The organism is Candidatus Epulonipiscium viviparus (assembly GCF_000171335.1).
In the GTDB taxonomy this organism is placed as follows: Bacteria; Bacillota; Clostridia; order Lachnospirales; family Cellulosilyticaceae; genus Epulonipiscioides; species Epulonipiscioides viviparus.
Genome location: NZ_ABEQ01000001.3, coordinates 1 through 115,343, shown reverse-complemented (window position 1 = coordinate 115,343; position 115,343 = coordinate 1). Strand labels below are relative to the sequence as shown.

Genomic DNA, 115,343 nt, shown 5'->3' with positions numbered 1-115,343 from the left:
TAAACTCTTCTGCTGTCATATGCATGAGCTCGATATATCCATCCAATGTTGTATTAAATTCTTTAAACGTAGGTTCCATTTCTTCAAAAATTCTCATGAAAGCCACTTGCGCATCGCCTTGCCACATTGGACTCAATTGGTATACTAGTTGCCGGATTTTTTCGATTGCTTCTCCATGTTCTGCGACAAGAGCAGTTGCTTCTAATTCTTTGCTCATTAAAACGTCTGCTGTTACTTTAATTACTGCCATAATAAATCCTCCTTATTTTTATGATCTCTCAAAAGTCTGTATACTTTCGATCTGATTCTATATATTGTAATTGTTAATTTTACTACTTAAATCTTGATCAGTGAATTCTAGGCCGTCTGCTGCCCTCTCCATCATTTTAGCATATTTTTCTATTTCCTCAGAAAAAGTTACAAATTTAGATTGAACGTTATTAAATTTTGCTTCGAAAGCCCGCTGAGCTTCACCTTCCCAGATTTCGTTTAATCCCCGGATCAATGCTGCAATATCAGCTAATACGGTATCGTTGTCTGTTCTATATGTCCGCACGTCCTTTGCTCTTTCTCTTAGTTCGCTAGGTGTTACTTGAATTAAATCTGCCATTATAATTCCTCCTTATAAAAACCTTACTTAAATATTAAAGCTGTTAATAGCGCTACTTATTCGAATATCTGTTTGTTCTAATCCGTCTGCTGTCATGTCCATCATTTTTGCGTATGCTTCTATCTTATCAGAAAATTCATTAAATTTTGATTGTAAAGTCGATAATTTTGCCTCATATGCCCGTTGCGCTTCACCTTCCCAAATATCGTTTAAACTTCTAATTAATATGGAAATATCTGTCATCACTTCGTCGTTTTGACTTCGATATTGTCGTACATCTCGTGCGCGATTTCGAAGTTCTTCTGGCGTCACTTGAATTAAATTTGCCATTATTCAGTCCCTCCTTTTCCTGGATGTATAAATTTTTTATCATTTTGCCAATTCTTTAGATTTTTGGGCTATCTCTCGTTCTATTTGCGAAAACTCCTCTATAGTTTTTCCTAACACATCAGCAAGATTTAATAAATTATCATGTAATTTTTGAAACTTTRCTTGCAGTTGCGCCAGTTTATAATCAATGTTTTCTCGTGCCATCACCTTATTATCTAGTGTATGACTAACGTAGGATATGTTTTGGCAGACTATTCCTAGTTCATCAACTTGTCGTGCTAATCTCTTCTTAAGCTTCGATATATGACCAAAGTCTACTTTAATTGTGGAACGCAATTATCTGTCCTCCTTTTCATGTCTTTTTTCCATTTCACGTATTTCCTCGGCTCTGATTTTGTCTGTTACTCGTTCAATCGTAGTAATAACTTGTTCCATTTCATCAATTAAACTTATAACTGCTTCTTTCTGCTTCGATAATGCGTTTTTCCAAGCTGTCGCACTCTTYCCTTCCCATTCTTTACCAGCATCTGTTTCTAACATATTCAAAAAATTTTGCACTAAAGAAACATCACTTACACAATTTTTAAGCTGATTGACTTGTTTGGTCGTATTAGTCATCACACTTGCCTCCTATCCTAATATGCAAAACAATACACTGCCATCCCATATGCCACGAGAAGCCAAAGTATCAGTCGCAATTAAAGGGGTTCCTGCATGAGTTGCTGTAAGCCTTGTGAAAGGAGCATATTTTCGCGATTCGTTTTCTCGCAAACATTCCAATATTTTTTGACTCAATGTCCCCCAAGACATAAATGTAGGTAATTCCATATCTATTTCTTGAAATTCAAACTTCAAAGTTACTATCACTTCTTCACAGGGTTTCATTTTTCACCTCATAATTTATTTGTATTCTTATTGTATTTTTAATTTAATTTTTCTATCATATAGATACCAATTTGATTTTTTCGACTTCATCTCCTAATACCACATACGCATCTTCAGCGGCTAAATCTACCTTGACTTCAGTATACGGCAAATTGAGCTTAAATACATTATGGTCACTTGCACAACCGTTATATATCAATGCGCAACGTTTATTTACCATGGCACTAGTAAATACATCTCCTGCAGTAGCTAATTTTACTATCGATGCGGCCAATCCTTGCAATAACACTATAACATTTAGGCTTTCTCCTAAATTAGCGATCGCAAATAATCTCTTCATTGTTTCGTCGGTGGCTTTATCAAAACAATTTTCTAAATCATAAATTGCTAAAAACATATATGGATATTGTTTTTCGTCAAGCGGACCGTTGGCGATGGCCATTTTACGTTCTTGCAAACGCGGCATCCAATTTGCTATTGCTATGTCAAAATCTTCACTGGCTCTAATAGTACTTTCAATATTAATTGTATTATCGCCATAAATTAAATATTCTTCATAATCTACTTTTTTTGCAATTTGACTATAAATTAATTCGAACAGTTCGGGCGCTTTTTTCTTAGTAGAAATTGTAAAAAATTGTTTTGATTTTATGTCCACTTCAACTTTGCTGTAATCTGAGTAAGTTAGACCCAAAAATAGCTTATCAGTAGGGTAATCTACTAAAGTCACAATATCTGGCATCGTAGGGATAATTGCAGGGCGAGCTCCATCCCAGCTYTGATCCATTTGTGCCGCCAATGCTTTAATACCTGTCGCACGTTTGCTTTCCRCTTCATCTTCAAATGGCAATGCGATCTGGAACTCTAGAGGAGGTTTGGCTTTTATTAATCCGCGTCCCGGAGTATTTTCTGGTTCTACACCTTCTGTACGTCCCACAATTGTTGTATATTCTCCTCTATCAGGCATTATTAGACACAGAGTCTGAACAATGTTTTGGCTAATACGATAGCTAATGGCATTCATATTGCCTCCTGTTATAATTACGTATATTCCATAGCTACTACCTTCGCGAGTTAACAACCCAAACATATCTGATAAATCTGGGTATGTACTTAAAACTGGTGCAAAGTTATCCAATAATAATACCACTTCTGCTATATCAGTTCCTACGGCTTCTCTATAAGATGCTATACTGAGAATTGATTGTGCTGCAAATAGCTTTTTACGYTCCTTTAACATCTTTAACAGCATCTCAGATAGCTTCATGATTTTTTCGGATTCATCTCCAAGAGCAATGCCGCCTACATGTGGAAACTGCTTAAACATTCCCAAACTTCCTCCACCAAAATCCATGATATAAATTTGTACATCTTTTGGACTATAAGATAAGACAATCGACATAATAAGTGTTTGAATCAATGTAGTCTTTCCGCTTCCAGGTGACCCATATATAACCGCGTGACCTTGCTCTGTTAAATTTAATACAAGAGGATACTGCGACTGATTTCGAGGATCATCTACCATGCCAATAATCGGTTTAAGCCCACCTTCATATTTTGGCCAACCACCATTAAATGAATGTTTAATCAGAGGCTTCAGATAAATTGTAAATGGCATTTTTTCGGTCCATACTTGTGTTGCAAATGGAATGTTTTTCTCAATAGTATATTCTCGCAAATAATCAACTACTGCATCTATTTCGGTTTTGGTTGCTTTAACTTTTTTCTTGTGGACTATCACTTTAGTTCGTTGTCCAATATTATCAATTAGCGAAACATCTGTCTTCATCTGTGGTGTTAAGCTCCTATTTGGATTATATGGTGCTCCACTCCAAAAAGATTGCGTTTGTTCAAAAATTTCGTCTTCTCCAACCTTCACATACGCTCTACCAGGTCTTGTAATCTTTGCGGCATCAGGTCTCTTAATCATATCGTTACTGTCTCCAGAACTGGCTACTTTTAGGCACCATCTAAATCTAGTATTAGAGTTCATTTTGTCGGTTACAACGTTTCCAGGTTTTTGAGTCAGTAAGATTATATGAACCCCTAGCGTACGCCCAATTCCAAATACACTGTCAATAACACGCATAAAATCTGGAAACTGCATCTTAAATTCTGCAAACTCATCGATAATAATAAACATATATGGTAACGGCTCGGTTACTTTTCCTTCTCGATAGGCATTCAGATATTGCGTAATATTTTGCACATCGCAGGCATTAAACAATTGCTGCCTTCTGCTAAGTTCTCGCTCCAAMGCAATCAAATTACGGCCAATGTTTTTATCGATATTAGAAATGGTGCCTGCCAAATGAGGAATATTCTTAAATGGTAAGATTAGTCCTGTACCTTTAAAATCTATAAGCACAAAGTTTATACTGCTAGGCGAAAAATAAGTTGCCATAGACAATATCCAGGTTTGGACCATTTCTGATTTTCCAGAGCCTGTCATCCCAGCAACAAGTCCATGAGGGCCACTCTTTTTCTCATGAATATCAAATTCAAACCATTCGCCATTGACCCCGATCCCTACAGGTACGCTCATTGATTTTTCTGGCATTCCAGATGCCCACAATTTTTCTATTGGCAATTCTTCGGCTTTTTGAACTCCATAACCTTCAAGATATGTAATTCCGTCTGGAAGCTTTAGTGTATCTTCGCTAGTTTCAAATCTCAGTGGTGCGATGCTTCTTGCAAAATCCTCAAACTTTGCGGTTGTTTCTAGTGTAAACTCTTTCATTTCCGCAATGTTMGTCTTTGTGTAGAATATAGGCTTTCTATTAGAGAAATCTGCTATATAATGACAATCAGGAGGTAGCATATGAATTTCATTAAACAATAATAAACATTCAATATTGAGYTCGTTTTTCATGATAAATGGAAATATTGGATGATTAAGACAAAATTCTACCGATGCGCAAATAAATAAATAGTGTGGAATCTCTGCAATATCCTGAGCCTTTTTRTCAAATGTACGYGAATTTGCTGCAACAACTGCATTGTTATACTGAGTGAGTTCTTCTTTGAGGTCGTTTAAAATAATATTGGCATGTTGTTTATTAGTTACAAAATAACGTTTACTACGATTTTTATCAAATATATGYGGAAGCCACTTTGCAAACTCCCACTCATCTGCTTCGTTGGGATCGCTAATGATAACAATTTTTAAATCCAGATAGCTATGCGATGTTGCCGCTTGCATGATTAGATTTTTAGTCAGCTGTATTGATTTTATTCGATCCCCTATAATGCCACACGATCTATGTTTGCCCAAATGCATTAATATTGGACAGTGTTCATTTACCTCAAACTTATGGTCTAGCTCTTGCGCGCGTTTTAACAGAACATCTTCTTTAAGTAATATCGATTGCTTTGGAACTTTTACCTGGATATCTGCTGCAATTGTGCCTAGCCCCACAGATAAAGTCATGAAATCTTCATCATATTGTGCGCGATTCCAAAGTCGAGTATCACGTCTAATGGCCAGCATAACGCATTCTGTAACAGATGGAAAAGTATTGGACAAAATTTCACGTTGGTCTTCTAATAATGATTCAATATAATCTACCTGCTCTGTAAGATATTCTTGATATTTATACTCTCGTAAATCCATCATTTTCTTGTATTGTTTCTTTTGTGACCCATATCTTAAAAATCCCATAAGAACTGCAATTGTCGACATAGGTACGCTATAATATAGCATTGTCAGATTTCTATTTTGTCCTTCTGGTATTGGTATCAAAAATACTATCCCCACCATTGCTAATATAGTAAGGGCTGGCCCTAACAATACAGTCAACCAATTGATTTCTGGAGTATTACTTAGCGGTGGCGGAGCTTGTATTTCTATTAATTCACGCTGAATTTGTCGTTTCAGTCTTGGTGAACGGTTTAATTTTAGTGGATACGGTTTATCTATATCGGTCACAAATCTCTGCTCTACAACTCGAGAATTATATTGCAGCATAACTGGGTCTTCGGTTATTAAAATCAACCCATTTTCGGTAATAATGATCTGGCAAAAAGCAAATTTTAGTACATCTGTTTTTTTGATAACTCCAGAAGACATTTTATAATCATTAATATATGTACCATTACTACTTTCTATATCTAAAAAACTCCATTCTCCTTTAGCATAATTCAATTCCACATGTGGATCTGAAACTAATTTATTTCTAATCATAAGATCAGTATGTTCGCTACGACCAATAAGCAATCTGCCAGAATCCGGAGTMGGTATATTGTAAACATTGTGCGAATTAAAAGCATATACAGTTATTGAAAGTTTCAACGTCGCTTCTATTGGTACAATTCCTCGAAGCGGCTCCACTTGTTTGTTACCCTTTCTAAGATCCTGCAAAATCCACTGCCCCTTACGTACACACACTGAATACTGAGAAGCCGCAATTCTTTTATGCATAACCTTGACATCTCCATCTATGGTAAATACAAGATATAACTTTTGTCTCCCCACAATTCTAATGTCTCTAATTTTTTGTCGCATAAAAATTCTTAAAATAAATTCCATTCTTTACCTCCCTATCTAAATAATTATTAAATGTTTTTACAATTTTTACCTCTTGGTATGCTCCATAATTTTATCTTTTATTCCAAAGATTGTCAATGAAAATTTAATCCATACATAAAAAAAAGATGCAACACGAAGTCACACCTTTTATTTTAAAYATTATTACTTAAGAATAAGACTTTGGAGGAATACAAACACTAAGCGGCAAAATATTTTGCTCTAAAAGATCTCCTTCTACAAATGACAAGCAACTCTTAGTTTCAAGATTTCCTGCTACTGCAAATTTCGGCGGTACACAAAGTCCTTCGTGATTAAACTTGTATTGTACAAAATAAACTACTTTAAAGTAAAGTGTAAGACCAATCGCCAGATATTCATCATCTCCGCTAATAACTTTGGCAAGTCCCTGAGCTGAAATACCTTGGGTAAGGCCATTGTTTGGTTCAAAAGTTTTGAAGGTATGGGTAGATGGAAGATATTTATATTGGTCAACACTGCCATCTCCTGATAATGGCATTACCCCATAATCTTGCACACAACCTTGGCAAAGATCTGATCCTACGAATCCTACATAATTTACGATCGGAACTAATTTATTACATCCTGCAGGATTTTCTGCCGCAAATGCAACTCCATACGGAGTATATAAATCAATTGCAACGTTTGCTGGATTAGTATCTTCGTCATAACCTGGGCAATTTTCACCTGGTAAATATCGTAAAGTCATCATTCCTTCTTTACATACTCTACAATTGTTATCAATTACTTTTACCGCTATCGTTACATCGATATCTCTTAATGTTACTCGAGAAATATTTGGGTTATTCTTCGCTGGCTTGATATCAGAAAATCGYGAACTCTTAGGGCAAACAAAATTAAAATCTATATCAACAACTTGRACTTGAAGATGGGTTGCTTTTTTGAGATCGTTTACTGTCAGTCCATCAAACAAAAGGTCTGTTGTTCGGCTCATAGGACCATCGCAGGCATTAACAAAGTCTGCTAACTTAATTGTACGGCAAAGATTAAAGCCGCTTTCATCATATACAGCTGGAGCCATCAAAGTTAATAATTTTGGCTCTCCAATTGGCGGGCAATACCCAGCATCTTCGATCGGTGACGCGATTCCGACTGTTGGGATTTCAGTAGCCAAAGGATGGCAAATATTACAGATTCCAGCGTTACTAAAGTGCTTGGTTTCACCATTTACTGTGTTAATATTATTAGTTATCACAGCTCTATTCAAATTGCTATTTACGTTATTACATCCACAACTCATAATTTATACCTCCTATTAATTATATCTACTTCCTTTTGTACGGGCAACCAACTCCCCGACAATGGATGTCTAATTATATAAATGTCACTCCCAATATCTAATATATGAGTGGGCAAGCTTAAGGGTTACAATTGTAGTATATTTTTTTTTATATTCAATATTATGTATAAAAGGAGATGATAGTATGGTTTTTTTATGCCAGTCCGAAAATTTATTTACTAAAATCGAAAAAAACAAGCAAAGTCTTGTGGCCCAAAGCTTTTCTGCAACAGGAATCAGTCGTCCAGTTACTTTACTCAGCAACATCACTGATGAGTTTTGCGCCACCATAGATACAAAGGGTTTAATCCACTTGATAGTAAAAAATTTGAAAGGGCAAATTATCTATATAATATATCAAAATAACCAACCAAAACGTGCACTATTATTTGAAGAGTCTGATGGACCTTTCACTTTTGAGAATTTTCAACTAATATATTTCAATAATATACTGCATCTTTTCTACACAGCGTATGACAACCTGTCAAATACCAATACTTTACTACGGCAAACACTTAATGGCTTGCAATCGGCGGTAGAATCCGTAATTACAAATTTTACCGCTCCTACTTTTATGTGTTTATCAAATAATGACCATATATATATATTATTCCAGGAAGAACAAAATGCTACCGAGATTCAATGTCTAACAATCGGTTTGGCAGAGCCAACATTGCAAACGATCGTTTCTGCCGCCATGCCAATATTACAATATGATGCTTGTATTATTGACGATCAGATACACGTACTATACCTACAAAATATGTATGGTCAGAATCAGTTGATATATAAAACTACAACATCAGAAGCGATAGTCGCAACAGTCGTACGATTTGAAGATGCAACGATGTTTAAATATATTGATTGTATCTGGGTTAATTTTGTCGATGGAAATATTTTATATACAGCTCTTTCTATAGATGGTGCGCAAACATTTAGTACTCCGGCAAAGAGCTCATTACAAAATGATATCGTATTCACAAAGTTTAGCGCGACGATTAAGAACTCTATTCAAGCAACTCATCTTTTTGCGCAAATCACGACCACGATACGGCTTGCTGTTATCTCTGCGATTGATACAATTGGAATCCATCCCGATTTGGAAGAGAACATAGAGCTCGACATGTTAATAGAAGGAATAAATATAAGATACCAACAACAGCTCATACTATTGCAACAACAAGTTCAACAATTAACTACGCAACTTCAAACGAAGAATTCGCAACCTCAGATGCATAACTCATATCAATCACAGATGCAAGGGCCGCAACCTCAGATGCATAACTCATATCAATCACARATGCAAGGACCGCAACCTCAGATGCATAACTCATATCAATCGCAAATGCAAGGRCCGCAACCTCAGATGCATAATTCATATCAATCGCAGATGCCGGAGCCGCAACCTCAGATGTATAACTCATATCAATCGCAAATGCCGGAGCCGCAACCTCAGATGCAAGGGCCTCAGCCAGGCATGCTAAAGAGCGCCCCCTTTGTGGCCAAAGAAGATCCTCCCGCTACTCATCAACCTCATGATCCTACTTACGGTGCGTATCCAAAATCCAAACCATTCAAAGAAGCGAAAGAGGCCTTTATGCAAAATATGGCTACTTTTGATGCGCCTATGTCTCCACCACCRATGTAACAATTTTTTCCATGTAAAATAGAGGAGAGAACAGAAACCGCGGTCGCTATTGCMRGGGCCGCAACTTCAGATGCTGGAAGAGCTGCCAATGTAAAAATAAAAATCTCTCCCATGCGAAATAGGAGAGATAACTGGAGCTTTTATTATGGATATAACGATTTTTTGTTTTTTGCCTTTGCAATGTAACTGTTGGTCTCGCTTGCTACAATYTTGGATAACGCAATCAGCGCGATAGTATTTGGAATCGCCATCAATCCGTTGAAAATGTCTGCAATGGTCCATACTGCTGCTACTGTTATGTATGGTCCAATAAATATCATTGCTATATATAACCATCTATAGCACTGAACGACTTTTGTGTTGCCATCGGTTAAATACTCAATACATTTTTCAGCGTAATAGTCCCAACCCAAAATGGTGGTGAAGGCAAAAAATATTAAGCAGCTCATTAATAGAAAAGAACTGACCGTTGATGAAAAAGGTAGCGCCTCGCTAAAAGCGTAAAGTGTGATTTCGGCCCCCTCAAGACCCAACTCCGGAAGCCACGCACCGGTTATAACAACGGCCAATCCTGTTATAGTACATATGATGATTGTATCGATGAAAGTTCCGGTCATTGTAACTAGACCTTGGCGAACTGGATCTTTTGTAGAAGCGGCGGCAGCGGCAATTGGCGCAGATCCCAAACCGGACTCGTTTGAAAAAATTCCGCGTGCCACTCCTTTTTGAATGGCAGTTTTTATTGTGACCCCAATTACTCCTCCCATCACGGCCTGAGGATTGAACGCTCCCACCACTATGGCTGATAATGCGGAAGGAACTAAGTCGATGTTAAACGCAATAATGAAAATTCCCATAACCAGATAGACGATTGCCATAAAAGGAACAACAACTGCAGCGATTGTCGAAATACGTTTGATGCCTCCAATAATTACCAACGCTGCACATACGGTTACGACAAGCCCGACTACGATGGTAGTAGTAGTGATTGCGTTTTCTCCTATATGAAAAACTACACCCGCTTGTTGTGGATCGAAAAAGTTTTGCGCCGCGGAGGTTATGCCATTGATTTGAGTTATGGTTCCGATGCCTAGTAAGCCTGCAAGAGCTCCAAAAACCGCAAAGCATTTTGCTAGCCACTTAAACTTAACTCCCATCCCTTTTTCTATGTAATAAAACGGTCCACCCAAAACGCGATTGTCTTTTTTAATTTCACGATATTTTATAGCCAAAAAACCTTCGGCATATTTTGTAGCCATCCCAAAGAACGCAGCGACTTCCATCCAAAACAATGCTCCTGGTCCGCCCGCCGCAATGGCAGATGCGACTCCGATAATATTTCCTGTTCCTATCGTCGCTGAAAGTGCGGTACATAATGCGGCAAAAGAGGAGATCTCGCCAACGCCACCGTGCTCATTTTTTAACATATATTTTAATGCTTGCCCCAGTTGTGTAACTTGAATTCCTCGCAGTTTTATGGTTAAACTGATTCCACAAAATAGTATTAATACAATCAGTGGAACTCCCCATACAATATCATCAATTGTTATCAAAAAATCTGTCATATTATATCCCTCCAACATTTTTTTGCGACACAAAAAAGATGCGCATTTATCATCTACCGCAATTAAATATACTTTGGTTGTACGGAAGATTTAGCTTGCATCTTGTTTGCCACTATTGTTTTCAAAGCTGGTTGTTATAATGAATCTATGCTTGTAATAGCGGCTTTCACTACTATTATATTTATAGTTTTACATTATATACATTATTTTTGAAATTGCAAGTAAAATCAAAAAATGTTTCAAAAAAATTAAGCGCTCAAAATTATTCTAAAAAAATAATGGATATAAAATTATTGACAACATTGTTAAGGGCAGAGTACTATATAAATATATAATTTAGAGGGAGGATATTGAATGGAGTATATCAATAATCTATGGCATCTGTTCGTTGATATGTCATTTTATTTAGTCATCGGAATAATTTTTACTGGTATTTTACACGCATTTGTGAAAAAAGAAACCGTACTAAAGCATGTTGGAAACGATGACACAAAATCAGTAATCAAAGCTTCGGTTGTTGGGGTTCCGCTTCCATTATGCTCATGTGGAGTTGTCCCAACAGCTTTGTATCTGGGTGAAAATGGCGCTAGCAAAGGTGCCGTCGTAAGTTTTCTTACTTCTACACCACAAACCGGCGTGGATAGTATTATTGCAACATACGGAATGATGGGCCCTGTGTTTGCTATTTTTCGAGCTGTTGCAGCCTTCATTTCTGGAATTTTTTCTGGAATAGTTACAAACAAATTTTGTAAAAAAGAGTCAGTTCAATATAAAGTAAAAACTAATTGTAGCTGTTCTCATGATGCGGCACCGGCCAAAACGGCTCACTCTTGCTGTTCTCATGATGCGACACCGGCTAAAGCGGCTCACTCTTGCTGTTCTCATGATGCGGCACCGGCCAAAGCGGCTCACTCTTGCTGTTCTCATGATGCGGCACCRGCCAAAGCGGCTCACTCTTGCTGTTCTCATGATGCGACACCGGCTAAAGCGGCTCACTCTTGCTGTTCTCATGATGCGRCACCGGCCAAAGCGGCTCACTCTTGCTGTTCTCATGATGCGACACCGGCTGAACCTTCATTTAAAGCTAAAGTAGTTAGTATATTTACCTATGGATTTGGAGATTTTTTAGACGAAATTGCCGTCAATCTYGTAATTGGCCTYATAATTGCGGCGTTGATCAGTACCTCTCTTCCCGAAACTTGGATTGCTAGTATTCAGTCACCTATATTAGTTATGCTTATCATGCTGGTGATCGGGATTCCGATGTATGTGTGCTCTACGGCGTCTATCCCTATTGCAGTATCTTTGATGATGAAGGGAATTTCTCCTGGAGCCGCGTTTGTATTTTTGTTTGCTGGTCCGGTTACCAATATCGCATCTCTTTCCATACTGTTCAAAAGCTTGGGTAAAAAAACAATGGCTATATACTTAACTTGCATTGCCATATCTAGTGTAGTTTGCGGATTATTTTTAGACGCTATGATCTCTTTATTTAACTCAAATGTAATAATAGAATCAGTTCATGCTCATCTTCATGGCCATGATTTATATCGCACCGTAATTGCTATAGTTTTTGGTTTACTARTTATTARAAGTCTCGTAAAACAATTTAATACAAAACGCGCTAACAAAATTGCGGCATAARCAGATGTTCTTCTCTCCATTTAACTATGGGGAGTTTTTTTTTGTTGCAAYTTATGCCATATTTTTCCTTATTTACATATCCTTTGATCTATCTCTCTAGATGTTGCTCTTTGTCCTRCTTATTACAAAAAATTAAATAGAATTAACAGGGATTTTTACCATATACTTATAAAAATAACATTATGGAGGCCTTAATATGAAAAACAAAGAAATTTCTCATATTGCTTATATCAATTTTACTGACCAGCCCATTGCTATTTTGGTCGAAGAAAAAACGCATCTCAAGCAACTCTTTCCAGAAAAAATTAAAAACTATAGACCAATTTCCTCGGGCTTTCATAATATTTCTGTAATCAATAGGCTAACTARTGATGTTATTGTGATAAAGCGAGTAAATTTACGACCTGGCGCTAGTTATATGTTTGCTATTTCCAAAAAATCTAAAGATGAATCTGCTTTTAAATGTATACTTTCTGAGGAAAGAAATATGTCATTTAAAGATATATACTATGCCGCGAGATTTGGTAACTTTGCAAAGGAAATCCATTCGGTAGCGTTATGTACAGAAATAGATCCTCCGATYCTTCTCAAAAATTCATATACAAATGTAAGTTCCTATTCCATATTGGATCCTGCAAAGAAATATTACTTAGAAATCACCGACCTTGAGCATCAAACTATTCGTTTAGCACTGCCGAAATCAAAAAAATTTCGGATATACACTCTTTTTATACGCTATGACGATGCCCAAAAAACATACAAATTGTTATCAAATATCGATAGAACGTCATATGTAGGTAATAACTTATCTGTGCTTTCAAATACGAAAAACTCATCCAAAAAATTAGCCAAAACAAAGGAAAAAATACCCAGAAAATCTAAAATTTAATGTGCAATCTTATATAGAAAGGACTATCACCTATGCATTCAATACCATTATCCTCAACTTTGAATTACGATTCCACAGAGCCCATGCTTATAATGACTCAAAATGTTTCATCGACCTCTGCCGGAAAGTTTAGCAATGTGTATATTAAAAATATTTCTGGAAAATCACTCAAAAATATTCAACTGAGAATCCATACAACTGCAATAGACATTATAGATCAAATTTGGAGCAATATTCCATCGATACACGCATTTACGCCAATCGGATTCAATTTGGTTATTCAAGCTCTTCCGAAATCTGAAGTATTTCATCTGATGTATAGCACCCGCGATCCATATAATATGCACAACAGAATAGTAAACACCATGCAGATAGAAGCCTTCGAACTAATCGATGAGCAAAGAACCTCTGCAGATCATTTTGACAACACCGTAACCGACGCAACGCATAATTTACTTGCAGCAGAYGAAGATGACAACATCGAAATTACATCCGAAAGCATCAAGATTGCAGATGCGACTACCACAAAAACCGTCGAAATCACGTCTCAAAATTATTCAACAAATAATTATAAATATTCTGCACACCAAGAAAATTATATAGTAAGTTCAGAAGACTTTCTCTATGCTTCGTCGACCGAAAGCATCAAAATTACAAATTCAGCCAAGCCGTCCAACAAAGAAGCCAACACGTTCGAAGCGTATACAGTCGATACTCCATTAATGAAAAGCATCAATTCTCCGGCAGATATTCTAAAAAATACTCTTCCGCTAAAAAATTTTAAAGAAGCTATGGCGCAAGGAAATAGGTCCCTAAATTATACACCAGCCAATCCATCGCTAGAGGCCGTATTAGCGAATATGRATAAATCATCGTCCGAAATAACCCTACCGTTGGACGTTGCATTAGCAAATATGAGTGATCTCTCGCTTGAAAACTTCAAAAAGATGATGCAACAAGCTGCGCAATCTGAATCACCTGACACTGAAAATCTGCCATCTACATCAGCAAATTCGCCATATAATTCGGCATATCCTCAATCTGTAGCAGCAAATTTACCATATGAATCAACGAATTCTCGATCGACAGCTACAACCTCGCAAACTACATCAACAGACTCACGATCGGCAAACTCGCCAGTTACATCAGCGAATTCTCAATCGGCAAACTCAACAGCTACATCAGCTAACGCATCATCGGCAAACTCAACAGCTGTATCAACGAACTCACGATCGGCAAACTCGCCAGATGCATCAGCGAATTCTCTATCGGCAACCTCGCAAACTACATCAGCGAACTCACGATCGGCAAACTCAACAGCTACATCTGCGAATTCTCGATCGGCAAACTCAACAGCTACATCTGCGAATTCTCGATCGGCAAACTCAACAGCTACATCAGCGAATTCTCAATCGGCAAACTCAACAGCTACATCAGCGAACGCATCATCGACAACTGCGCCAGCTACATCAGCGAATTCTCAATCGGCAAACTCACCAGCTACATCCGCGAATTCTCAATCGGCAAACTCAACAGCTACATCCGCAGACTCACGATCGGCAAACTCAACAGCTACATCAGCGAATTCTCTATCGGCAAACTCAACAGCTACATCAGCGAATTCTCTATCGGCAAACTCAACAGCTACATCAGCGAATTCTCAATCGGCAAACTCAACAGCTACATCAGCTAACGCATCATCGGCAAACTCACTAGCTACATCAGCGAATTCTCTATCGGCAAACTCGCCATATGCATCAGCGAATTCTCAATCGACAAACTCAACAGCTACATCAGCAGATTCACGATCGGCAAACTCAACAGCTACATCAGCGAATTCTCAATCGGCAAACTCAACAGCTACATCAGCGAATTCTCAATCGGCAAACTCAACAGCTACATCAGCTAACACATCATCGGCAACTGCGCCAGCTACATCCGTGAACGCATCATCGGCAAACTCGCCATATGCATCAGCAGACTCACGATCGGCAACTGCGCCAGCTACATCAGCGAACGCATCATCGGCAACTGCGCCAGCTACATCAGCAGACTCACGATCGGCAACCTCGCAAACTACATCAGCGAATTCTCAATCGGCAAACTCGCCATATGCATCAGCGAATTCTCTATCGGCAAACTCAACAGCTACATCAGCGAATTCTCTATCGGCAACCTCGCCAGCTACATCAGCAGACTCACGATCGGCAAACTCAACAGCTACATCCGCGAATTCTCAAGCGGCAAACTCGCCATATGCATCAGCAGACTCACGATCGGCAACCTCGCCAGCTACATCAGCGAACTCACGATCGGCAAACTCAACAGCTACATCAGCGAATTTTCAACCGGCAAACTCGCCAGCTACATCCGCGAATTCTCTATCGGCAACCTCGCCAGCTACATCAGCAGACTCACGATCGGCAAACTCAACAGCTACATCTGCTAACGCATCATCGGCAAACTCGCAAACTACATCAGCAGACTCACGATCGGCAAACTCAACAGCTACATCAGCGAATTCTCAATCGGCAAACTCGCCAGCGGCATCAGTGAACGCATCATCGGCAAACTCAACAGCTACATCAGCGAATTCTCTATCGGCAAACTCGCAAACTACATCAGCAGACTCACGATCGGCAAACTCGCCAGCTACATCAGCTAACGCATCATCGGCAAACTCAACAGCTACATCAGCTAACGCATCATCGGCAAACTCAACAGCTACATCGGCGAATTCTCTATCGGCAAACTCAACAGCTACATCAGCGAATTCTCTATCGGCAACCTCGCCAGCTACATCAGCAGACTCACGATCGGCAAACTCAACAGCTACATCAGCTAACGCATCATCGGCAAACTCAACAGCTACATCAGCGAATTCTCAATCGGCAAACTCAACAGCTACATCCGTGAACGCACCATCGGCAAACTCAACAGCTACATCAGCTAACGCATCATCGGCAAACTCGCCATATGCATCAGCAGACTCACGATCGGCAAACTCAACAGCTACATCAGCGAACGCACGATCGGCAAACTCAACAGCTACATCAGCGAACGCACGATCGGCAAACTCAACAGCTACATCCGTGAATTCTCAATCGGCAAACTCAACAGCTACATCAGCTAACGCAACGAGCGCGCCAGATGTTCCTTTGCAAGAGCTTCTTAAAACCATTGTCACAGAGGCACTTTCGGCATCCAACCCGGCCTTGAAGACGGCATTAACTGATGAATTATTTAGCTCGTCCTCGTTGGCAGAGAAATTAAAGACATCATTAGCAGCTACTAGTTTAAAAAATGCGTCACCGATCGAAAGTTTTAAAATTGCGTCTTCGGCTACAGAAAAATTTTTGCCGTCTGGAACGCCGAAAAGTGCCGGTGTGTCTGATAGCTCAGTAAAAAAATTACAATCTATAATCAAAGCAGCTGGTGGACTGTCGGAAGTTTCGATAGAAAAATTACACGCAGTGGTGGAGAAATCGATTGCGGAGGGTGGGTCTCAGATTGCTGCACAAAAGTTGCGAGCCATATTGAACGAAAAAGATACCGCAAATCGGGTCACTGCCGCGTCGGCGATTCCCGAAACTGCGAATCAAGTGACGGTTATGGAACTTCCCAAAACGACGTCGATAACGCAACAGTTTAAGCCTAGTATCACGTTGCAAATCCAGGGTAAATCTGACGAAGAAGCATTGCCTATTAGACTTAGCTCGGAATTTTCAATAACGACGGCGGCGCAAAACGAGTTCGAATATATCATAAGTCTTGCGTCACCAAATTTGGGAACGGCCAGCTTTCCGATTTACGCTCCAACGATTAACAATGTGACGATTTCGAATAAATTTGTTGAGGGATTTGTTTTAAATGGAGAAATAACCATCACCGATTTGGCGGGCGACGAATTTGAAGCTACGGTAGATTATTGCGATTCAATGCTTGTCATATCGGATATTGATGTGCCAGCTGCAGATGTGATAACGATAAGCATTCCAGTTCAATTTAATGGTCGAGAAAATTGTTAGAAAAAATATTTATGGAAGTATTTACGAAATATTAGGTATAATATGCCAAAATCTGAGCATACTAACAGTGAATACGTAGCTTACAGCTCTTGTCATCGGAAGTTGCCTTGTCGCCAAAAGTCTCTTAGATAGCCCATGTTCATAGAGATTTTTCGTTGTTTTATTACCAAAGATGAAATCTGACAGAGCGTGAGTCTACTATTTTCACTTAGATTTTTGTGTAGATATATTAGAATATGAACATCATAAGCATAAATTTAATAAGGAGGAGCTACTGCAAATCGTAGCAACATATATAATGAACTCACAAAAAGTAATTTCTCTTCTATTAGCATCCATGACATACACAAATTACTTCCCCTCGTACATACAAGCAACAGTGAGAAGTGATTTAGAAGACACGACTGTTTCTGAAAGTGAGATAAATCAATCTACAAAGGAGTTATTTTTCAGTATGCCCGAAGTATTAGCAGACATTGATATCCCAGAGCCGTCATTTGAGATTCCGATTATTGAGGAGCCCTATGCTGATTTGGAGGTCGCGACCAATTCGAAAAAGACTGCCAAACAAACCAAATTGATGGAGTTTTTTGAATTTAGCCAAATTCCAGAGCCAGAATTTCAGATTCCTATTATTAGCAATACCTTTGATGCTTTGAGCACAGCAATTCAGGAAAGCGTGGATCTTGCGGAACTGGAGGATGCCCTAGCCGATGCGTTAGATATTCGTAAAAACGTTATTATTATGACAGAAGACCCAACTTTGGTCGATCAGGGGATTCGATTTGTTTCATTTCAGGCTGCACAAGAGTATGATACCATTATAGAAAAAGTTCAGGCATTTGTTGATTCTATAAAGGCCGAAGAGGAAACAGACGTCGACATCGCGTCGATGATATTTAATTTACGCGAAGCCACAATCAATTTCAGCGACAAAATTTTGGAAGGCACTTTGATTGATACGTCCAAACTTGTGGCAGCCATAGATAACGCACTTGCCAGCCAGGTTGGCATTACCGTTAGAGATGCTACCGAATCTGAGATACCAAAAGGCACTGCGTTCATCTCGTCTGCTGCTGCCAAAAAGCTCAATGACAATTTAGCTGCAGCGCGCGCAATAATCAGCACCGTCGCTGAAGGCAATTCCGAAAACACGGTGACGGCTCAGACCGTTTCTATTGCCACTGCAAATCTACAGAAGGCTATAAAAACTTACAACAAAGCAATTCGACACGGCAAGTACGAAAATCTTAGGTCATTATCGGAACAGATTGAGCAAGCGATCATCGCTCGAGATGATGTAGAAGTTATCGATGCAACTGCCGACAAAGTACCTTTCGGAATTCGATTCGTTTCTAGCACGGCCTTTGCGACTTTAGATGCTTCTATAACAGCAGCCAAAGCTATAAGCATACTAGAAGTGGAATCCGATGTCGAAGTAGATGCTGTTGAAAATTTAATCGATGCCGTCGAAAAATTTGAGAACTCAATTCAAATAGGAACTTTTGTAGATACCAGCTCTTTGAGAAAGCAAATTGAAATTGCCCAAGATTTACAGGCTGATATTGCCATCATAGATAATTCTGCAGAAGAAGTTGCTCAGGGAGTTAGGTTTGCTCCGTTGGTACAAGCTAAAGAATTRTCTGCCAATATAGCGGCCGCTCAAGCGATCGTGGAKGAAGCGCAAAAGTCACAAAACGCYATCACCACGGCTATCGTTGCGCAATCGGTTGATAGCCTTCGCCAAGAGACGAATTCCTTTGGTAAATCTATCCAAACCGGAACTTTTGTGGATACGACCAAACTTCGAGATGAGATAAAAAATGCGCGTCGGGCAGTGACCGATGTTAAGCCGATGCGTGCCGAGGCGACAAAAGTGCTTCAAGGAACTCGCTTCGTTGATCCTGATGTTTTCGCGATGTTTGAAAAATCTATGGCCGCTGCCGATGAAATTATTGGAATTGCGGATGCTGGAAATGTTGATAATGTTATAACCCCGATGCTTGTATCTACTGCAATTTCAAATTTGAGACAAGCTATAGCCGAGTTTTCTGATGCATTGGAAATAGGATCTTTCGTTGACGCGGCACCGTTGATCGCCGAAATTGATCGTGCGCAGACCGTTAAGTTTGGAATAAAAATTATCGACGCAAATGCGACTGAAGTGCCAAAGGGCATTCGATTTGTTTCCACTGCCGACTCGGCCGCATTTGATAAAGATATTGCGAAAGCTCAGCATATGGTCGAACGAGTTAAATTGCAAATTTCTGAGCCCATTCCAACTATGGCTGTGTTCGAGGAAGATCAATATGTGATATTTACCGAGTCTGCAAATGACAAATTTATAGCTCCGTTGATACCAAATTTTGCAGAAGCCGARTGTGCAGTTTCTGCGATGCTCACACCTGAAGTTGTAGCGGATTTGGCCTCTGCTCCAAATGCCGTTTCGGTTATGAGCAAGGACATCGTAACTCCAAAGCTCGTTGCCAACGAAGTAATTGAGTTGCAGCTTGCCGTAGTTAAGTTTAAAAATTCTATTCAGACTGGATCTCTTGTGGACGTTGAAGCGCTTAAGGAAGCCATCGTAGATTTTGAGGCAATGTTAGGCGAGGTTGTCGTTGTTGATAATGAAAAAGAGGAAAACGTGCGTCAAGGTCTCAAATTTATAAACGGCAAACAGTACGAAAATTTTGATGCAGTTTTGTCAAGGGTTCGCTCAATTGCCGCGGCACCTCTCGATCTTGAAATGGTGGGTTCCGCTTTGACCGACATTCATCGAGCCATGAAAAACTTACAAAATAGCATCAAGGTGGGGACATTTATCGATGTTATGCCTCTTGAATATGCCATTAACGCCGCGCTCGAAGCAAAAGTCGATTTGGAAATTATTGACAAACAAGCTGCAGAAGTCTACAAAGGAATCTGGTTTGTAACCCCAGCTGAGCTCGAAGCTTTGGATAACGCAATTTTTTCGGCACGCGATATTGCCGATTCCCCGCCTAGCCTTTCTGCAGTAGATGACGAAATCGCAAAGCTTTCTGATGCGACTATTACGTTCAAAAATCTCACCAAAGTTGGACTGATGGATACATCGCAGCTGTGGGACCAGATAAAAGAAATCACTCAGCTTAGTAAAAATATTGGAGTGATTGACAAGCCAGCAAACAAGGTCGATAAAGGTGTGTTATTCGTTACTCCAAATGATTTGACGGCCATTAATATTGCTCTTGATTCTGCTCGCAAAGTTGCTAAGAATCCTGCTTCTGTTGCCGAAATTGCGGCCGCTCAAGCCAGCTTAGAATTTGCTTATGATACATTCAAAGCCGCCGCAAAGCATGGGACGTTCGTCGATACGTCTACTCTTCTAAAAGCTATCGAAAAAGCTAACGATGCAAGGATTGGCATTGTTGCAGTCGACAAAGATTCTTCCAGCATTGCAAAGGGAATTTCGTTTGTATCGCTTCAAGAAATGATGGCTTTGGACACTGCGATTGCCAGAGCTAACGAAGTCGTAGAAAATCCTGAAAATGATCGCACCGTGGCTATCGCGACAATCGATTTAAAATCTGCCGTAGATATTTTTCAAGATTTGATCAAACAGGGGACGTTTGTTTCTRTAGTTAATACCAGTGCTTTGACTGCTAAAATTAAGGAAGCTCACCAAGCGATGGCGGGAATATTGGCAACTGATAAATCGGCTGGYGGAATTGCTCATGGCACAAAATTTGTCTCGACGACGCAAATGCAAACTTTCGCCGATGCCATAGGGGCTGCTCGGTGGGCTGTTGAAAACTCCGAAAGCGATTCTGACGTTACAAAGGCTACGGCAACACTTGCCAAAGCTATCAAAGTTTTTGAAAGAGAGGTGAAAGTCGGCCGTTTTTTAGAATTAGCAAATTTGGTGGCAAGCATTGAGGCGGCTAAATTTGCAGATGACTGGATCTTGGTTAGAGATAGTAATAAAGAAGAGATCGATTTTGGTGTACCTTTTGTACGCGGCGCCGATATGAAAAATTTGGAAAAAGCCATTGCGAAGGCAGAGTCGACATTGATATCGCCCAAAAACACTGCAGAAGTCGATAGTGTAGCATACAATTTAGACCAAGCCGTTGCCAATTTTAAAGAGGCAATCCAAACCGGAGAATTTGTGGATACGTCAAATTTAATTGCCCAAATCGGAAAAACTACTTTGGTCAAAAATGATGTACAGATTGACAACCGTGAATTTTCTGAAGTTGCTATTGGTGTAAAATTTATCTCTAATCAGAAGATGAAAAATTTAGATACAGCAATAGCCGAGGCCAAAAGTGTTGCAAAGGAAATCGAAAAAAAAAATGATTTCGCAACCCCCAATCAACTAATTGCGACCACGATCGAATCACTACAATCTGCCACGGCTGTATTTGAGAGTGAAGTTCAAGTGGGCACATTTATCGATAAGGCAGTTCTTCAGACCGAGATCAGAAAAGCAAAGACGCTTCGAGATAGTATCGTAGTATCTGAAAACGCTCCTGATCAAATCACTAAAGGTGTCAAGTTTGTTGATCCGCGGCAAATGGCAAAGCTTACAGACTCCATCGCTGCCGCATCCGCAGTTGTTCACAATTCCAAAAATGAGGGCTTAATTGAAGCCGCTTTGTTGATGCTTCAAAAYGCAATTACGATGTTTGAAAGTAGACTACAAGTTGGAGCTTTTGTTGATGCGACGCCGCTTATAACCGAAGTTGCGAACGCTGTTGCGATAAAAAGYCGCGCACTCGATCAGGATACGCATTGCCATGACGCGCATCAGGAATTGGAGAAGGCGATCGCTATAGCAGAAGCGGTAATTGCTTCACCCAAAAGCGAGGCCGTGGTTGAAGGAGAAGTATTGGCTCTAAAAAATGCAATTGCGCTGTTTGAAAATACATTACAAGTGGGAGCTTTTGTTGATGCGACGCCGCTTATAACCGAGGTTGCGAACGCTGTTGCGACAAAAAGCCGCGYACTCGATCAGGATACGCATTGCCATGACGCGCATCAGGAATTGGAGAAGGCGATCGCTATAGCAGAAGCGGTAATTGCCTCACCCAAAAGCGAGGCCGTGGTTGAAGGAGAAGTATTGGCTCTAAAAAATGCAATTGCGCTGTTTGAAAATACATTACAAGTTGGAGCTTCTGTTGATGCGACGCCGCTTATAACCGAGGTTGCGAACGCTGTTGCGACAAAAARCCGCGTACTCGATCAGGATACGCATTGCCATGACGCGCATCAGGAATTGGAGAAGGCGATCGCTATAGCAGAAGCGGTAATTGCCTCACCCAAAAGCGAGGCCGTGGTTGAAGGAGAAGTATTGGCTCTAAAAAATGCAATTGCAAAATTCGAGCAACAAACTTACTTGGCAAACTGTCAATCAAATACTTCAGAAATTGCGRATGGGGTGGCTGTTGCATTAGATAATGGTGCYCTCGAGGAAGTAGCAACTACAAATATGAGCAATTCATTCGTGAATATAAACGCCCCTTTATCGCCAATATCTCGAGCATCTTTTGCTACAGTGATGTATGCGTTTGCCGATTTGGAGCATTCAGATAATATGAGCGATGTTGAGACATTTAGCGATATTGGATCGGATGAGGAATATGCATATGCGATAAAATGGGCGGTCGATTCGGGAATTTACAGCGGCTATGCCGACGGGACTTTTCGTCCAGACTGTAACATTTCGCGAGAGCAACTAGCAGTGGTGCTATTTAATTTTGCCAAGACGGCGAATATTTTTACTACACAGTTGGCGGATATTTCGGGCTACGCAGATGCAAACGACGTGAGTAGCTGGGCTCTATTAGCAGTAAAATGGGCTATAAATAACGAAATTTTGTTGGGTCGAGATCACAAGCTTGAGCCTACTGAGTATGCTACTAGAGCAGAGGTTGCCTTTGCCATCAGCAAATTGAGTTCGTTAAATAATTAAAAACGATAAGAACGAGATCTGGTCTGTTGCATATTAGCACAGACTATTTTAGTTTCTGATAGTTGTACAAATCAATAAGCTGCGCATCAAAATAGTGGTTAAAGAAATCATAATCTTGTTTAATTTTATCTTCATTTAATTGCGATCCCAAAGTCACAAATTCTGGCTTCTCGTTTGATCGTGTATTTTGTCGTTTATTTTTAAATAGGTTTATCTTAAATGGGTTCATCTTCATTCCACCTTCACAATCGTTATAAATAATATTGCCACAAAATTCGATTTTCAACCAAACTTATAAAWTTTTTTTCGTTTGCTACTAGTTTTTACATTAAAATATTGATTATGTATTTTTTGTTAGCAGCAATTTAAAATAATGACCAATAAATTATGTAATAATTCTGTTTTTTTRTAGAATTAGCATGCGCATATTTGGGTTTAGCTTTAAACGCAAGTACTTTTTACCAAAAATATCATATTGCAAAACAATTAACTAAGTGTTATTATATATTTACATAAATGCTACAACTTTTGAAAGAGCCATATAATTCATATAAGTCACTAAACAAAAAAGGAGAGATTACTATGATAAAATTTTCAAAAAAAATTACAACACTATCTCTGATTGCTGGATTTTCTACTATTGCTTTAATAGGTTGTGGTGGCTCCGAAGATGCGACACCAAATACAGATGCAACTGAATCTGGAGCGTTTGGAACTAGCGTTTTTGCTGTTGGTGACTTAAACGGAGTATTTAGCCCTTTCTTCTATACTACTGCGTATGACGACGTCATTAATGGTCGTGTGCATATGGGATTGTTGGGGCAAGATCGCTTGGGACAAGTTGTTCCAGAAGCCGCAACTTTTAATATAGAAGAAACAACGACAGATTCTGGCGACCTACAAACTGTATATACTTTTACATTACAAGACGGCATCAAATTTAGCGATGGCGAGCCTATGACTGCGGACGATGTGATGTTCAATTTTTTGGTACTACTAGATCCAACTTATGACGGAATGTCGACGCTAAACACGTTGCCTATTGTGGGCCTTGCAGACTATAAAGATGGCGACGCAACTGAAATTGCGGGTATCAAAAAATTAGACGACAAAACTGTTCAAGTTACCATTGATGGCATCGACCCTGCAGCTATTTACAAGTTTGCTATATCTGTAACACCAGAACACTATTATGGAACCACTTTCAAAAAAGGCGATTTATCAGGAGTAAAACTTAAAAACGAAGCTCCGTTGGGTGCAGGGCCATTTATTTTTGACAGCTTTGCAAACAACGTTGTTAACTTAGTAAACAATCCAAACTATTTCTTTGGTGCACCTAAATTAGACAAGTTGAAGTTTCAGGTAATAGATCAAGCAAATATGTTTGAGGCCGTTAGAAGCCAGCAGGTGGATTTATCCGATCCATCAGCATCTCCAGAGATGGTTGCCAATGTCGAAGAAGCGGGATTACACTATGAACTAGTAGACAACTTGGGCTATGGCTATATTGGAATCAATGCCGAGCGTGTACCAGATATTAATGTACGTAAAGGTTTGATGCATCTTATGAATCGTGCTCCTGCAGTTGAATCATATTACGGCGACTTGGCTACTGTGATAGAACGCCCGATGTCCACCGTGTCTTGGGCATATCCGCAAGATGCCACAGAATATTATGGTTACGATGTAGCGAAGGCAAAAGAATATTTCGTGGCCGCAGGTTATACTGAAGTAGGCGGAAAATTGGTTAAAGATGGAAAACAACTGCGTATAGAAGTGGGGATTCCAGGTGGCGGAACGATGGATCACCCAACTGCACCTGTTTTAACTCAAATGAAGAGCGACTTAGAAGCCATGGGGGCAGTTCTAGAAATAGCGGATACCGACGGCTCTCTGTTCTTCGATGTTCTCAATCAAAAAGGCTGGGATATGTGGGTGGCAGCTTGGGGGTCTACAGCCGATCCCGATATGTATCAAATATATCACTCAACAGGACCATCAAATCACTACTCCATATTTAATGATGACTTAGACAAAATAATAGTAGATGCACGCTCCACAAACGACGTCGCAGTTCGAACAAATTTGTATCAACAAGCCTTGGATATTATAATGGATCAAGCAGTGGAAATGCCTATTTATCAGCGTAAAAATATGTATGTGTTTAACCCAGAAATGATTAATATAGATTCGCTTACTGATGATATGACTCCGTATTACAATTTCTACAGTGAGCTTCAAAATATAGAGATGGTCAAATAAATTTTGTAGTGGTCACGGTTTGATTCCGTGGCCCTTATTGTTGATGCGGCACTTCAGCTTATAGCATATGCTGTGATTTGAATTGCTGCATTAATAAGTAATATAAAAAGGGGGAGAAGTTATGTGGCAATATATTGTGAGACGTGTTGGTATCGGGTTTGGCATCTTGTTGGGTGTTTCTGTTATCATCTACTGTTTGATTAGAAGCGCTCCTGTAGATTATGTATCGACAATCACAAACGGAAATCCTGAAGTGACGCAAGAGATGATTGATAACCTAAACGAACTTTATGGACTAAATGATAGCATTCCAGAGGGTTACGCCAAATGGATCAGCGGCGTTGTTCAAGGCGATTTGGGAACTTCTTTTGTTGAGAAAAAGCCTGTCGCAGAAGTGATTAGTAGCAAAATGTGGTACTCTTTTTGGATGTCTTTCCCAGCTTATATTTTGCAAATACTAATAGCCATACCGTTAGGCGTAATTTCTGCTACTAAAAAATATAGCAAAACAGATTATGCGGTCACCACCGTCGCATTGATGGGAATGAGTCTTCCGAGCTTTTTCTTTGCAGCTATCTTACAAAGAATATTTGCTCAATGGCTTGGCATTCTCCCTCTCTCTGGAATGGAAACCGCGCGTATGGACTATGAAGGATTTGCGTTAATTTTAGATATGGCAAAACACTTTGTTCTACCTGTTATGGTTCTTACCGTTTTAGGAATCGGTGGACTTATGAGATATTGCCGCACGAACATGCTAGAAGTGTTAAACGAAGATTACATTAGAACTGCACGAGCAAAAGGACTTAGCGAAAATACAGTTGTATATAAACATGCGTTTAGAAATACGTTAATTCCAATAGTTACCATTTTAGGAGGAATGATCCCAGGGTTATTTGCAGGAGCGATGATTACAGAGGGAATCTTTGGAATCGATGGTGTTGGGAACACAGCATTGACCGCGCTTCGTAGCGGAGACGTTCCATATATAATGGGCTCTACTTTATTTATGGCAACATTGACTCTTATCGGAACGCTTGTATCAGACGTCCTTTATGGCGTTGTCGACCCACGTGTACGCTTAAAATAATAAGGAGGGAGTAATATGGCAAAGGAAAGCATAAATTTAGAAAAAGTAGTTACGCCCGGTCAGTTGGTTACTAAACGCTTCTTGCGCAATAAACTTGCTATCGTTGGCGTTATTATATTGGTTGGTATGTTTATATTTTCGTTTATTGGACCATTATTTTCTCCTTATGGGGAATATACAATTTTTTATACAGCAACAGACGGGGTGGAGTTTAGTACCGAAAATTTGCAAGGCTATAACCCCGCTGCACCTGGCGTTGTCATCGCAAATAAGCAGGCACCTTCAGAGCTTCACTGGTGTGGTACAGACAAAGATGGCCGAGATATTTTTACACGACTTATGTATGGCGGAAGAATTTCACTTACTATCGGATTTGTTGTAGTGTTCTTTCAACTTACACTTGGCGTAACTTTAGGCGGAATTGCTGGATATTTTGGAGGAAAAATTGACAACCTAATAATGCGTCTCGTTGATGTAATATATTGTTTGCCAACACTTCCAATAATGTTAATAATTAGTTCACTCTTGCTAGCTTATAAAGTACCACAAGAGCAAAAAATTTATTGGCTAACCCTTGTTATGGGGCTTATGGGCTGGGCCAGTGTCGCCAGGCTCGTTCGTGGTCAAATCTTGAGTTTGCGTGAACAAGAATTTATGATTGCAACAGAAGCGACAGGAATTCGTCCATCTAGAAAAATTATCAAGCATTTGGTACCCAACGTTATGCCTCAACTTATTGTTGTTGCAACCATGGGGATGGGCGGCGTTATTTTAACCGAAGCTGCGTATAGCTATTTGGGAATCGGCGTGCCATTTCCATATGCATCTTGGGGTAACATGGTAAATATTGTAAAAGACCCTATCATTCTAAGAGAATATATATTTATGTGGCTTCCACCAGGATTATTTATTCTTACAACAGTGCTAGGATTTAACTTTGTTGGAGATGGACTGCGCGACGCATTTGACCCTAAAATGAAAAGGTAGGTGTTTGCTAGTGTTTAAAAAAACAGCACTGAAAAGAGAAGCCAGACATCAAATGAGAGAAATTTCTCGGAACAATAAAATTGTGATAAAAAAATTTGAAGCCGAAAAAAAACGCAAAGATATTCAGCCCGAAGAATATGCGACAACTATGAAAAATCCTGACAATATATTAGAAATTGATAATTTACACACGTATTTTTATACAGATATAGGAATTGCAAAATCAGTAAATGGCGTAACGCTCGAAATACCGCAAGGCAAAACGGTAGCTTTGGTTGGTGAATCTGGTTGCGGAAAGTCGGTAACGAGCTTGTCTATAATGAAGTTGGTAACGGCACCTGTTGGGCAAATTACAGAAGGCGAAATTCGATACAACAGACCATCTGGCCCAATCAATATTGTAAAAGCGCCCATTTCTCTAATGCAAACAATTCGAGGCAACGAAATTTCGATGATTTTTCAAGAACCCATGACCAGCCTCAATCCTGTGTTTAGAATTGGCGCGCAAATCGATGAAGCAATATTACTGCATAGACCAGATATAAAGAAAGCCGATGTTAAAGCACAAACTATAAAAATGTTAGAGCTCGTTGGAATTGCGCGAGCTGAAGGAATATATAAATGTTTTCCTCATGAGCTTTCGGGCGGGATGCGTCAGCGTGTAATGATCGCCATGTCTCTTTGCTGTAATCCGAGGTTGATAATAGCCGATGAGCCAACAACTGCGTTAGACGTCACGATTCAAGCGCAAGTATTAGATCTTCTACGAGAATTAAAATCTAAAATCGATGCGAGTATTTTGCTTATCACGCATGACTTAGGCGTTGTAGCCGAAATGGCAGATTTTGTTGTAGTTATGTATGCGGGCAAAATCGTCGAGCAAGGGACTGCAGAAGAAGTGTTTCTAAGTCCCAAGCATCCATATACAATTGGGCTAATTAAAAGTAAGCCTGTTGTCAATCAAAACGTTGACAGACTGTATTCCATTCCTGGATCGGTACCAAATTCGATCAATTTACCCAACCATTGCTTTTTTAAAGATCGTTGCGATAGAGTTAGCGCAGCGTGTCATGGCGACATACCCGAACTGAAGCAACTTAGCAGTTATCACAAAGTTGCTTGCCATTTATACGATAATGCAAAGGAGGTTGCCGATGAGTGAACCAATATTAAAAGTTGAAAACTTAAAGAAGTATTATGATATACGAGGTGGTTTGCTACAAAGGGTGGTTGGGCATGTAAAAGCTGTTGATGGGATTTCATTTGAAGTTGCACGCGGATCGACATTTGGATTGGTAGGTGAGTCGGGCTGCGGCAAAACCACGGTTGGCAAAACTTTACTGCGATTACACAGCAACAATGGTGGCCAGGTCATTTTTGATGGTAAAGACGTGTTTGCGTTAACCGATCAACAATTACGAGAGATTCGGCCAGAAATTCAAATTATTTTTCAGGATCCGTATAGTTCGCTAAGCCCCAAGATGCCTGTTGGAGAAATAATCGGAGAGGCAGTAAGAGAGCATAAGATTGTTCCGGAAAAGGCTTTGCGCAGCTATGTCATGGAAATAATGAGGGAATGCGGGCTCCAAGATCACCAAATAGATCGTTATCCACATGAGTTTTCGGGTGGTCAACGGCAGCGAATATGCATAGCCCGTGCAGTTGCTTTAAAGCCTAAACTTATAGTTTGCGACGAACCAGTCTCGGCATTAGATGTATCGGTCCAAGCGCAAATCATCAACCTTCTAATGGATTTGCAGAAAACCAAGGGGCTCAGTTACGTATTTATATCGCATGATTTGAGTGTTGTGGAGCATATATCAAACGAAGTTGGCGTGATGTATTTGGGAAATTTGGTGGAGAAGGCATCAACAAAAGAGATATTCCAAAACCCAATGCACCCATATACAAAGTCGCTATTTAGCGCTATACCTACACCAGACCCCACCGTAAAGATGAGCCGAATTATATTAGAAGGGGATATTCCATCTCCTGCAAACCCTCCAGCCGGATGTAAGTTTCACACCAGATGTAGGCAATGCATGGAGAAATGCAAGACAGTTATGCCGGAATATAAAAAGCATGATAACGACCACTATGTTGCGTGTCATTTATACGATTAAGAAAGGATGGAGTCTATGAAAAAAGAACCTCAGTTAATGGATCTAACTTGGAAAGAGCAAAAGGCAATCATAATGGCAATGTATTCCACAATTCTTCCCATTGCATCGGTGTTTTTTGTAGCATTCTTCTTAGCATTTCTTTTTATTGATTATCTTTGGTTATAGGCTATCGCAAGTCGTCTCCGGGTTTTATAGGAGGCGGCTTTTTTGTTATTTCAAACTCTCCATGAGATATTACTTCATATGAAGCATAATAATATAATTACAACAACACTTTTTTCTTGACAGATATAAAATCTAAACTATATAATCAGTCTGTACAAATCACACTGAAAGGAAGTACATAAATTAAACGCAAAAAAGCCGCCTTCTAGTGTAAGCAAGGTGGCTTATGTAGTTTATGCTGATATCTTCATATCGGCTAGTAAAAAGTTGTACGTGGTATTCGGAACCAACGCTTTGATTTTTTCAAACTCGTGTTGATCTAACAATTTTCGAACCTCTGTTGCACTAATAGGAGTCGCATTAATTTCTTTGCGATTGACCACTCGTACATCTATCCCATAACTAGGCAGTACCTTTTTCATCGTGTCGTTGTAGCTACTGGTTAAATTGCAATTCGGTTCATTGCCAACGTATCGCTTCTTGATGTTTAAGGCATTCACAAAATATTTGCCAAATATGCTGCAGTCAAGTTCGGTATATATCGCTGTCGCATCATCATTTTGTTTAATGAAGTATGTCGGAAACGTTGCTTGTGAAATAATATATTTACTGGCCGGCAAAACAACAACGTTGCCAAACTCTTTAACACCCTGACGAACTAACTCTATTCGATCTCTAAATTTAAAGGCTGATTTGTCCTCTTCTACAATGAATACTATTACATTCTCATTTTCGAGGCTAGCTTGTTCTATGAGATATTTATGTCCTAACGTAAATGGATTACAGTTCATTACAATTGCCGCATATTCTTTGGAGGTATCTATATGATAGTCATCTTTTAATTGATCTAGAGCCGATACAATGCTGTTATTTCCTATTTCTAGCAATGCAACCTTGCTGGTAGAAGAAATATGCCTATATCCTAAGCTTGCAAAGATCTCTACATTGTCTGGTTTTGTAAATATAAAATGGTGGTAAATCCCCTCAGCGTATAATTTTTGCGTCATGTGAGAAATTAACGTATTAGTGAGTCCTAACCCTTGGTATTCTTCTGCTATGGCAAAACATTTTAACACATTCTGTGCTCTTGAACAGGTTGCAATAATCTGATTATTGTCGCGTATAACAATCGTGTCTTCTACATCTCCATATTGTAACCCAAACTTCTCTAAAAAATATGTTACCTCTACTTTTTCTCGCTTTGTAAAAATCTCCTCAATACTCTCACTATAATACACGTCGGTCACCCTTTCATGATATTTATATCACACTACTGCAATATAATAAAAACGTCATATCTACACTGCTAAAATAAAAATACTAATGCTAAGCAAGTCAGCGCATCCGCCAGAACTCACTCTGTTTGCTATATATTCCGCACCTATTTTCTCCACAAGTGTCAAGCCTTCTTTTGTACTTATTCCTCCTGCAGCCAAAATTGTTTGCGCATCTTGTTTAACCTTCTTCAACATATCAAAATTATGCCGATACACAACTGTACTATCGTCTACCAAAGCCATCAACTCAATTAAAATTTGGCAATACAGTTCCCTTTTTGGCAGCTCACTATTTTTGTATTTCGGAACAATATATTCAAAAATTACTTTCAACCCATCTTTGACTTGCCCTCGAACACCTGTAAATCCATATCGAACGTATAACTGTTCTCCGTGCGTTAGCTCCGCTTTATCCTGCAAATTTTCAAAGTCATACAGTATATTTTGCGTCATAGATTCAATGATTTCGCTAACACTTTCAGTTTCTCCAAACTTATTTTTTGCTACTGCGCTAATGCAAATACCCATCAAAAATATTACTCCCTTATGAGTATTAACGCCGCCTGTTGCTGCAAACATCGCTGCTTCTGCCGCCTTTCCTACAGTACGTATAGCGTTGAAAATACGCAACGGGCTATGAAAACTATATCCCATTATTGCCATTTTTTTCAAAAACGGTTTTATCGCCATGGCACTATCCAAAAACATGTAGTAATCCATGTCGGTATGCGCACCGTTCGATACTGGAGATACCAAGCCAAACGATGGGTATGTTGATACTTCACACACGATAGCCTTTGTTGCGAGCATTGCCAATTCTTCAGCTATCTTTGTAATTTCTGCCGTGGTCGATGCGTAATCGGCATATGCGCATCTGAAATGAGAGGCTATTGCGTCGATGCCATGAGTTCTTGCCCTAGAGCATATGTGAGCATCGTTGYTRCAGATAAAACACTTTCTYACCGGCAGCCCCAGGTCTTTGCGAGATATAGCAGCTCCCAAATTATATACGTCTATATCTACCAAACGACCCAATTGATGATTTTCTTCCAGCGATACCATCTCTTCTTTTGTTGCCGTTAGCGAGGCATCAAATATAAAGTGATAAATGAGCCCTTCCAAGCTTTCATAACTTTCGTGATAGACTATTTCTGGATAGTACGATAAAATTTCTGCAGCCAAAGCTTTTATTATACTGTCATTTATATAGTTGCTTTTTTCTAAACCGGGATAATTGATTTTCAAAGTAACCAACGTCTTTTGCGGATGCTGGCTACACAACTCATTCTGATGCGCTACTCTCTGTTCTCTAGCATACAAAAATTCTTCTATCATACATATCTACCTCTCTTATGCTTTGCTTTTCCTAATTACATCTATAATCGAGCCGTCTCTATATTCCACAACTGCAACGATTTGGTCATCAAACTCGATAGGTGCCGGCGTGCCAACCAGTTTTGTTGCTAGCTCACGAGCCCTTTCCATTGTAAGTAACTTTATGTTTTGCTTCTTAAATTTTTCGATTAAGTCACTGCGCTTTGGATTTACGATAGTTCCATAATCTGTTACTACTACATCGATTGTATCTCCTGGGGTTACTATTGTAGTTACTTTATCTATAATGGTTGCAATCCTTCCGCGAGTTAGTGGTGCAACTATTATTGCAACTTTTGCCATAGCTGCAGTGTCGCTATGCCCTCCTGATGCCGCACGGATTATGCCGTCTGATCCAGATATTACGTTTACATTAAAGTCCTTATCTATCTCTAATGCGGAGAGCACCACAAAGTCTAGCTTATCAACTGCCGCGGATTTGTTTCCAATCGATGCGTAATAATCAGCGCTAATCTCAATGTGATTGATATTATTTTTTAACGATTCTCCTGCCACTTGGTCAAATGACTGTGTATCGAGAACCTTGTGAACTAATCCTTCTTCTAGTATTTCACACATTGCGGATGTTAATCCACCTAATGCATAACTTATTTTTATGTCTTGCTTAACCAGCTCATCCTTAATAAATTTGTTGACTGCCAACGATGCGCCTCCCGAGCCAGTTTGCATTGAAAATCCATCTACAAATAGTCCCGAAGCTTTCATAACCTCCACAACATTTTTGGCCATAAGAAGCTCTTTGGGATTGCTAACAGCTCTTGTTGCGCCAGTCATTATGCCTTTTGGATCGCCTATCTCATCGACTACTACTACATAATCAACCTGAGTTTGAATAATACTTTGAGGAAAGTTTGGGTACGGCACTAAGCAGTCGGTTACAACAATCACTTTTGCTGCATGCGCGGCGTCCACCATGGCATATCCCATAGCCCCGCACGGAGACTTGCCGTTTACACCGTTGGCATTGCCCATACAGTCTGCTGACGGCGCTCCTATAAATGCCACATCAATTTTAACGTCACCCTCTGCAATTGCTCGGGCACGCCCACCATGCGAACGAATTACAACAGGCTTATCGCCCATAATTCCTTCTGAAACTGCTTTTGCAAGCTTGGAGCGAATGCCGCTTGTTTCTAATCTCGTGACCACACCAGATTCTATATATGCTATAAGCCCGTCGTGAGCAGATGTTAGCGAACTTGCTGCTATTCGCAAATCTTTAATACCGAGGCTAGCAATAACCTCTATCGTTTGCATCAGTAACTTATCCCCATCTCTAAAATGATGGCAAAAAGATATTGTCATTCCATCAGATAACCCGCTTTTTTGTATCGCTTCTTTCAATGAATCTACCACTTTATTTCTTCGTATATCTTCCTTCTTATTAATGTTTAACGCAGTATATGGATTTTTATATGGCTTTCGTGATCCGTAGCCCTTAATCTGTTTCAACAATTTTTTGTTTACCCTGCTCATTGCGCATCCTCCTCACTTATTAGGTTTGTTGCCATTGCCAATTGAATCACTCGTCTTGCTCTCTCAATTATTGGCCCATCAACCATTTTGCCATCAACGGTAAACACGCCCAAATTTTGCGCTGCAGCTTTGTTGGTAGCCCTAATAATTTTTTGAGCCTTAATTATTTCTGTTTCTGTTGGAGTAAATACGCTATGAATTAATTCAACTTGTTTTGGATGTATCAAAGACTTTCCACCAAATCCCATGGTCTTAATTAGGTTGGCCTCCTTCAAAAATCCTTCGTCATTGTTAATGTCGGTATATACCGTATCTAACACCTCAAGGTCGCACGCTCTCGCCGCCATGGCAATCATTCCTCTGGCCGTAAACAACTCTTCTCCCGAAATCGATCTAGATGTTTTCATACTGGTAACAAAGTCTTCGGCGCTTAATGCCATCGCAACCAACCGATCGGTTTTATACTTAGTTTTTGCAATTTCAAAGCTGTTCATTACTCCCAGAGCCGTTTCAATTGCTACCATAATTTTGGTCGAACCTTCTTCTCTTCCGCATTGCTTTTCAATTTGTGATATATAATCAGAAGCCGTTATTACATCTTCCGGATGCTCTGTCATGGGGATTCTTACCATGTCCACTCCTGCACTCACCACTGCAGCTAAATCTTGCTCCCAAAATTTAGTTGTCAATGCGTTAATTCGAACTACTGTTTCGATTTCTAATTCTTGATAAATATCCTTTAAAGCTTTTAGCATATTATGTATCAATATTCTAGCTGCGTCTTTTTCACTCATCGCTATCGCATCTTCTAAATCAAACATCACCGAATCTGGTTTATAAATATGAACATCTCTAATTAGCCCCGGATTGTTTGCTGGTAAAAATAACATCGAACGTCTTAGCTTCATTTGATTCCCCCCCTTAAAACCATTTATACGTACTAGTTTTAGCACTACGATATATTGCGGTTTGCACTCTGCTTATTATTACCGCGTCTATTGCCCCTTTGTCGTTAGCAAAAACTTTGGCATCTGCAACTCCAAGATTTTTTATCGTCTCCAAAATTACTGCCTCTATTTGCTCTCCAAATTGAGCCATCACTGCACTCTGTAGGTCCAATTTGATTCCCGATCCCGCTTTGGCTGGTTCAATAATAATTTGTATGTCACTCGATTCTAAAGTTCCTGCTGCAGCAGTTTCTTGCAGTTTCATTGCTTCCATAACCTAACACCTCCAATATTTTAATTAACTCATCCCTATATAAAAAACTAGAGATGAGGCATTTTGATCTTATCTATAAATCTTATCTATAAAAAGCGACGCCATCCATGATGTATCTCGCAGTTCTGTAGCCATATACCCACGGTACTTCAATTTCGTTGTTTGAATTTATAACGCATTCCACGCCGTTTTGCATCAACCCACCCGGATGCGCTATCGTAATGCTTGCAGGATCAAATCCTTTTCGTACCACTTTATTTACAACAGATCCCTCGATATTTGCAGCTGTAGCAGTACAGAGCGCTCCAGTTAGTGCATATGTTTTGTGAGTTAATTGCATAGACATCATTCTTCCTAAAATATCCATGCTCTCTGCCTTAATTTCTTCTCCCTGAGATGTTACATAGTCTGCCGCTTCAGAAACAATAGTCAGCTTTGGCACTCCCGGACTTTTCTCAGCCGATTCTTTATAATCTGCAATAAACCCAAGCTTTACTGCCGCCACTCCTCTTATAGTTTCTAAAAGATTTAGCATTGCTGGATCTTTGTCTATATCTGCTGGAAGCTCTGTTCCTTTTAATCCAACATCAGATGCTTTGATAAAGACCAACGGATTTGAAGAGTCTACCAACGATACTTCTACTGGCTTATAGTTTGGTATTTCCAAAGTATCTACCGCATTGCCAGTCGGAAGGAGTTTTCCGGTCATAGACCCCGCAGGATCTTTAAACGCCAACTTTACAACGCTAGATGATCCCGGAACTCCGGCTATTTGAAAGTCTCCCTCATAGCTTACTTCTTTATTTGGCGTTTGCACATGAGAGTAAATCACTTTGTTGGTATTGGTGTTATATATACGCACGACAGTCTCGCCGTCTACCGGATCTACCAAACCCTTTTCTATTGCATATGGACCTACTGCAGAAGAAATATTTCCACAATTTCCCTTATATGATATCAAAGCTTTGTCGATCGATACTTGCGCAAATGTATAATTAACGTCCCAATCCGGGTTGTCTGATTTTGATATTATAGCAACCTTGCTAGTGGTAGACGTCGCTCCGCCTAATCCATCTATTTGCAATTTATCTGGGCTTCCCATCAGCGATAGTAAGATTCCGTCCCAAAGCTCTTTATCTTTTGGCAACTTATCTTCCAAAATAAATACACCCTTACTTGTTCCGCCTCTAAAAATTACACATTCGATTTTATTCATATTTAATACTCCTCCATTTTTTATAAATATTTTTGATCCCTCACCAGTAGCAGCGAGGGATTTGATATATTAAACGTTCTTATAAAAATTAATCAACGAACCTTCTAGTAGTACTTCTTTCTCTTCTGGTGCTATATCATTTAAATATAATTTTATCGTTTTAGTTGTGCCGTCTTCACTAATAACTATTGCGTCGCTTGTTTTCACATTGTTTTGCAGCTGAGTTCTGATATCTTTGATGTATATATAGTCATTTCTATTTAGCTGATCCATAACACTCTTATCTGCTGTAAACGGCAAGATTCCCCAGTTTACTAAGTTTGAACGGTAACGCTTAGTGGCATATTCAACCGCAATGTTGGCAAGCCCGCCCAATACCTTCTGGCAAGATGCTGCTTGCTCACGTGCCGAGCCGTCGCCTGGCTTTACTGCATATACTACACTGCCAAATCCTGTATTTTTCACGAATGTTGACATATCTTTTTCTGGTGCAACTTTCGATATTAGCTCGATCAATTCACTTGTTAGCGTCGTTTTGGAATTTTTCTCGACCAATCTTCTTTCTTCTTCGAGTTCTAGCATTTCTTTTGCAGTACTAACGTATTGTGGATCACGTCTAGATAATGTAAATTCAGACATCTTCTTAGGATTAGATCGATACGTCGATGCGTCACCAGATGGTATCAACTCATCGGTTGTTGTAACATCATCTTTTATTACTGATGCGACTTTTAATAGAATGTCATCTTTTAGCGCTACCATTTCTGGCCACTCTGTAATATTTGGTCCAAGTTTTAAGGCTTCCTTTGCTTGTGGAGATTGAAATCCATTATATACACGTTTGTATGGAAGTGGATCAAAAGTATAAGTTACTTCTGGCTCGGTAAAATCAAGTTCTGTTGCAGCAGTCAATCTTCCGCCATTCAATGCTGTTGCAGCTATGCTTCGCGCATCCATCAATGCGACCGACGCCAATTGTCCATCGCCAGGCTTAGATCCTTCACGATTTGGGAAGTTTCTGGTTGTATGCCTAATAGACAACGAGTCATGAGCCGGAACATCTCCTGCGCCAAAACATGGRCCACAAAACGCAGGTTTAATGATTGCTCCTGATTGTGTCAAAGCTTTTGCGCTTCCGTCGTCTAACATTTTTGAATATATTGGAGTACTCGCTGGATAAATATTTAATGCAAAATACTCGCTTGTCAATTCGCATCCTTGTAATATTTGTTTCGCTGCTTGTATATTTTCATACATTCCACCTGCGCAGCCCGCAATTTCTGCCTGATCAACATACAAATGACCATCTTTTACTTTTGAGCGTAAGTTTAATTTTAAGTTTGGATTACTAATTTGCTTCTGCGCGGCTTTTTCAGTTTTCTCCAATATCTCATCTAAATTTTCTTGCAGCTCTTTAATTGTATACGCATTGCTCGGGTGAAATGGCAGTGCGATCATACACTCCACTTTTGATAAATCGATGTGTACCATTCCGTCATATAGGGCAACATTTTGAGGCTTTAGCTCTTTATACTCTTCTGGTCTTTGATGTATCTGATAATACTCTTGCACCTTTTCATCGGTGATCCATATAGAAGATAAGCAAGTTGTCTCCGTTGTCATAATGTCGATGCCATTTCTAAAGTCCATTGACAGCCCATTCACTCCTGGCCCTACAAATTCCATAACCTTATTTTTTAGGAACCCATTTGCAAAGACCTCTCGAATAATAGCTAGCGATACGTCTTGTGGACCTACACCTGGTCGCAGCTTGCCTTCTAAATATATCATTATAACTTCCGGAGATTTCATATCATAGGTATTGCTTAGTAGTTGCTTTACGACCTCTCCGCCGCCTTCGCCAATACCCATGCATCCTAAAGCGCCGTATCTCGTGTGGCTATCAGTTCCCAAAACCATTTTTCCACATCCTGCCATCATCTCACGCATATATTGATGAATAACCGCTTGATTGGCTGGCACCGATATTCCGCCATACTTCTTTGCTGCAGTTAAGCCAAATACGTGGTCGTCATCATTGAGTGTACCGCCAACGGCACATAAGCTATTATGGCAATTTGTCAATACGTATGGCACTGGAAATTTTTCTAAGCCGCTTGCTTTTGCCGTTTGAATTACCCCTACATACGTTAAGTCATGTGATGTTAAAGAATCAAACTTCAGTTTTAGGTTATCTGCAGTTCCCGACTCATTATGTGTCGCAAATATTTCGGCTGTCATTGTACCCGCTTTTGCTTGCTCGGGTGTAATGTTGCGTTCATTATTTTCAGAATCCAAAATCACTTTGTGATTATCATATAGCCATACTTTCTCATTTTTCAATGTTACCACTATTAATCATCTCCTTAATTATTAACCTATAATAGAATAAATTCCAAGCCAAGCCAAAACTACATTTAAGATTGAGATACCAACTGCAATCACGCATAATTTACCGAATATTTTATTTAATTCATTTTCTGAGCTATTAGTTGCTGTTGCATACGCTGCCAAGATTAGTCCGCCACCTGTTGATGCTGGAGAAAAAGCTGATGAGAATGATCCTGATGCGACACAGCTTGCGAGTTCTGTAAAGCTTAAACTTGGGAACTCTTGCACGATGCCTGTTAATGTTGGATACATTGTTGGCAACACAACGCCCGATGTTGAGCTTACGCTAGATAGCAATGAGCTAACTCCGGCAATAATTGGTGTTGCAGTATTTTCGGTCATAATAGATAGAAGTGCTTCTGTTAATAACGCTACTCCGCCCAATTGATTTACAAGATTCATCAACAAGCCAACACCGCAAATTAGCATCAATGTGCCCCAAGGTACTTTTGCCAACGCGCTTTTTTCTTTACAAATTCCCATAAAGCTAAGTATGGCAGCAACAAAGAATGATGCCAAACCAACATCAATGCCCAAGAATAATACCATAGATACCATAACTACCATACCGATAATTGTTATAATTTGTGGTCTAGTAAACGCTTCGAGATCTTCCATTTTTAATACTTTAGCGGTAGTCGCTTTATCTGATTTTCTAAATATCAATGCGAAAGTTATAAAGCAAACAACACCCCATAATATTACGTTTAAAAAGACTCCCATTTCGAATCCCGAAAACCCCGCAGCTTCTCCGAGGTTGGTACTGATAATCCCAGCAGGAGTGATAGGAGAAAGACCGAATCCGTTAGTTGCAGCTTTGGTTACCAAGGCATAAAATATTGGATTTTTTCCCATATATACTGCAATGGTGATTGCAACAACAGTCATCAAGGCACCCATCGAAATATTTCCTGGCCCTATTGCAGTAAAGAATCCCGACGTTAAAAATAATATGATAGGGACCAAAAAGCTTTTGTTTCCTACCAGCGCCAACGTTTTCTTTACCAGGAGCTCTATCGTCCCATTTACTTGTGCAATACCAAATAGGTACGTAACTCCCACTAGCTGAGTAAATAGTTTTGCATCAAACCCCGCATATACCTGAGAACTTGAAAAGCCAGCTAATTGAGCCAATACGATCGACATACCGATTGCCAARAGRCCGATATTCATTTTYTTGAGGAAGCCGACTGTAATTGTTACTACCAAAAATACTAGCGATATAATATCAAAATATTCTGCCATACTCTTTCTCCATTCTGCCACAATTTAGTGGACTAAATTTATTTATTTTTGTAAAAATAAAATTAAAATACCTATTCTTATTTATTGAAAACATCTCATAAATTATCTCAAGAACTATATTTAATTGACAATAATATTCAATATAGTTATAATCTTAGATAAAATACTATTTTTAGAGGTGTGCTATGGATTTTAAAGAATTAAATTATGTACTCGCTGTTGCAAAGTTTCAAAACATCACAAAAGCTTCTCAATATCTGTTTATATCTCAACCATCGCTCAGTAAATATATAAAGAATCTCGAAGAGTCGTTAGGAACAAAACTCTTTAATAGATTAGGTAATCGTTTTACTCTCACTTATGCTGGTGAATATTACATTGAAAGCGCGAAAGAAATTATTTCTATCAAAAATCGATTAGATCAACAATTGGTCGATATCGCATTGTTCGATAAAGGTAAATTGAATATTGGCATCCCACCTACTAGAGGGTCATATCTATTTCCATTGATTTTGCCAATTTTTAACCAAAAGTATCCTAATGTTGAGATTAATACTAGTGATAACACAACCAAGCAGCTAGAAAATGCGTTAATATCTGGCGAACTCGATATTGCAGTACTTACCACTCCTATTACTAATCCATTTATAGAATACGAATTCATAAAACCTGATTATATTACTCTAGTGATTAGTGCCGACCATGTACACGCTGATAAAGGCGTACTGTCTTCTAAGTTTAAATATCCGTGGATAGATATYAATTATTTTAATGAGGACCCTTTTATACTTGCCTCAAATACTCAGCGAATTGGTCAAATTGCGTTTAAAACTCTCAATTCACTTAATTTTAACCCTATAACTATTTATCATATAGAAAACTTCATCACTACCCTAAACCTAGTAGATGTCAATAGTGGAGTTTGCTTTATGTCTGAATTTCATCTAAAACATTTATCAAAGGGGAATTTAGTTCAATTTTCTGTGGGTACAAAGGATTTATCTTATGATGTGGTAGTAGCGTATCGAAAGGGATCATATTTATCTGCACATACTCGAGAGATTATCAATATAATTAAAGAAGTATTATAACTTTGGCATTTGTGCACTATGATATAGCAATATAATTATGAATTTAGAACAATAGCATATTGACTGTTTTTATTTAATCTTTATATTTAGAATAGTAGATAGACGTCGTTTCTTTCTCCTACCATTATAATACCATTTTGCACATCTAAATGCCAATACTAAAATACTATATGAAGTATAACTTAAAGCTATAGCAATTTCTCGCATTAATAATAATTAATTTTTAATTTTTATATTGACTTACATATAAATAAAATATATTTTACTGCATTCCCAAAATAATTTTGTGCAAATATATCTTTTTCAAAAAATAAATACGCTTACATCAAGCATTGCTATATATAGACATACCCCCTGTTCAATTTATAATACAAAAAGCCAATCTACAATCTTTTGTGTTAAAATAATATATTTACAATATATTTATACAGTACCAAAAAATATTGGAAGAGGTGATATTATGAATCGTAAATTTATAGATAAAAAATTATTAACTACTGTTGTAGCTTTATTTATAGGTATAATGATCATAGTTCAAGTAATGATTCACATTTGGGATACACAGACAGTTAAATCGATAAGCAAAATGTATGTAGATGATCTCATAGACAAATAYCAGCAAGATTTACAAGTACTTAGTTATGCAAACCATCTAGTGGCCTCTAATGATACCGTCCAAAATTTATTTATCACAAATAATGAGGATACGATTTCTGCCACAAAGATTCTAGAATATTGGTTGGGCCTTCAAAATATAAATAATTTTTTAACTAATATGGGATTAACGGCCCAAATTTCTGTTTATACTTTAAACCAAGCAGAGCCGATTACACACGATAACATTATAATGGGAAAATCTTTGCACGACGCTCCCTGGTTCAACGAGTACTACACTAGATCACCACAATATACGACGCCGCTATATATGAATAATCAACATACTATGTTTAGTATTGTATCCAATGTCTACGATAAAAACAATAATATTCTCGGTGCAGTATCAATCGACATTACATTAGCAGATATGCTAGAATACTTTGTGGAACATTTTCATCTGGGATCTTTAGAKTTGTATCTCCAACATGACTATGGAATAACTRCAACAGCAGGCATAGAATCAACTAATATTCCCACTCATTCTATTACTCACTACATATACGAATAYACTCAAACAATTAGCAAGGAGAAATTGATATTTATAATAGATAAATCATCCGTTCGAAATACCACTTATGTGGAACGATCTCAATTKGATATTATATTTGGGACCAGTTCTTTTGCTATTATTATATCGATGTTGGTTCTTATTACTATAAAGGTAATCTTACATCCTGTGGCAGCTTCTATTAACAATGTAAGAAACATTCTTTTAGAGTTGGGAGATACTTCAGAGCATAACTTTGGGATTAGCTACATAAATGACTTGACAGTAGTTATGGAAAAAACTGTATCAACAAAAATTAAAGAATTGCTATTTTATGATRRCCTAACGAAATTGCCCAATAGGCAACATTTCAACAAACATATTACCAAAATATTGAATCAAGATAGACAATTCGCATTAATCGTATTGGAAATTAGAGATTTTAAATCTATACATGACGGCAATATAGAAGGAAAAGGAGATATCATTTTAGTTGAAATAGCTCGACGATTTAAACATTTTAGTAATCATAAAAATGTACAAATTACACGTTTTGGAGAGGAAAAATTCATTTTAATTTTGCAAGAAATATATACCGAATCAGAAGTTATAACTTTTTATCATGCACTAACAGATTACTTTGCACAATATCCGATCAATATCATTCATAAATCTATTAATATACTCTTTGATTCGATAGGGATTATATGTCCGCAACATGCCAGTARCAAAGATGAGCTGTTTAGTAAGATAAGCATTATGTCTAACCAAGCCAAAGAACTAGCAATCAATGATATTGTCATGTTTGATCCATTAGTATATCAAAATTCACTCAGAGAAGATATTATTAGGAATATTTTGAAAGTATCTATAACAAATAACGAATTCTTCTTAAACTATCAACCAATTATAGATAAAAATAAGGTTATTAAAAAAGCTGAAGCACTYGTTAGGTGGAAAARYKCTTTACTTGGATTTGTATATCCAGACCAATTTATTCACATTACAGAACAAACAGAATTGATTATTGACCTAGGATATTGGATTATAGAACGAGTTTCGAAAGATATGCAAGAAMTGTATTCAGCAAACAATAAAATACAAATCTCTATCAATGTTTCTCCTATACAAATTAGAATGCCTGATTTTGTGTCTAATGCAAAGGACATTTTGGATCGTTATAACATACATTATTCTGACATATGCTTTGAAATCACAGAATCCGCATTGCTACAAACCAAGGCAACGGTAAATGAAAATATTGTCACAGATAATATAGAAAAGTTGCAAGCCATGGGCATCCGCATTGCTATGGATGACTTTGGTACTGGGTATTCATCTTTTAACTACCTAAATGAATATAACTTTGACATACTCAAATTAGATAAATTGTTTGTCAATAAAACTACTACTAAGCAATATGAAATTATCAATTCTATCAAAAATATTTCAGATATATTAAACATGGAAATGGTTATAGAAGGGGTAGAGACACAAGAACAATTTGATATAGTAAAAAACTATGGCTTAGTTCAAGGGTACTATTTTTCAAAGCCAATTGAATGGGACGCACTGCAACTACTATTACAACAAGAGTAATACAAAAAGAGGTTACCGCATCCACTGCTGTAACCTCTTCTTCTTATTATTTGCGAGAATTATATAAAATATTTAACGCCTGCTCTTTGGTCACAGCTTCTTTCATCTGCGGATTTGCTAACGTTCGATGAATAGAAAGTGTTGCCAAAGTTTCTATTTGCTCATCAGTTGGACTGATCCCTAACTCTTTGAGACTAATTGGCATTTTGATCTCCTTAAAGAAGTCTTCCATTGCTATAATTCCAAGAAGAGATGTTTGCTCTTGCGTTGCTTGCTCTTCTATTCCAAACACCCGAATAGCAAACTGAGAAAATCTATCCTTCAAAATTGGTAGCATCTCGCGTGCCCAGGTCCCCCAAATAGCCGTGATCCCGGCACCATGAGTTACGTCAAACATCCCTCCAAGCTCGTGCTCTATCATATGAACCGGAAAATCCACTTCATCTATCCCGCAGCCTGTTAAGCCGTTATGAGATAAGCTGGCCGCCCACATAACTTCCCATCTCGCCTTTTTGTTATGCGGTTCCTTTGCAAGAATTTTAGCATTGGCTATTACTGTACGCATCAACCCTTCGCTTATTTGATCGGTAAGATCTAAGTTATTATGCGAACTGATATATCTTTCAAATGTATGCATAATTATATCCGCACAACCGCTTGCTGTTTGATATGCAGGCAAAGACAATGTTATGTCTGGATTCATAATTGCAAAGCGACACGCAACGCTTGGATGCCCGCAATCTCTCTTTAATAAACTTTCGTCATGCGTTATAACAAGCCCCGTACTCATTTCGCTTCCAGCTGCTGCTATAGTTAAAATACACGATACCGGAACGCAATCTGTTGGATTTGCTTTTTTGATAAAGAAGTCCCAAACATCTCCCTCATAACATAAGCCAAGTCCTATTGCTTTTGCCGTATCAATTGAAGATCCCCCTCCTATTGCCAGCAGATAGTCAACTTTCTCGGCCTTTGCAAGTTCTATTCCTTCATAAACTTTAGACAACCTCGGATTTGGCACAATTCCAGTTAGCTCTACAACCTTAATTCCAGCGGCTTCTATATTTTTTCTAACTCGAGTTACTAGCTCACCCAAAACTTTAACTTCATATCCAAAGTGAACTAGCATAACAGATTTGGCACCCGCTTCTTGTAAAAGTGCTCCTGTCGACAGTTCTGCATCTGTTCCGAAAATAACTTTTGTTGGCGCGTAATAAACAAAATTGTTTAACATAATTCCTCCAGTTACTTAAAATTTTTTACCCAAATATTCTAACCTGCTATCTAGATTTTTGTCAATATAATTATGTCGCATTGGCATGATAACATTAAAACTGTTTCATAGCTTCTGCGACGCCATCCTTAAGCATTGCTTGTAAATATGCTAATACATCGGCTTCGAAATCGTCTGCAAGATCGACTTCCCAAAAATTAGCTAGCGTTTCGTGAACTACGACTTCTATCGTATTATTTTTCCAAATATTAGCAAAAAGCTCTAGTACGGCTATATCATCCTTAATTTTATATGACTCTCCATTATCTCTATATCCTACATAGTCACCGTTTTGCTGTTCTACTTTATAGAAACGAATAAACCCAGCGATAGCAAATGCAAAGTGTTTTGGACATGTTCCAAACTTATTTATATAATCAACTATAGTCGGAATACAACGAGCTCCAAATTTCGATGAATTGTTTAGTGTAATATCTATGAGGTTGTGAACAATATGCGGATTGTTAAATCTCTCTAATACCGAATCTGCAAAGCTTCGTAGCTCTTCTTGAGACATATCTGTTGCAGGAATTATTTCATCGTTAATTAAATCTTTTTCAAACCCACCAAATTGAGTATCTCTAAAAAATTCTAACACTGTATTAAATCCTGCCAAAAATGCCAATGGCACTACGGCTGTATGGCTTCCATTTAAAATGCGCACCTTACGTTTTTTATACGGCGTTACATCGTCTGTCCACAGTACATTTGCAGCAGTTTCGTGAATAGGCAACCTGTTTTTATATTTTGAATCTGCCTCTATCACCCACAAATTAAAGGCTTCGCAAGCCACTACTGCCTTGTCTTCATAGCCAAGTTTTTCGGTGATTGAATCAATTTCCAGACGCGGATATCCCGGAACTATGCGGTCTACCAATGTGCTGGCAAACTCATTATGCTTTTCTATCCACTCAACAAACTCTTCTTCGAGGCCCCACTCTTTAGCATATCGAATTACAATCTGCTTTAACTTTTCACCATTGTTGTCGATCAACTCAACAGGCAACAACAACATCCCTTTGTCGGGATCACCTGCGAAATGTTTGTATCTATAATATAAAAATGCGCATACTTTTGCCGGAAACGATTTTGGTGGCGCATCTGCTAATGTGTCTTCTGGTACATACGCAATTCCAGACTCTGTAGTGTTCGATATTATTACATCGAGATCTGGGTTTTGCGCTAGTTGCGAAAAGGCATCATAATCTTCGTAGGGATTAATCACTCGTGATATTGAGTGTATCGTCTGAAGCTGTTCTGTTGCTCCTTGGAGTAATACATTATATAAGCAATTTTGGCTGTTTAGCAAATCTCCCAAACCTTTTGCTATAGGCTGACAAACTACAATTCTACCCTGATATACGCCTTGCTCATTTGCCAACTCAACCATCCAATCTGCAAATGCTCTTAGAAAATTTCCTTCACCAAATTGTAAAATTCTTTCTGGATAACTAGTAAACTTCTTTACTACTGCCTCTTTAATATTCATATAATTCCTCCTATATCTGGTAATACCACCTAATAATTTCACGATTAATATAGCATCAGGTCTAATAAAAGTCAACGCGCTATTTCTAATAAAATAAAACGATAAATATATTATGTTGTATGCTATATTTTTAAAATTAGGTACATTTTACCATAAAATCAACAAATTATTTGGCAAAAAATTGTTAAAAATCAATATTGAAATTATATTTTTTATTTGATATACTTTTCGCTAATTGGTAGTACCACCACAAAAAACTATTTTCAAAAAAATTATTTTCAAGGAGAGATATTTTATGAATTTAAAAGGGATTACTTGGGCCCATACCAGAGGAAAGCTTCCTGTTCTTGCAACTGCGCAACGTTATATGGAGCTGCATCCAGAAGTAACTATAAGCTGGGACGCACGATCTCTAAAAGAATTTGGAGATGCTCCGATAGATAAGCTTGCGCATAAATACGATCTAATAATTTTGGATCACCCTTGGATGGGCTTTGCAAATGATACGAAAGTGTTGTTGCCGTTAGAAAATTATTTAGATGCTCCATTTTTAGAAGATCAGAAAATAAATTCGGTTGGCAAATCGTTTGAAAGCTATTTATACAATGGGCATCAGTTTGCATTGGCCATCGATGCGGCATGTCCGATWGCATTCTATTCTGCCGACAAGCTTGCTGCCGATGCTGATGCCAAAGTTCCTGCAACTTGGGCCGACGTTATAGCATTAGCACAACGTGGCAAGGTTTATTGCGGTGGMAACGGAACCAGCATTTTGATGCAGTTTTATATGCTTATGGCAACCAAAACAGATGCTCAGATATTTACTATTGCCGACGAAATCGCTCCTTATGATATTATGAAAGAAAGCTTGATCGAAGTTAAGGAATTGTTTAGCTATTTGCCAGACAGTGTATTTTCCAAAAATCCGATTGGTGTCTACGAAGTTCTTGCCGACCCAGCAACCGAGCAATACTATTGCCCTTGCGATTTTGGATACTCTAACTATTCTCGAAGAGGGTATAGCACCAGTAAGATCATTGCGACCGATGTTGTAACATACAAAGGCAAGATGCTGAAAACTACTTTAGGTGGCGCCGGATTTGCAATATCCGCGAAATGTAAAAATATCGACCTGGCAATAGACTATATGAAATTTACGGCTTCTGCTGCAAYTCAAAAAACCATATATTCAGAAARCGGWGGGCAACCGGGTCATAGAGCTGCCTGGTTAGATGCAGCAACCAATAGTATTACTTCAAATTTCTTTGCTAATACACTCAAAACGCTAGATAATGCTTATTTACGACCTAGATATAACGGCTATTTGGGATTTCAAGAAACCGCAGGGCCGATGATTCGCGAGTGGATTATGAAAGGAACTAACGTCGATAAATTAATCAGTAAATTACAACATCTCTATGCTCAAAGTAAAAATTAGGAGGAAACTATGAAACCATTAGAAGGATTGATCGTGCTAGACTTTGCTCAATATTTAGCAGGGCCTTCTGCAGCATTGAGACTGGCAGATTTGGGTGCCCGAGTTATAAAGGTGGAGCGTCCCCAAGGCGGAGACAATGGCAGGCGATTGGTGTTTAAAAATTTAATTTCAGATAACGATGGAGTTTTGTTTCACACCATCAACCGTAACAAGGAAAGCTTTACTGCAGATTTAAAAGATCCGGCCGACTTAACTGCGGTTAAAGAGTTGATCAAGCAAGCTGACATTTTGATCGAAAACTTTAGACCCGGAATTATGGATAAATTGGGCTTGGGATATGAAGATGTCAAAAAAATTAACAGCAAAATTGTGTATGGCACTGTCTCTGGATACGGTCTAGACGGTCCTTGGGTTAAGCGTCCTGGTCAGGATTTGATGATTCAGTCGCTTTCAGGGCTTACTCTATTAAATGGAAATCAAGACGACTTGCCAACGCCAATCGCTCTTGCTATGGCAGACACTTATGCAGGCATTCATTTGGTTCAAGGAATTTTGGCTTGCATATATAGAAGGTTTAAAACTGGAGAAGGTGGTAGAGTATCCGTCAGCTTGCTAGAGTCTATGTTAGATTTACAGTTTGAGTTTATTGCAACATATATTAACGACGATCACACATTGCCAACTCGCGCAAAAGTCAATAATGCTCATGTATATCTGCCCGCACCATATGGAATTTACGCAACTCAAGACAGCTTCATCGCACTAGCTATGGGCTCGTTGCCAGATCTTGGTGAAATATTGGACATTCCAGCATTGGCAGACTACGCAGATGACGCAAGCGCCTTTGCACAGCGAGATAAAATTAAGCAACTGATCCAAGCAACGTTGACACAAGATACTACTGAAAATTGGCTAGCAAAATTAAAATCAAAAAATTATTGGGCATCTGAAGTATTAAATTGGAAAGAGCTGATTGATCGCCCTGGATTTAAGTCTTTGGATATGCTAGTTCATGTTGGCAGACCTGGTCACAGAGATATCATCACCACTCGATGCCCGATCCGAATTGACGGCGAAATATATAAATCGAACAAATGGGCTCCGGCTTTGGGTGAGGATACGCAAAAAATCATGCAAGAGTTTAAGATAACGAAGGGAGATGCAAATTAGATGGGTCCATTAGAAGGAGTAAAAGTATTAGATTTATGCCAATTTTTGGCAGGGCCTTCTGCAGCATTAAGACTTGCAGACCTGGGTGCTGATGTTATAAAAGTAGAACAACCCGCCGGTGATATATGCAGAACTTTATACTCATCAAATCTTGTGATAGACGGTGACAGTACTCTGTTTCATGTAATCAATCGCAACAAGGATGACGTATCGGTCGATTTAAAATCAGATTTAGGGCAACAACAATTACGGGAGTTGGTTGCAACAGCCGATGTGATGCTAATCAATTTTAGACCCCACGTTGCCAAAAAGTTAGGCATCGACTATAAATCTATATCAGAAATTAACCCGGGTATTGTATATGCGGAAATCACAGGATTTGGTCACGAAGGTGAATGGGCATCGGACCCGGGTCAAGACTTACTAGTGCAATCGCTATCTGGAATAGCTATGGCAAACGGAAATCGTGACAAGCCTCCAACTCCAGCAGGAATCTCGATTGCCGACTTAGTGAGCGGGCAACATTTGGTTCAGGGAGTGCTTGCTGGACTCATTCGCAAAGAAGCAACCGGAGCTGGTGCATTTGTTCAGGTTAGCATGATCGAATCGATGATGGATTTACAGTTCGAAGGATTCACAACATTTTTAAATGATGGCAATGAAATTCCTCAACGTAGCGCCATTAGTAATGCCAACTTCTATACCAACGCGCCATATGGCATCTACTCCACCAAAGATTGGTATATCACATTAGCGATTGCGCCGATCCCGCTTTTGGGAGAATTACTAGGATGCGCTCAACTAACTGAATACACTGATGCGACAACCTGGTCTACCAAACGTGACGAAATCAAGGCAATATTAGCACAGCATCTGCTAACGAATACTACGCAGCATTGGCTGGATATATTGCAGCAACACGATATATGGTGCTCGAATATCTACAATTGGGATATGCTGCTAGAAACCGAAGCCTTTAAGCATCTGGATATGTTGCAAGAAATTCGACTGCAGAGCGGCAAAAAGATGACGGTGCTCCGATGTCCGATTAGCATTGATGGGCAAAAGTTTTTCTCTGACAAACCGTCTCCAAAGATAGGGCAAGATAACGATAAATATTTCAAAAAGGAGAGTTAATTATGATCAAGGATATATTTTTTGAGGATTTTGAAATTGGCCATGTGAGAGAAGGTGGCTCACGCACAATGACAGAAACGGACTTTGTTGTTCACGCGGGGCATACAGGCGATTTTTATCCACATCATGTTGATGCTGAATTTTGCAAAACTACAGAATTTGGCCAAAGAATTGCGCACGGAACCATGATCTTTAGCATCGGAATGGGCCTTCAATGTGGAGATATCAATCCACGCGCATTCACTTACGGCTACGACAGAATGAGATTTATTAAACCTGTATTTATTAACGATACCATCAAAACTGTTGTAAAAATTGTAGAGAAACGAGACAATCCCAAAAATGCATCACGCGGCTTTGTGACAGAAAAAATAGAGGTTACCAATCAAAACGATGAGTTAGTGTTGGTGTGTGAGCATATTATTAGTGTTGAAAAACGAGCTTAGAGAGGAGTAACTGCAATGAAAGAGGTAATGATGCGAGGAGCTTTTGATGTTGCAATAGTGGAGGGCGAAAAACCTGTTGCAAAAGAAGGAGAGGCGTTGCTTAAAATTTTGTATGGCGGGATATGYGGAAGCGACCTAAGTAGCTACCGAGGAACTATGAAATATATTAACTATCCAACAATTCCAGGACATGAATTTTCAGCTGAGATTGTAGAAATAGGCGAAAACGACAAAGGATTAACTGCAGGAACATTGGTAACAGCGATCCCTTATTTCAACTGTGGCCATTGCTACTCTTGCAAGAAAGGCTTGGTCAATTGTTGCGCAACCAACCAAACGATGGGTATTCATAGGCAAGGCGCATTTGCAGAGTATATTACTTTGTCGACCGAACGTCTTTTTGCCGGCAACGGATTATCAGCCAAAACTTTAGCATTGGTAGAACCATTTTGTATCAGCTATCACGGAATTAAAAAAGCAAACATCACAAAAGGAGATAAAGTTCTCGTTGTTGGTGCGGGCACAATCGGAGTTCTTGCCGCAGTTGCCGCGTTGGCAAAGGATGCCGAAGTAACTATATGCGATATTTCAGATAGCAAAGTTGAGTACGCAAAACGCTTTGGAGTTCAGCACACGATATGCAACACTARCCCCGAGGCGTTTGCAGCAGCAGTTGAACGCATAACTGGTGGAGACGGATATGATATTGTAGTAGAAGCAGTTGGATTGCCATCTACWTTTCAAAATTGTATGGATGCTGTCGCTTTTGGCGGAAAGATGATTCAACTTGGCGTTGGCAAGCAAAACGTAGATCTATTTTTTACCACCATTCAGCAAAAAGAGCTTACTATATTGGGTTCTCGAAATGCTAGACGCGAAGACTTTGCAGAAGCAATCGAGATTTTATCTAGCGGCAAACTAAATATCGACGATGTAGTTACCAATATGTATTCTCTCGATGACGCACCTCAGGCATTTGCGGATTTCGATGCCAATGCCGGATCTATGTTAAAAGTTATGATTGAGTTTTAGGAGGAAGATGTCGTGAAAAGATTTGGTCAAATTATTGAGGTAAAATCCGATAAGCTGCAAGACTACAAGTATCATCACAGCCATCCGTGGCCCGAGATTGATGCCATGATCAAGAAATGTAATATTCAAAATTATTCAATATACTATAAGGATGGGTATTTGTTTAGCTATTACGAATATATTGGCGATGACTATGATGCTGATATGGCCAAAATGGCAGCGGACCCAAAAACTCAAGAATGGTGGGCACTAGTTAAGCCGTTTCAAACACCTCTTGAGACGAGAAAAGATGGCGAGTGGTGGGCCGATATGGAAGAAGTTTATCATTTAGATTAGGAAGGGTTCGGCCACGGGGCTGAATATGGTGATATTTATATGCAACAAATTATTGATGCTCATTTTCACATCTTTGATCCAGATCGATTTTGTGTTGAATGGTTAAAAGAAGTGGACATTTTAAATCGTCCTATTTTGCTATCTGAGTTTGAAGCGCTGGCAGAAGGGGATGACTACAAAGTTGTAGGGGCTGTGCACGTGGAACTTGATACTATTGCGGCTCAGAAAAAAGCTGAAAACGATTATTTTGTTCAACTGGCTGCAGATAGATCAGACTTCGTAAAATCAGTTGTCTTATACGCAGATCTGCTAGATCCCGATATGGAGCAATCTCTAGCAGAATATACAAACAAAAACTCGGTCGCAGGAGTTCGATATATATTACATTTTGATAATACACCTGCTAAAACTTGTCTAAACCCAACTTTTATCGAAAACGTAAAGCAACTCGGAAAGATGAACTTGCATTTTGAAGCTTGTATACGTCCTGGAGAATTGGCCGACTTGTATCAATTGGCAAAGCAATGCCCAGAGACACTTATAGTGCTTAACCATATGGGGCTTCCAGATGTTACTGCAAATATAGAAGAAACCGAAAAATGGAAACAAGGCATCAAATTATTGGCGAGTTTGGATAATGTTGTATGCAAAATTTCGGGGTTGTCCAGTAGTGATGTGACGATCATTACCCCATTCGTAGAATATTGCCTAGACCTATTTGGCGAGAAGCGCGTAATGTTTGCTAGCAATTTTCCAGTTTGTAATTTGAGCATCACCTTCGATGACTGGACAAAAGCAATGCTGAAAATTTTTGAAACTAGACCAGCAAAAGATTTATTCTTCTATAAAAATGCGATGAATATTTATCATATTGGAGGGCTCAGTAATGATCAATAATATCAATGAATTGAAGTATGTTCCTGCTATGCCAGCAGACCCCAAGGCGCGACCTATCTATATAGTTGGTGCCGGCGAAATTATCAGCGATGCCCAAGCTCCTGCGTATAATTTGGCAGGGTATCCGATCAAAGGAATCTATAATCGAACGGTTGCCACTGCGCATAAGGTAGCGGCAAAGTTTGGCATCGAAAAAGTTTATGAAAATCTAGACGAAATGATAGCAGATTGCCATGCCAACAACGGTGTATTTGATGTGGCATTGCCCGCAAATTTAACAGCAAGTATTTTGCGTAAATTGCCAGATGGAAGTGGCGTACTCGTTCAAAAGCCTATGGGTGAAAGTATAGAAGAAGCAACGGAAATTTTGGATATTTGTCATGAAAAAAACTTGGTTGCTGGTGTCAATTTTCAATTGAGACAATCTCCGTATATGATCCAGCTTCGAGAATTGCTTAGCAGCGGGATTATTGGAGAGGTATATGATTTAGACTGGCGAGTGGTGACGCTACAACCATGGCATCTGTGGACATTCTTAAACGATAAAGATAGATGCGAAATTAATTATCATAGTATTCATTATATCGATGCTGTTCGCTCGTTGTTAGGAGAGCCCGCAGCTGTATGGTGCAAGACTATGAAAAGTCCGAAGGCAGCTCAGTTATCGCAAACGGCAAGCACCATTATTTTGGACTATGGCGACACATTGCGTGTTAACATCAGTACTAACCATGGGCACGATTATGCACCAGATTATCAAGACTCCTGCTTAAAAATCGAGGGTACCAAAGGTGCCATCCGCCTAACTCTTGGATTAATTTTAGATTATCCTGCTGGTAGACCAGATAAATTGGAATACATCACTGCATCAGAAGGAGTATGGAAAGAAGTGCCTATAATTGGAAGCTGGTTTCCAGAAGCATTCATTGGAACTATGGGAGGGCTTTTGCGTAAATTAGAAGACCCCGCATATGAATATATGAACAGCGTGGATGATGCTTACCAAACAATGCGCGTTGTGGAAGCTTGTTACAAATCTAATAACAGTGGTGGCACTCGCGTRTARCGGCKATATATATTTACTTGTGCCTAACTAGTTCTTGCGATATAATATGGTAAAGTTTTTTGATGGGAAGTGAAAGTTTATGGAAATAACACCAGTAAAAAAAGTAACCATTACAGAACAAATTATGGAACAGCTTGCAACACAGATAATAGACGGCAAATTGGCCGCGGGTGAACAATTACCTACCGAACGTGAATTAGCRGTGGTATTTAATGTAACTAGAAGTAGAGTTCGCGAAGCACTGCGGGCTCTTTCGTTGATCGGAATGATTGTGATAAAGCCAGGCGAGGGCACGTTTGTATCTGATAACAAAGTCCTGATTCCAGATAAAACGATTACGTGGATATATCATAAAGAACTAAACAATGTAGAAGATATTTACGCTGCCAGACAATTGATCGAAACAGATATTTATCTATCTTGTTTTGACAGAGCAAATCGCAAGATCGTGGCACAGATGAGAAAATTGATAAATGARATAGCGGCTGATGGATGGCGAAAAATTAGTTCCGTGGAATTTCTGGAAAATTTAAACAATTTAGATTTATATGTAGGTTCGGAATGCGGCAATGGCATTTATTTCAAGCTAATGCAAACTTTGGTGTTGCTTCGAACCGAGTCTTCTATTAAGATACTAAACTCTAGTGCTGCTAGAAAATCTGCCATAATGCATCGTGAAAAAATCGTCTGTGCATTCGAAGAGGAGAGTCGAGAGTTGTTAGAGCAACGACTAAATGAATTTTTTGAAGACTCACTAAAAAGTATTATCAAAAAGTAGGCAAATAAAAAGGGACCACCCAACGCAGGTGCATCCCTTATTTTTTATTCCCAAATAGACGARAGACTATATTGTAGATTTTGTAAATTTTTTTCTACTTCAGCGTCAGTAGTATCCTCTTGAGATAAAATTGTTTCTAATACCATTTCGATTTCTGCGATAACAGCATTGCCATTTGGAACAACAGGCTTACTAAACATATGCTCGATTAACCCGGGAATTAATGAATTGGAATCGAGATATTCTTCAGAATTGAGTACACTATTTCGAATTGGGAGATATCCTGTTTCGATAGCCCATTCTAGCTGAATTTCTGGACTTGCTAGAAAGTTGACATATTGCAACGCGGCATCTTGCTCACGCTTGCTCGCGGTAGTGAATATAAAAGCATCAGTYCCCTGCTGTATAGCATACTCGTCCGGATATGATGCTGTGGCTAACTCAAATTTCCCAGCAGCATTTTTYTCTATAAATGTCCCTGCAGCAGTTGAGCCAATATACATMGCTAGTTTTTGATCTCCCATAGGCTGAGATAGATATTTGTCAGTCCCTGCTATTCTGAAATAGCCTTCTTTAATACCGTCCAAATAGTAGTGCGCCATTTCCTTCAAAGCTGCCATCTGATCTTCGTTCGGATCAAATGTAACTCCGAGGTAATTTAAGTAGCTATAAAAATAATTGGATAACGAATCAAATCCAGCTCCTGGAATGCCCTTTTTTTCATAAATCTCTTTTGATACGGTCACAAGCTCATCAAATGTATCGGGTGGAGTCAATCCTAGTTCATCAAATATAGTTTTATTATACCAAATCACTTCGCTAGATTTAGTAAACGGCATTCCATATAACCCTCCATCTATCATCAGATGCGTTAAAAATTCTGGATTTATATCATTGTAGGAAGCTGTTTTATCGGGCGTATCTGTTATCAACGGCAAAATATCTAAGACTAATCCATCTTGAATAGGGTATAAGAGCCAATCTATGTACGCTTGTGTCATTGTAGGTAAATGATCTGGGCTAATTAGAGTCGACGAAATCGTTGCACTTAACTCGTTGTGATCTGGCTGACTTTCTAATTTCACTATAATTTCGGGATTTGCTGCCATAAATCTATCCGTAAGTTCATTTAATAAGACAGCTTGCTCTCCATTAACAACATGCCAAAATGTAATTTCTACCGGCCCCGTTGCTATTTCTTCRTCCTCCGAGGCTTCGCATCCCACTAACATAAATGTTGCTAATAACAAATATAACAATTTTTTCATATCATAYCACCTTTTCTTYTATTTTAAACCTGTTGCCACTACGCCTTTAATAATTTCGCGTCTAAATATAAAGTATAATATTAAAATAGGTAAAACCGTAATAGTTGCAGCTGCCATTTGCAGATGTATGTCTCGATCACTTTGTATAACAAACGAACTAAGACCATCTGATAGCAATCGCATTTCTGGATCATTGGTTATTAAAATTGGCCATATAAACGAATGCCATTCTTCTATAAAACTTAGTAAGCCTATGGTAAAAATCCCTGGTCGCGCTAATGGAATCAACACTTTGGTAATAAATTTAATATCGGGTACTCCAGTCATCTTGGCTGTGTTATAATACGAATTCGGCATTGACGCTAAAAATTTATTAAGGTAAAAAATATAGAAAACGCTTGCAAACGACGGAAGTACCAATCCTGTGTAAGTATTCATGAGTCCAAGTTGAGCAATGGTTTGATAATTACTAAATACTAYAATTTCATCTGGAATCATCAATAGGGCAATCATAGAAACCATCAATAYTCTTTTACCATAAAAATCCAATTTCACACATGCAAACGTCGCTAAAATTGTAGTAACTAGCATACCCAACGTAGAAACTGTYGCTGTTATAAATGTATTAAAAAAATATCGAAAAAATGATGAATTTTGCAACACTTCTACATAATTCAAAAAGTGTAATTCCTCAGGGATGATTTTCATAGGCTGTGCGATTATTTGTTCAAAGGTCATCCAACTTGTTAGTATCATATATAGAAATGGAAACAACGTAATCAGAGCCATTGTAGTTATAAATATGTATACAATTAAGGTTGTTATTTTATTTAACATTTACTCACCTCTTAGTAATTTTTTTTAGAACCAAATTTTGAATTATGGTAAATATCACTATGATAACAAATAGCACCACGGTCGCTGCCATTCCTTCGCCATATCTATTGGTTACATAAAATTTATCATATATGTAGTATACTGCAGTTATTGCGCTATTTGCTATTCCSGGTTTGCCATTGAAAATTGCGTATACTTCTGTATATATTTTRAAGGCATTAATACAATTGACCGTTAGCAAAAATGTTATCATYGGAACAAGTTGTGGCAAAGTGATATTAAATAGTTTTTCATATCCAGTYGCMCCATACATATCAGCCATTTTATAATATTGTTGATTTATATTTCGAATTCCAGACAACAATATAATTATATTAAACGCTATACTCGACCATATTCCAAATATAATTAGGGTCATTAAGGCAGTATCCGGGTTATCCAAAAAATCWATTGGTCCTATGCCTATACGCCCCAAAAAATGATTAATAACACCATAATCTTCATTAAGCAATACACGAAAAATTACTCCTTCTGCTACTGTACTAGTAACATACGGAATAAAAAATATAACTTCGAAAAACCCCCTCATTTTTACTTTTTCATATAGCATAACAGCAATTAATAAAGCAATAATTATGCCCACCGGCACCACAATAAATGAGTATACCGACGTGTTCCAGACTGCTTTATGAAACTTATCATCTGTTAATACTGTAATATAATTTTGAATTCCATTAAATTTTGGATGTGTGAGCGAACCCTTTTGAAATGAAATTTCTATCGTCCGTAATAATGGAAATATATTAAATATTGTGATAATAATTAAAGCTGGTGCCAAAAATAACCAAGCTTTCAATGAATTTCTTTGTTTTTCTTTGTCTATTTTTTTCATTAATACACCCTTATCCCATCAATCGTGAATATATAAATATTTTTATAATCTATTCCAATTAATATTCTATCTCCTTCTGTTAATTTTGTATTTGTATTAACTATTATTTTAGCAATTTGTTTATTTATCTTAAACGTTAAAACACAGTCTCTTCCCACCAGTTCCTTAAGCATTATCGTTGCGCTAAATATTTCGTCTTCATTTAACAAAAAATATTCTGGACGAATCCCTATCAAATAATCTTCTTCTTCTAATTTACGTCGAAATTTTTCGGGTATCAATTTATCTATAGAGATGTTAAAATCTGGTGTAATCAATTCTGATCCTTGCTTTCTCATTATAAATAAGTTTATTGGTGGGTTGCCCATAAATTTTGCAACAAATAAGCTTTCTGGTTCTAAATATAAATTTTGTGGATCATCAAATTGAGCAATAGTTCCATTTTCCATCAATGCAATTCGATCGCTAATTGAGAGCGCTTCTTCTTGATCGTGTGTTACAAATATAGTTGTGATATTCATATTTTTTACTAAACTTCTAATTTCTTCTCTTATTTTTATTCGCAGTTTTGCATCTAAATTATTTAAAGGCTCGTCTAACAATAAAATTTTAGGTTTTTGAATCAAGGCAGCTGCTATTGCCACTCTTTGTTGTTGTCCACCAGATAACTTTGACGGACGCTTATGTTCTAATGCTTCTATATTTGTAATTTCCATATATTCATGTGCACATTTTCTTGCTTCTTCTTCGGAAACTTTATTTTTACCAACTCTTAAAGGAAACATAATATTTTCTAATACTGTCATGTGTGGGTATAGAGCATAATTTTGAAATACTAAGGCTATATTTCTATCTTTCGGATGTGTATTGAGGATAGATTTTCCATAAAATTTAATATCTCCATCAGATGGTTGCAGCAGTCCAGAAATAATATTTAATAGACTAGACTTTCCGCATCCACTGGTGCCTAGAAGGCAGATTAATTCGCCCTCTTTTATAGATAAATTTATTCCTTTTAAAACTTCAAATTTGTTATCATATACTTTACATAAATTTTCTATTACTATCATGTCGTTCACCTATTATATCTTTCTTATAGAATTTTAAAAATATTTTACCTCATTATACCAAATTACCACTCAAATGTAAACCACTTTTGCGATCATGTTATTTCCTTTTGCAAGTTTAAATTACACAAAAATAGTCAATACTTAATAAAAATAAATGTTTACATCGAAAGGCAGGAAAATTATTTTGGAAAACATGCGCATTCCACCACACAGTATCGACGCAGAGCAATCTGTTTTAGGCTCAATTATTATGGACGGTGATTCTGGCGATGCAATTTCTATTGCATCACAAATTTTATCAGCAGATGATTTTTATCGCCCTACTCATAAAGAAATTTTCGCCGCAACTCTCGAACTATACGCAAAAAATACTCCTATAGATATTATAACGCTTAAAGAAAAATTGATAGAACGTGGTCAATTAGAACAAATTGGAGGACTTGATTATCTCGCTAGTCTCACTGCTGTCACTCCAACTTCAGCTCATATCAAAGAATATTCTAACATAGTTGCAGATAAATCTAATTTACGCCGTCTCATTAATGCTTCTGCTAATATTAGTAACAAAAGTTATTCAGCTGAAGAGCCTATTTCTGATATTATGGCTTACGCAGAAGCAGAATTATCTAAYGCACTCTTAAATAAACAAACTGATGATTTTTTACATGTCAATGAAATTATCGTCACAACCATAAATAAAATCGAACAAGCAAATAGAGCGGGAGGGCAAATTACTGGAATACCCACAGGCTTTACGGACATAGACTATAAGACTTCTGGATTACAACCTTCAGAKTTAATTTTGGTAGCCGCAAGACCTTCTATGGGAAAAACTGCTTTTGCATTAAACATAATTCAGGCTGCCGCTATTGTAAATCATAAAAAAGTAGCTATATTTAGCTTRGAAATGGCAAAAGATCAACTCGTAAATAGAATGCTTTGCAGCGAGGCGCACGTGGATGCTCAAAAAATACGAACCGGACAATTAAATACTGCCGATTTTGATGCCTTAGCGCATGCCATTCCTAAAATTACCGGAGCGGATGTTTTTATCGACGATACTGCAGGGATTTCGGTTATGGATATGAGAGCTAAATGTCGTAGGCTTAAGATGGAAAAAGGCTTAGATTTAATTATGATCGATTATCTACAACTTATGAGTGGAAATCCTAGATCTGAGTCTCGACAGCAAGAGATTTCAGAGATTTCCAGATCACTAAAGGCTCTCGCACGTGAGATGAATGCTCCGGTAATTGCTTTGTCGCAACTTTCGCGGGCCTGTGAATCTCGTGCCGATCATCGACCTATGCTATCAGATCTTAGAGAATCGGGTGCCATCGAGCAAGATGCAGACGTTGTTATGTTTTTATATAGGGATGAGTATTATAATCCAGAGACAGATAAAAAAAATATAGGCGAAGTTATTATTGCCAAGCAACGTAATGGCCCTACAGGAACTGTTGAGCTTACTTGGCTCGGAAAATATACTAAGTTTGTTGATACTGCTAAAGATACTCAACATCGATAAAGAGATTTGTTCAAAAGAAGCTTGCTTTGAATCGTTTTATTGCTAAAGCTTAAATATATTTTGATTATATGCATAGATTAAACAAAAATTTTATATATTTGAAATGATAGAAAAAACGGAGGTACTTCGATGGATTTTTTTAAATTGATAGAAGACACACGAATTCAAACTGATAAATCTTTAAATATAACTTTCTTGGAATACTTATATATTTTAGATAAAGATCCGACAATATACAAACTTGCACATCAACGACTCTATGCTCAACTGATACTAAATACTTTTGAAAACAACTTTTTTGGAATGGAGAACACTTTAACTAGCATTAAAAATTACTTCTTTGCTGCAGCGAATGGTGGCGAAGAAGCAAGACAAATTTTATATTTAGTAGGTCCTGTTGGCGCCGGAAAATCTTCTTTAATAGATTCGATCAAACAATTGCTAGAAAACAGCCCTGCTATATATCATTTGGATGGTTGCCCTATGCACGAAGAACCATTACATTTGATACCAAAACAAATTAGAAAACATTTCGAAGATGCTTTGGGTCTCAAGATACAAGGCGATCTTTGCCCTAAGTGTAAATATAGATTGATTCACGAGTTTAATGGTAAATACGAAAATTTCCCAATTACTTCTAGCAAATTTAGCGTATCCAAGCGTTTAGGCATTGGTGTGGTACCTCCTGTAGACTCTAATAATCAGGATACCTCCATCTTGATTGGCTCTGTGGATATTTCTAAAATGGATTTATACCCAGAAGATGACCCTCGAGTTTTTTCTCTAAACGGTGCTTTTCATGCAGCAAACAGAGGGATTATAGAATTTATAGAGGTCTTTAAGAATGATGTGGAGTATTTATATACAATGCTCACTGCAACTCAAGAAAAATTGATTCCATCTCCCTCTCGCGGAGAAATGTTATACTTTGACGGAATCATATTAGCACACTCTAATGAAGCAGAATGGAATAAATTTAAAGCAGATCCGACCAATGAAGCGATTTTGGATAGAATTGTAAAAATAGAAGTGCCTTATTGTCTAATATTGGATGACGAAATTAAAATTTATAAAAAATTTTTGGAACAAACCAATTTTGGGGTACACATTGCACCTCACACGCTTCGCGTTGCTGCTCAATTTGCAATTTTAACGAGACTACTTCCTTCGGATAATGTTGATTTATTTACCAAGCTTAAAATTTATAATTCCGAAGAGACAGGTGTTGATATTTCTAAAGTAGCACACGAAGGGATGAAAGGCATCTCTGTTAGATTTATAATGAAAACATTTGGAAAAGCCTTTGCTAGTTGCGGTAAATGCTTAACTCCACCTCATTTTATGGCAGTATTAGAAAATGAGATCAAAGATATGATTTTACCTGAAAATGTTAAAAAGCAATATATCGAATTTTTGGAGGTCTATGTGAAAAAAGATTATCAAAAATCATTGGAAGAAGATGTKGYCACAAATTTTATATATAGTTACACAGAACAAGCCCAGGCTATATTTGATCGCTATGTAGATATMGCAGTTGCCTCAGATGAAATAGACGAAACAGCCGAAGAATTTATGACTGAGATCGAAATGCAGTTAAATATCTCTGCTAGTGCTGCAAAAGGCTTTCGCCAAGATGTGGCCGCCTATGTGCGCACTCAAGCTAACTTGGGAAATTTAATAGAATATACTTGCTATCCACCTCTCAAAAAAGCTATCGAAACAAAGCTTGTTACTTCATTAAAACAGCTTACTCGAGTTGTCACTGCCGAGAATTCTAACGCCGGCTCGGATCGCCAAAAGTATGATGATATGATCGCCAAATTGATAGAAGCTGGATATTGCTCCACATGTGCCAAAGATACATTGGACTATCTGGCCTATTTCATTCATCGAGGTTAAAACAATGGCTATATTTAGAGATTTTTCGGACCATGTATCATACACTCCCATCTGCGACGCAAAGAGGCATAGAAAATTGGTTGAGAAAAGCATCAGAGAAAATATTGATATGCTAATTGTAGGCGAAAGTATTACAGAAACAGCGGCGGGCAATATTGTTAAAGTTAGAATACAAGAGCTTCCGGAATATAGATTTAAATTTGGATCTTCTACAGAATACGTTGCTATTGGCGATGGCGATGAAGTGGTAAATGAAAAATGTGACTTTGAAATGGAAGCTAGCAATGAGGCGGGCCTAGATATTTATGAAAGCGAAATCGTGTTAGACGATGCTCTCGCTTTGCTGTTTGAACAGCTAGAATTGCCCAACTTATATGAAAAGAAATTCAAAAATCTGGAATATTTTAGCACTCAAAAAAGATCAGGCATCAAAAAAACTGGTATATATCCTCGGTTTGCGAAAAAAAGAACTCTTCAAGAAAAAATTATACGCAATAAGAATGGTCGGTTTATTAATCAAGATATTAGATATCAATCTCTTGCCAAAAAGCAAATCAATCATTCAAATGCTGTTATCGTGTGCATTATGGATACCTCAGGTTCTATGGGAACAACAAAAAAGGATATGGCTAAAAGCTTTTATTTTCTTTTGTACCAATTTATCAAAATTCGATACGCCAAAGTGGAGATGATATTTATTGCCCATAGCACTATCGCTAAAGAAGTTACAGAAAATGACTTTTTTCACAAAGGTGAAAGTGGCGGTACATACATCAGCTCTGGATACACAAAAGCTTTAGAGATCATAAAAGAACGATACGATCCTCGTCTTTGGAACGTATATACCTTTCACTGCAGTGACGGTGATAACTGGACTGATGATAACAATTTAGCTGTTAGTTTAGCAAACGAACTTTGCTCATGTTCAAATCTATTTGGCTATATCGAGATCAAAACTAACAATTATTCCAGTGTAATTTTAAACGAGTATAATGCTCATATAACTAGCAATAATTTTTTGGCACTCAAAATTTTCAAAAAATCTGATATCTTCGAAGTTTTTAAAAAAGTAGTTGATTGCGAGGTACATGATGACATTAATGGATTATAGCAACCAAATAGAAGCACTAGAACAGCAATACGGATTGTCCTTTTATCCCCAAGAATTTGAATTTGTTAATCAATCTGATATGATAGGATATATGACATATGCAGGTTTTATCAATCACTATCCACATTGGAGCTTTGGTAAATTGTTTGATAGATTAAAATCTACCAAAACTTCTTTTGAAGTTGTTATAAACAACAATCCCTGTATTGCGTATTTATTAAAAACTAATTCTCAGCTTACTCAGATACTTATTATTGCCCATGTATTTGCCCACAACGACTTCTTTAAGAACAATGTATTTTTTACAGAAAATCAAGGTCCCAAAGACGCTATTACCATGTTTAAATATCACTCTCAGCGCATACGAGAATATATCAGAGAATTTGGAGAAGCTGCAGTGGAAGATATTTTAACTGCAGCACATTCCATTAAAAGCTATTGCGCGCAGGGCTCTCTACTAGACTTTATTGCACAGAATACCACGGGTTGGCAATCTGATATAATACAAATCGTAGCGCAACAAAATAGGTATTTTCAACCACAAATAGAAACTAAAATTATCAATGAAGGGTGGGCTAGTTTTTGGCATTACAAAATTTTAAACGAACTTAATTTGCCAGCAGATAAATATTTTGAATTTATTTCACTACATAATACTGTAATTTCACCCACGAAAGGTACGTTAAATCCATATTATATAGGTTTTAAAATTTGGACTGATATTTATGAAAAAAATGATATCGCAAAAATGCTGGCCGTGCGTGAATTTAACAATGACAGTTCATTCATCCGAAATTATCTCACTGAAAAATTATGCGCAGAAATGAACTTGTTTTCATATACCAATAAGGATGCAGTTTCAACTGTAAAAACATCTTCGAATGAATTCACAAAAATACAAACTACATTAATTAATCATATTGGTAAAAATAGTGTTCCCGAAATGGAGATAGTCGAATATAATAATAATATGTTTACTATATTACACATTTTTGATGGACGAGAATTAGACTTATTGTACACAACTGAAACTCTAAAGCATATCCAATCATTGCTTAAAAGAGAAATTACGCTTATTACTGATTTTTCTGGCATCACACGCAAAATTATTTGTGATAATCAAAACAAAATTTATGTACAAAACTTTACCAGTTGACTAACAGTTCATAACTATCCATAATAGAATGTATCATTATAACAAAAGGAGAAGATTATGAATAAATTTGATTTACTGTCACTTGGAGAAATAATGTTACGCCTATCACCACCTATGAACGAACGACTTACTCGAGGCAATTCGCTTGAAAAAAACGTAGGCGGCGCTGAGCTCAATGTTCTTAGTGGAGTGGCTCAGTTGGGTCTTAGAACTGGTGTCATTTCAAAAGTACCGGCAAACGATATCGGTGAATATGCYAAAAATGGAATACGATTTGTTGGGGTAAGTGACGATTATCTGCTATTTGATACCTCAAAAGATGCGCGTCTTGGTATATACTTTTATGAAAATGGAGCATATCCTAGAAAACCTCGTATCTGCTATGATCGAGCACACAGCTCTATCCAAAAAATTGTTGCATCCGAATTTCCAGCAGATATGTATACCCAAACAAAATGCTTTCACACAACAGGCATCACGCTCGCTTTATGCCATAACACCAAACAATGCGCTATAGAAATGATGAAGAAATTTAARGACGCAGGAGCACTGATCTCATTTGATGTAAACTTTAGAAGCAACCTCTGGAGTGGTGATCAAGCCCGCGAATGTATTAACCAAATATTACCGTTAGTGGATATTTTCTTTTGCTCTGATAGTACCGCAAGACTYACATTTAACAAAGAAGGTGATACRAAAGACATCTTGCGTAGCTTTGCTAACGAATATGATATAAGTATAGTAGCAGCAACAAATAGACTCGTACACAGTCCCAAACTACATTCTTTTACTTCTATTATTTACAAAAAAGAAAATGATGATTTTTATGAAGAAAAACCATATCATCATATAGATGTTGTAGACAGAATAGGTAGTGGGGACGCCTATATTTCGGGAGTACTATATGGGTTATTGAAATATAATATGGAYGCTAAARMAGCTCTAGAGTTTGGCAACGCAACCGCATCAGTCAAGAATACAATACCTGGCGATTTGCAGTCATTAAACAAAATAGAGATAGAACAGATTATTGAAAGTCACAAAAGCGAAGACGCAAGTTTAGAAATGGTTCGTTAAAACTTGCAATTTTTATGTAAATAGTGTATAATAAAGTCATATTTTAATTTTGTTCAAATCGAGGGGGAATTTATTTGGAAGGGCAACCGCAGGTCAAAAGGTTTACTTTTTGGGGAAGTTTATTTCGTAGACAGGAAAAAAAATCAGTATCTGAAGAATCCATTCTACGGTTAATAGATGAAGGCAGTAAAGAGGGAATTATAGATGTAACTTCAAAAGAAATGATAGAGGGGATTTTGGATTTTCATGGCAAAAATGCAAATGAAGTTATGACACCAAGACCCGAAATCGTGGCCATCGATATATCCAAAGATATTGATGAGATTATAGATTTTGTTTTGGAGACATCTTTTGCTCGACTGCCAGTATACGAAGGGGATGTCCACAAAGTTATCGGGGTGCTACATGTTCAAACATTTTTAGGCCATCTTTACAAATGTCAAAGAGAATTGAAAGCAGTAATATTAGAAGACGTTCTTGACAAACCATATATTGTTCCAGAAGCAAAAAACATAAAGAAACTTTTAAAAGAAATGCAGGCTGAGAAAAAACATATGGCAATTATTTGTGATGAATACGGGGATGTTTCTGGTATTGTAACTCTTAATGATATAATGTTAGAAATAATAGGAGATATTCAAGATGATGATAGTGAGGACACAGCTATTACGTTGCAAGACGATGGTTCATACTTAGTGGATGGGCTAGCTCATTTAGACGATATTAACAAAAGGCTGAATATCGATTTAGAATGTGAACATTATGATACTGTTAGTGGATTTGTAATTCACTTATTGGGCGAAATACCTAAAGATCTTGTGAAAGTTAACTACAATGGTATAACATTTGAGATAAAAAATATTAAAGGAAACCGAGTTGAAAAACTTCAAATCTACAAAAAGAAAAATGAAGTTTTAATTTAATTAAGTTATTTTACAATCCCCCCCTAAATTTTAGAGGGGACTTTTTTTGTCTATTTATTACATACTACAACAACCTGATATGGCATAAGCTGTTTTTCCACTTTGCTATAATTATTAAATAACACGTCTCCAGTGCTACCAAGATCATGAGCCTGTTTCTGATCAGTAAAATTAGCAACAAGAGTAAATTTTGGCTTTTCCATTTTTAGCACACCGTTATCTTCTGAAAACTTCGCTTTTTGCTTAATCCAATCATAATGCTCTTTTCTAAACTTGATCACCTTCTGATAATACTTATATACTCCAAGCTCATTGGTCAAATCTCGTAGTGCATTTACATGCGTATAATTATCTACCACATCCAACCAAGGATTTCCGGTTGTAAAGCCCGCATTTGATGTGTCATTCCACTGCATAGGAACGCGCGCATTATCCCTTGAGGTAAATGCAATTTTTTCCATTATTGTTTTCTCATCAAATCCTTGCTCCTTTAAAAGTTCGTAAGCATTGAGTGTTTCAACATCATTATATTTATTGATATCATGCCAATGCGCGTTTGTCATACCAATTTCTTCACCTTGGTAAATATACAAATCTCCTGCCATCAACCCAAACAACGTAATGAGCAACTTGGAACTTTGCATGCGGTATTGAGTATCATTTAGCCAACGCGATATCATTCTCGGCGCATCATGACTACCAGTTACTAATGCTTCGACTCCAGTATATTCGTTTTGCCATGTATCAAAACAGTCACAAAGCTCTTTTAGATCGAGCTCTTTAGTATGCCATTTGTCTTTTCCATCTACAGTATTTAGCAAAAAATGGTTAAAATGAAACGCCTCTGACAATCCTTTATCATGGCACATTTTATATTGTTCTTCTAGCGATGTCCCCCAGCATTCCCCCACTGTTAGCAACTTGTCTTGGAATGTGTTTTCATTAAGCTCTTTTAAATATTCTATAAACTTGGGTCCATGCCCCGTAATCAGCTTATCAGGCTCTTTTCCAATCAAATAAATTACGTCTAGTCTAAAGCCTTCCACGCCTTTGTCGATCCAATAATTAATCATATCATAAATATCTTTTCTAACCGCCGGATTAGCCCAATTTAAATCTGGTTGCGAACTATCAAACAAATGCAAATAATACTTGCCTACCTCTTTACTATATGTCCAAGCAGATCCACCAAAAAAGGATTCAATAGCATTAGGCGCGTCTTGCCAAATATAATAATCATAATACTTAGGATCTTTTTGCAGTGCCTTCTTAAACCACTCGTGCTCGCTAGAAGTATGGTTTAAAACCAAATCCATCATAATTTTCATTCCACGTGCCTTTGCTTGTGTGATCAATCTTTGATAGTCTTCGTTAGTTCCAAAAAGTGGATCGATAGTTACATAGTCAGAAATATCATATCCATTATCTTTTTGCGGAGACATACAGCAGGGAGAAAGCCATATATAATCAACTCCCAAATCTTGTATATAATCTAACTTTTCAATGATGCCATTAATATCTCCGTAACCATTTCCGGTAGTATCATTAAAGCTTTTCGGATAAATTTGGTAAATAACTTTGTTCTCAAACATAATTTTGTTATCCTTTCTATTTAATAATCTTTTGTCATTATAATTACTCAATTATCTCGTGTCAAGGATTGCATGTCTCACATCCACGGCATAATGTTAGGGATTCTTCAAAGATTTTTTGTAATGTAATTATAAAATTTTTATTGCTATAGTTTTTATTTCTATGCAGTACAATCTCCGTAGGGCATAAATGCATCAGTATGTGCATAATTTGATCCTCTACTTTCGCATACACAAAATCTACTCCGTCACAATATTTTGCTAAATAATGCTTGGTCTTGTCTTCGTATTTTTCATCTAATAAAACAATTTCTTTATCTTTTTTACAATAAACATGTAAAATATCTACTACTGCAGGTTGGGTTTGTTTAAAGTTTTTAAAATATTTCATGAAATCTATATAATTTAAACCGGTCTCATAATCATATATAGTTTGTAGCATAATATCTTCCAAAATAACTTTATACTTATGTACTCTAAAAAYCATCCATCCATCCAAGTTGATTCTATCGTTGCTTTTTAAAAAATCGCATAACGGTGTATACAACAAATGATATGATATCATCGAAAACCCTTCTTCATTTTTTAGATAATTACCCTTCATAAATATTTCAAAAATTTCCTTCTTGTATTCCATTATTAGATCTGATCGCCTGCTAAGATATGTTTTTGCAAATCGCATCAAAATTTCTAGATGTAAAAAATCATATATAACCATCGTTATTATTTCTAATACCGAAATTTGTTCCTCATCTGGATAGCTATATGCTATATAATTAGGGGTTGATTTCCATTTTCCCAATTTATTTGTTTGGTTCATAGCTTTTATCAACTTGTCTGCTTGTGATGTCATTATAATTATAGTTTTCATTCTAGTAATAAGCTCCTTTTATTGTGTCACTTCCTTTATTATATGCAGACCTTGGTTATCGAGTGCAACTATACGATTTTTCTAAAAATAAAAAAGGAGGGATTATTCCACCCTCTCGATATGTTTAATCTATATTGTATATTGTTAAAAATCTATTGATAATTGCACAAATTTCGGCACGTGTTGCTGTACCTTTTGGATCCAGTCTATTCCCATCTTTACCAGCTAGGATGCCGTTTGCTATTGCCCACTCGAATGCTGGAACTGCCCATCTAGAAACCGTCGCCCCGTCGTTAAAGGCATACACGCTAGATGCTCCTATAGGTGCTATCCCGACATACATAGAATAATTGTATATCGCAAATACCAATTCTTCTCGCGTTAAAGGTGCATTCGGCCTAAATGTATTGTCGCCATAGCTGTTAAATAAATTGTTTTCTGCTGTCCAAGTTACAAACTTAACAAACCAATCAGAGTACATAACATCTGAGTATCCATTTGCTGTTAATACATTAGGCTTATCTGCAACACTATACAAAATCGTTGCCAACTGCGCCCTTGTTGCTGTACTATGAGGCTCGAATGTATTATATGTCATTCCTGTTATATGCCCTGCAATATACAGATCCAAAACATCTTTATAGAACCATTCTGCTGGATTTACCATGTCTATAAATGGATTTATTAGCGGATAGTTGATCGGTTCTTTGTTTTGGTTGCTGGATGAGCCGCCGCTTGATGAGCCGCCGCTTGATGAACTGCCGCTTGATGAGCCGCCGCCTGATGAGCCACCACTTGATGAGCCACCGCCTGATGAGCCACCACTTGATGAGCCACCGCCTGATGAGCCACCGCCTGATGAGCCGCCACCGCCTGATGAGCCGCCACCGCCTGATGAACCGCCACCGCCTGATGAGCTGCCACCGCCTGATGAGCCGCCACCGCCTGATGAGCCGCCGCCACCTGATGAACCGCCACCACCTGATGAGCCGCCATCGTCATCGTCATCGTCATCGTCCAAATCTTCTACATAGTCTATGTCTGCAATCATATAGACTCCCAGTGTATCTGTATCAAATCTCGCTTCATCTGCTGCTGTAGAATATACTGTATCCATAATTTTAACGTCGCCATCATCAAATACTTGACACACGACAACGTCATCTGGATCCATATTTCTTCCTAAATCAAATGGAAGACTAACAGCGATTTCACCATCAAGTCTTTCTATTAAATCATTTCTCTTATAGACTTCAATCTTATATGCGTCGTTGTCATCAATTGTTTTTCGTTGACGACTAGTTGTACCTTCTGTCGGAATAATTCTAAAGCTTATATCGTTCCCATTCGCTTGGTCTATTAAGTCTTCAAATGCTTCCTCGTCAAACTCTAAGGTGCCCACTTCTGTCGAAATCTCCAATTCGGCGTTTCCTTCATTTACCAAATTTTCTAATTTATCTGCATCTAGGCTAATATCAAATCCCTCAATACCATATGACGTTTCAAGCGAAATTTTTAGCTTTGGAATCGCATCTTCTTTTTTAGATTCTTTAATAATCGAATCCACTGCACTCTCTATGTAAGTATCGTCTATGTCAAAGTAGATTATCTCATTAGAAGCGTATTCATCGTAAATTTCTATTTCTATTTCTCCTTCGGCAACGCCACCACGCTCTTCCGCTTCGTACACATATACATTTTCCCAGTATGTATCTCCTCCACCAYCACCATCTATATAATCRTCTATGTCGTACGATGGCTGTTCTTTTACTTCCGTTTTATCAGTGTATATATATTCCACTTCATCTATAATACCATTTAACGTCGCTTCCGCACTTCCTAAATCAATATAAAATGTTGAGGACAAAAAACTGTCTTTTGTTGGTGCTATTACAAATATTTTATTTTTACTAATTATATAATGCGAGCCATCATTTAGCGTGTCCTCAAAATATGCTTGGTCTATTGTAATATTTTGATCAAATGTAATTTCAATAGCTTTAATACTATTTTCTTCTAATCCGTAAACTTCGAGCTGATTACTCTCTACATGATAGGTAAAACTAGGGTCGGATGCTCTGGTTGCCGCTATTGTTTGTGCTCCATTCAGTAGGCCGCTAAAAACAAGGGCTGCAATGGCCATTGTTGTTATTTTTTTACTCATCGCTATTCTCCTTATTTGTTATAAATTTTATCTAGTCGGTGGGTGTAAATGATAAACCAAGACTTTTTAGGGTCTCAGCTTATCATAATTTATTATTCTAGATTCTCAACATGTTTTTTAGCTTGCCAATTAATGAGTTTTTCAAACTTTTCTTTGGTGCTATAGTTTCTACTTCCTCTTCTTGTGTTTGTATAGCAGTAATTAATTCGTCCATTCCAGGAACGTGTGCAGAAGCTATTGCAGGCTCTRYTGGTTCCKCTATTTCAGGGACTATTGGCTCCGCCGTTGCAGGCTCCGTTGGCTCTGTTGGTTCCTCTAGTTCTTCGATTTCCATCTCATATTCTGGGATCTCAATAGAAGGCAATTCAAATTCAGGGAACTCAAAGTCTGGTACTTCCCATTCTTCATTTGGAGATTCTAATGCCGGAAGTTCTAGCTCAGCATCTGGGTTTTCTACATCAGGAATCTCTATTTCTGGAATCTCTATTTCTGGTATCTCAAATTCAGGCTCGTTATATCCATTATCAAACTCTATTCCTATTGTTGATTCTGCTGGAGCCAGTAAGTGTCCTAGAGTTGTAAAATGATTGTGGCTATATGATACTTCCCAAATTGTCATATCTTTGTCAGATTCATATGCCTCGCCCTCTTCCATATACGTCTTCTGAACGGGCTCTCCGTTTTCTCCTAGTATATTCATAACTATACCATGCCACTTAGCTCCCTCTTTGAATGTTATCTCCAAATTAGGGTCCATAGGATCAATAAAAGTTAAGGATCCTCCGTTAATGAAGAACAAGTTAGTATTTCCATTAATTGTAAATGATCCTGGCATAACCGCTCTACCGAGGAGATTAATTTGGCTTCTTTTCTCTCCGCTTATACTAGGTTTTACCTTGCTACTATCTAATACTTGCATTAATGTGTGCGCTTCATGGACTTCTATTGTTCCATTGTTCAAAATACTAACGCCATCGTTAATGGTAAATTCACAGTCTAATTCTAATGTGGCACCTTCTAAAACCGTAGCCTCGTGGTCTAACGCTTTATCTTTGCCTGTTAAAATTAACAATCCTCCACTCTTAGTTGCTTGCAGTAGCTCGTTGAGGTTTGAGGCTGTTTCAACTATAAGTTCTCCATAGTTGATAATAGTTTGCCCACCTGCAAATGTTCCATCGTCGGTAAATTCAATTATGACGTTTTCTGGAATTGTAAGTTCTCTAGTCAGTTCGACGACATGATTTCCTATCTCAATAGTTCTTTCTTTTTTGGTAGTTCCTTCCTTTGCCACCTCGATCGCTTTGTGCAACTCTTCTTCTGTATCAGGTATTGTATCTAATTGAGTAATTACATTGCCTGTTTTGGCAAGTGTTTCTGTCTCACTGCCTTTCGTTAACTCTACTGTAAAGTCATAGACACCATCAGACACGTTTTCTTTAGCTTGCTTAAAGTTGTCTATCTCGACATCTCCAACAGTTATGCCTATATTACCATACTCAGCTACATATTTTTCAACTCGAGTTTTTACCACATCTGCAATATAAGCAGATGGCGTCGCCTCTTCTTGTGTTAGAGTATAATCTTTTATTGCCAACTGCTCTGCAATATCCTGCAATGTGTTACTTGTTGACGCAAGTACTATATCTTGATTAGTGACAAAATAGGTTCCAGTAAGAGGCTCTCCCAAAGTTTTGCCGTCTTTTTGTGCCTCCATTGTAAAGGTAACTGGTCCAGTAGTTACTATATTATCGTCATTATCTTCGTAGTTGGTAAGGTCCTCATTAGCCCCAGGTGTTTGCTCACTCGCATCTCTATATGACCAAGTCCAATATTGATCTTGTGCCACGCTTTCATTAAGTTTAGTTTCTTGCCATATAAGTTTTCCAGTCTTATAGATTTTTAGTGTAACCCTATCCGCATCTGCAAATTGATCATATTTAATTTTCATCAATTGATAATTTAAAGATGCGTTTGGTTCTCCAGCTGTTTCAGGTGCTATTGCAGTAATGGTTCCATCTTCAGTTTGTTTGAGGGTCGCATCAAGAGTGCCAATTCCGGTTTCGTTACCATCCCATTTCAATGCTGCATAAGTTGCGTTCTTGATATCGTCCTCTGTTACTGTATACTTTCTCTCGATGCTATAAATCTTGTTATCTGCAGTATCCAACGGCGTATCGTCTGTTGCTGTTGCCGTTATTTTTATTGTATAGCTACCTGGGTCCACCAATTGATCATTATCAGGTATAATCGCATCAAGGTCTGTTACTGTTCTTGCCAACAATTTTCTATATGGCCAATATAACTTAGAGTCTTGGAYAGGCAATGCTCTGGCGTTGCTCTTCAATGAAACCACATCTGTCCAAACTGGAGTGCCGCTAGAATTCATAATCTCTAACTTAACTTCTTCCAGTTTTGTTTGGGTTTCTCTATCAAAATTAATTTGCAACAACTGATACGGATTATTTGCATATTCGCTGTTCGGATCTGCTGTACCCGTCGCCGCTATTGTGAACGGCGTTTCCGCCCACTTGATAAATGATATATTCTCTTTATTTCTTGCAATGGCCTCTTTATATACGTCCACGGCCTCTAACAATGTTGCTCTTGTAGTTGCTAGGTCAACGGTGCCGCTCAAATCTTTTTCAGCCTGTTTTATCGCATCTTCAAATTCATCATATTCGTCCTCAGTTACCCAATCTTGGTTATCAACAATGTTTGAGCTATCACTTGGTGTTGCAGATTTCAGTAGGTCTATAGCATCTGGAATAAGAGTAATTTCTAGCTCTATTTTCTGTGTTACAACTTGTAGTGAGTCGTTAAATATCTTGCGCGCTTGTTCTAATTTATGTTGTGCAAACTTTAACTCCTCTTCTGTAGATCCAGGTAATGCTACGTCTTGTGCTTCGTCAATTGCTGCATTAAATGTCTCTATAATTGCTGCTGTTGCAAATTTATCATTCACTGCCAGACCGTATCCATCTTCGGAAGAGTGAGTTGAATCCTTAAACACAATTGCCTGATTAATAGCAAGTTGTAACTCCGCTAATCCTGTAGCTGGCTTATACGTAGCTAGTATTACATCATTGTCTGTCATCACATATGAAATAGGATTTGGAATTTGATATACTACACCACCTGGCGTCTTCACTTTTAGTAAAATTTTGAGACCGGTGTTCGCTGTTACAATTTCAGTATTTGCTTCATTTTTCAGCATATTATCCAATGCCACTTTATCTATATTAAATAATGTGCCACCATTGGTTTCCATCAGCTTGCTTGCATCACGATATGGCCACAACCACTCGCTAACATTAATTTCCGGATTTTCTATCTTGTCGTTCCATAGCTCTTTTCCATGCGTATCTGTTATCAAGAACTCAACGTATTCCACATCTTGATGTATCTCATAATCAATTATCATTTGCTGATACGCCAATTGCGTATTGCTAGGATCATCTTTAGAGAGTGTTCTTAGTTCGTCTTTAACAGTAATAAATGAATCGATAACTGCAGTATCAAAGTCTGTCGCATCAATTTCTGCGCTTACATCTTTTGCTGTTTGAATTTGAGGTACTATCTTACCTTTCGCAAATTCTACATCAAACACAAATTCTCCGTTCTCGCCAGAAATATTAAATTGATCTCCTGCTTCTGCCGCGTTAAATGCGCCGCCAGTTACTGTTACTGTTATATCTCCATTTATAACTTCTGGTAGAGCTTCTATCGTTGCTTTCACTTTCGCTATAGCTTCGTCTTTGGTATTTTCATTTTCTTGCGTTAAACCAAAGTCTATTGTGCTCACTTGAGCTACCAAAGCTCTTAATTCTTCATTATACGCATCCATTTCTGGAGAATATAACGCATCAGTAACATTCTGCTCTTTTATTGTGTAACTATCTTTGAGAATTTGAGATCCTCCGTCRCTTTCTACGGTAATTCTCACTTCTATCAACGAACCTGCAGGGATCAAACTTTCGTTGGTGTTTGTATAATCATTCACGTTAGGACTCACATTACCAAGCGAGTCTCTTCCGTCACGCACTGGCCATACCCATTCAGTAGGCAATAGCGATCTCGCTCCATTTGCTTGTGCATCTGTCCAAATTATTCCAGAAGCAATATCTTCGTGTCCTGGAGGTGTAGAGATCAACTCAATTTCGAGCGAACGTTTAGTCCATGCACCCAAATGCTCATAATTGAGCTCCATTGCATCATAACTACTATCAGCATAAGAACCATTAGCCGGTACATCATAGAGTACATTTTCTATAGATGCCGACAATGAATCATCTCTCCACGCAACGAAATTAGATATATCAAATTCGTTTGCTTGAATTTCGGCAGTTTGCGTTGTTTTTCCGGTCTCCGTAATAGTACTTCCTACCATCTCAAATGCTATATCAAAAGTATATGAACCATTAACCCCAAATTGATTATTTGGAGTTCCTGTTGTTGCTGCAACAAAACTTCCAGGCTCGGTGCTTGTTGTTACTACCGCTGTTACTCCATTTGTTAATCCACTCATAAGCACTTGAACTTTTTTGTTTATTTCCACTAGAGCATCTTCGGTTGTTGAAGCTTCGTCCTGAGTTAATTTAAAGTCGCCTCTCTTCACTGCCTCTGCGATTTGTGCGATTGCTTCGTTGATATACTGCTCTTCTAAAGATCCAGCAATAGGAGATAGCGTAATAGTCGTACCCTCGTTAATTATCACTTTTGCAAAATCCTTTGCAGTAACAGTCGCGAAAATATATTTGCCTTTATCCGCATCGACAAGTGGATATGTCGCATCGGTATTTGCTAGGTTGCTATCATCTGACCCACCTACATTATCATTAGATGATCGTCCCCACTTATACGTTAAATCATTTGCAGACGGCGTAAATACAGTTCCTGTATTACTTCCCGAATTGGTGTTATCAATTACATTAACACTGAGAGTGTGCCCCAACATAGGCGCTCCAGTTCCGTCTGTTTCTATCGTAATGCCATTAATTACGGCAGGGTACGTACCTGATCCTGTCAACTGATTACCAATGATCTTGATAGGTGCAGTTGGGGTAAGCGTTCCAGCAATACCAATTGTTCCGTCGTTGGTAATATTTGAAGCTGTGGAAACTTTGCCTCCCGAAGCAATAGTAAATGCACCTGTGTTGATAATCTCTGCAGTTATAGCGTCGCCAACCACTGTAAATGAGCCGTTGTTGGTAAGCAACTTGCTAGTTACTAGATCAGCCACTTCAATAGATCCTTCATTTACAATTGTGCCCGCAGTAGTGTTCAACTTAGAATCTAGTTTGGCTCCAGGGTTATTAACAATTCCTCCGCTTGCATCCATTCCTGCATTTGCGGTTATTTGTCCACTGTTTGTCAGCGATCCTGTTACTGTTATTTTTCCATTTGCAATCAAGTCGTCTGTATTTATAATGTTTGTACGAGCCTCTAAAATATCTGTCTTCATTGTTCCGTCATTAGTAATATCTCCAATTACAGTAGTAACAGATGAACCATCATCAGTGCGAGCAGTAAAGTCTGCGTCTTTTGTATTTTCAAATCCTGCCGCAYTAAAACTATTAACAATCATCAAATTATCGTTTTTAGCATGACCATTGATTACTGTATCTCCAGAAGTAAAGCTAGCGAAAGAACCAACGTTGTTAAATGCAGATTCACCTTTAAAGCTTTTTGATGTCATTGTGCCTTCGTTATGAGTATCGTTACTAACAGACACGTGCCCCTCAACTCTAATTGTTTTTAAGTTGGTAATGGATGTAGCTTTTAGATCACCTTTTATGCTAATGTCACCATTGTTGTTATTAGTTAATGCTCCAGCATCAAAGCCGCCGCTCGCATTGATTGTTTTGTCGTTTGTTACAGATGTTATAACTGTTATTTTTCCAGCAGAATTAAATGAACCTTTGTTCTCAATGATATTAGCCGCTGTTGTGCCTTCTGTTCTAAATGTCGCCGCATTGATAATGGTACCGGTTTTTGCGTCTACATCGCCTTTAACCAACAATGTACCAGCATTGTTATYAATATCTTTTGCTTCTACTTCAGCCACTGTAAATTCATTACTATTTACTATTTTTGTTGTACGCGCTTTTCCTATAGCAGATAGCTTACCGCTGTTATTAATTTCTTGGTATGCTTCAATAATTCCTGTCGCATTGAGAACTCCACTGTTGATAAGCTTRCCATCTGCTGCCGTTACYACGATATCTGTTCCGGTCATTGTTCCTTGATTCTCTAGATTACTGCCAGTAACGCGTGCCTTATCAACAAAGGTTATGGTTCCGGCGTTGGTCACAGACGCGATATCTCCGTTACCAGATAATGTCAATTTCTGATTTTCTCTAACTACAATATCACCTATTGTATCATTAACTTCGCCCTCTACATCGAATCCTCTTCCAAGAGCATCTAACAACTCGCTCGCCTGCGCAACCTTTACAAAGATTTTAGCACCRTTATCTACTACCGATGCATCGGCTTCAAAGTTTTCGTAGTCACCGAGAGATTCCACATGGTATCCCTTATATGCAGGGTTGGCTCTAAACGCTGTGTTTGCCAAAATCTTAACAACGCCTCCGTTTGCTTTTGCCGCCACTGTGTCGCCAATAAACATTGTTTCGCCTTTGATTGTTAATCCACCTTGAGTTACATCGATGGTTTTCGTAAATTCTGCTGTGATTCCATCCAATGTTAGTGTACCGATCGCATTTTCCATGTTAGCCAATGCTTTGTTTGTTGTCATATCGGTTTCTGTAAATGTCAAGTTATAGCTGCCAACGCTAAATATAGCATCTGCAGTTTTGTTGGTGATCGCGCCTCCGGTTACAGATATATCCTCGCCATCTTTTGGTGTAAGCATTTCGAGAAGCGTAATCTCTTCTGTTAAAATTATGTCGCCACCAATTTTTTCAAAYACAGTCACAAAACTCAACGCATTTCCAACCGTAATTGTAATTCCGTCTACTTTCGTAATTTCCACATCGTCGGCTATTAGCAATGTTACGTGAGATGGGAACACCAGGCTTTCTTCTATTTCAAAATCTGTGACACAAGTGATCGTTGCGCTTTGAGATGGATCTGGATATCGATTTAACGCCTCTTTTAATTCTACGAAAGTCGAAACATCTGCCTTTGCGACAACCTCGACAGTAATTGTAATGTCTCCTGAGTTTATATAATACTCCTCTGGGATATTGGCTGTATATACAAACCGACCTTGGTTATCGTCTGTAAAATCGTTTAGGTTAGGTGACCAAGTGATATTTTCAATAGTAATCGCATTGCCTGCTGGATCTTCTCCATTAAATACCATTGGTAAGTTAGGCTGCCCTTGATTTCCTGCCGAACTATCAACCGGAATGATTTGTTGCGCTTCATAGCTTCCTGGTAAAATKCGATCTACCATAATTTGGTTAAGCCAGTTATATATCACTTTAGGGTTAGTAGTTGCAATATCCCCGGTGCATTGGAACGTCKTGTTTCCTATCGCCGCGTCTATGGTGTTGATATCTTCTAGCAATACGCCATAGTTRTTGGTTTCGTCTTGCCAGTTCGCATTAATTGTAGTATTAGACATCTCAACGCTCGCTGTAGTTCCTTTAATAGATATTGCCGCAGAATCGTCGTCGTCATAGTTCTCATCTTGAGTAAATGTTACGTTGTTAATTTTCCATACTGCAGAGTCTTGAGTTGCGATCGCATGTTTTGTGTATCCTGTAATCTCAATATTTTCGATGGTAACTCGTGCCGCGCTATTGCTAGTGACTTGCGCACCGTTCGTTAAAACTAGCTTCTGGTCATTGGTTGTGGTAAGAGTACCGCTCTTCTCAATTTTTAATTCAGAATTCAATGTAATTTCGGTGCCTATRCTTGTTTTTCCACCAATAGCGTTCATAACATATCGGAAGTTTKCTTCGTCATGAACTTCTATAGTGCCGGCCTGATTTATCGCCGCACCATAATTTAAYCTCAAACTAGTTCCGTCTGGAATAACAAGCGTTACCTTTTCACCAATATTTACGCCTTGATTCAATACGATATTTGCGCCCTCRCCAATAGTTACTGTGTTTGCATGATCCTTGATGTTTGCTTCTTTGAGTGCTGCTATAAGCTTTTCTGCCGTATCGATTTTCTTATCTGGTGCTTCGATATTTGCAGTCAACGTTGATGTAGTTTTTGATACGCCACCTTTTTCTATTGTAACGGTAAATTGATACTTACCATCCACTCCGTTGGTGTTCTCTGGTACTTCATCCCATGTTGGTGCTTTCTCAAAGTTAACTCCATTTACAGTAACTACCATTCCCATATTTTGTACATTTAAGAACAACGTAATTGCATCCAAAACTTGCTTATGYGCAATCTCCTCTGTTGTGTGTACATCATAAGTCAAACCATAAAACTCTGGTAATTTTGCTTCYACTTCTTTTATCGCATTATCCACGATTTCTTGGTCGGCGGCAGTTGCGGTGACAAGTCCTGTAGATCCCGAAATAAATTGTGCCGGAACYGTAGTTTGCTCATCTTTCGATTTTACTTGCAAGAATAAATATTTGCCGATGTCCTCAACTGTTACCGTATATACGCTTGTTTTTGCCGAGTCGGTTTCAATCGCTACTGCCCCAGCTGGAATAACACTGTCTGATCCTGCTGTTGATTGCACATCAGATCTATACCACTGATACTCTACATCCACTCTCATATTTTCTTCTGTTGTAAGTTGCGCTGTCAAGATATCGCCCACGCTGGCATTGCCGATTGCAGGTAYATCTGTTGTGATCKCAATATCCACGGCCTCTATYTTAACCGGCTCCACTGTAATTTTCAAATTAGGAATCGTCACGCCCTCTGCAAATCCAAAGTTCGGGTTAGATAACGTTGCCACAGCTTCTAATTCGCCTGTTGTTGCGGTGTTGTCACTCAAAAGAGTCCATTCTACCGGCACAGCTGTAGTTGATGTCACGCCTGTATCGACATGTCTTGTTTTCACTTCTAATGTTTGYGGAAGTTTTGCTTTGATTTGATCTGTGCTATAGCCCACAAGAACTTTTACATCTGGTACGGTCACTTCTGTTATGATATTGCTCGCTATTACGCCTACTGCTGTAGTTTGTGAATCGCTGTATGCTTCGCCTGTGTTRACAGCCCCACCATTTCGGAGCAAAATCTTAATGTCATAGGTTTTGGTTCTAGACGAAGATCTGGCTTGCTCTTTKGCCAATACTTCTATTTCAACATCTTCTGTCGTAGGGTAGTTTTTCAAAATTTCTCTGGCTTGCATTTTGATATCTTCAACAACATTTGTGGCATTAGGGCTAATGGTAAATGGTTTGGTTAGGTTTGCTGCTGCTACTCTTACTGCGTCCGCATTTTCAGACTTAAATGCCTTATATTCAAATTCGTCTGTATTTGCCGGTACAGTATATTCTTGGTCTACTATAGTTGTTCCGTTTGGCCCTTCCGCYGTTAAAACCACTGTTACTTTGTCATAAGGATTTAACAAATATTTTCCATTGTTAACCTCTTGAACTATCGCACCCATCGCCATCTCGGTTGCCCCGTCCATAGACCCCGCGAAGAACGGCATAACGCTGCTCGCATCTCTTAGCGGCCACTGCCAGCTTGCGTTCTCACTAGCAGTCAACTCATCTTCGGAAAGTCTCCAGATAGCTAAACCGTTTTTGGTTACAAGTATATCGACGCTTGTTACCGCTTCGCCCAATCTATAATTTACTTGGGTTACGTTGTAATTAGTTCCTGGATAATCGCTGCCTGCTGGTACAACAGTAAACGCCTCTGCCGCGAACGCAATGTCCATCTTACCAAATTCTTTTGCCTCTGTATCAAATTTTTCTTGATCAGCTGTAAGAGTCTCTATCGCCGTTGCAATTTCTTCTGTCGTTGCATACTCATTATCTATAACCGCCTGCGCTGCTGCAATGTTTGCGGCCAACGCATCTTTTTCTGCTTGATCAACCCACTTATCTTTAACGAATACGTCCACTCCGCCACGATCACTCAAAATAGTTTCGTCTAAGTTTTTCTGAACCTCGGCTATCAATGCCGATAATCCTGTCTTATCAGTTTTGGTAAATAGCTGAGTTGCCTCTGTAGATTTTACGCCTGCTTTGTCATATGCCACGGCCTTAATAGTGGTGGTTTCGGTAAGTGTTACAGTTTGATTTGTAGTATATCCTGTTAGCGTATCGTCTGGTATTGCGTTATTTGTTGTGTAATACATGGTGGTATTCTCAGGTACTACTATCTCAACAGTCATGTCTGTATCAAACGCACCAGTTTCTGGAATAAATGTAGGTGCAGCAACAATAGCACTCTGATATGTCGCATTGTCAAAATCAGATTGCGTAATAGTATAGGTACCAGTAAGAATGTGTTTTTCGTTTGTATCGGTGGTAACAGTAACTTTGATACCCACTTCTGTTCCTACATCTAGCAACGTATCGTTACTAACTGTAATAGGAGACGTATCGATATTGTCCAATGTTCCGTCTACCATAATACTAGATCCGTCGCGATATGGCCATAAACACGCATCTGGTGCAAGTGTTCTCGCGGAAACTGGTTCAAATTTATTTTTCCAAATTGTTTTTTCGCCTTGCGTAATTTCTAATTCTGCAAAGTCATATGCATCTGTTCTAGAGAAGTTGATCGACATTTCTTGATATCCCTCTAGTGTCGTACCCGTCGTAATAGTTCCGTCAGCAGACTGAGTCAATACCGCATCTACGCTAGGCTCTCCGCCTTTCCATTTTACAAATAAGTCAGAATCATACGGACTTGCTGTAATCACAGATTCAAGTGCCACGGTTTCGCCAGCTGTTGCAGTTACTGTTGCTGTTGAGTCATCTAGTTTAAGAGTTTCTCTTCCAAGCGTTACGCTATACGTAAATTTACCGTCTGTTCCAACTGTGTTGTTTGGCATACCAGCTATCGCAGGATTGAAGTCTTTCTCTGTAACTGTTACGTTGATTTTGTCTAGGAACGCTATACCTGCGTCCTCTAACATTTTGGTAATTGCGTTTTTCACAACTGCTGATGCTTGAGTTACATCTGCAGATTCTGCTTGAGTAAGCGGTATRCTAAATGTTCCCGCCGTAACAGCGTCTTCTATCACTTTCTTAGCAGCATYGACCTTCGYTTGGTCTGCCGCTTCTTGGTCAAATCTTGTTGCGATAATCTTCGCTGGTTGCTTTTCTGTTGTTGCCGTAGTTTTAACATTGGCTATGCTAAGAGTAGTTGTGTATTGATAGCTTCCGTCTGTACCGAGATTGGCAGTTCGTGTCTCGCCACCTATAATATCCACATCTTCACCAGCCACCGCTGCAACAAAGTCTGTCGCAGACCCTCTCACAATAACTGCAATGTTGGTTATGCTTTTAGTTGCCAAGTACTCTAAAATTGCTTTTTGTATAGTCGCGCTAGCAGTGCCTGTAGTTTCTGCATCTACTTGCTTTATCTCAAATGTCTTTGTATTGATCAAGTTTTCCGCCTCCGTCAAATTTTTCTGCTCAGGGCTAATAATATTTGTAACTTTATAGGATTTGCTTCCAATGTTTCCTTCATCATCTTTCACATAAATAGTATAAGTCTTATTTTCGTTCACTACAAATTCGTTGAAGTCTTGCCATGTTGCCTGTTCATCTATACTGTATTTTAGATTGACATCGAGTATATCGTCTCCTGTCACATTAACAGCGATGGCAGCTTCTTCAGAATCATTGATTAAAGTATGAGAAATTTCAAATTCAGGAGCTTCAGCATCTACATAATGATTTGCTTCAATAGGCGCTGTAATTTCTTTGGTATCTACCGATTGATCACCCTTAGATATCTTAACAGTAAATTTATAGCTACCATCTGTACCCTCTATATCGTCCCATACACCAGTTGTTGCCTTCACAAACTCGATTTCTGTAATTTCGCAAACAAGACCTTTGCCCACTTCAGCTCCAAGGCTGTCTATTACATCTTGTATAAGCTCATTTGCTTTTGCGTGAATTAGCAATTTAGCTTTTGCAGCAGTGCTTGCAGCGTCTTGCGCTAATACAGCGGCAAATGCATTTTCGACCTCCACAGCTACTCGTGCCTGCTCGATTTTTTCAGCTGCAGTTATAATATCAGTTATCTCAATATTCGTTCTCTGATCAGATAGATTTTCATCAGAGTCTTTAACTACAAGAACGTATGCGCCGTTGTCTGTGATATTCAACTTGTTTGAATTGCCCCAAGTGACTCCGCCGTCTAAGCTATATTGTAATCCAGCTTCTCCAGCATCTGCGCCAGTCACTGTTATTGTTATTGTTTGCGTTTCTTTATCTGCGCTTAATCCAGTCGCGTCATTACCAGCCACTGTATACGTAGGCCCCTCTGTATCAACATATTCATTCGCATCGATAACCGCAGACAACTCCTTGGTCGAAGTAAGCTCTCTTCCACCTCGTGTTACATCTACAGTAAACGAATAATTTCCGTTAGTACCCGCAGTGTTATCATACGTTCCAGTTTGTGCTTCTACAAATTTTTCTGCAACATCTTTTACAACCGCTTCTATTTCAGTTGCAGATGCGGACAATGTTCTTATGATAGCGTTGTTGATTTCGTTCTGCACTTCTACTCGCGCTTTATCAATTTCGTTATGCGAATCTTGATTTAACTTGTAGGTGCTAACAGCCATATTTTCAATGATATTAATTGTGGCTTTGATCGCAGCTTTATCTTGCCCCTCTTGATCAAACTTGTATGATAGAATCGTTGCGAATATAGTTCTTCCGTCATTAATTTTTGCAGATTCTGTACCGCTGCTAACCACAAGCGTAAAGTCATAATTACCAGGTGTACCATCTGCGTCACCGTCAAAACCAGCTTCTGCCTGATTAAAGGTTTCCTTAGTAATCGTAATATCTACTTCAATCTCGCCCAATAGATTTTTGATTTGGGCCATAATATCGTCATGAGCAGTCTGTTCTGTATCTGCTGCAGTTTTTTGTTGTATTACAAATGAATTGGTTTCGAGATACTTATTTAAAAGATCTCGTGCTTCAGCCACGCTATCTGCTGCAGTATAAGGAGTTGCGATAATCTGAGGCACAATATTTCGGCTATCTTCTGATTGAGTACCTCTAGACAATGTTACGGTGAATGAGTAACTACCGTTAACGCCAAGGTTATCATTTGCATCGCCCGCTGTACCCGCTGTAGCCTCTTTATATGAAATTTGAGTTATGGTCACAGCTACGTTGGTGCCTAGGCTACTCATCAAATCTTCCATTGTTTTTGTTACCGCGGCCTTTGTAGTCGCCGCATCTACATGAGTTTCTTGATTTAATCCAAAGTAAGTATCAATATCTGTAATAGCTTCGATTGCTTGTAATGCCTCGGTAATTTTTTCTTGGTCAAATTTAACTTGATCAAATGGAATAGGATCAATAACAATAGTTTTCTTATCGCTTACTAGAGTAGTTGAGCCCACTGTTACTGTTACAGTAAAGTCATATTGACCTGCAACACCCGCGTTGTCATTTCCAGACGGTGCTGGAATACTGTTTATATCGACTCCTTCTTTTGCTGGAACATAACGTCCGTCAGGTTGAATTACAAAACTGTCTACCGAATGAGCTGCAATGATTTTTTCGATTTCTGTTTCTAGATGAGCTATAACATCTAATTTGGCCGCCGCATCGTCTGTAGGATTAGTTTGTAGAACTGCATCGATAACTGCCGCGTTGATCGCTTCTATCGCTTCTTGCGCTCTGTCGTCACTAGAATATTCTAACGCCTTAACCGGAGCCGAAATCATTTTTGTAGTTCCCGTCGCTGTTCCGCGTTCTATCTCAACCGTAAAGTTATATGCGCCATCCACTCCTGCAACGTTGTCTAACGTACCTTTTTGAGCCGCAACGTATGGATTTTCTGTGTCATCTACTACCGTTAACTTCAATTCTGGAGCCGCATACAAAGCGATCAAACGCATATTCATACCCGCAATAACTTCTTCAACTTTTGCACGTGCCAATGCCACATCGCCATGATCAACTTGAGTTAATCCATAATCAGCCAGTGGAAGCTCTTCGATAGCGGCTTGGGCRTCGTTAACTTCTTGTTTGTCTGCAGCAGCTTGGTCGAATTGATATGCAATAATATCCACGGATTTGCCAGTTATGACRTCGYTTWYTGTMTCATTCAATCTTGCAACAATATTGACTACAAACGAATAGCTACCATTTTCTCCWATATATCCATCCGCACCAGGCTTGGCTTCCTTATATTCAGTTTTAACAACTGTTGGTTCAACGCCATTCATGTGTTTTGTTTCAAGAAGTATCTCGACTTGTTTTTGAAGATTTKCAGTTGCAGTAACTTCTGTTACATCAGATCCATCCGCTTCTAATTGTCTGATAGCCGTAAACACATGATCTGTGATTAAGTTTTTCGCATCAGCGATTTCTTGCTCTGGTGCATATGACGCGGCCTTAACTATCGCTCTCTTGTCTCCACTTGTTGAGTTATAGTCACCTCTTGTTAAAGTAACTCGATAATCAACGTAACCGTCAGCGCCTTCAGTAGATCCCGGAGTTCCCGATACTGCAGCTTCAAAAGCAATCACCTCGACAGAAATAATGATTGGAGCCTCAAAGCCAGGAATATCTGCTAACTTACCTTTAATAGTTTCTGCTGCCTCTGTTTCGTTTGCAGCATCAAACTGGCTAATCGATTCTAAAATTCCATCATTAACTTTTGTAATAGCAAGATCTACAAGTTCCTTATCCGCAGCTGCCTGATCAAACTTTTGTGATAGAATATTAATCATATAATCTTTAGTAGTCGCAGTAATGCTAGAATCAGTTTTGGCAGATACAGTTACAGTAAAGCTAAGTGATCCATCGRTACCGTTTGCTGTTTGATCCGCACCTGSAACAGCTGGTGTATATGTGCCGYCATTAATAGTTGCGTCCACATCGTCAATTCCTGCAGCCAAAAGCATTTGATCCACTTGTGCCTTAACACCCGCCATCGATGTTTCTCTGGAATTGTTTTCGTTGTTTTCTACATTTTGTTGAAGAGCGACAAATGATGCATCATCTATTGCTTTATTGATCAAATCTTTGGCTTCGTTAACTTCTTCTTCTATAGTATACACAGTTGCTGTAATTATGGCAGGAGTTACGAGAGTATCAGTTGCAGTTTCGCGAGCCAATGTTACAGTATAATTTAATACGCCATCGGTACCGGCATTGTTAGGAGCTGTTCCGGTCTGTGCTGGAGTGAAGTCAGCTGCAGTTGCGGAGACAGTTGCAGTTAATTTCAATACATCTTTAACKCCTTCTATTTCGTTAACTTTCGCTTGTACTGCAACTACAGCCGCCTCTACAGTTTCTGCCTCAGCTTGCAAGACAGTTATTCCRGCCGCAGTAATAGCGCCTTTGGCAATCGCTAGGAGTCGTAAATCTTCTGCCTCTTGATCAAATTTTTCTGCTGTTATAACAACAGTCGCAGTCTCGGTTGTTTGAGATGGGATAGTGTTATCTTTGGCTTCCAGCGTTACAGTAAATTTAAAGTGTCCGTTTCTACCTTCAATATCTAARTCCTTACCTGCAGTTGCTCGATTAAATTCGCCTGGATTAATTACAACATTAAGCGAATCAATATTGGCATCRGCAAGCAGTTGTTCCACTTGGGTCTTCATGCTTTTTGCAGCTTCTTCGGCAGAATCGTTTTGTCCAGTTGCCACCACCTGATCGATCGGAGTAAATCCGTCACTTGTAATCAGACCTTGGAGCATTGCCATCGCATCGGCCATTTCTTTTTCTACAGTATATTTAGTCGATTCTATAACTGCCGTTTTCTCAACGTTTTCAGTTGCAGTACCGCGAACAATCGATACAGTAAAGTCTAGCGATCCGTCTGCTCCATTTGGATTTGCCGTATCACCTTTTGTAGCCGCAGTAAATCCGTCCGCTGTTGCGGTAACAGTTACGACTAGATTTTTAACACCTTTAACATTTTCTAGCTCATCAATTTTTGCCTGAACTGCGGCAATGGCCGCGTCTAGAGTTTCCGCATCCTTTTGCTCAACAATTATATCAGCACCCTCGATTGCAGCTTTGGCAGCAGCAGCAAGTTTTTTATCCTCAACTTCTTGGTCAAACAATGTTGCAATGATAGGCACATTAATTTCGGCAGTTTGGTCGGTTGAAACAGTAACTCCATCGTCAGCAGTTTTAGATAACGCAACAGTAAATTTATACGAACCATTAGTACCGTTTGGTGTTCCATCTGTTCCTTCGATAGCTGCAACAAAATCGACCTGATTAATTACCGGAGTAACACCCGTAATATCAGAGGTTGGTACAACAATATTGTTTGCTTGTTCCAATATATTTGCTTTGGCCTGTTCTTCAGTTCCGTTATCTGCCTGAGCAAGAGATTTAAACGCGCTAGGAGCTTCGAGGCGAGATTTTGCATCTGCAACAGCCACATCTGCTGTATAAGGGTTCGCACCAGTTTGAATGCTAGCCTCAAACTTAACTAGTGCCGAATTGAGAGCAACGCTGGCAGAGTTAATTTCCTCTTGAGTCGCATCTGAATTATTTGCCACTGCTTGCGCCTCTGCAATAGCATTTTGGAGAGCAGTCTGAGTTGCTTTACTGATATACTTAAAGCCTTTGTCTACATTATTTACTGGATCATCTATTATAGAATACAAGTTGACGATCTCATTTGCATGAGCAATAATTGTATTGAGCTCTGTAAAGTCTACAGTTTGCGCAACAGCAATTTGAATTGCAGATTTAAATGTGCTTACAGCCTGATTGAGTTTTACTATTAAAGCATCGATAACAGCTTGATCCGACGCTTTTGCAGGATTTTGAATCCAAACATTTGCCTGTTCTATTACATCATTTAGGGCATTGATATGGCTTACTGCAACATACTTAGTTCCTTCTGCCAAATAGGCTCCATCGTTGCTTGCCACAATACCTGTTTTGGCATCGTTAGCAAGATCAACCGCAGCTTTTAATTCTGTAACATCAGCGGCAACGGAGCCAAGTTTTTTCGCATCTTCAAAAGTTACAATAGCGGCATTAAGTTTGTTAGTAAGATTGGTTATTGCACTAGATTGGCTTGTGCTTGGAGCAGTGGCGATCAATTTTTCTGCTTCATCAATTACCGCATCCAAAGCATCGACGTGTGCTTGCGTTACATAATATTCGTCAGCTGGAACTGTACTGCCGTCTTCGGAAATAATAGCAGCAAGCTTAGCTGCCTTCGCCTTATCGATAGCAGTTTGTAGAGTTTTTGTATTTGCAGTAGAAGCTTTGGTACCCACCTTGATGCTATTCTTATATACTACGATTTCTATTTGCAACTTTGCAGTAAGCGCATCAGCATCAGATTGGCTAACAGAATCAGCTGCCATAAGATCTCTAGCCTGAGCAAGTAGAGAAGTCAAGGCATCTGCTCTTTCGGAAGTTACAAATTTAACACCTTTAGCGACTTTTGCTGGATCAGTTTGATCAATTACAGAAACGCCAACGCTGGCTCCGATGGCCCAATTCATGGCATTTTCTAAGCCGACAAGATCAGTAGCTTTGGTACCGACTTGTGTTGCTTCATTGTATTTTGCAGACGCATCATTTAGATTTTTCATAGCCTGATCGATTTGATCTTGATTTTTAGATTCGAGAGCTTTTTTGGCCTGATCAATAGCTTTATCAAGAGCTTCTTTTTCGTGAGCTGGAACAAAGATTACACCTTTATCATATTGATTTGGATTTATAGAGGCACCAGGAGCAAGAACTACAACAACATTATTGCTAGCCAAATCTTCTGCATTTTTGAGTATAGCATCGAGACTAGCCGTACTAGCAGGCATGGTTCCGGTTTGGCTATTTGCATGTGCAACAAATGAGTCAATAGCATTCTTTAATTCGAGAGCCAAAGCATCGACCATAGATTGATCCGTACTAGCTGGGCCAGATGCAATCAATTTTTGTGACTCAACGATTAGAATGTTTAGCTCTGCAAGCTGAGAAGCAGTGACATACTTTTTGCCTTGTGCCACGAGATCCGCAGAGTCAGCAACAGTAACGCCAAGTTTTGCGTCATTGGCATCAGCTAACGCATCGCGCAACTGTGTGAGATCCGCAACCTTGAGACCAACTTCGATCGCATCGTTAAAATCTTTAATAGCCTGGCTTAATTCTTTTTCAACTTGAGCAAGAGAATTTCCGTTACTCTCTGGATTATCTACTTCTGCTTGAGCTTTGGCAATAGCCGCGTTAAGCGCATCGAGAACATCTTGTGGCACAAACTTAGTACCCTTAGCCATATCATCAGCTGCAGTACCGACAGCGATACCTTTCTTAGCATCATCGGCTTTTGCGATAACAGTGCTGAGATATGGTTTATTTACAGAAGTAATAGTACCAGCCTTCGCTGCAGCATCGAAATCAGCTATAGCCGCGTTCAAATCTACAATTGCTTGATCGATAGTTTCTTGACTTGAATCACCCACAACGTTTCCGGAGCTATAAGATGCCAATATGTCGCTAAGAATTTTTTCAGCAACAAAAACAGAAGCCTTAAAATTATCCATTTCGGCTTGGCTAACAAACTTTTTATCTTGATGAACTTCGTCAGCGCTTTCCGAAACCAAGGTGTCGTTCATTTTGGCAAGAGCGTTCGCAATTGCGGTTTTGAGAGCTGCCGTATCAAGCATAATTTTAGGATATACAGTAATAGTCTTGCTTGGATTACCRGCAACAGTTTTGCTATAAGCCACAACATAAATTTCATACTTTGTAATAGGATCTAAATTGTYAAGAGTCGCGCTGCCAATGGAACCCTTTACAGAAGAGAAGTTTGACAAGCTGTTAACTGGGCGATAAAAGACTCTAGTGTGAGTAGCCTTGTTAGTGTTATAAGTGAGTTTGATCTCACCATTTTTATCGACGTGTGCCACGACGTTARCCGGCGATGCGGGTGCAACACTTTGGCTATCGAGAATAACAGTTGTCTGCGCTTCCGCCGATGCCTCACCATTAGTTTTAGCAACAACAGAAATAGTATACTCACCATCTGCTAGATCTGTAATAATAATTCCCTCAGCTGAATATGGCGTATTAATAGTTTTAGATATTCCATTAATTGTATATGTTAAATCATAAGAAGTTGCGGCCTGAACTTGGTCAAACGTTACCTTAATGCCACCATCAAGAGCTTTCGCGTTTAAATTGGTTGGGGTTTCTAGAACCGCGGCACCTAAAGTATACGCAACATCAGACTCCCATAGAGGACCTTCGTTGTCATCTTCRACAGCTTGAACAGCAACAAAATAGCCGACACCCGCATCGAGGTCAGAAAGTTTAGCCTGCGCTTCGTCTACAAGTATAGACTTTGTATATTTTCCTTTTTCTATTCCATAAGATACTTTATATTCTGGCCATCCGGTATCATCCCAAGTAACAGCAAGACTATTTGCATTTTCAGTGATCTTAACTCCTTCGATATGTTCGGAGAACACTTCAGATTCAGTTGCAAATAAGTTTAGTTTAATATTGAAGATAGATACGGTTGATTGACCATCAGCATCAGTAATAACGACAGTTACCTTTACAACAACTCCATCTAAATCTGGAATAGGTATCTTTATAGTAGATACAGCCTTAATAGGAGTAGAAATCGCTCGAGCCATTGAAGTATTATCAAACGGAATTTTTAACTGCTTGGTTTCGTCACCATCTTTGTGATCTACTACTATGTAACCTTTTTTTGGCTGATTATTCATAGGAGCAGTAATGGCAACTTCCTTGATAGCATCAGTTGAGTTTACGGCAATAGGTATAGAAATCGTGTGATCTTGATCGATTTTGCCCGCAGTTTCGATAACCACCTCTGTTGTGTTATTAACATCTAGCAAATCGTCAGGAGTACCACCGCGTACTATAGCTCCAAGAGTTCCTTCAATTTTTTCGACCTGTATAATCTTATTAGTAAAACCGTTTTCTACGATATCAGATTTATCTTCTTTCTGATCATTAGACCCCCAAAAAGCAAAGGCGAGATCTCTAATATCTAACTTGCCATCGTGAGTTACATCCAGCTCTTTTTTATTAGCATCTGTAGTCAAGCCCTGTACAATATTTTCTCTATCAGCTTGATCTACTGATCCAGAACCGTCAACATCACCCGCAGTAAAAGAGCCATCGCCTGTTCCAATAATCACCAATTTATTATAATCAGTTATTTCTATGTTCTTTGCGGTATAAGTTTTATAACCCGCAGATTCGAGAGTAACATTGTATTCGGTTGAAGCCAACCCTGATACTGCAATAGTCAAGTCATCTAACCCCAACGTTAAATTGGCTATAATGTTCTTGGATTCGCTATTACTATACCCCTCAAATTCTGGATAAAACCCGTGTGGATCTACATGTATGATCACCTTTTTTGAAGAATTATTCGCAGCTGTAATAGTTAGAGTTCCAGACCAGTTTTCTGGGTCGATTTTATAGTCAAAGTTTATTTTAACGTCCAAGTTACCCACGTTATCTGTGATAGTAGATATATTATTCATTTCATTTAAACTAGTTATATGCGCATATGTTGGAATGTTTAGTGTGATAGTTGCGGTGGCCAACAAAAACGCGAGCCTTTTGTGTAATTTCATCTTAGTCCTCCCTAAAATTTTAATAAAAAACTATTACAATTGTTGGATACATTATCCTAATCTCCATCTCCTGTCAATTATACTATACCCCCCTTACCTAGTCAATATTGCTTTCTGAAATATATATCGGTAATATTTGTATTTTGCTTAAAAAATTCGAAAAATTGTAATAATAATGTTGTTGCTTTTTAACATAAAAAATAAATTAAATTGAGTGCCTCGACATTATGTCTAATGAAATATGGAAAATAAATGTTTCTACCAGTGTATTACGGTTTATTAAAAAAATGACTTCTTATAAAAAAACTTTGACACTACACACATATGATTGCAACAGGTTATCTTATTACAACTTTACTATAGAATTTCAAATTTTAATTTGTCCATTACGCTAGTTGCATATAAATATATAGAAAAAATAAAAAATAGACCAACTCTATATAATGAGAGAATTAGTCTGCTTTGAATTATTTTTATATGATATGAATCACATTTTTAAAATTGGTTAAGCTAATATATGATTTTATAATTTTTTATTACAACGCAAGAAATATAGTTAAAAACACATTACGCAAGTTTAACAATGCAAAAAAAATGACCAACACTATTTATAAAAACTACATTATTACAATATATAATATGAATCTATTAAAAAATCATTTCTATAGATCATTTACAACAGAAAAGAAAGGTATACCTACATTTTAGGTATTGGGTAGAGGAAAATGATGAGTACCATTGTAGTGAATCATATATCAAAACAACAAGGTGATTTTACATTAAAAGACATTAATTTTAGTTTACCTAGCGGAAAAATTATGGGGTTAATTGGTAAAAACGGTGCTGGAAAGAGCACCACAATCAATCTTATAATGAACTCGATAAAACCTGATAGTGGAGAAATTTCAGTATTGGGTGTTAAAAACACATCACGTGATTTTAAGAACGTGAAAGAAAATATTGGACTAGTTCTCGATGAGAGCTATATACCTGATATTTTTAATGTAAATGACATTAATAAAATTATGAACTTATGTTATAAGCAGTGGGACAAGCAGRTATATCACAAGTATATCAATTATTTTTCATTAGATCCCCAAAAAAAATTTCAAGACTACTCCAAAGGAATGAAAATGAAACTAGGCATCGCTATAGCATTGTCTCACGGTAGTAAAGTATTAATTTTAGATGAAGCTACTAGCGGACTTGACCCTATTGCCAGAGAAGAAGTATTAGAGATATTAACAAAATTTGTTCAACAAAGTGATAATCATTCTGTTTTGATTTCTTCTCACATAATAAGTGATTTAGAAAAAATTTGTGATAGTATTACTTTGATTCATCAAGGTCGTCAAGTTTTAAGTCAAGATAAGAAACAAATATTAGAGAATTATTCTATTATTAATGTAGATGAACAAGAATTAGAATTATTACCCAAAGATATTATACTTGGTAAAAAGAATCATAAAGGTATCTATGATGTATTAATTGAAAAAAACAAAGTTAGTTCTATTAATTATCCAGAACAAAATTATGTTTTAGAAGATATTATATTACTAATGATTAGAGGTTTAGAGGAGGAGAGGAAAAATGCTAGGGTTATTAGTCAAAGACGTTTGGTTTAGTTGGAAAAAATGTAAACTTGCTATAGGAATAATCATTCTTATGGCAGTAGTTTCGCCTTATATATTTTTAGCACTTTTTCAAGCAGTGTATATGTGTAGCAATATTATAGCAGCAGATGAAAAAAGTCATTGGGATAAATTTTCTGTCATGTTGCCGCTGACAGATTTTGATCATGTTTTCAGTAAATATTTATTTGGTTATCTCTCTTTAGGTTTTTCTATATTTTTTACTGCTATTAGCTTAATGATACTGAAATATTTGGGTGCAAATACTATAGATGATCTTATGACATCTCTTATGTTTATGAGTATTTTATGCCTTATATATGTCGCTGTTACCAATGCTCCTTTAATAATTTTCGGCACTGAAAAAGCTAAAGCAATTATATTGCTAATGTTTGCAGGATTTTTAGGACTTATGCCTCTTATACCTAATATTAATTCATACATGGCAACTTTGAACGAAGCTAAAACTTCAGGAACATTTTTAGGTTTAATGTTTATTGGAGCTGTTATACTAAACGTCATTTCTATAACAGTTACTGTCAATTTTAAACGAAAAAAAATAATTAGATATCATTAAAAAACAACCCTAAATGCTGAGTATCACGATTGAATTATCGATACTCGGCAAAATATAAAAACCCGAAATTCAAATATCATCTTATCTCAATCACATTTGTCTTATCATTGGTTCAAATCTCTTCATACTGACTCCTCTAAAACTTCTTCTGCTACAGCAAATTCTACTACTTTTGATCCTAACAATATAGGAAATAAATGCCATATATAAAAAGCAGACCAACTCTATGCGAATTAGTCTGCTGTGAATTATTTCCATACAATTAGATTCTAAATATCTGTTTAAACAGCTTAGCCTGAATACAAAATAGACCAACTCTATATAATGAGAGCGAGCAGTCTTAGGAAATAAATGCCATATATAAAAAGCAGACCAACTCTATGCGAATTAGTCTGCTCTGATTTATTTGTATTAATTAAATTCTAAATATCTTTTTGAACATCTTAGCAAAAACATTTGTCTTCGTGTTCATTACGATTTCAGCTGGCTCTTCGAATACTAGTTCTTCAAATTCTAGTTCTTCAAAGATTTCTTCAGCTACCGGCTCTTCAAAGACTTCTTCAGCTACCGGCTCTTCAAAGACTTCTTCAGCTACCGGCTCTTCAAAGACTTCTTCAGCTACCGGCTCTTCAAAGACTTCTTCAGCTACCGGCTCTTCAAAGACTTCTTCTGCTACCGGCTCTTCAAAGACTTCTTCAGCTACCGGCTCTTCAAAGACTTCTTCAGCCACCGGTTCTTCAAAGACTTCTTCAGCTACCGGCTCTTCAAAAAATTCTTCTGCCACAAATTCCTCTATTGCATACTCCTCGATCGGTGCTGATTCTAGTACCGCCTCCTCAGCTGCATACTCCTCGATCGGTGCTGATTCTAGTACAGCCTCCTCAGCTGCATACTCCTCGATCGGTGCTGATTCCAGTACAGCCTCCTCAGCTGCATACTCCTCGATCGCTACCGATTCTAGTACAGCCTCCTCAACTGCATACTCCTCGATCGCTACCGATTCTAGTACAGCCTCCTCAGCTGCATATTCCTCGATCGGTGCTGATTCTAGTACAGCCTCCTCAGCTGCATACTCCTCGATCGGTGCTGATTCTAGTACAGCCTCCTCAGCTGCATACTCCTCGATCGGTGCTGATTCTAGTACAGCCTCCTCAGCTGCATATTCCTCGATCGGTGCTGATTCTAGCACAAATCCATAAGTCGTCTCTTCTACCACTTCTAATGACATCGCCGGATTTTCTAGGCTCTCTTCTCCTAAATGTGGTTCAAATAATGCCTCTTCCTCGAATAACATTTCTTCTTCGAATAATACTTCTTCCTCGAATAGTGCCTCTTCTAGTTCTAACTCCTCGGCAAAATTTTCCTCAAATTCATTAATCTCTGGCATCTCTGGAGTTGTCATCTCTGGAATTTCTAATGATGGTAACATCACTTCTGGAATTTCGATTTCTGGCGCCTCAAATGCGTCGTCGTTCTCAAATTCAGATTCAAATAGCGGAATTTCTTCATACAATGGTTCATCAAATTTGTCTTGTACCAACTCGTTAATATAGATCACTTTTCCATCGACATTTATTGTGCCATACGTAGCCGGATTTCTATAGCTCACTGATGTATATAGTGGTGCATCGTAATCACCCTCTGTAGCATTTGGATCTGGCTCTACATCTATATTATATAGAGCTACACGTGCCTCAAAATATGGATTGAATATAATTGACTCCGAAACCTGATATGTGCCCCTTTTGTCTGGCATTTTTTTCCACTTAATCTCTTCTGCATTACTGTATTCGACTTGGATTTCATACTCGTCTTCAAGATATTCATCCAAAGACGTACTCAAGAAGTGTACCATACTACCTGATTTTTTCGTCTCCAATGGTGCAAGCTCCATATTATTGAGAGTAAACGCAATAGCATTAGTGTCGATTACTTTATTGTCTGCATCTACGAGAGCAAATTTTAACCCGTCCTCAACTTCGGCTAATGCTTTGCGCGCTTCATCGGTATTAGCGACGTTAAATGTGCTCATTACATCAAATGTTGTAAAGCTTATGAAATCTCCATCTACATCTTCAATAAGATTAAAAACATCCTTGCCGTCGGCAGTTACTGTACTACCTACGGTAAATGCATTCTTAGAAACTAATATCTTATGATTAATCGGTACTTTATTTAATGTTACATCTACCCAATGATTCGTTCCATCTGAAAATCCAAAGCTTTCAATTTCGGCCGGCATTGGGAAATCGGATTCTTCCATTGTGTATTCCATTGTTTTTCCAAGTTCTACAGAGCCATCTGCAACAGAGGCAACAAGAATTCTGTCTCCTGCTGATAACTCGTTAGTTGAGCCAAATTGCTCTGTATATGCTTTCTGCAAGGTCGCTATAGAAATGCTTCCTTTAGCCGGATCCAAATCCCCATCGGTTTTAGGATCAATTTTGCGATCCTCTCTCACTGCCACGGCAGCGTCTTGTGCGCCAGCTTTAGCAAATGCGTAATAGTGGAACTCGGCTCTATCATCTGGATACAAAATAATTAAGTTATCGCCCTCCACTCCAACAAATCTCGGAGCTTTTAATTGCCCAATATCCGATTGTGTATACGCATGAGTTGCAGTTAGCTCGTGACCATCTTTGTAGTTCTCATTTTTAACCAAAATTTGGATTCGTCCAGGGTTTTCATCTTTAGTATCTAATGGATATCCTGCTGCAGATGTGTATTTATACACTATGTCGCGTTTGAGAGAACCTTCGAGTGCCGTGCCACCACCATCATTGATGTTCGTTCCACTTGCCTCTACCGCATCTTCTATATCATCAACCTCTAACTTATCGTCACGAATGGCAATATATACTTCTGTTCCGTCTGATGCGTATTGATTATACTCCTTAATTGAAACAGTATTTCCTTCTATTTGAATCGTTGGCGTCGGCTTAAATATTACATCGTTTGGTGTAATGATATCCGTCACTATAATTGGCATAAACCCGTCTTGCGATGCGGATATAAAGACCTCCAAGTTTTTGTTGGTATTAAAATCTGGTAGCCTCTTAAACGCGATAGGGGTGTTATATATTCGCTCGCTGCCTCTAATTATCAACTCATTATTATCTATTGTCACCGGATGGTGTGCTGTTCCTAGTAGATTTTTCTTGGATGCGTCTTCGTCATATATTGTATATTTTACATTTGCATTTTTGTTGTTCTTGTCGATAACAATGGTACCTTTTTCTCTACGCATTGTCGGCGCTTGCAGTCTTTCGTAAACCAAAACAGATTCATGAGTTACGTCTCCAATAACTGCTGTTGCTATAATATGCAATTTTCCACCTGCTGGCAATATGTCATTATTTGGTGTTAAATAAAAATATGACGTAGGCTTATCTTTCAGCTCTGCTATATCCCCCGCTTTAATTACGTTTCCGTTTGCATCTGTGGTTTTATACGTTAACTCCAATACATCATCAGGATCTTCTCCCAAGTTATCGATGAAATCTTTTATTGCATAGGAATCGATATTCATCATGAAATGATCTTTACTAACGCTAGATACATACGTAAAGGTTACGCTCGGTGTTGGGAACTCTTCTACTTTATCCGAATATCCATAAACAGTCTTATAGTAAGTCGAGCTTCCTTCCGCTGTTGCCACGTCAACCCTTATACTTTCTCCTGCTGGAATATCTACTGATGGTATGTCGGCTGTATAATTATAAGTTAATCCTTTGTTGCTCATAATCGGTTCTAGCGGTGTATATGGGTCTGGTTTAGCGCCGTCCACAAGATATGTCATAGTTATTTCGTTTGGATTAACAAAATCTCGCAACATAACACTAAGCGTATGGCCTCTAAAAACTGCTCTTGCGGCCGAGCTGGTCGGTTCGAACTCGATTGCGTCTATGGTAATTGTATCATCGTTGATTAAATCATCCTTTGGTTGAATAAATGGTGTTGCAGAATTCTTTGGAGCAACTCGCAGCGCGGCTGTAGAAATATCAGGTATCGTAGCTATTGCTTTAATGTAAGTTGTTACCATATCCAGATCCATAACTGCACTTTGCGAATCACCAATAAATTTCCATTCTGGTGTTTCAACATTTGGATTATCGATATATTGAACTTCTGCTATCGGCGATTCTGGTGAACTTCCTAATTCTTCAGAAGGGATCTTCACAGTCATAGTTGATGCGCTAAAGGTAACATCCAGCGTTGGCGCTTCGACGGCTGTTGGCGAGCTTAGCGTGACAGGAACTGTATAACTTATATTTTCGTTTTCAGTTCCCACTAATCTAATCGTTACTTTGTCGCCTGTCGTAACTTCTGGTGCCTTATGCGTATCATCAAGCGTTTTGTATTTAGGATCAGGATCAGACCCAGTATTTACCGAGAATTCAGTCGATTCAATCGCATCTCCATACGCTGTGAACGTGCCGTCGGCAGCAGTGATTCCCACCTCCGCTTGCCATTTTACGTTTAGATCGGCAGCTTCATTAATGCTTGCAATAAAGTTATCTCCAGTAAATAGTAAATTAAGAGGTGTTGGAGGTATCGCGAATGATGTTTGAGCTGTTTTCCCAGTTAAAGTTTGGTGCTCTACTTTCAACGTAACAGTTCCTCCATTATTTTCAAATGCCTTAACGAAGTTTTCGCGTGGTACATTAGCTACTGCAGACTCGCCCTCTTGTGTCCAGTCTAATATTGTATTAGCATCTCCTTGAAGATTAGTATCAGTCGCATCTTCAAATGTGACGTCAAGGTTAATAATATCGTCATGCTCATTTACAACAGCTCCCGGAACTTCAATGCGTACAAAATCTTCGCCCTTTTCACTCTCTCCAACAATCGGTTTGGCCATTTCTATCTTCGGTATGCCTATTGGCGAATCTGCGCTATTTAGTAATAACCAATCCTCAGCATGAGATACTGTTACTTGAATTTCATTATCGGCTTGTGTTATCTTTAATTTCTTAAGATCATTTTCTGTAATGGTAGCTTTGATTTTTCTATCTACACCTTGTTCAAACTTCAATGTTCCAAATTCTACCAATCCTTCTGAGTCTGGAATAGTTCCCGTAGATCTCGCCGGGCTAATCGCAGTATAAACTCCAACATACTCATCCGCAGCAGTTGCGCCAGAGTTTTCGATAGTCACCACAATACCTTTTCCATCAGTTGTTTGAGCCAAATTTAAACCAATTGTCTGTATAGTCGCTAAAGAGTCAACTTCATTATTTATGACATACCATTTATCAGTACTAGCAACTTCCACATAAACTTTTTCGCCATCTGCAAATCCGTCTGATTTTGTTGCTCCGTCTGCCGCCGCTACTACATCTATCACTTGATCAAAGTCTATGACTACATCCACCGCTGGAGTTATTGGATCTACAACTGGAGTTTCGGCACTATATTTTACTGTTAAATTTTCACTAGCCCAGTCTGTATTGTCATCCAATTTGAACTCGCCATCGATATCGTTTAATGTAACCTTCATTTTGCTATTATACATTAGCGGAGCCGTTTCGGCCTCTGCAAGGTTTTGCTCTTTTGTGCCCACAATGGTTGGAGCCGGTGCCAACTGCAGTTTTTGTCGCACTTCGGTTGGGGTTAACTGGTCATTCGTATGGCTAACGGTCACCACTATCTCATTAGTGTAATCTTGCACGTCAAATTCAAGCGCATTTACTGGAATTTGCAAATAGGCTACTGTTTTATCAGATGCACCGCCTTCTAATTTTAACTCCGTGATAGTTGTAGTCGACTCTCCGTCTGTCACTAATTCTATATATTTACCCTCAATCCAGCTATCTATGTCATCTACTTTATTGGTCGCGTTAGCATTTACCGGCGTCCCGTCAACTACTTTGTATAATCTAACAGTTAAATTTTTATTCATCTTAGTAGTAGTTTCGTCATACGAACCTGGAATTTCAATTAACATGTGGTCAGCTGGTGTAGAAGTAGTCGGTCGGAACTCAGTTGGTATATTAGAGCCAGTGTAGTTTGTTACAAATTTAGGTTGCGGCACCAATTTGGCCTCCCCGTCAAGGTTAATCTTGCCTGTTATTTGCTCTTTTATAAACCAGTCTGCGGTATTTTCAAGTTTTAGTTTAAATGCTTTTTCAGCGTTTAATGCTGCTAACAATATCGAATTTGGTATTATAGCTGTAATGTGATCTTCATCTTGTCTCCAGTATAGGTCTGTAAGATTAGCTGGAAATGCAGTTCCAGCCGCATTTGTTACCGATAGCTCATATCCATGGCCAAGTTTTGATTGGTCATTTAAATATTCTTCTGGAGAAGTTTCAAGGTTGACACGAAGCCCCGCCGCTTCCCAAGTTGGAGGAAATTCTATAGTGGCTACATCTTTAATAGTTCTAGATATTGATTCAGAGTTGATATTATACCACTGTTTCGAATTGGAAATTATTGCCTCAACACTGCCAACAGTGGCACCTTTCCACTTATCGTTATCTGCAAAGCTATCAAATGTCGAGCTAAATCCAGTAATCGTGCTAGTAATTTTCTCAGTTGCTATTACCTCACCCTTGTCATCTTTCAATGTAAGAGTTGCTGTTAAATCTGCGGTCTCATATTCAGCAGGCTCAGTATCGGCTTTTGTTAGCGTTACAATGCCATTAGCTGGATCCGTTGAACCTGGAGCAATCGCCAATGCCGGTTTTTCAATTTGAGTTACCTTCTCAGATTCTATTGATTTTGCTGGTAGCTTACGCCAATCCGCGGCCTTCGCTTCGACAGTCAGTATATCTCCTACTTTTAATCCAAGTTTAGCGATCTCAATATATGATGCGGTTGCGGCTGCGGTTGGGTCTAGTTGGGCAGCAGTTTTCTCAACGCCATTTATATACGCAATAACTTCAGCGGTGGCATCAGGGCCTGCGAGCGTTACTTCAATTGCATTTTTCTTAGTGATATCAGCTGCACTTGTATCAAAGTTATATCCAACTACTTCATTCTTAATCACTGGTACATTCATTTTGGCTAGGGGAGTACCATCAGCTACCACAGATACCAAAGATTTTGCAGAACTTTCACCATCCGGAATATAAATCGATGGAATATGAGTCACTCTCGCTATAACTTTTTTACCGAGATCATCATCTGTAAGGTTCAATATTCCAACCGGCAATTCTAACTTGGCTGTTCTCTTAGCTTTCGCGATCTCAGCAGCATCAGTTGCTCCTTCAGCGGCTGCATCTTGTTTCAAATAGGCTGCTAAATCTGCATGAGCCACCCTTGCTGCTGCTGTTTTGATTGCATCTTCAGCGGTTTCTACAAATAAATCGATTTGGAAATCGTTATCGAATGCATCGCCCTTCCAAGCACCTTCAAAATCGATTACTACAAAATCCGCATCAGCTTCAGTATCAGCCTTTGCGAACGTTGCTTTAGGCACAAATGCATTTAGATCCTCTAAAGCTATCTGTATACTCTTATCTTTTTCAACCCAAGAATCAGTATTTCGTAGAGTAACAGCAACCATATAATGCCCCATGACTATTCCTAATTCTCTCAGTTCCTCGTTAGTAATAGTTGTCATTGCTTTGCCCGGGGTAGTACTAATATCCCAGTCGCCCTTTGCAATTTGTGTTTTAGACGATACAGTCTCAGAATTAGCTGATGAAAAATGTAGTTCATATTGCTTATTCAATTCATCTTTTCCAGATGCAACATATTGATCACCTGCATTATTGACGGTTACTTCAATTCCAGTGTCACCAGCTTTGGCACCTACATTTTCTAATGAAGTCTCTTTGATCGCACCCGTAAACGTGGACTCATTATCGATAATATACCATTTGGTACTAGAAGTCGTAACAACCACATCTCCCGATTTAGTCGCAGACCAATTCTCTATCAAATCAGCTTTGGTGTGATATACTTGATCAGCATTGGCTACAAATCCATTCATTGTAATTGTTTCGGTAATGAGATCTGCCTTATCTGAATCTTTAGCATTGGCGATTGCAATAGTCGTGGTTATGCTAGAATAATCCGCTGTAGGATTTGTACCATCTGGTGTAAACGTTACTTTCAGCGTTCCGTCATCTGCGATGTTCAAATTTCCTTCGACATGATCCCCAGGTGCTGGTGAATCTGCAGATAGATCATCCATCTTAAATGCTGGAGCCGCCACAACTGCCTTACTTACTCCGCTAGGGATTGTATTCCAAGTATTTCCATATACCGCTATATGCAAAATATCTCCCGGATTCAAAGTATCTCCTAGAGTTGCCGTATTTATATAGCCTCTATTTGTATTTGGATCTATTGCAAACTCTGTTGCATCAACATTATTAATTGTATACGCTACTTTACGAACTGTATCGTCCCATCCGCCATTTAGCGTCACTTCTATATGCGGAGCAACTTTAGTTTCACCAGAGGAAGCTTCGTATTCTCTATCAACTTTGTCCTCTGTGATCGTAACAGTTTTAGCTGAAGTTAATTTTTGCGAACATTTTTGCGCTTTAAAATTCGGGTTTGAATGCGAAACGCTAAAGGTAACATCAGCTCCCTCTTCGCCGTTTACCATTTCTAATGTGGCAATAGGAATTTTTACGATCGCTGTTGTAGTTCCAGTTTTTTGCTGAACTTCGAGATGAGTCATATCAGGACCAACTTCGCCATTTGCGATTACAACCAACCCATCCGCTGAATTAATCTTCTTCGCGTCATCTGCTGTGTCAACAGGTGCTCCATTTTTAGTCTTATACAAAGTTAATGAGAGATTTTCATTTGCTGTGCTATCAGCCGTATAGAAACTTGGAATTTCTACAAAAACATAATCTGCAAATTCAGTTTCCTCGACAGTATCATCCCAAAGAATTTTAGGGAGATCAGTAAAATCGGTGATTAATTTTGGTATCGGTACATATGCAGTAAGTTCCTCTAGTTTGGCTGTAGTTTTGCTAGCTTTCTCTAACCAATTTTTGTAATTACCTAATGTAAACTCAATTTTATTATTATATGCTTCTCTTTCTATAAAATCATTTGCATCTTGCGCTATTTCTTTATCTAGCATGGAGTTAGTCCACGTACTAGCACCCTTATATGTAGCTGCAGCCACATCTTCTTCAGTAACAATATAATCTTGTGTAATTTCATACGCTCCGTTGGTATCTGTTGCAGTAATTGTGATCGTTACTTCAGTGCCCGCTTTTAATAGTTGATCGTTTTTGCATTCGACTGCCCCAGTCATGGCTTCCTCCCCAGCGTTTCTAAATGGCCATTGGAAAAAGCTCTCCGTACTTGATTTGGCATCTGCAAGAATTTCTTTAACGTAAGTTTCTGAAGTTTTTTTATTAACAATCGTCAATGTTGCATCATTCATATCAAGTGCTCTATTATAATTAATTTGCATTACGTGATATGATTGCTCATCAGATTTTACCGAAGTAATAGCTGGGTAATCGAAGTTTAGCGGATTGGTAATATGCTCTTCTATCTTTTGTAGGTCAGAGCTTAAAATAGTAATAGTAGCCGTGTTGTTGGCACCCATCGTCCAGCGCGCATCGATAGCATTGGCGTTTGTATCAGGCACCTCTCTAAACTTAGCATCTTCAGCGCTTATAAATGCCGCTTTTATTGGCTCATTAATCGCAGCTATGGAGAATTCATACCCATCCAGAAGTTTACCGGTGCTAGGATCGATATATTCATCCGCATCTTCGGTGAGCGTCACGGTTATGGCCGTATTTGAAACATTTGACTCCGCAGTCAGAGGAGCAATGTGAGTAATTTCGAGAGTATTGGATTCTTCAGAAGGCACCACGTTCCATTCGTCGCTAGATACGGTGGCCACAATTTCTCCCACTATTGCCTGTTCCCATTTAATACTATCATTGGCAAGTCTATACGAATCAGTACTCTTATCGCCATCAGCATCCTTTAACTTAAACATCGCAGCGGCTTGTTCGGCAGGATTTAACAATTTCACTGTCGCGTTTAAGTGTTCTATAGAAGTATCGTCTTCGAACGCAACTTCTATCTCGCCTTTTGCAGGAGCCGTCGCCTTTATGCCTTCCGTTATTTTGATTATAGGAGGCACCACTTGCTTAATTTCTTTCACATGTGCAGTTAACTTCGGAGTCTGTAAGCTAGATACATTGTCTACATAGGCAGCGACTACTTTGCCCAGATGTGTAGTATTCAAAAATTTCTTCAACTCAACGATTGCTGGATTGGCAGTATTGGTTAAGTCGATCTCCACCACGGCGGTTGTAGGCGCCGCTTGAGTTGCTGTTACTTTCACGCCACCCGCTTTGTGATTAAGAGGAATATATTTAGTGTTGGCTATGGCCCCATCTTTCATAGTATGGATAGCGAAGCCCAATTGAAGCTGGCTATTTAAGGTGCCATTATAATATCCAGGAACTTTGTCAGTTGATGCAACAGTAAACTTAATTTTTGTTGCAGCCGGGCTTGTGTTATCCCAATTTATTTTGTTTTTAGTTTCTTCAACAGCGGCTTCATATACTGCATAAGTATTGTGAATTAACCCATCTGTTTTGTGTCTAATTTCTAATCCTATTTTATCTCCATTGGCCAACGGATTTAATTTTGCAAATGTTTTTGTTAAGTCTACCGTAACTGTGCCGTTGGAATCAAAACGGCCCCATGAATCATGTGGATCTTCATCAGCAATCTGTACCGGACTCTCAACATAATCTTTGGTACCGTCTTTTCTGAGAATATATGCATAGGCGTCGTATTGTGTAATATTTGTCTTGCCGCTTTTCTCAATAAAAAATTCTACACTATTATTAGTTGTTTTAGCATGTTCAACGCTGAGTGCGGCGGTAGGCTCAACTATTTTGTCACTATTTGGTAAAACATTCCAAATTTTTTGACTAGTGGTTATAGTCATAACGTCACCCTTAGCAAGAGGTCGCAACGCATCTTGATAATTGCTTTGTATTGCAGTGCCAGAAGTAACAACAGCCAACTGAATATTATCAATGTTATCATCTGAACCTAAATAATCGACACTGTACGTTACATTTACAGGCGTATCTCCCACAGGCTTAGCTAACGATAAAGATAAAGTTTTGGGCTGTTTATCATATTTAACTGCAGAACTACTAATTGCAGGAGCTTTTATCATAGTAATAGGGTCCGATGTTTTTTCTGGAATAGTCGGATCATACATGTCGATTACTGTTACCTCGACTTTATCCCCAACGGCAAAATCCCACTCGCTAAGATCTGCTATTTGAGTTAATAAATTACCCTCGGCTATTTTTATATATTCTGCCGTATTTTTAATAGCGCCACTAGCTTTGTCTGTGTGCGTTACATTAATTTTGTACTCATTGTCCTCAACAATATTGCCTACCTCTATATTGACAGCAGAAGTTTTAGTGCCATTAATATCTATCGTGTAATTAGCGGCGGCTTTCGGAGTTTTTATTGTAACTTTTTCGTTTCCTGTATTTTCCAAAATAAAAAAGCTAGATTCCGACACAGAAACTTCTATAGCGTTATCGTAATTGCCATATACAAGGCTGGCAATTTCATCTTGACTGATCGTCACTTGCAGATCTTTTGCACCTGCCGTGTCACCATCAATTTCTGTTGCATTATCAAATTTGCTATTAAGATTTAAGACCGGAACAAATCTTGAGCGAGATGCTCTTGCTTCTGTTGCATCATAAGTAGCTCGTAACTCAACCTTCAAAAATTTTTTATGTGTCTTCCATTCATCTTTCGTAATATTTTTTAATGTAAGAGTGGCGGTGCCGTCCTTATTATCCGTTAATACAGGTTTGGGGGCAGTGATAAAATCCTTAGTTACTTCGATGGTATCTTTAGTTACGAGTAGTACGTTTGGATTAGAGGTCTTAAATGCTTCTTTTATGGCAGAAAAATCTACATCTATTTTCAATTCTTGATCGTCAGTCGCAGTAACTCCAGATAACTCCATTACCCCAAAGGCAGTATTTAACTCTTTTGGAGATGGTCCTAGCGTTATATCTTCTGTTGTCGCAGAACCAGCAGCACCTATAACATATTTTGCCACCAGGGCATTTGTTTCATCTGTAAGCACTTTACCATTTGCTGCACCACCGGGGATGCTAACAAACGCCTTCTCCTCCTCGAAATCGAATTCCACTACAAGATTAACGATTCTCACGGGTTTCAATTGGTCTGTCTCAGCTATTATACCCATTACAGTATCTTCTATAGTAGAAGCAAGATCATCTATCACAATATCTTCTGCAGTATAAACAGTCTCTCCTGTCGCGTAGGTTGGCTCTCCCATTGTATAGGTAATATCCTCGATAGCTTCAGTAGCATGAGTCTCATTGACATAATCAGTCGCTTCTGAAGGAGATGCCGCATCTTTTTCACGAAATACAAGAGTCTTCTCGCCAGCAAAAGCTTTTAATTTGCTATAAAGTATTTTGGCCATTTTAGAATTAGTCGTTATCTTATTAAACGCAACAACATCTCCAACTTTGGCATCAGCTGGAGCAATAGCATATTCGTATTCTTTTCCCTTTGCAACAGCGAAGGTTATGTTTCCATTGTTGGAATCTACAGTAAAGATCATATCCTTCTTAGATACGGGATAGCTATGCGTAGTTAAAGTCGGGCCGCCTGCTTCTAAGCTCATTTTCAATTGAATTTCTATAGCATATGGAGCTAGCGTAGTATTCTCATCTTGTTTTGATTCGGTATTTCCATCTGCAGCACCTATGGTTACCGTTACGCCAATCTCTTTGCCTAGCAACACATCATGTCCTGCAGCTATCAGTTTTTCTATAATGGTGCTCGGATTAGTGACAGGTAGTGAATCAACTTTTGCACCAACTTTACCTAACAAGTCAGTTGCGAGAGCCTTTTCGAGTTTACCTATATCGGTGGTCTCGGTGGTAGCTGGATCCGGTTCAACCTCCCCATCAGTCACTCCGGCTTTATCTATTAAAGTCGCCTTTGAAAAATCTGAAGCAACAATAATAGACGCTACCAACTTATCTAACTCAGCCTGTACCGCATCTAGGGCATTCTGACTTTTTCTCAGTGTCATCAAATCGATTCCATATTGTTGTGCAATAACTTCGGTCGCTTCAGTCGATAGCAAACTTACATTATCTGCGTTTCTAATTATAATATTATAAGTATGCATTTGAACGCCAGCATAAGTGGATACTCCAGGAATGGATAGTCCAACGGATAAAGCCAAACCAGCAGCCGTACTTCTTTTTATCTTTTTATTCATATTCTGATTTTCCTTTCTATGTTTCAAATCTATAGATGCGTCTCAAAAATCAAATGCGTCATTAAATTGTATGCTACAAAATTTAAGTATGTGTTATTTTGTTGCAGCTTTTTTATAATGCGTGACAAAAGTATACTATATCGCTGCACAAAAAGCAATATCAGTGCAAATTATGTAATAAAAAAGTAGTGTGAAGTTAACTGAAGAGAAATATAGTTAATTATTGTAGGAACTTGTCTAAATTTTAGATTGTATAAAAGGCATGGGCAATCAATCTCTAAATACATACGGAATCTAACTTTACGGCAATCATGAATAGGACGTAGATCTCGAACGATCTTGTCCGATGGATACAAAAGATAAAAAGCAATCGGCTGTTATTTTTTACCCCAAGTTCTATCCCCTACCAAAAAATTCTGCTTTACTATCTATCGCAAAGATATTTTTAGTATACAAAATTTAGAAATTTTATGACATTTTTAAGCAAAAGGTCTTTACAGTGATGTATACAATGTTTATAATGTACGTATGCAATATAAATATATACCCTAATTGTTGTATACAGGGCTTTTAAACGGAGGGAAATATGAATAAAGTTAGAATTGGAATTATTGGAATTGGTGGAATGGGTACTGGGCACTGTAAGCGCATCGTCGACGGCGTTGTAGCCAATATGGAGCTCACGGCAGTCGCGGATATCAGACCAGAGAGACTAGAATTTGCTAAGAAAAACTTCTCAGGAGTGGCAACTTTCGATGATGGAATAAAACTTTTGGATAGCGGGCTTGTAGATGCCGTCATTATCGCAACACCTCATTATGGACACCCTATTTACGCACAGGAAGCATTTAAGCGAGGCATTCATGTTATGTGCGAAAAACCAGCAGGAGTATATACAAAAGAGGTCCGCAAAATGAATGAAGCGGCACAGGAGTCGGGCGTTGTGTTTGGCATGATGTTTAATCAACGCACCAACCATATATATAGAAAGATGAAAGAGATTGTTGATAGCGGAGAGCTCGGCGCAATAAAGCGCGTTAACTGGATTATCACCACTTGGTATCGAACTCAAAATTACTACAACTCTGGAGATTGGAGAGCCACATGGAGCGGAGAAGGCGGTGGCGTATTACTAAACCAGTGTCCACACAACCTAGACTTACTTCAATGGATTTGTGGGATGCCGTCTAAGGTCACTGCGTTTTGCCATGAGGGCAAGTGGCACGATATCGAAGTAGAAGACGACGTTACTGCCTATCTGGAGTTTCCGAACGGAGCAACCGGCGTGTTTGTCACCACCACAGCAGATCTTCCGGGAACAAATCGCTTTGAAATTACGCTAGAAAAAGGAAAAATCATTTGCGAAATTGATCACACTGAGCCAGGAAAACAATCTGGAATTAGTGTATATAAGCTAGACGTAAATGAAAGAGACTACTGCTACCAATCAAAGGAAACGTTTAAGCAACCGAATGGCGAATGGCTAAAAGTGGAAACTGATGGTAAAAATCCACAGCATAACGGGGTCTGTCGCGCATTCGCTGATAAGATTTTGCATGGCACTCCTATGGTTGCAGAAGGACAGGAAGGAATCAACGGGCTAATGCTATCAAACGCGATGCACTTATCCAGTTGGCTAGGCAAAACCGTATCATTGCCTATTGACGAAGATCTATTTTTGGCCGAGCTCAACAAGAAAATTGAAAACTCCACATTCACAAAAAAGTCAACAGGAGTAACACTAGATTTGGAGGGCAGCTACTAAAATGAACGAAAACGACGGAATGAACTATATACCAAAAGATAAACCGAAACCAGTAGTGGCACCAGGAGAATTTGTCTTTGCAGCCATCGCGCTAAACCATGGGCATATTTACGGAATGTGTAATAGCCTAGTAAACGCGGGTGCAACATTAAAATCGGTCTACGATCCAGATCCAAAAAAAATCGAAACATTTCTCAAGCAATTTCCAAACACCCATGTCGCTGCAAGTGAGCAAGAAATTTTAAGCGATCCTGAAGTAAAGCTTGTCGCTGCAGCAGCTATCACCAACCTACGATGTCCACTAGGTCTACGCGTCATGGATGCAGGAAAAGACTACTTTACAGATAAGGCTCCGTTTACAACACTTGAACAGTTAGAAAGTGCGAAAGCTAAAGTTCGAGAAACAGGCAAAAAGTATATGGTATGCTATAGCGAGCGTCTGCAAGTTGARGGAGCCATTTTCGCTGGCAATCTAATAAAGCAAGGAGCGATCGGCCGAGTGTTGCAAGTAATCGGGCTTGGGCCACACCGATTAAGTAAAGATAGCAGACCGGACTGGTTTTTTAACCACGAAGAATACGGCGGAATACTGTGCGATATCGGAAGTCACCAAATAGAGCAATACCTATTCTTTGCCGGAGAAGAAGACGCAACCGTAGTCAATAGTAAAGTAGCCAACTACGAAAATGCCGACAAACCGGAGCTAGAAGATTTCGGTGACTGCACATTAATAGGAAAGAACGGCAGTACAAACTATTTCAGAGTAGACTGGTTTACACCGAGCGGATTGCGAACCTGGGGCGATGGGCGAACAATAATTCTGGGTACMGAGGGATATATCGAGATCAGAAAATACGTCGATGTTGCAACAGATAAAAARGGCGGAAACCACGTATATCTAGTCAATAAAGATGGAGAGAAATATTTTAACGTATCAGGCAAAATCGGATATCCATTTTTTGGAGAATTTATATTAGACTGCATTAACCGAACCGAAAATGCGATGACTCAAGCTCATGCATTCAAGGCCGCGGAGCTGTGCCTAATAGCGCAAAAGCAGGCGGTACGAATTCAATAATCGCTAGAACCACATCCGCAATATGAAAAGGAGTGTCAATTATGTTACCTGTGGATTTAGATGCGTTTTGGGCAAAGGATGAGGAAGCTCACAAGGACAATTGCTTTAACCCGGCTGCGCAACAAGTGGCGTTGGGGATCCGAATGAGTGGCGAGTGCGTCTTTGCTGAACTTAACGAAGAGGGAGAACAATGGGGACATACGCCTCGAGAACGACGCATGGAATTAAATAAACGCTACAATGATATTTCAGAAAAAATTGTTGGCAAGCGTTTACTTCAAGAATATTTTCCCACTAAAGAGGAGAKCTTTCCGGGTATTAAACAAATTGGAGAGGTTTTTGGCGGACGATATGTATATGAAGCGGGAACCACTTGGCTTCATGGTAGCTGCCAAACTCCCRCCGAGCTAGAAGCGGTTCTCGATACTGTGGATAAGATGAATTTTCCAGAATTTGTATTACCCAAAAATTGGGAATCAGAAAAAAGGAGGCTCTTTGAAGCCTATGGCAAAAAGCCTGGGGGCTTCCACAGTGTACGCGGCCCTGTTACACTTGCAACATCGATATATGGCGTAGAAAATCTTATGTTTTTATATTATGACGAGCCCGATTTGTATAAAAGATTTAGCGATACTATTCTCAAAGTAATTATGAATTATATTGATCTGATGGATGCGGAGTCTGGAATTGTTGCGACTGGATTTGGCTTTTACGACGACAACTGCTATTTGATGACACCGGAGATGTACGARGAGTTTGGCTATCCGATATTGAAGGCCGTGTTTGAGAAGCGTTCGCCCGGGCCAAATCAAAAACGCTATCAACATTCCGATTCGGCGATGGGGCACCTGCTCCCGCTGCTGGGCAAACTAAATCTAACCGGCACCAATTTTGGGCCTACGCTTACTGTGGATGAAATTCGCAARCACCTGCCTAATGCAAGAATCGATGGACAACTGGCRCCATTCACATTTATGAACAACGATCAAGATGCCATTATAGCGGAAGTAAAACGTGACTGCGAACAAGCAATTAATGGAGGTTATCGCGGGCTAAACATCGCGACAGCGGGGTCCATTAACAATGGCAGTTCTATCGAGAGCATGCGCGCCGTGATGTATGCAATTGAGCAGTACGGGCAATATCGATAATTRTAATCGCTGCGGCCATTTCGGTTGTTGCAATTACAAAGTTAGAAAATGATTTAACAGCAATTGGCTGTATCGATAATTATAATCGCTGCAGCCATTTCGGTTGTTGCAATTACAAAGTTAGAAATGGAGGTATTTATGTTTTTTCATGAAATGATTGGTGATTTAGATATTTATTTACAGGATTTAGAGTCGCGTATTGATGCAATAGAAGAAGAGCGCATTTACAACGATTGGCTCAATTTTGCAAATGGCTCTGTTCCGGATGGCTTGTTCACGATCGAACCAAGAGTGCCGAAACCATCTGCAATTAAGTGGCCAAAAGTGAATATCAATGATGCGTTAAAAGATGAAACTCTTATGCTATATTCTGTTTACAAAGGCTGTTCCGATTCTTTGGCGAGAGGGTTCGATAGATTAATGACTGTGCGCCCTAACTATGGTGTTGGAATTCTCCCAAATGCCATGGCCAATGTAGATTTTTTCGAAATGGCGTATGAGCAAAACACTCTTCCTAATGTTCGTCCATTAAAAAACGGCGTTGAAGATGTAGAGAAAATCGTTGCAGCACCGCTTCCTGATATCTATCAACATGTTGGCATTCATGTTTTTTCTATAGGCAAAAAGTTTATGGAAATTAAAGCGAAATACCCTAAAATTGGCAAATATATCCTATTTGATCATCCTGATACTCAAGGGCCGATGGATGTGGCCGACCTCCTTTGGGGAAGTGATATTTTTTTTGAGTTATATGAAAGCCCAGAGCTGGTTCATAAATTTTTGCAAAAGGTAACTGATTATTATATCAAATTTTTGGATGAGTGGTTTAGAATTGTTCCAAATAATACTGGGTATCACGTGGTCTATGGTCGATTAGTAAAAGGAAAAGTGTTGGTTAGAAACGACTCYGCAATTAATGTGTCACCAGACTTTTTCTTAGAGTTTATTAAGCCGTATGACGAGCAAATTTTGGAGCACTTTAACGGCGGCGCTATTCATTTTTGTGGCAGAGGCGAYCACTTTCTTCCAATTTTCAAAGAGTATAAATCGTTAAACGGTGTGGATATGTCGCAACCACATCTGAACAAYATGGAGCTTGCGTTTAGTGAAATAATCGATAAAAACTTAAAGCTTTTTACACGCAATAATAAAGGTGTGTTAGATTCTGTATTAACACCTGCGCATCAGTTAAAAAATCTTGCAATCTAAACAAACTTATATCTCAGTTTATATTTTGACCAAACTCCGCATACAATAATAATAAACTATTATTGGAGGTTGCATATGTTAAAAAAAATTGCTTCAGATGTATTGGGACTAAGTGATATTGGTAAAATTATCGAGCCACRAGATTTTGATAAAGTAGATGCTGACGATTATATCTTACATGAAGATCAAGAAAAAATTTACTTTATTATTAAGTCAAACAAAGATGAGTATTGCTTCACCAATCTTGCCTTTATCCATGTCGATGGCGAACGCGCTATAAGCAGTAGACGCCTTGTAAAAAGATATAATTTTTATGAGTCTTCTTTCTCAKCCATCACTATCGAAACAGCCGGAACTGTGGATCTAGATATAGAGCTCAAATTTACTCTCAATGATCATCCTTTCTCAATCGATATCGAAAAAAAGCACTTAGAACAGCTAAAGGATATTTATAAAGCTCTACTTGCTATTCGTCACATTCGTCATGCTGATCAAAGAAATTACGAAGCGGGGCTAAAGAGTCTCGAGCTGACAGCTGAAATTATGAGCGGAAAAACTTCTGACCCCATTTCACTTGTAACTGAAGTAGAGAAAATCAATGATTATATCTTTAGCTATCACAAAAAACTATACGCAACCTGCATCACCAAAGATTTTGGCAAGGTATTTGAAAAATATATCAACAACTAAGGCGCTCTGTAGCGTCTTTTTTTTATAGGAAGAGTTTACCTATCAAGWGCTCAACACCGCAAACTAATTATTGATATTTGACAAAACTTTTGATAATATAGTAATATAAGTTAATAAATTTTATATATTCAAACAAAAGGAGATTATAACATGAAAAAAAGTTTAGTAGTATCATTAACTCTAGCAACTTTGCTCTCCAATGCTACATACGCCGCGCCAGCCACCGCGGTAGCCACTAGAACTATCACCGCCAAGTTTGCAGCAGAAGAAGTTGCGGATCATGCGGGGACTCCAGTAACTTTACCTCTCACCGATGACGATTATGCTGGAACTCCAGTAACGTTGCCTCTCACCGATGACGATCATGCTGGAACTCCAGTAACGTTGCCTCTCACCGATGACGATCATGCTGGAACTCCAGTAACTTTGCCTCTCACTGATGCTGATCATGCCGGAACTCCAGTAACTCTGCCTCTCACCGATGCTGATCATGCTGGAACTCCAGTAACTCTGCCTCTCACCGATGTGGATCATGCTGGAACTCCAGTAACTCTGCCTCTCACTGATGACGATTATGCTGGAACACCAGTAACGTTGCCTCTCACCGACGCCGACCATGCGGGAACTCCAGTAACTCTGCCTCTCACTGATGACGATCATGCGGGGACTCCAGTAACTCTGCCTCTCACCGATGCGGATTATGCCGGAACACCAGTAACTCTGCCTCTCACCGATGACGATCATGCCGGAAAACCAGTAACTCTGCCTCTCACCGATGCTGATCATGCGGGGACTCCAGTAACTCTGCCTCTCACCGATGCTGATCATGCCGGAACACCAGTAACGTTGCCTCTCACCGATGACGATCATGCTGGAACTCCAGTAACGTTGCCTCTCACCGATGATGATCATGCCGGAACTCCAGTAACGTTGCCTCTCACCGATGACGATCATGCTGGAAAACCAGTAACGTTGCCTCTCACCGATGACGATCATGCCGGAACTCCAGTAACGTTGCCTCTCACCGATGACGATTATGCGGGAACTCCAGTAACTCTGCCTCTCACCGATGATGATCATGCGGGGACTCCAGTAACTCTGCCTCTCACTGATGCCGATCATGCTGGAACACCAGTAACTCTGCCTCTCACTGATGACGATCATGCCGGAACTCCAGTAACTCTGCCTCTCACCGATGCCGATCATGCGGGGACTCCAGTAACTTTACCTCTCACTGATGACGATCATGCCGGAACTCCAGTAACGTTGCCTCTCACTGATGCGGATCATGCGGGAACTCCAGTAACTCTGCCTCTCACCGATGCAGATCATGCGGGGACTCCAGTAACTCTGCCTCTCACCGATGATGATCATGCGGGAACTCCAGTAACTTTACCTCTCACCGATGCCGATCATGCGGGGACTCCAGTAACGTTGCCTCTCACCGATGCCGATCATGCTGGAAAACCAGTAACTCTGCCTCTCACCGACGCCGACCATACCGGAATTCCAGTAACTCTGCCTCTCACCGATGACGATCATGCTGGAAAACCAGTAACTCTGCCTCTCACCGACGCGGATCATGCGGGGACTCCAGTAACTTTACCTCTCACTGATGACGATCATGCAGGAACTCCAGTAACTTTACCTCTCACCGATGCTGATCATGCAGGAACTCCAGTAACGTTGCCTCTCACCGATGACGATCATGCTGGAACTCCAGTAACTCTGCCTCTCACTGATGCTGATCATGCGG

The 115,343-nt window shown here is 38.8% G+C and carries 65 protein-coding genes (1 of these 65 running past the window's edge); 36 read left to right on the top strand and 29 right to left on the bottom strand.

Annotation, left to right across the window (positions count from 1 at the left end; genetic code table 11):
* The 8 genes from EPU_RS00325 to EPU_RS00290 all read right to left on the bottom strand — a co-directional run.
* Window positions 1–250 carry the 5' portion of a WXG100 family type VII secretion target gene (locus EPU_RS00325; RefSeq protein WP_010165721.1) on the bottom strand. The gene continues 38 nt to the left of window position 1, outside the view, so the window shows 250 of its 288 coding nt (coding positions 1–250); it begins with the start codon at window positions 248–250; its stop codon lies beyond the left edge, outside the window.
* Window positions 251–307: 57 nt separating this feature from the next.
* Entirely contained in the window at window positions 308–610 is a 303-nt protein-coding gene (locus tag EPU_RS00320; RefSeq protein WP_010165720.1) for a WXG100 family type VII secretion target, read from the bottom strand.
* Window positions 611–637: 27 nt separating this feature from the next.
* Window positions 638–940, bottom strand: a complete 303-nt coding sequence (locus EPU_RS00315; RefSeq protein WP_010165719.1) for a WXG100 family type VII secretion target — start codon at window positions 938–940, stop codon at window positions 638–640.
* A gap of 39 nt (window positions 941–979) precedes the next feature.
* Window positions 980–1,276, bottom strand: a complete 297-nt coding sequence (locus tag EPU_RS00310; protein ID WP_010165718.1) for a hypothetical protein — start codon at window positions 1,274–1,276, stop codon at window positions 980–982.
* Entirely contained in the window at window positions 1,277–1,558 is a 282-nt protein-coding gene (locus EPU_RS00305) for a hypothetical protein (RefSeq protein WP_010165717.1), read from the bottom strand.
* Window positions 1,559–1,570: 12 nt separating this feature from the next.
* Entirely contained in the window at window positions 1,571–1,825 is a 255-nt protein-coding gene (locus tag EPU_RS00300) for an EsaB/YukD family protein (protein ID WP_010165716.1), read from the bottom strand.
* Window positions 1,826–1,880: 55 nt separating this feature from the next.
* Entirely contained in the window at window positions 1,881–6,353 is a 4,473-nt protein-coding gene (gene essC, locus EPU_RS00295; protein WP_029487703.1) for a type VII secretion protein EssC, read from the bottom strand.
* Window positions 6,354–6,519: 166 nt separating this feature from the next.
* Entirely contained in the window at window positions 6,520–7,632 is a 1,113-nt protein-coding gene (locus EPU_RS00290) for a hypothetical protein (protein ID WP_010165714.1), read from the bottom strand.
* 184 nt (window positions 7,633–7,816) lie between these two features.
* Here EPU_RS00290 and EPU_RS00285 point away from each other — a divergent pair, with 184 nt between their 5' ends.
* Entirely contained in the window at window positions 7,817–9,319 is a 1,503-nt protein-coding gene (locus EPU_RS00285) for a hypothetical protein (protein ID WP_029487702.1), read from the top strand.
* 143 nt (window positions 9,320–9,462) lie between these two features.
* On the opposite strand, the gene EPU_RS00280 is transcribed toward EPU_RS00285, so the two are convergent.
* Window positions 9,463–10,884: an alanine/glycine:cation symporter family protein gene (locus tag EPU_RS00280; protein WP_242650825.1), complete on the bottom strand. Its 1,422-nt coding sequence runs from the start codon at window positions 10,882–10,884 to the stop codon at window positions 9,463–9,465.
* 354 nt (window positions 10,885–11,238) lie between these two features.
* Between EPU_RS00280 and EPU_RS00275 the strand changes: the two genes are divergently transcribed.
* The 4 genes from EPU_RS00275 (at window position 11,239) to EPU_RS00260 (ending at window position 23,398) form a co-directional block, all read left to right on the top strand.
* Window positions 11,239–12,528, top strand: a complete 1,290-nt coding sequence (locus EPU_RS00275; RefSeq protein ID WP_010165712.1) for an SO_0444 family Cu/Zn efflux transporter — start codon at window positions 11,239–11,241, stop codon at window positions 12,526–12,528.
* A 196-nt stretch (window positions 12,529–12,724) separates the two neighbouring features.
* Window positions 12,725–13,417, top strand: a complete 693-nt coding sequence (locus EPU_RS00270) for a DUF4397 domain-containing protein (protein WP_029487700.1) — start codon at window positions 12,725–12,727, stop codon at window positions 13,415–13,417.
* A 32-nt stretch (window positions 13,418–13,449) separates the two neighbouring features.
* The gene (locus EPU_RS12465) at window positions 13,450–17,445 is read left to right on the top strand and encodes a YadA family autotransporter adhesin (protein WP_052296430.1); all 3,996 of its coding nucleotides are present in this window, start codon (window positions 13,450–13,452) and stop codon (window positions 17,443–17,445) included.
* Window positions 17,446–17,899: 454 nt separating this feature from the next.
* Window positions 17,900–23,398: an S-layer homology domain-containing protein gene (locus EPU_RS00260; RefSeq protein WP_198006377.1), complete on the top strand. Its 5,499-nt coding sequence runs from the start codon at window positions 17,900–17,902 to the stop codon at window positions 23,396–23,398.
* 43 nt (window positions 23,399–23,441) lie between these two features.
* Here the strand turns inward: EPU_RS00260 and EPU_RS00255 are convergent, their stop codons facing one another.
* On the bottom strand, window positions 23,442–23,627 hold the full coding sequence (locus EPU_RS00255; protein ID WP_010165708.1) for a hypothetical protein: 186 nt from the start codon (window positions 23,625–23,627) through the stop codon (window positions 23,442–23,444).
* Between the two features lie 353 nt (window positions 23,628–23,980).
* Here EPU_RS00255 and EPU_RS12460 point away from each other — a divergent pair, with 353 nt between their 5' ends.
* The 6 genes from EPU_RS12460 (at window position 23,981) to EPU_RS13350 (ending at window position 30,025) form a co-directional block, all read left to right on the top strand.
* Complete coding sequence (locus EPU_RS12460; RefSeq protein WP_010165707.1) at window positions 23,981–25,660, top strand: ABC transporter substrate-binding protein; 1,680 nt, start codon at window positions 23,981–23,983, stop codon at window positions 25,658–25,660.
* Between the two features lie 121 nt (window positions 25,661–25,781).
* Window positions 25,782–26,750, top strand: coding sequence for an ABC transporter permease (locus EPU_RS00245; protein ID WP_010165706.1), 969 nt, complete (start codon window positions 25,782–25,784; stop codon window positions 26,748–26,750).
* Between the two features lie 15 nt (window positions 26,751–26,765).
* The gene (locus EPU_RS00240; RefSeq protein ID WP_010165705.1) at window positions 26,766–27,737 is read left to right on the top strand and encodes an ABC transporter permease; all 972 of its coding nucleotides are present in this window, start codon (window positions 26,766–26,768) and stop codon (window positions 27,735–27,737) included.
* A gap of 10 nt (window positions 27,738–27,747) precedes the next feature.
* Window positions 27,748–28,899, top strand: a complete 1,152-nt coding sequence (locus tag EPU_RS00235; RefSeq protein WP_010165704.1) for an ABC transporter ATP-binding protein — start codon at window positions 27,748–27,750, stop codon at window positions 28,897–28,899.
* Complete coding sequence (locus EPU_RS00230; RefSeq protein ID WP_010165703.1) at window positions 28,892–29,860, top strand: ABC transporter ATP-binding protein; 969 nt, start codon at window positions 28,892–28,894, stop codon at window positions 29,858–29,860. The genes EPU_RS00235 and EPU_RS00230 overlap by 8 nt, the downstream gene beginning before the upstream one ends.
* A 15-nt stretch (window positions 29,861–29,875) precedes the next feature.
* Window positions 29,876–30,025 carry a hypothetical protein gene (locus EPU_RS13350; RefSeq protein ID WP_010165702.1) on the top strand — a complete coding sequence of 50 codons (150 nt, stop codon included), beginning with the start codon at window positions 29,876–29,878 and terminating at the stop codon, window positions 30,023–30,025.
* A 233-nt stretch (window positions 30,026–30,258) separates the two neighbouring features.
* Here the strand turns inward: EPU_RS13350 and citC are convergent, their stop codons facing one another.
* The 8 genes from citC to EPU_RS00185 all read right to left on the bottom strand — a co-directional run bounded on the left by citC (window position 30,259) and on the right by EPU_RS00185 (window position 40,246).
* Window positions 30,259–31,263: a [citrate (pro-3S)-lyase] ligase gene (gene citC / locus EPU_RS00220; protein ID WP_010165701.1), complete on the bottom strand. Its 1,005-nt coding sequence runs from the start codon at window positions 31,261–31,263 to the stop codon at window positions 30,259–30,261.
* Between the two features lie 60 nt (window positions 31,264–31,323).
* Window positions 31,324–32,637 (bottom strand): citrate lyase holo-[acyl-carrier protein] synthase, encoded by a 1,314-nt coding sequence (gene citX, locus EPU_RS00215; protein WP_044149047.1) that lies wholly within the window; start codon window positions 32,635–32,637, stop codon window positions 31,324–31,326.
* A gap of 15 nt (window positions 32,638–32,652) precedes the next feature.
* Entirely contained in the window at window positions 32,653–34,173 is a 1,521-nt protein-coding gene (gene citF, locus EPU_RS00210; protein ID WP_010165699.1) for a citrate lyase subunit alpha, read from the bottom strand.
* Window positions 34,170–35,081, bottom strand: a complete 912-nt coding sequence (locus tag EPU_RS00205) for an HpcH/HpaI aldolase/citrate lyase family protein (RefSeq protein ID WP_010165698.1) — start codon at window positions 35,079–35,081, stop codon at window positions 34,170–34,172. The genes citF and EPU_RS00205 overlap by 4 nt, the downstream gene beginning before the upstream one ends.
* 13 nt (window positions 35,082–35,094) lie before the next feature.
* Entirely contained in the window at window positions 35,095–35,394 is a 300-nt protein-coding gene (gene citD, locus EPU_RS00200) for a citrate lyase acyl carrier protein (RefSeq protein ID WP_010165697.1), read from the bottom strand.
* 82 nt (window positions 35,395–35,476) lie between these two features.
* The gene (locus EPU_RS00195) at window positions 35,477–36,610 is read right to left on the bottom strand and encodes a 2-methylaconitate cis-trans isomerase PrpF family protein (protein WP_010165696.1); all 1,134 of its coding nucleotides are present in this window, start codon (window positions 36,608–36,610) and stop codon (window positions 35,477–35,479) included.
* Between the two features lie 69 nt (window positions 36,611–36,679).
* Window positions 36,680–38,962: a hydratase gene (locus tag EPU_RS00190; RefSeq protein WP_010165695.1), complete on the bottom strand. Its 2,283-nt coding sequence runs from the start codon at window positions 38,960–38,962 to the stop codon at window positions 36,680–36,682.
* Between the two features lie 21 nt (window positions 38,963–38,983).
* Window positions 38,984–40,246 carry an SLC13 family permease gene (locus EPU_RS00185; protein WP_029487693.1) on the bottom strand — a complete coding sequence of 421 codons (1,263 nt, stop codon included), beginning with the start codon at window positions 40,244–40,246 and terminating at the stop codon, window positions 38,984–38,986.
* A gap of 185 nt (window positions 40,247–40,431) precedes the next feature.
* Here EPU_RS00185 and EPU_RS00180 point away from each other — a divergent pair, with 185 nt between their 5' ends.
* Window positions 40,432–41,337, top strand: coding sequence for a LysR family transcriptional regulator (locus tag EPU_RS00180; RefSeq protein ID WP_029487691.1), 906 nt, complete (start codon window positions 40,432–40,434; stop codon window positions 41,335–41,337).
* Between the two features lie 460 nt (window positions 41,338–41,797).
* Window positions 41,798–44,080, top strand: a complete 2,283-nt coding sequence (locus EPU_RS00175) for a putative bifunctional diguanylate cyclase/phosphodiesterase (protein ID WP_029487689.1) — start codon at window positions 41,798–41,800, stop codon at window positions 44,078–44,080.
* A 46-nt stretch (window positions 44,081–44,126) separates the two neighbouring features.
* Here EPU_RS00175 and EPU_RS00170 read toward each other — a convergent pair whose 3' ends face one another.
* Window positions 44,127–45,314 carry an iron-containing alcohol dehydrogenase gene (locus EPU_RS00170; RefSeq protein ID WP_010165691.1) on the bottom strand — a complete coding sequence of 396 codons (1,188 nt, stop codon included), beginning with the start codon at window positions 45,312–45,314 and terminating at the stop codon, window positions 44,127–44,129.
* Between the two features lie 94 nt (window positions 45,315–45,408).
* Window positions 45,409–46,842 (bottom strand): tagaturonate reductase, encoded by a 1,434-nt coding sequence (locus tag EPU_RS00165; RefSeq protein ID WP_010165690.1) that lies wholly within the window; start codon window positions 46,840–46,842, stop codon window positions 45,409–45,411.
* Window positions 46,843–47,137: 295 nt separating this feature from the next.
* Between EPU_RS00165 and EPU_RS00160 the strand changes: the two genes are divergently transcribed.
* From EPU_RS00160 to EPU_RS00120, 9 genes are all read left to right on the top strand, one after another.
* A complete protein-coding gene (locus EPU_RS00160) occupies window positions 47,138–48,280 on the top strand; it encodes an extracellular solute-binding protein (protein WP_029487686.1) in 1,143 nt (380 codons plus the stop codon).
* Window positions 48,281–48,289: 9 nt separating this feature from the next.
* Window positions 48,290–49,450, top strand: coding sequence for a CaiB/BaiF CoA transferase family protein (locus tag EPU_RS00155; protein ID WP_010165687.1), 1,161 nt, complete (start codon window positions 48,290–48,292; stop codon window positions 49,448–49,450).
* Window positions 49,451–50,587: a CaiB/BaiF CoA transferase family protein gene (locus EPU_RS00150; protein ID WP_010165686.1), complete on the top strand. Its 1,137-nt coding sequence runs from the start codon at window positions 49,451–49,453 to the stop codon at window positions 50,585–50,587.
* Between the two features lie 2 nt (window positions 50,588–50,589).
* The gene (locus EPU_RS00145; RefSeq protein ID WP_010165685.1) at window positions 50,590–51,033 is read left to right on the top strand and encodes a MaoC family dehydratase; all 444 of its coding nucleotides are present in this window, start codon (window positions 50,590–50,592) and stop codon (window positions 51,031–51,033) included.
* A gap of 15 nt (window positions 51,034–51,048) precedes the next feature.
* A complete protein-coding gene (locus tag EPU_RS00140) occupies window positions 51,049–52,065 on the top strand; it encodes a zinc-binding alcohol dehydrogenase family protein (protein WP_029487685.1) in 1,017 nt (338 codons plus the stop codon).
* A gap of 12 nt (window positions 52,066–52,077) precedes the next feature.
* Complete coding sequence (locus EPU_RS00135; RefSeq protein WP_010165683.1) at window positions 52,078–52,401, top strand: L-rhamnose mutarotase; 324 nt, start codon at window positions 52,078–52,080, stop codon at window positions 52,399–52,401.
* Between the two features lie 39 nt (window positions 52,402–52,440).
* Window positions 52,441–53,298, top strand: coding sequence for an amidohydrolase family protein (locus tag EPU_RS00130; RefSeq protein WP_010165682.1), 858 nt, complete (start codon window positions 52,441–52,443; stop codon window positions 53,296–53,298).
* The gene (locus EPU_RS14500; RefSeq protein WP_029487684.1) at window positions 53,288–54,364 is read left to right on the top strand and encodes a Gfo/Idh/MocA family protein; all 1,077 of its coding nucleotides are present in this window, start codon (window positions 53,288–53,290) and stop codon (window positions 54,362–54,364) included. The genes EPU_RS00130 and EPU_RS14500 overlap by 11 nt, the downstream gene beginning before the upstream one ends.
* Before the next feature lie 79 nt (window positions 54,365–54,443).
* Window positions 54,444–55,142, top strand: coding sequence for a FadR/GntR family transcriptional regulator (locus EPU_RS00120; RefSeq protein WP_029487683.1), 699 nt, complete (start codon window positions 54,444–54,446; stop codon window positions 55,140–55,142).
* A 44-nt stretch (window positions 55,143–55,186) separates the two neighbouring features.
* On the opposite strand, the gene EPU_RS14575 is transcribed toward EPU_RS00120, so the two are convergent.
* The 4 genes from EPU_RS14575 to EPU_RS00100 all read right to left on the bottom strand — a co-directional run bounded on the left by EPU_RS14575 (window position 55,187) and on the right by EPU_RS00100 (window position 59,209).
* Window positions 55,187–56,374, bottom strand: a complete 1,188-nt coding sequence (locus EPU_RS14575; protein ID WP_416386293.1) for an extracellular solute-binding protein — start codon at window positions 56,372–56,374, stop codon at window positions 55,187–55,189.
* A 54-nt stretch (window positions 56,375–56,428) separates the two neighbouring features.
* Complete coding sequence (locus EPU_RS14495; RefSeq protein ID WP_255347238.1) at window positions 56,429–57,001, bottom strand: carbohydrate ABC transporter permease; 573 nt, start codon at window positions 56,999–57,001, stop codon at window positions 56,429–56,431.
* A gap of 250 nt (window positions 57,002–57,251) precedes the next feature.
* On the bottom strand, window positions 57,252–58,139 hold the full coding sequence (locus tag EPU_RS00105) for a carbohydrate ABC transporter permease (protein ID WP_029487680.1): 888 nt from the start codon (window positions 58,137–58,139) through the stop codon (window positions 57,252–57,254).
* Window positions 58,139–59,209, bottom strand: coding sequence for an ABC transporter ATP-binding protein (locus EPU_RS00100; RefSeq protein ID WP_010165677.1), 1,071 nt, complete (start codon window positions 59,207–59,209; stop codon window positions 58,139–58,141). Before EPU_RS00100 ends, EPU_RS00105 begins: the two co-directional genes overlap by 1 nt.
* A gap of 193 nt (window positions 59,210–59,402) precedes the next feature.
* On the opposite strand from EPU_RS00100, the gene dnaB reads away from it, so the two are divergent.
* The 6 genes from dnaB to EPU_RS10925 all read left to right on the top strand — a co-directional run bounded on the left by dnaB (window position 59,403) and on the right by EPU_RS10925 (window position 66,903).
* A complete protein-coding gene (dnaB, locus tag EPU_RS00095; protein ID WP_242650826.1) occupies window positions 59,403–60,737 on the top strand; it encodes a replicative DNA helicase in 1,335 nt (444 codons plus the stop codon).
* A 129-nt stretch (window positions 60,738–60,866) separates the two neighbouring features.
* Window positions 60,867–62,636 carry a serine protein kinase gene (locus EPU_RS00090; protein ID WP_029487678.1) on the top strand — a complete coding sequence of 590 codons (1,770 nt, stop codon included), beginning with the start codon at window positions 60,867–60,869 and terminating at the stop codon, window positions 62,634–62,636.
* Window positions 62,637–62,640: 4 nt separating this feature from the next.
* Window positions 62,641–63,747, top strand: a complete 1,107-nt coding sequence (locus tag EPU_RS00085) for a DUF444 family protein (RefSeq protein WP_010165674.1) — start codon at window positions 62,641–62,643, stop codon at window positions 63,745–63,747.
* Window positions 63,725–64,903: a SpoVR family protein gene (locus EPU_RS00080; RefSeq protein ID WP_083792500.1), complete on the top strand. Its 1,179-nt coding sequence runs from the start codon at window positions 63,725–63,727 to the stop codon at window positions 64,901–64,903. Before EPU_RS00085 ends, EPU_RS00080 begins: the two co-directional genes overlap by 23 nt.
* 57 nt (window positions 64,904–64,960) lie before the next feature.
* The gene (locus EPU_RS00075; RefSeq protein ID WP_029487675.1) at window positions 64,961–65,980 is read left to right on the top strand and encodes a sugar kinase; all 1,020 of its coding nucleotides are present in this window, start codon (window positions 64,961–64,963) and stop codon (window positions 65,978–65,980) included.
* Window positions 65,981–66,054: 74 nt separating this feature from the next.
* On the top strand, window positions 66,055–66,903 hold the full coding sequence (locus EPU_RS10925) for a hemolysin family protein (protein WP_010165671.1): 849 nt from the start codon (window positions 66,055–66,057) through the stop codon (window positions 66,901–66,903).
* Between the two features lie 50 nt (window positions 66,904–66,953).
* Here the strand turns inward: EPU_RS10925 and EPU_RS00065 are convergent, their stop codons facing one another.
* The 4 genes from EPU_RS00065 to EPU_RS00050 form a co-directional block, all read right to left on the bottom strand.
* Window positions 66,954–68,495 carry an alpha-glucosidase gene (locus tag EPU_RS00065; RefSeq protein WP_010165670.1) on the bottom strand — a complete coding sequence of 514 codons (1,542 nt, stop codon included), beginning with the start codon at window positions 68,493–68,495 and terminating at the stop codon, window positions 66,954–66,956.
* A gap of 61 nt (window positions 68,496–68,556) precedes the next feature.
* Complete coding sequence (gene ytxC, locus EPU_RS00060) at window positions 68,557–69,366, bottom strand: sporulation protein YtxC (protein WP_010165669.1); 810 nt, start codon at window positions 69,364–69,366, stop codon at window positions 68,557–68,559.
* A gap of 124 nt (window positions 69,367–69,490) precedes the next feature.
* Complete coding sequence (locus EPU_RS12455) at window positions 69,491–71,530, bottom strand: S-layer homology domain-containing protein (RefSeq protein WP_029487673.1); 2,040 nt, start codon at window positions 71,528–71,530, stop codon at window positions 69,491–69,493.
* A gap of 97 nt (window positions 71,531–71,627) precedes the next feature.
* Window positions 71,628–92,234 (bottom strand): FN3 associated domain-containing protein, encoded by a 20,607-nt coding sequence (locus EPU_RS00050; RefSeq protein WP_029487672.1) that lies wholly within the window; start codon window positions 92,232–92,234, stop codon window positions 71,628–71,630.
* A 728-nt stretch (window positions 92,235–92,962) separates the two neighbouring features.
* Between EPU_RS00050 and EPU_RS00045 the strand changes: the two genes are divergently transcribed.
* Together EPU_RS00045 and EPU_RS00040 are read left to right on the top strand one after the other, a co-directional pair.
* On the top strand, window positions 92,963–93,859 hold the full coding sequence (locus EPU_RS00045) for an ABC transporter ATP-binding protein (RefSeq protein WP_010165666.1): 897 nt from the start codon (window positions 92,963–92,965) through the stop codon (window positions 93,857–93,859).
* Window positions 93,825–94,442 carry an ABC-2 transporter permease gene (locus EPU_RS00040; protein WP_010165665.1) on the top strand — a complete coding sequence of 206 codons (618 nt, stop codon included), beginning with the start codon at window positions 93,825–93,827 and terminating at the stop codon, window positions 94,440–94,442. Before EPU_RS00045 ends, EPU_RS00040 begins: the two co-directional genes overlap by 35 nt.
* A gap of 415 nt (window positions 94,443–94,857) precedes the next feature.
* On the opposite strand, the gene EPU_RS10915 is transcribed toward EPU_RS00040, so the two are convergent.
* A complete protein-coding gene (locus tag EPU_RS10915) occupies window positions 94,858–107,694 on the bottom strand; it encodes a hypothetical protein (protein WP_010165664.1) in 12,837 nt (4,278 codons plus the stop codon).
* A gap of 586 nt (window positions 107,695–108,280) precedes the next feature.
* Between EPU_RS10915 and EPU_RS00030 the strand changes: the two genes are divergently transcribed.
* From EPU_RS00030 to EPU_RS00005, 6 genes are all read left to right on the top strand, one after another.
* On the top strand, window positions 108,281–109,459 hold the full coding sequence (locus EPU_RS00030; RefSeq protein WP_010165663.1) for a Gfo/Idh/MocA family protein: 1,179 nt from the start codon (window positions 108,281–108,283) through the stop codon (window positions 109,457–109,459).
* Window position 109,460: 1 nt separating this feature from the next.
* Window positions 109,461–110,537 carry a Gfo/Idh/MocA family protein gene (locus EPU_RS00025; RefSeq protein ID WP_029487671.1) on the top strand — a complete coding sequence of 359 codons (1,077 nt, stop codon included), beginning with the start codon at window positions 109,461–109,463 and terminating at the stop codon, window positions 110,535–110,537.
* Window positions 110,538–110,578: 41 nt separating this feature from the next.
* The gene (locus EPU_RS00020; protein WP_029487670.1) at window positions 110,579–111,688 is read left to right on the top strand and encodes a uroporphyrinogen decarboxylase family protein; all 1,110 of its coding nucleotides are present in this window, start codon (window positions 110,579–110,581) and stop codon (window positions 111,686–111,688) included.
* 138 nt (window positions 111,689–111,826) lie between these two features.
* Entirely contained in the window at window positions 111,827–112,897 is a 1,071-nt protein-coding gene (locus EPU_RS00015; RefSeq protein WP_029487668.1) for a uroporphyrinogen decarboxylase/cobalamine-independent methonine synthase family protein, read from the top strand.
* 75 nt (window positions 112,898–112,972) lie between these two features.
* A complete protein-coding gene (locus EPU_RS00010) occupies window positions 112,973–113,587 on the top strand; it encodes a PH domain-containing protein (RefSeq protein WP_010165659.1) in 615 nt (204 codons plus the stop codon).
* 150 nt (window positions 113,588–113,737) lie between these two features.
* A partial coding sequence (locus tag EPU_RS00005) for a hypothetical protein (protein WP_010165658.1) occupies window positions 113,738–115,343 on the top strand: 1,606 nt, incomplete at its 3' end.

What these genes read in the sequence shown, in the direction of transcription:
- EPU_RS00145 (WP_010165685.1), top strand. Translation starts at nt 50,590, where the DNA reads ATGATCAAGGATATATTTTTTGAGGATTTTGAAATTGGCCATGTGAGA.
- EPU_RS00320 (WP_010165720.1), bottom strand. Translation starts at nt 610, where the DNA reads ATGGCAGATTTAATTCAAGTAACACCTAGCGAACTAAGAGAAAGAGCA.
- EPU_RS00085 (WP_010165674.1), top strand. Translation starts at nt 62,641, where the DNA reads ATGGCTATATTTAGAGATTTTTCGGACCATGTATCATACACTCCCATC.
- citF (WP_010165699.1), bottom strand. Translation starts at nt 34,173, where the DNA reads ATGAGCAGGGTAAACAAAAAATTGTTGAAACAGATTAAGGGCTACGGA.
- EPU_RS13350 (WP_010165702.1), top strand. Translation starts at nt 29,876, where the DNA reads ATGAAAAAAGAACCTCAGTTAATGGATCTAACTTGGAAAGAGCAAAAG.
- EPU_RS00130 (WP_010165682.1), top strand. Translation starts at nt 52,441, where the DNA reads ATGCAACAAATTATTGATGCTCATTTTCACATCTTTGATCCAGATCGA.
- EPU_RS00040 (WP_010165665.1), top strand. Translation starts at nt 93,825, where the DNA reads ATGCTAGGGTTATTAGTCAAAGACGTTTGGTTTAGTTGGAAAAAATGT.
- EPU_RS00245 (WP_010165706.1), top strand. Translation starts at nt 25,782, where the DNA reads ATGTGGCAATATATTGTGAGACGTGTTGGTATCGGGTTTGGCATCTTG.
- EPU_RS00195 (WP_010165696.1), bottom strand. Translation starts at nt 36,610, where the DNA reads ATGAATAAAATCGAATGTGTAATTTTTAGAGGCGGAACAAGTAAGGGT.
- EPU_RS12460 (WP_010165707.1), top strand. Translation starts at nt 23,981, where the DNA reads ATGATAAAATTTTCAAAAAAAATTACAACACTATCTCTGATTGCTGGA.
- EPU_RS00255 (WP_010165708.1), bottom strand. Translation starts at nt 23,627, where the DNA reads ATGAACCCATTTAAGATAAACCTATTTAAAAATAAACGACAAAATACA.
- EPU_RS00240 (WP_010165705.1), top strand. Translation starts at nt 26,766, where the DNA reads ATGGCAAAGGAAAGCATAAATTTAGAAAAAGTAGTTACGCCCGGTCAG.
- EPU_RS00155 (WP_010165687.1), top strand. Translation starts at nt 48,290, where the DNA reads ATGAAACCATTAGAAGGATTGATCGTGCTAGACTTTGCTCAATATTTA.
- EPU_RS00080 (WP_083792500.1), top strand. Translation starts at nt 63,725, where the DNA reads ATGATGACATTAATGGATTATAGCAACCAAATAGAAGCACTAGAACAG.
- EPU_RS10915 (WP_010165664.1), bottom strand. Translation starts at nt 107,694, where the DNA reads ATGAATAAAAAGATAAAAAGAAGTACGGCTGCTGGTTTGGCTTTATCC.
- EPU_RS00300 (WP_010165716.1), bottom strand. Translation starts at nt 1,825, where the DNA reads ATGAAACCCTGTGAAGAAGTGATAGTAACTTTGAAGTTTGAATTTCAA.
- EPU_RS00230 (WP_010165703.1), top strand. Translation starts at nt 28,892, where the DNA reads ATGAGTGAACCAATATTAAAAGTTGAAAACTTAAAGAAGTATTATGAT.
- EPU_RS00205 (WP_010165698.1), bottom strand. Translation starts at nt 35,081, where the DNA reads ATGAAGCTAAGACGTTCGATGTTATTTTTACCAGCAAACAATCCGGGG.
- EPU_RS00315 (WP_010165719.1), bottom strand. Translation starts at nt 940, where the DNA reads ATGGCAAATTTAATTCAAGTGACGCCAGAAGAACTTCGAAATCGCGCA.
- EPU_RS00165 (WP_010165690.1), bottom strand. Translation starts at nt 46,842, where the DNA reads ATGAATATTAAAGAGGCAGTAGTAAAGAAGTTTACTAGTTATCCAGAA.
- EPU_RS00065 (WP_010165670.1), bottom strand. Translation starts at nt 68,495, where the DNA reads ATGTTTGAGAACAAAGTTATTTACCAAATTTATCCGAAAAGCTTTAAT.
- EPU_RS00170 (WP_010165691.1), bottom strand. Translation starts at nt 45,314, where the DNA reads ATGTTAAACAATTTTGTTTATTACGCGCCAACAAAAGTTATTTTCGGA.
- EPU_RS00150 (WP_010165686.1), top strand. Translation starts at nt 49,451, where the DNA reads ATGGGTCCATTAGAAGGAGTAAAAGTATTAGATTTATGCCAATTTTTG.
- EPU_RS00100 (WP_010165677.1), bottom strand. Translation starts at nt 59,209, where the DNA reads ATGATAGTAATAGAAAATTTATGTAAAGTATATGATAACAAATTTGAA.
- citD (WP_010165697.1), bottom strand. Translation starts at nt 35,394, where the DNA reads ATGGAAGCAATGAAACTGCAAGAAACTGCTGCAGCAGGAACTTTAGAA.
- EPU_RS00030 (WP_010165663.1), top strand. Translation starts at nt 108,281, where the DNA reads ATGAATAAAGTTAGAATTGGAATTATTGGAATTGGTGGAATGGGTACT.